General features: G+C 35.9%; 108 protein-coding genes, 1 pseudogene and 1 riboswitch (1 of these 110 running past the window's edge). Of the genes and pseudogenes, 79 read left to right on the top strand and 30 right to left on the bottom strand.

What is annotated here, in order from left to right; translation table 11 throughout:
* The first annotated feature begins 126 nt into the window (after nucleotides 1-126).
* From MKY70_RS27405 to MKY70_RS27215, 39 genes are all read left to right on the top strand, one after another.
* Nucleotides 127-363 (top strand): DUF1146 family protein, encoded by a 237-nt coding sequence (locus tag MKY70_RS27405; protein WP_002016201.1) that lies wholly within the window; start codon nucleotides 127-129, stop codon nucleotides 361-363.
* 51 nt (nucleotides 364-414) lie between these two features.
* Nucleotides 415-1,119, top strand: a complete 705-nt coding sequence (locus MKY70_RS27400) for a YwmB family TATA-box binding protein (protein ID WP_002139032.1) — start codon at nucleotides 415-417, stop codon at nucleotides 1,117-1,119.
* A gap of 39 nt (nucleotides 1,120-1,158) precedes the next feature.
* Nucleotides 1,159-2,463: a UDP-N-acetylglucosamine 1-carboxyvinyltransferase gene (gene murA / locus MKY70_RS27395; protein ID WP_002068497.1), complete on the top strand. Its 1,305-nt coding sequence runs from the start codon at nucleotides 1,159-1,161 to the stop codon at nucleotides 2,461-2,463.
* 406 nt (nucleotides 2,464-2,869) lie between these two features.
* Nucleotides 2,870-3,889 (top strand): stage II sporulation protein D, encoded by a 1,020-nt coding sequence (gene spoIID, locus MKY70_RS27390; RefSeq protein WP_088031728.1) that lies wholly within the window; start codon nucleotides 2,870-2,872, stop codon nucleotides 3,887-3,889.
* A 102-nt stretch (nucleotides 3,890-3,991) separates the two neighbouring features.
* Nucleotides 3,992-4,999, top strand: coding sequence for a LytTR family transcriptional regulator DNA-binding domain-containing protein (locus MKY70_RS27385; RefSeq protein WP_341026213.1), 1,008 nt, complete (start codon nucleotides 3,992-3,994; stop codon nucleotides 4,997-4,999).
* A gap of 179 nt (nucleotides 5,000-5,178) precedes the next feature.
* Nucleotides 5,179-6,021, top strand: a complete 843-nt coding sequence (locus MKY70_RS27380) for an ABC transporter ATP-binding protein (RefSeq protein WP_088031730.1) — start codon at nucleotides 5,179-5,181, stop codon at nucleotides 6,019-6,021.
* On the top strand, nucleotides 6,021-6,725 hold the full coding sequence (locus tag MKY70_RS27375; RefSeq protein ID WP_088031731.1) for an ABC transporter permease: 705 nt from the start codon (nucleotides 6,021-6,023) through the stop codon (nucleotides 6,723-6,725). The genes MKY70_RS27380 and MKY70_RS27375 overlap by 1 nt, the downstream gene beginning before the upstream one ends.
* A gap of 160 nt (nucleotides 6,726-6,885) precedes the next feature.
* Nucleotides 6,886-7,881 (top strand): M23 family metallopeptidase, encoded by a 996-nt coding sequence (locus tag MKY70_RS27370; RefSeq protein ID WP_088031732.1) that lies wholly within the window; start codon nucleotides 6,886-6,888, stop codon nucleotides 7,879-7,881.
* A gap of 293 nt (nucleotides 7,882-8,174) precedes the next feature.
* Nucleotides 8,175-8,309, top strand: a complete 135-nt coding sequence (locus MKY70_RS27365) for a hypothetical protein (protein ID WP_002016211.1) — start codon at nucleotides 8,175-8,177, stop codon at nucleotides 8,307-8,309.
* A 309-nt stretch (nucleotides 8,310-8,618) separates the two neighbouring features.
* On the top strand, nucleotides 8,619-8,891 hold the full coding sequence (gene spoIIID / locus MKY70_RS27360; RefSeq protein ID WP_002089714.1) for a sporulation transcriptional regulator SpoIIID: 273 nt from the start codon (nucleotides 8,619-8,621) through the stop codon (nucleotides 8,889-8,891).
* A 161-nt stretch (nucleotides 8,892-9,052) separates the two neighbouring features.
* Nucleotides 9,053-10,054: a rod shape-determining protein gene (locus MKY70_RS27355; protein ID WP_002130035.1), complete on the top strand. Its 1,002-nt coding sequence runs from the start codon at nucleotides 9,053-9,055 to the stop codon at nucleotides 10,052-10,054.
* A 417-nt stretch (nucleotides 10,055-10,471) separates the two neighbouring features.
* Nucleotides 10,472-10,906 carry a 3-hydroxyacyl-ACP dehydratase FabZ gene (fabZ, locus tag MKY70_RS27350; RefSeq protein WP_000931959.1) on the top strand — a complete coding sequence of 145 codons (435 nt, stop codon included), beginning with the start codon at nucleotides 10,472-10,474 and terminating at the stop codon, nucleotides 10,904-10,906.
* Nucleotides 10,907-11,259: 353 nt separating this feature from the next.
* Nucleotides 11,260-11,937, top strand: a complete 678-nt coding sequence (locus tag MKY70_RS27345) for a CpsD/CapB family tyrosine-protein kinase (RefSeq protein WP_341026210.1) — start codon at nucleotides 11,260-11,262, stop codon at nucleotides 11,935-11,937.
* Nucleotides 11,938-12,197: 260 nt separating this feature from the next.
* Nucleotides 12,198-12,941: a YveK family protein gene (locus MKY70_RS27340; RefSeq protein ID WP_341026208.1), complete on the top strand. Its 744-nt coding sequence runs from the start codon at nucleotides 12,198-12,200 to the stop codon at nucleotides 12,939-12,941.
* Nucleotides 12,931-13,635: a CpsD/CapB family tyrosine-protein kinase gene (locus tag MKY70_RS27335; protein WP_341026206.1), complete on the top strand. Its 705-nt coding sequence runs from the start codon at nucleotides 12,931-12,933 to the stop codon at nucleotides 13,633-13,635. The genes MKY70_RS27340 and MKY70_RS27335 overlap by 11 nt, the downstream gene beginning before the upstream one ends.
* Nucleotides 13,636-13,744: 109 nt before the next feature.
* Nucleotides 13,745-14,512 carry a tyrosine-protein phosphatase gene (locus tag MKY70_RS27330; RefSeq protein WP_341026204.1) on the top strand — a complete coding sequence of 256 codons (768 nt, stop codon included), beginning with the start codon at nucleotides 13,745-13,747 and terminating at the stop codon, nucleotides 14,510-14,512.
* Between the two features lie 249 nt (nucleotides 14,513-14,761).
* Entirely contained in the window at nucleotides 14,762-15,640 is an 879-nt protein-coding gene (gene bpsC / locus MKY70_RS27325) for a UTP--glucose-1-phosphate uridylyltransferase BpsC (RefSeq protein ID WP_341026202.1), read from the top strand.
* An 18-nt stretch (nucleotides 15,641-15,658) separates the two neighbouring features.
* Nucleotides 15,659-16,318: a sugar transferase gene (locus MKY70_RS27320; RefSeq protein ID WP_341026200.1), complete on the top strand. Its 660-nt coding sequence runs from the start codon at nucleotides 15,659-15,661 to the stop codon at nucleotides 16,316-16,318.
* A gap of 30 nt (nucleotides 16,319-16,348) precedes the next feature.
* Nucleotides 16,349-17,755, top strand: a complete 1,407-nt coding sequence (locus tag MKY70_RS27315) for an oligosaccharide flippase family protein (RefSeq protein ID WP_341026198.1) — start codon at nucleotides 16,349-16,351, stop codon at nucleotides 17,753-17,755.
* Between the two features lie 45 nt (nucleotides 17,756-17,800).
* On the top strand, nucleotides 17,801-18,724 hold the full coding sequence (locus MKY70_RS27310; RefSeq protein WP_341026196.1) for a glycosyltransferase family 2 protein: 924 nt from the start codon (nucleotides 17,801-17,803) through the stop codon (nucleotides 18,722-18,724).
* Nucleotides 18,725-18,742: 18 nt separating this feature from the next.
* A complete protein-coding gene (locus MKY70_RS27305) occupies nucleotides 18,743-20,026 on the top strand; it encodes an O-antigen ligase family protein (RefSeq protein ID WP_341026194.1) in 1,284 nt (427 codons plus the stop codon).
* Between the two features lie 35 nt (nucleotides 20,027-20,061).
* The gene (locus tag MKY70_RS27300; RefSeq protein ID WP_341026192.1) at nucleotides 20,062-21,093 is read left to right on the top strand and encodes a glycosyltransferase family 4 protein; all 1,032 of its coding nucleotides are present in this window, start codon (nucleotides 20,062-20,064) and stop codon (nucleotides 21,091-21,093) included.
* Nucleotides 21,094-21,125: 32 nt separating this feature from the next.
* Nucleotides 21,126-21,938, top strand: a complete 813-nt coding sequence (locus tag MKY70_RS27295; RefSeq protein ID WP_341026190.1) for a glycosyltransferase family A protein — start codon at nucleotides 21,126-21,128, stop codon at nucleotides 21,936-21,938.
* Between the two features lie 33 nt (nucleotides 21,939-21,971).
* On the top strand, nucleotides 21,972-22,760 hold the full coding sequence (locus tag MKY70_RS27290; RefSeq protein WP_341026188.1) for a glycosyltransferase family 2 protein: 789 nt from the start codon (nucleotides 21,972-21,974) through the stop codon (nucleotides 22,758-22,760).
* 61 nt (nucleotides 22,761-22,821) lie between these two features.
* Nucleotides 22,822-24,144 carry a UDP-glucose dehydrogenase family protein gene (locus tag MKY70_RS27285; protein ID WP_341026185.1) on the top strand — a complete coding sequence of 441 codons (1,323 nt, stop codon included), beginning with the start codon at nucleotides 22,822-22,824 and terminating at the stop codon, nucleotides 24,142-24,144.
* A gap of 152 nt (nucleotides 24,145-24,296) precedes the next feature.
* Nucleotides 24,297-25,319, top strand: coding sequence for a UDP-glucose 4-epimerase GalE (galE, locus tag MKY70_RS27280; RefSeq protein WP_341026183.1), 1,023 nt, complete (start codon nucleotides 24,297-24,299; stop codon nucleotides 25,317-25,319).
* Between the two features lie 133 nt (nucleotides 25,320-25,452).
* Nucleotides 25,453-26,361 carry a polyisoprenyl-teichoic acid--peptidoglycan teichoic acid transferase TagU gene (tagU, locus tag MKY70_RS27275; RefSeq protein ID WP_445662071.1) on the top strand — a complete coding sequence of 303 codons (909 nt, stop codon included), beginning with the start codon at nucleotides 25,453-25,455 and terminating at the stop codon, nucleotides 26,359-26,361.
* 99 nt (nucleotides 26,362-26,460) lie between these two features.
* On the top strand, nucleotides 26,461-27,279 hold the full coding sequence (locus MKY70_RS27270; RefSeq protein ID WP_341026182.1) for an SGNH/GDSL hydrolase family protein: 819 nt from the start codon (nucleotides 26,461-26,463) through the stop codon (nucleotides 27,277-27,279).
* Between the two features lie 112 nt (nucleotides 27,280-27,391).
* Nucleotides 27,392-28,063, top strand: coding sequence for a response regulator transcription factor (locus MKY70_RS27265; RefSeq protein WP_341026181.1), 672 nt, complete (start codon nucleotides 27,392-27,394; stop codon nucleotides 28,061-28,063).
* 11 nt (nucleotides 28,064-28,074) lie between these two features.
* On the top strand, nucleotides 28,075-29,505 hold the full coding sequence (locus MKY70_RS27260; protein ID WP_341026441.1) for a HAMP domain-containing sensor histidine kinase: 1,431 nt from the start codon (nucleotides 28,075-28,077) through the stop codon (nucleotides 29,503-29,505).
* A gap of 66 nt (nucleotides 29,506-29,571) precedes the next feature.
* Entirely contained in the window at nucleotides 29,572-30,354 is a 783-nt protein-coding gene (locus MKY70_RS27255) for a DUF3919 family protein (RefSeq protein ID WP_341026180.1), read from the top strand.
* Nucleotides 30,351-31,385 (top strand): ABC transporter substrate-binding protein, encoded by a 1,035-nt coding sequence (locus MKY70_RS27250; protein ID WP_341026179.1) that lies wholly within the window; start codon nucleotides 30,351-30,353, stop codon nucleotides 31,383-31,385. Before MKY70_RS27255 ends, MKY70_RS27250 begins: the two co-directional genes overlap by 4 nt.
* A gap of 19 nt (nucleotides 31,386-31,404) precedes the next feature.
* Entirely contained in the window at nucleotides 31,405-32,739 is a 1,335-nt protein-coding gene (locus MKY70_RS27245) for an MFS transporter (RefSeq protein ID WP_002144793.1), read from the top strand.
* A gap of 248 nt (nucleotides 32,740-32,987) precedes the next feature.
* On the top strand, nucleotides 32,988-34,175 hold the full coding sequence (locus MKY70_RS27240) for an efflux RND transporter periplasmic adaptor subunit (RefSeq protein ID WP_341026178.1): 1,188 nt from the start codon (nucleotides 32,988-32,990) through the stop codon (nucleotides 34,173-34,175).
* Complete coding sequence (locus tag MKY70_RS27235) at nucleotides 34,172-34,852, top strand: ABC transporter ATP-binding protein (RefSeq protein ID WP_002130002.1); 681 nt, start codon at nucleotides 34,172-34,174, stop codon at nucleotides 34,850-34,852. The genes MKY70_RS27240 and MKY70_RS27235 overlap by 4 nt, the downstream gene beginning before the upstream one ends.
* Entirely contained in the window at nucleotides 34,849-36,048 is a 1,200-nt protein-coding gene (locus MKY70_RS27230) for an ABC transporter permease (protein WP_061688704.1), read from the top strand. The genes MKY70_RS27235 and MKY70_RS27230 overlap by 4 nt, the downstream gene beginning before the upstream one ends.
* A gap of 128 nt (nucleotides 36,049-36,176) precedes the next feature.
* Nucleotides 36,177-36,845, top strand: a complete 669-nt coding sequence (locus MKY70_RS27225; RefSeq protein ID WP_341026177.1) for a Yip1 family protein — start codon at nucleotides 36,177-36,179, stop codon at nucleotides 36,843-36,845.
* A gap of 81 nt (nucleotides 36,846-36,926) precedes the next feature.
* Complete coding sequence (locus tag MKY70_RS27220; protein WP_341026176.1) at nucleotides 36,927-37,097, top strand: hypothetical protein; 171 nt, start codon at nucleotides 36,927-36,929, stop codon at nucleotides 37,095-37,097.
* 231 nt (nucleotides 37,098-37,328) lie between these two features.
* On the top strand, nucleotides 37,329-37,799 hold the full coding sequence (locus MKY70_RS27215) for a sigma-70 family RNA polymerase sigma factor (RefSeq protein WP_088031763.1): 471 nt from the start codon (nucleotides 37,329-37,331) through the stop codon (nucleotides 37,797-37,799).
* A gap of 54 nt (nucleotides 37,800-37,853) precedes the next feature.
* Here the strand turns inward: MKY70_RS27215 and MKY70_RS27210 are convergent, their stop codons facing one another.
* Nucleotides 37,854-38,360: a competence protein ComK gene (locus MKY70_RS27210; RefSeq protein ID WP_002167365.1), complete on the bottom strand. Its 507-nt coding sequence runs from the start codon at nucleotides 38,358-38,360 to the stop codon at nucleotides 37,854-37,856.
* A gap of 194 nt (nucleotides 38,361-38,554) precedes the next feature.
* Here MKY70_RS27210 and MKY70_RS27205 point away from each other — a divergent pair, with 194 nt between their 5' ends.
* The gene (locus MKY70_RS27205; RefSeq protein ID WP_002034805.1) at nucleotides 38,555-38,953 is read left to right on the top strand and encodes a DUF4359 domain-containing protein; all 399 of its coding nucleotides are present in this window, start codon (nucleotides 38,555-38,557) and stop codon (nucleotides 38,951-38,953) included.
* Nucleotides 38,954-38,973: 20 nt separating this feature from the next.
* On the opposite strand, the gene MKY70_RS27200 is transcribed toward MKY70_RS27205, so the two are convergent.
* On the bottom strand, nucleotides 38,974-39,189 hold the full coding sequence (locus MKY70_RS27200; RefSeq protein WP_002034804.1) for a DUF2922 domain-containing protein: 216 nt from the start codon (nucleotides 39,187-39,189) through the stop codon (nucleotides 38,974-38,976).
* Between the two features lie 21 nt (nucleotides 39,190-39,210).
* Nucleotides 39,211-39,435: a DUF1659 domain-containing protein gene (locus MKY70_RS27195; protein ID WP_002016256.1), complete on the bottom strand. Its 225-nt coding sequence runs from the start codon at nucleotides 39,433-39,435 to the stop codon at nucleotides 39,211-39,213.
* A 111-nt stretch (nucleotides 39,436-39,546) separates the two neighbouring features.
* On the opposite strand from MKY70_RS27195, the gene MKY70_RS27190 reads away from it, so the two are divergent.
* Nucleotides 39,547-40,032 (top strand): VanZ family protein, encoded by a 486-nt coding sequence (locus MKY70_RS27190; RefSeq protein WP_001080696.1) that lies wholly within the window; start codon nucleotides 39,547-39,549, stop codon nucleotides 40,030-40,032.
* Nucleotides 40,033-40,187: 155 nt separating this feature from the next.
* On the opposite strand, the gene MKY70_RS27185 is transcribed toward MKY70_RS27190, so the two are convergent.
* On the bottom strand, nucleotides 40,188-42,944 hold the full coding sequence (locus MKY70_RS27185; protein ID WP_088031766.1) for a DEAD/DEAH box helicase: 2,757 nt from the start codon (nucleotides 42,942-42,944) through the stop codon (nucleotides 40,188-40,190).
* Complete coding sequence (locus tag MKY70_RS27180) at nucleotides 42,928-44,547, bottom strand: SWIM zinc finger family protein (protein ID WP_341026173.1); 1,620 nt, start codon at nucleotides 44,545-44,547, stop codon at nucleotides 42,928-42,930. The genes MKY70_RS27185 and MKY70_RS27180 overlap by 17 nt, the downstream gene beginning before the upstream one ends.
* Before the next feature lie 158 nt (nucleotides 44,548-44,705).
* Between MKY70_RS27180 and MKY70_RS27175 the strand changes: the two genes are divergently transcribed.
* The 3 genes from MKY70_RS27175 to MKY70_RS27165 are packed head-to-tail and all read left to right on the top strand — an operon-like array spanning nucleotide 44,706 to nucleotide 48,146.
* Nucleotides 44,706-45,194, top strand: coding sequence for a zinc ribbon domain-containing protein (locus MKY70_RS27175; protein WP_002034798.1), 489 nt, complete (start codon nucleotides 44,706-44,708; stop codon nucleotides 45,192-45,194).
* Between the two features lie 5 nt (nucleotides 45,195-45,199).
* Complete coding sequence (locus MKY70_RS27170; RefSeq protein ID WP_341026171.1) at nucleotides 45,200-46,753, top strand: hypothetical protein; 1,554 nt, start codon at nucleotides 45,200-45,202, stop codon at nucleotides 46,751-46,753.
* A 13-nt stretch (nucleotides 46,754-46,766) separates the two neighbouring features.
* The gene (locus tag MKY70_RS27165; protein ID WP_341026170.1) at nucleotides 46,767-48,146 is read left to right on the top strand and encodes a zinc ribbon domain-containing protein; all 1,380 of its coding nucleotides are present in this window, start codon (nucleotides 46,767-46,769) and stop codon (nucleotides 48,144-48,146) included.
* 194 nt (nucleotides 48,147-48,340) lie between these two features.
* On the opposite strand, the gene MKY70_RS27160 is transcribed toward MKY70_RS27165, so the two are convergent.
* Both MKY70_RS27160 and MKY70_RS27155 read right to left on the bottom strand, forming a co-directional pair.
* Nucleotides 48,341-48,643 carry a DUF3910 family protein gene (locus MKY70_RS27160; RefSeq protein ID WP_002034795.1) on the bottom strand — a complete coding sequence of 101 codons (303 nt, stop codon included), beginning with the start codon at nucleotides 48,641-48,643 and terminating at the stop codon, nucleotides 48,341-48,343.
* Nucleotides 48,644-48,728: 85 nt separating this feature from the next.
* Nucleotides 48,729-49,607, bottom strand: coding sequence for a cell wall-binding protein EntA (locus tag MKY70_RS27155; RefSeq protein WP_088031769.1), 879 nt, complete (start codon nucleotides 49,605-49,607; stop codon nucleotides 48,729-48,731).
* A 677-nt stretch (nucleotides 49,608-50,284) separates the two neighbouring features.
* On the opposite strand from MKY70_RS27155, the gene opuD reads away from it, so the two are divergent.
* Both opuD and MKY70_RS27145 read left to right on the top strand, forming a co-directional pair.
* A complete protein-coding gene (opuD, locus tag MKY70_RS27150) occupies nucleotides 50,285-51,799 on the top strand; it encodes a glycine betaine transporter OpuD (RefSeq protein WP_088031770.1) in 1,515 nt (504 codons plus the stop codon).
* Between the two features lie 306 nt (nucleotides 51,800-52,105).
* A complete protein-coding gene (locus MKY70_RS27145) occupies nucleotides 52,106-52,240 on the top strand; it encodes a hypothetical protein (RefSeq protein WP_341026169.1) in 135 nt (44 codons plus the stop codon).
* A gap of 155 nt (nucleotides 52,241-52,395) precedes the next feature.
* Here MKY70_RS27145 and MKY70_RS27140 read toward each other — a convergent pair whose 3' ends face one another.
* The 6 genes from MKY70_RS27140 to MKY70_RS27115 all read right to left on the bottom strand — a co-directional run bounded on the left by MKY70_RS27140 (nucleotide 52,396) and on the right by MKY70_RS27115 (nucleotide 61,623).
* A complete protein-coding gene (locus MKY70_RS27140) occupies nucleotides 52,396-53,697 on the bottom strand; it encodes a glycosyltransferase family 2 protein (RefSeq protein WP_002129979.1) in 1,302 nt (433 codons plus the stop codon).
* Complete coding sequence (locus MKY70_RS27135) at nucleotides 53,694-54,449, bottom strand: diguanylate cyclase domain-containing protein (protein WP_012262004.1); 756 nt, start codon at nucleotides 54,447-54,449, stop codon at nucleotides 53,694-53,696. The genes MKY70_RS27140 and MKY70_RS27135 overlap by 4 nt, the downstream gene beginning before the upstream one ends.
* 266 nt (nucleotides 54,450-54,715) lie before the next feature.
* Complete coding sequence (locus MKY70_RS27130) at nucleotides 54,716-55,927, bottom strand: NupC/NupG family nucleoside CNT transporter (protein WP_341026167.1); 1,212 nt, start codon at nucleotides 55,925-55,927, stop codon at nucleotides 54,716-54,718.
* 363 nt (nucleotides 55,928-56,290) lie between these two features.
* The gene (locus tag MKY70_RS27125) at nucleotides 56,291-58,024 is read right to left on the bottom strand and encodes a C40 family peptidase (RefSeq protein ID WP_341026166.1); all 1,734 of its coding nucleotides are present in this window, start codon (nucleotides 58,022-58,024) and stop codon (nucleotides 56,291-56,293) included.
* A 210-nt stretch (nucleotides 58,025-58,234) separates the two neighbouring features.
* The gene (locus tag MKY70_RS27120) at nucleotides 58,235-59,119 is read right to left on the bottom strand and encodes a D-amino-acid transaminase (protein ID WP_002016184.1); all 885 of its coding nucleotides are present in this window, start codon (nucleotides 59,117-59,119) and stop codon (nucleotides 58,235-58,237) included.
* Between the two features lie 575 nt (nucleotides 59,120-59,694).
* Nucleotides 59,695-61,623 carry an LTA synthase family protein gene (locus tag MKY70_RS27115; RefSeq protein WP_002191187.1) on the bottom strand — a complete coding sequence of 643 codons (1,929 nt, stop codon included), beginning with the start codon at nucleotides 61,621-61,623 and terminating at the stop codon, nucleotides 59,695-59,697.
* Between the two features lie 550 nt (nucleotides 61,624-62,173).
* Here MKY70_RS27115 and MKY70_RS27110 point away from each other — a divergent pair.
* Nucleotides 62,174-62,539, top strand: a complete 366-nt coding sequence (locus tag MKY70_RS27110; RefSeq protein WP_002016186.1) for a YkvA family protein — start codon at nucleotides 62,174-62,176, stop codon at nucleotides 62,537-62,539.
* Nucleotides 62,540-62,589: 50 nt separating this feature from the next.
* Nucleotides 62,590-63,081, top strand: coding sequence for a metal-binding protein (locus MKY70_RS27105; RefSeq protein WP_002089644.1), 492 nt, complete (start codon nucleotides 62,590-62,592; stop codon nucleotides 63,079-63,081).
* A 176-nt stretch (nucleotides 63,082-63,257) separates the two neighbouring features.
* Here MKY70_RS27105 and MKY70_RS27100 read toward each other — a convergent pair whose 3' ends face one another.
* Nucleotides 63,258-63,575: a DUF4870 domain-containing protein gene (locus tag MKY70_RS27100; RefSeq protein WP_341026164.1), complete on the bottom strand. Its 318-nt coding sequence runs from the start codon at nucleotides 63,573-63,575 to the stop codon at nucleotides 63,258-63,260.
* Between the two features lie 287 nt (nucleotides 63,576-63,862).
* Here MKY70_RS27100 and lldP point away from each other — a divergent pair, with 287 nt between their 5' ends.
* Together lldP and thiC are read left to right on the top strand one after the other, a co-directional pair.
* A complete protein-coding gene (gene lldP, locus MKY70_RS27095) occupies nucleotides 63,863-65,524 on the top strand; it encodes an L-lactate permease (RefSeq protein ID WP_088033428.1) in 1,662 nt (553 codons plus the stop codon).
* 71 nt (nucleotides 65,525-65,595) lie between these two features.
* Nucleotides 65,596-65,711: riboswitch (TPP riboswitch) on the top strand.
* Nucleotides 65,712-65,823: 112 nt separating this feature from the next.
* Nucleotides 65,824-67,584 (top strand): phosphomethylpyrimidine synthase ThiC, encoded by a 1,761-nt coding sequence (gene thiC, locus MKY70_RS27090; RefSeq protein ID WP_341026162.1) that lies wholly within the window; start codon nucleotides 65,824-65,826, stop codon nucleotides 67,582-67,584.
* Nucleotides 67,585-67,835: 251 nt separating this feature from the next.
* Here the strand turns inward: thiC and MKY70_RS27085 are convergent, their stop codons facing one another.
* From MKY70_RS27085 to cydA, 3 genes are all read right to left on the bottom strand, one after another.
* Nucleotides 67,836-69,194 carry an arsenic transporter gene (locus MKY70_RS27085; RefSeq protein WP_088033426.1) on the bottom strand — a complete coding sequence of 453 codons (1,359 nt, stop codon included), beginning with the start codon at nucleotides 69,192-69,194 and terminating at the stop codon, nucleotides 67,836-67,838.
* Between the two features lie 219 nt (nucleotides 69,195-69,413).
* A complete protein-coding gene (locus MKY70_RS27080) occupies nucleotides 69,414-70,439 on the bottom strand; it encodes a cytochrome d ubiquinol oxidase subunit II (protein WP_289404979.1) in 1,026 nt (341 codons plus the stop codon).
* Nucleotides 70,432-71,787, bottom strand: coding sequence for a cytochrome ubiquinol oxidase subunit I (gene cydA / locus MKY70_RS27075; RefSeq protein WP_002034780.1), 1,356 nt, complete (start codon nucleotides 71,785-71,787; stop codon nucleotides 70,432-70,434). The genes MKY70_RS27080 and cydA overlap by 8 nt, the downstream gene beginning before the upstream one ends.
* 252 nt (nucleotides 71,788-72,039) lie before the next feature.
* Between cydA and MKY70_RS27070 the strand changes: the two genes are divergently transcribed.
* Together MKY70_RS27070 and MKY70_RS27065 are read left to right on the top strand one after the other, a co-directional pair.
* Nucleotides 72,040-72,189: a hypothetical protein gene (locus tag MKY70_RS27070; RefSeq protein ID WP_002016173.1), complete on the top strand. Its 150-nt coding sequence runs from the start codon at nucleotides 72,040-72,042 to the stop codon at nucleotides 72,187-72,189.
* 89 nt (nucleotides 72,190-72,278) lie between these two features.
* Nucleotides 72,279-73,364, top strand: a complete 1,086-nt coding sequence (locus MKY70_RS27065) for a hypothetical protein (protein WP_044439412.1) — start codon at nucleotides 72,279-72,281, stop codon at nucleotides 73,362-73,364.
* Between the two features lie 67 nt (nucleotides 73,365-73,431).
* Here the strand turns inward: MKY70_RS27065 and MKY70_RS27060 are convergent, their stop codons facing one another.
* Nucleotides 73,432-74,316 carry a LysR family transcriptional regulator gene (locus MKY70_RS27060; RefSeq protein WP_341026159.1) on the bottom strand — a complete coding sequence of 295 codons (885 nt, stop codon included), beginning with the start codon at nucleotides 74,314-74,316 and terminating at the stop codon, nucleotides 73,432-73,434.
* Nucleotides 74,317-74,451: 135 nt separating this feature from the next.
* Between MKY70_RS27060 and MKY70_RS27055 the strand changes: the two genes are divergently transcribed.
* Nucleotides 74,452-76,452: a YhgE/Pip domain-containing protein gene (locus MKY70_RS27055; protein WP_341026157.1), complete on the top strand. Its 2,001-nt coding sequence runs from the start codon at nucleotides 74,452-74,454 to the stop codon at nucleotides 76,450-76,452.
* Nucleotides 76,453-76,508: 56 nt separating this feature from the next.
* Here MKY70_RS27055 and MKY70_RS27050 read toward each other — a convergent pair whose 3' ends face one another.
* From MKY70_RS27050 to MKY70_RS27040, 3 genes are all read right to left on the bottom strand, one after another.
* On the bottom strand, nucleotides 76,509-76,889 hold the full coding sequence (locus tag MKY70_RS27050; protein ID WP_000609851.1) for a VOC family protein: 381 nt from the start codon (nucleotides 76,887-76,889) through the stop codon (nucleotides 76,509-76,511).
* 194 nt (nucleotides 76,890-77,083) lie between these two features.
* On the bottom strand, nucleotides 77,084-78,241 hold the full coding sequence (locus MKY70_RS27045) for an acyltransferase (protein ID WP_341026155.1): 1,158 nt from the start codon (nucleotides 78,239-78,241) through the stop codon (nucleotides 77,084-77,086).
* A gap of 208 nt (nucleotides 78,242-78,449) precedes the next feature.
* The gene (locus MKY70_RS27040; protein WP_002016167.1) at nucleotides 78,450-79,667 is read right to left on the bottom strand and encodes a dicarboxylate/amino acid:cation symporter; all 1,218 of its coding nucleotides are present in this window, start codon (nucleotides 79,665-79,667) and stop codon (nucleotides 78,450-78,452) included.
* A 224-nt stretch (nucleotides 79,668-79,891) separates the two neighbouring features.
* Between MKY70_RS27040 and MKY70_RS27035 the strand changes: the two genes are divergently transcribed.
* Genes MKY70_RS27035 through MKY70_RS27025 form a run of 3 tightly spaced genes read left to right on the top strand, consistent with a single transcriptional unit; the run spans nucleotide 79,892 to nucleotide 81,837 of the window.
* Nucleotides 79,892-80,194, top strand: coding sequence for a PTS sugar transporter subunit IIB (locus tag MKY70_RS27035; protein WP_002089630.1), 303 nt, complete (start codon nucleotides 79,892-79,894; stop codon nucleotides 80,192-80,194).
* 14 nt (nucleotides 80,195-80,208) lie between these two features.
* On the top strand, nucleotides 80,209-81,510 hold the full coding sequence (gene celB, locus MKY70_RS27030; protein WP_088033404.1) for a PTS cellobiose transporter subunit IIC: 1,302 nt from the start codon (nucleotides 80,209-80,211) through the stop codon (nucleotides 81,508-81,510).
* Between the two features lie 9 nt (nucleotides 81,511-81,519).
* A complete protein-coding gene (locus MKY70_RS27025) occupies nucleotides 81,520-81,837 on the top strand; it encodes a PTS lactose/cellobiose transporter subunit IIA (RefSeq protein ID WP_088033403.1) in 318 nt (105 codons plus the stop codon).
* Between the two features lie 110 nt (nucleotides 81,838-81,947).
* Here the strand turns inward: MKY70_RS27025 and speD are convergent, their stop codons facing one another.
* Both speD and MKY70_RS27015 read right to left on the bottom strand, forming a co-directional pair.
* The gene (speD, locus tag MKY70_RS27020) at nucleotides 81,948-82,319 is read right to left on the bottom strand and encodes an adenosylmethionine decarboxylase (protein ID WP_002191178.1); all 372 of its coding nucleotides are present in this window, start codon (nucleotides 82,317-82,319) and stop codon (nucleotides 81,948-81,950) included.
* 27 nt (nucleotides 82,320-82,346) lie between these two features.
* Nucleotides 82,347-83,474 carry a polyamine aminopropyltransferase gene (locus tag MKY70_RS27015; RefSeq protein ID WP_341026152.1) on the bottom strand — a complete coding sequence of 376 codons (1,128 nt, stop codon included), beginning with the start codon at nucleotides 83,472-83,474 and terminating at the stop codon, nucleotides 82,347-82,349.
* A 425-nt stretch (nucleotides 83,475-83,899) separates the two neighbouring features.
* On the opposite strand from MKY70_RS27015, the gene MKY70_RS27010 reads away from it, so the two are divergent.
* From MKY70_RS27010 to chbG, 5 genes are all read left to right on the top strand, one after another.
* Nucleotides 83,900-84,202, top strand: coding sequence for a PTS sugar transporter subunit IIB (locus tag MKY70_RS27010; protein ID WP_002089627.1), 303 nt, complete (start codon nucleotides 83,900-83,902; stop codon nucleotides 84,200-84,202).
* A 16-nt stretch (nucleotides 84,203-84,218) separates the two neighbouring features.
* Nucleotides 84,219-85,526 carry a PTS cellobiose transporter subunit IIC gene (celB, locus tag MKY70_RS27005; protein ID WP_088033398.1) on the top strand — a complete coding sequence of 436 codons (1,308 nt, stop codon included), beginning with the start codon at nucleotides 84,219-84,221 and terminating at the stop codon, nucleotides 85,524-85,526.
* A gap of 183 nt (nucleotides 85,527-85,709) precedes the next feature.
* The gene (locus tag MKY70_RS27000) at nucleotides 85,710-86,033 is read left to right on the top strand and encodes a PTS lactose/cellobiose transporter subunit IIA (RefSeq protein WP_000989054.1); all 324 of its coding nucleotides are present in this window, start codon (nucleotides 85,710-85,712) and stop codon (nucleotides 86,031-86,033) included.
* A gap of 3 nt (nucleotides 86,034-86,036) precedes the next feature.
* The gene (gene celF, locus MKY70_RS26995; RefSeq protein WP_341026151.1) at nucleotides 86,037-87,362 is read left to right on the top strand and encodes a 6-phospho-beta-glucosidase; all 1,326 of its coding nucleotides are present in this window, start codon (nucleotides 86,037-86,039) and stop codon (nucleotides 87,360-87,362) included.
* Between the two features lie 51 nt (nucleotides 87,363-87,413).
* Nucleotides 87,414-88,118 (top strand): chitin disaccharide deacetylase, encoded by a 705-nt coding sequence (gene chbG, locus MKY70_RS26990; protein ID WP_341026149.1) that lies wholly within the window; start codon nucleotides 87,414-87,416, stop codon nucleotides 88,116-88,118.
* 40 nt (nucleotides 88,119-88,158) lie between these two features.
* On the opposite strand, the gene MKY70_RS26985 is transcribed toward chbG, so the two are convergent.
* The gene (locus tag MKY70_RS26985) at nucleotides 88,159-89,340 is read right to left on the bottom strand and encodes a chromate transporter (RefSeq protein ID WP_088033395.1); all 1,182 of its coding nucleotides are present in this window, start codon (nucleotides 89,338-89,340) and stop codon (nucleotides 88,159-88,161) included.
* Nucleotides 89,341-89,529: 189 nt separating this feature from the next.
* On the opposite strand from MKY70_RS26985, the gene exsM reads away from it, so the two are divergent.
* The gene (gene exsM / locus MKY70_RS26980; RefSeq protein WP_002166452.1) at nucleotides 89,530-89,943 is read left to right on the top strand and encodes an exosporium regulatory protein ExsM; all 414 of its coding nucleotides are present in this window, start codon (nucleotides 89,530-89,532) and stop codon (nucleotides 89,941-89,943) included.
* A 73-nt stretch (nucleotides 89,944-90,016) separates the two neighbouring features.
* Here exsM and MKY70_RS26975 read toward each other — a convergent pair whose 3' ends face one another.
* The 3 genes from MKY70_RS26975 to MKY70_RS26965 all read right to left on the bottom strand — a co-directional run bounded on the left by MKY70_RS26975 (nucleotide 90,017) and on the right by MKY70_RS26965 (nucleotide 94,971).
* Nucleotides 90,017-92,695, bottom strand: a complete 2,679-nt coding sequence (locus MKY70_RS26975; RefSeq protein ID WP_002034748.1) for a PRD domain-containing protein — start codon at nucleotides 92,693-92,695, stop codon at nucleotides 90,017-90,019.
* Nucleotides 92,696-92,951: 256 nt separating this feature from the next.
* On the bottom strand, nucleotides 92,952-93,689 hold the full coding sequence (locus MKY70_RS26970) for a polysaccharide deacetylase family protein (RefSeq protein ID WP_012261992.1): 738 nt from the start codon (nucleotides 93,687-93,689) through the stop codon (nucleotides 92,952-92,954).
* Nucleotides 93,690-93,897: 208 nt separating this feature from the next.
* Nucleotides 93,898-94,971 carry a glycosyltransferase family 4 protein gene (locus MKY70_RS26965; protein ID WP_012261991.1) on the bottom strand — a complete coding sequence of 358 codons (1,074 nt, stop codon included), beginning with the start codon at nucleotides 94,969-94,971 and terminating at the stop codon, nucleotides 93,898-93,900.
* A 450-nt stretch (nucleotides 94,972-95,421) separates the two neighbouring features.
* Here MKY70_RS26965 and MKY70_RS26960 point away from each other — a divergent pair, with 450 nt between their 5' ends.
* Complete coding sequence (locus tag MKY70_RS26960; protein ID WP_341026146.1) at nucleotides 95,422-96,792, top strand: UDP-glucose dehydrogenase family protein; 1,371 nt, start codon at nucleotides 95,422-95,424, stop codon at nucleotides 96,790-96,792.
* 75 nt (nucleotides 96,793-96,867) lie between these two features.
* On the top strand, nucleotides 96,868-97,983 hold the full coding sequence (wecB, locus tag MKY70_RS26955) for a non-hydrolyzing UDP-N-acetylglucosamine 2-epimerase (protein ID WP_002034751.1): 1,116 nt from the start codon (nucleotides 96,868-96,870) through the stop codon (nucleotides 97,981-97,983).
* 53 nt (nucleotides 97,984-98,036) lie between these two features.
* On the opposite strand, the gene MKY70_RS26950 is transcribed toward wecB, so the two are convergent.
* Together MKY70_RS26950 and MKY70_RS26945 are read right to left on the bottom strand one after the other, a co-directional pair.
* Complete coding sequence (locus MKY70_RS26950) at nucleotides 98,037-99,164, bottom strand: LCP family protein (RefSeq protein ID WP_341026145.1); 1,128 nt, start codon at nucleotides 99,162-99,164, stop codon at nucleotides 98,037-98,039.
* A gap of 74 nt (nucleotides 99,165-99,238) precedes the next feature.
* The gene (locus MKY70_RS26945) at nucleotides 99,239-99,874 is read right to left on the bottom strand and encodes a YigZ family protein (RefSeq protein ID WP_341026143.1); all 636 of its coding nucleotides are present in this window, start codon (nucleotides 99,872-99,874) and stop codon (nucleotides 99,239-99,241) included.
* Between the two features lie 390 nt (nucleotides 99,875-100,264).
* On the opposite strand from MKY70_RS26945, the gene MKY70_RS26940 reads away from it, so the two are divergent.
* The 13 genes from MKY70_RS26940 (at nucleotide 100,265) to MKY70_RS26880 (ending at nucleotide 111,063) form a co-directional block, all read left to right on the top strand.
* Nucleotides 100,265-101,107: a DegV family protein gene (locus tag MKY70_RS26940; RefSeq protein ID WP_002016143.1), complete on the top strand. Its 843-nt coding sequence runs from the start codon at nucleotides 100,265-100,267 to the stop codon at nucleotides 101,105-101,107.
* Nucleotides 101,108-101,269: 162 nt separating this feature from the next.
* On the top strand, nucleotides 101,270-101,584 hold the full coding sequence (locus tag MKY70_RS26935; protein ID WP_002089608.1) for a winged helix-turn-helix transcriptional regulator: 315 nt from the start codon (nucleotides 101,270-101,272) through the stop codon (nucleotides 101,582-101,584).
* A gap of 264 nt (nucleotides 101,585-101,848) precedes the next feature.
* A complete protein-coding gene (locus MKY70_RS26930) occupies nucleotides 101,849-103,165 on the top strand; it encodes a C40 family peptidase (RefSeq protein WP_341026141.1) in 1,317 nt (438 codons plus the stop codon).
* A gap of 130 nt (nucleotides 103,166-103,295) precedes the next feature.
* On the top strand, nucleotides 103,296-104,645 hold the full coding sequence (gene comFA, locus MKY70_RS26925; RefSeq protein WP_341026440.1) for an ATP-dependent helicase ComFA: 1,350 nt from the start codon (nucleotides 103,296-103,298) through the stop codon (nucleotides 104,643-104,645).
* Nucleotides 104,645-105,349 (top strand): ComF family protein, encoded by a 705-nt coding sequence (locus MKY70_RS26920; RefSeq protein ID WP_002129929.1) that lies wholly within the window; start codon nucleotides 104,645-104,647, stop codon nucleotides 105,347-105,349. The genes comFA and MKY70_RS26920 overlap by 1 nt, the downstream gene beginning before the upstream one ends.
* 126 nt (nucleotides 105,350-105,475) lie before the next feature.
* Nucleotides 105,476-105,673: a cold shock protein CspC gene (gene cspC, locus MKY70_RS26915; protein WP_001990088.1), complete on the top strand. Its 198-nt coding sequence runs from the start codon at nucleotides 105,476-105,478 to the stop codon at nucleotides 105,671-105,673.
* 320 nt (nucleotides 105,674-105,993) lie between these two features.
* Nucleotides 105,994-106,536 carry a ribosome hibernation-promoting factor, HPF/YfiA family gene (gene hpf, locus MKY70_RS26910; RefSeq protein WP_002089603.1) on the top strand — a complete coding sequence of 181 codons (543 nt, stop codon included), beginning with the start codon at nucleotides 105,994-105,996 and terminating at the stop codon, nucleotides 106,534-106,536.
* A 378-nt stretch (nucleotides 106,537-106,914) separates the two neighbouring features.
* Nucleotides 106,915-107,514, top strand: a complete 600-nt coding sequence (locus tag MKY70_RS26905) for a hypothetical protein (RefSeq protein ID WP_341026140.1) — start codon at nucleotides 106,915-106,917, stop codon at nucleotides 107,512-107,514.
* A gap of 31 nt (nucleotides 107,515-107,545) precedes the next feature.
* Nucleotides 107,546-108,334 carry a hypothetical protein gene (locus MKY70_RS26900; RefSeq protein ID WP_341026138.1) on the top strand — a complete coding sequence of 263 codons (789 nt, stop codon included), beginning with the start codon at nucleotides 107,546-107,548 and terminating at the stop codon, nucleotides 108,332-108,334.
* Nucleotides 108,321-109,016: a hypothetical protein gene (locus MKY70_RS26895; RefSeq protein WP_341026137.1), complete on the top strand. Its 696-nt coding sequence runs from the start codon at nucleotides 108,321-108,323 to the stop codon at nucleotides 109,014-109,016. Before MKY70_RS26900 ends, MKY70_RS26895 begins: the two co-directional genes overlap by 14 nt.
* 71 nt (nucleotides 109,017-109,087) lie before the next feature.
* A complete protein-coding gene (locus MKY70_RS26890; protein ID WP_341026439.1) occupies nucleotides 109,088-109,852 on the top strand; it encodes a hypothetical protein in 765 nt (254 codons plus the stop codon).
* Between the two features lie 3 nt (nucleotides 109,853-109,855).
* A complete protein-coding gene (locus tag MKY70_RS26885) occupies nucleotides 109,856-110,494 on the top strand; it encodes an ATP-binding cassette domain-containing protein (RefSeq protein WP_088033375.1) in 639 nt (212 codons plus the stop codon).
* A 41-nt stretch (nucleotides 110,495-110,535) separates the two neighbouring features.
* A complete protein-coding gene (locus MKY70_RS26880; RefSeq protein WP_033731110.1) occupies nucleotides 110,536-111,063 on the top strand; it encodes a hypothetical protein in 528 nt (175 codons plus the stop codon).
* 55 nt (nucleotides 111,064-111,118) lie between these two features.
* Here MKY70_RS26880 and MKY70_RS26875 read toward each other — a convergent pair.
* A pseudogene (locus tag MKY70_RS26875) lies at nucleotides 111,119-111,217 on the bottom strand (tyrosine-type recombinase/integrase); the annotation flags it as partial.
* Nucleotides 111,218-111,784: 567 nt separating this feature from the next.
* Between MKY70_RS26875 and secA the strand changes: the two are divergent.
* Together secA and prfB are read left to right on the top strand one after the other, a co-directional pair.
* On the top strand, nucleotides 111,785-114,292 hold the full coding sequence (gene secA, locus MKY70_RS26870; RefSeq protein WP_088033373.1) for a preprotein translocase subunit SecA: 2,508 nt from the start codon (nucleotides 111,785-111,787) through the stop codon (nucleotides 114,290-114,292).
* Between the two features lie 143 nt (nucleotides 114,293-114,435).
* A protein-coding gene (gene prfB / locus MKY70_RS26865) for a peptide chain release factor 2 (RefSeq protein WP_140152393.1) occupies nucleotides 114,436-115,343 on the top strand; the annotation gives its coding sequence in 2 pieces (ribosomal slippage) (nucleotides 114,436-114,507 and nucleotides 114,509-115,343; 1,098 coding nt in all); it runs 191 nt beyond the window's last position.

The raw sequence follows: 115,343 nt of genomic DNA, 5'->3' as shown, positions 1-115,343 counted from the left end.
TTTCCAAGAGAAAATTACGATGTAAGATGCTTATTTGCGTTTGAAAAAGTGTGGCTCCTACTTATTTATGGTATCGTTTTTTACATTTTGCGTAAGTAGTAGCCAAGCAAAAAAGGGGTCGATTTTTTGGCACATCTTTTAGGGCAACAAGCACTGATTGCCATTGTTTCGCATTTATTGTTTATTACCATTACGTGGTGGGCCTTACAAGGTATTCACATTGAGCGCTTAATGAAGTCTGGAAAAGTGATGCAGACGAGAGTATTACTTATCCTAATTACAATTGCAATTGGGACATCTGTAAGTAACTTTTTCCTTGATTATTTAGGCTATTCAAAGAGTTTAACGTATTTAGTAAAGTAAGTGTATAGAACCTCATATCTCCGTTAACAATGGGGATAGGAGGGGATGAAATTGAAGTTTAAAGCCATTCTTATCGTTATCGTAAGTGTTGTTTTATTTTTGGTTGGATATAAAGAGATGAAACCTATAAGCGATGAACAGAAAATGGAGAGCATGATTGCAGCTTTAGAGAAGAACGATGCAAAAGTAGAGCGGTGGTCATGGTTAGCGCGAGAAACGAAAACAATTTCTAATATACATACGTTTCAAAAATTGTTAAACGATGTGAAGGAAGAGGCAAACATCGAAAGTTGGGAATTAGAACAATCTCCAGATGGATATAAGGCTACATCCTATAAAAAATCTTCTTCACATGAAGAACGAATAGTAGTAACTTGGAGTAAGGAAAATACTAAAGAAAACACTTTTATTATTTTTGAAGTGAGCGGGGCGAAATGGGACCCGAAGTACGTTCAGAACATGGATAAAATTTTTAGTGAAAAACCTATAATTTACACTTGTGTTCAAGGTGTACTGAATGATAAGATTGAAGGTGTTTTGCAAAATAAAACCAATCAGGTTTTGAAAGATCTTTCAGCAAGAGCGATCGAGCAGATAGAAGAAAGAGCATTTGTATCAGTCTCCGCATATAATAAAAAGTGGAATGACGCTCTTTCAACAAATAGAGAGAAAATAAATGTGCAAATAGCAATACGTTCTACAAACAACAAAGATACAATTGTGGTTGGCACACCGATCATAACTTCTGAGTATTGAGTGAATAGATACTGAAAAAAGGACACGGAGGGGAATAATTTGGAAAAGATCATCGTCCGTGGCGGAAAGCGGTTAAGCGGCACAGTGCGTGTTGAGGGCGCAAAAAATGCTGTATTACCTATAATCGCTGCAGCCCTATTAGCGAGTGACGGAAAGAATGTACTATCTGAAGTACCAGTATTATCTGATGTATACACAATTAACGAGGTATTACGTCATTTAAATGCTGAAGTCGTATTTGAAAATAACCAAGTAACAATCGATTCTTCTAAAGAATTAAACATTGAAGCACCATTTGAGTATGTACGTAAGATGCGTGCATCTGTTCAAGTAATGGGACCATTATTAGCACGTAACGGTCGTGCTCGTATTGCACTTCCTGGTGGATGTGCAATTGGTTCACGTCCAATTGACCAACATTTAAAAGGCTTCGAAGCAATGGGAGCGAAAGTAAAAGTTGGTAACGGATTTGTTGAGGCACACGTAGAGGGAGAACTAAAAGGAGCTAAAATTTATTTAGACTTCCCAAGCGTAGGCGCGACAGAAAACATTATGTCTGCAGCTACATTAGCAAAAGGGACAACAGTCCTTGAAAACGCAGCGAAAGAGCCAGAAATCGTTGACTTAGCTAACTTCTTAAATGCAATGGGAGCGAAAGTACGCGGTGCTGGAACTGGAACGATTCGTATTGAAGGCGTTGAGAAATTATATGGTGCAAACCACCCTATTATTCCTGACCGTATTGAAGCAGGAACATTCATGGTTGCAGCGGCAATTACAGGTGGAGACATCTTAATTGAAAATGCTGTGCCTGAACATTTACGCTCAATTACAGCGAAAATGGAAGAAATGGGTGTTAAAATTATTGAGGAAAATGAAGGTGTACGTGTTATCGGCCCAGATAAGTTAAAAGCGGTTGATATTAAAACTATGCCTCATCCAGGTTTCCCAACAGACATGCAATCACAAATGATGGCATTATTACTACATGCTGATGGAACAAGTATGATTACAGAAACGGTATTCGAAAACCGCTTTATGCACGTTGAAGAATTCCGTCGTATGAATGCTGATATTAAAATCGAAGGTCGTTCTGTAATTATGAACGGTCCAAGTAGCTTGCAAGGAGCTGAAGTTGGCGCAACTGATTTACGTGCTGCAGCAGCATTAATCTTAGCTGGTTTAGTATCAGAAGGTTATACTCGTGTAACAGAGTTAAAACATCTTGACCGTGGTTATGTAGATTTCCATAAGAAATTAGCTGCATTAGGTGCAACTATTGAACGTGTAAACGAAAAAGTAGAAGAAGTGAAAGAACAAGAAGTTTCTGATCTTCACGCTTAATTGAAGTAGTCTCTATGTCTTTTGACATAGGGGCTATTTTTTTTGGGTTATTACTGTTATAGTCAATAAATTCCATACTTATGCACGTCTCAGTGAAAATATTTAGAAAATTTTTGTTTTATTCCACTATTTGCGGTCAGTAAAACCCCACTGATTAAAGTTTCACTTTATATCGATACCCCCAAGTATGTTCTAAAAAATCCCGTAGTTCCATAAGAATGAAAGGAATCCAACTTTATCCCGCATTAACGGTCAGTAAAACTCCCACCTCAAAATTCGGCTGAAGCAAAGAAGTTAAGTGGAAGCCCTGCTGCCCGTAAATGCCCGATTGGTTCAACTAATAATCAGTGGGGGATGAACAAAACCCCCCACTGATTAAAGTTTCACTTTATATTGGGGGAATAGGATGAAATTTTCAAAGCCACTTTTCATTACAGTAGCGCTCTTAATAGCGCTCGTTATCATTGTACCTGCTGCTCTTGTTATTCCGTTTGCGAAAGCAAAAGTAGGGGAAGAAGCAGCTTCTAAAACTCCTCCAGCGATAGAAAGTATACCAGCTCCAGGGAAAGTGGATACAGCGGTTCAAGTTGCTGTATATCGTGATCAGCAGAAGAAGGTAGAAACATTACCTATGGAGGAGTATGTGGCCGGTGTAGTAGCTTCTGAGATGAATGCCAGCTTTGAAATAGAGGCGCTAAAGGCGCAGGCATTAGCAGCAAGAACATTTGTAGTGCAGCGTATGCTAAGCGGAGGTAAGAAAAACAATGCGGACGTGACAGATACGGTGAAAGATCAAGTGTACAAAAGCAAAGAGGAATTGAAGAAACAATGGGGTAATAACTACGAAAATAATTTAAAGAAAATTGAGGAAGCCGTTTCGCAAACCGCAGGACAAGTTTTAACGTATGATGGAAAACCAATTTCAGCATCCTTCTTCTCAACGAGTAACGGACGAACAGAAAATGCAGCTGATTATTGGGGAAATGATTATCCGTACTTGAAAAGCGTAGATAGTCCGTGGGATCAAGCCTCTCCAAAATTTACGAGTGAGCAAAAATTCACAGTAGCTGATTTTCAAAAACGTCTCGGTGTGAAAGTACTAGCAAACGGAAAGGTTGGTAATATTAAAGACCTTACGGAAGGAAAGCGAGTAAAGGATGTAGAGTTCCAAGGGAAAACATTAACAGGAAAACAAGTTCGTGAAAAGTTAGATTTACGCTCCTCAGACTTTACGTGGAAACAAGAAGGGGATAACATCACCGTTACAACGAAAGGATTCGGTCACGGCGTCGGTATGAGCCAGTACGGTGCGAATGGTATGGCAGCGGAAGGCAAGAAATATACAGAGATAGTCGCTCATTACTATAAAGGCATTGAAATAAAGACGATGAATGATTATGAAGGAAAATTGATGGTGAAGAAGTAGGTGTCAGGGGTTTCCTGATACCTACTTCTTTTTTGTTTAAAATATCATAATTTTCCATTAAATGTTTGGTATAATTAGAGAAAAATATTTGGGGGAGACAGAATGGCGTTATTGGAGTTGAAACAGTTAGGGAAGACGAACCAGTTACCGGCAATTGAGCTAGAGGTTGAGAAGGGACAATGTGTTGTTTTGCAGTGTAATAACCATACAGCTAAAGTGTTGCACCGCATCATTATCGGTGAAGAAGAAGCTTCAACTGGCAATGTACTATTTGAAGGCACAGCGATTGGAAAGAAGAATTATTCCCGCATCGGCTTTTGTTTTTTGAAAGATGAAGCATACGGTCGTTTGAAGGTGAGGGAGTACTTTAAGTTTATATTAGGGCTTTATGAATCTAACATGAGTATGGAAGAAGCAGTACAATATGTCGGTCTCCTAGATAAGTTGAACGTTAAAATAGAAAAATTGTCATTTTCAGAGAAACGCCGTCTTCATCTTGGGCGAGTTATGATTCATAATCCGGATTTAGTTATTTTAGAAGAGCCAGAGCAAAATGTGGATACAGAAAGTACGATCATTATTCGAAAAGCGATTATGAAAATGAAAGAGCAAGGAAAGGCAATCTTTATTACGTCCTCCTTTTTATCAGATGCCCTTTCGCTGACAGAAGATGTGTACATATTAAACAACGATGGTGTGAAAAAAGTAGAAATAGAGCAAGAGGAAGTTGAAGAAGTCGATGAAGAAAAAGTAGTTCAAATGATTCCGCAAATGAAACTTGAAAGAATTCCAGCGAAAGTGAACGATAAAATCATTTTACTGGATCCGATGGAGATCCATTTCATTGAAACACAAAATGGAGTGACACATATTCATGTGCGCGAAGGTGACTTCGTATGCGCATTAACATTAAGTGAACTAGAAACGAGATTAACAGGATTCGGATTCTTTAGATGTCATCGCTCGTACCTCGTTAATTTACAAAGAGTACGAGAAGTCATTACGTGGACACGTAATAGCTTTAGTTTAATTTTGGATGACGAAAGAAAAAGTTCAATCCCGCTTTCCAAAGGACGAATGGATGAATTAAAAGATGTGATTGGGCTATAAAAATGCTCCAATAAGCTCAAAATACGATTCATTCACCGGTAAAAATACTCCTTTTACCGGTATTTTACTGCGTAAACCCTTTGTTTTTCATATGATTGAGTCAAGAAAAGCGAAACAAACAAACGAAAAGCGCTAAAGCGACTTTCATCTATAAAAAGAAAAACAAAGGGGATGACGGAATGACATTGGCAATTGAAATGAAAGATGTAATGAAAAGTTTCGATGGAAAAACGGCCCTTCGAAATGTAAATATTGAGGTGAAGCAAGGAGAAATCTTTGGATTCCTCGGACCGAGTGGATCTGGTAAAACAACAACAGTAAAAATATTAACTTCTCAATTGCTTCATAGCGTTGGAACTGTAAGAGTATTAGGTAAAGACATTACAGGACCAAGTAGCATCGATTACAAACGAATCGGTATTTTAACAGACAATAGCGGCTTATACGAAAGACTTAGCATTTATGATAACTTACTATTATTTTGTGACTTATACGATTGTAAAAAAGAACGAATTGATGAAGTGTTAGCACAAGTGAACTTATTGGATGATAAAAAAACACAAGTGAAAAAGTTATCAAAAGGAATGAAGCAGCGCGTCATACTAGCGAGAGCAATCCTTCATAAACCAGATATTCTCTTCTTAGATGAACCAACATCCGCACTTGATCCAGTAAACGTACAAAACATTCATAAAATCTTAAAAGACTTAAATAAAGAAGGAACGACGATTTTCTTAACAACGCACAACATGGACGAAGCAGAAATGCTTTGTAACCGCATTGCCTTTCTGTGCGGAGGAGAAATAGTAGCTCTTGATACACCAGAAAACCTTCGCTTGCAATACGCGAAAGATCAAATACAAGTTGTGTTAACAGATAAGAAGAAAGAAATTGTGAAAAAAGATGAATTAGGGGCAAAACGCATTTCAGAATGGATGAAAAAAGGCGAATTACTATCTATTCATTCACACGAGCCAACGTTAGGCGATATCTTTATTGAAGTTACTGGGAGGGGATTATAATGACATTTTCAATGAGACGTGTATCAGCTATTTTTAGGAAAGAAGTACAAGATTTTAAGACAAATTCACAAGTGTTGTTAATGGCATCTTTACCACTTATATTTTCGGTTATATATAGCAAATTTGGAGTGGGCAAGCAAGTGTTGGGTACTACTACTATAATGTCCCTCCTGTTTGTCGCAGGTTTTGTTCAATCTATGGTAATTGCAGAAGAAAAAGAAAAACATACACTACGTGTGTTAATGTTATCCCCAGCATCTTCTGTTGAAGTTCTTCTTGGAAAGAGTTTATTAACAGCGGGCCTGACGATGGTCATTTGCGTTGCGAATTTATTCATTTTAGATCAATTAAATATAAATCTTCCATTGGTAGGATTGATATTCTTATGTGGAATTATTTTATTTATCGCGATTGGAACAATGATTGGATTACTTGCATCTTCTGTACCGCAAACATCATTAATCGGAATGCCTATTTTAATGACGATGTATTTAGCTGTACAATTTGAGCCACTTGTTGAAAATAAAACAATTAAGACGATGATTGAATATCTTCCAACATCTCATATTACAAAAGCGATGAGCAGTTTAGTAGATGGAGCTAGTTTTAGTAGTATGGGTGGTCATGTGTTGAACATTACAGTTTGGTTCATTCTTTCGCTTATTGCATGCTGGATCGTATATAAAAAGAAACAAATGGACTAAAAACTGAGCCGAAACGCTCAGTTTTTTCTTTTTTCATCATTTCCTCGGAAATTCCGCAATGCTTATACATATTTTTACAGATTTTGTCGAAAAGTAATTAGTTATAGGTTGTATAGGATGAGTGAATATTGTTCAAAATGATTGCTGAGGTGATGATGGAATGCGAGGAAGAAATAGTAAAAAGTCACAAAAGGTAGTACATTTATTTCAAAAAAGATGGGTGTTTCCGGCACTATACATTGCTTGTGCGGCGGTAATCTTAATGGTTGCGCTATGGTTCCAGGGAGCTAATCCAAAGAAAGCTCCGAACCAAGATCAAGCAACACCGTATACACAAACGGAAGATCCAGCAGTACCGGTAACAAAATCTTCAGAAGTAGTGAAAATGCCAGCTGCAGTAAATGCAGAAGTAGTAGTACAGAAGAAATTCTATGAAGATGCAGCATCAGAGGCGGAACAAGAAAAAGCACTTGTCTTTTATAACAACACATATTCCCCGAATAAAGGAATTGACATTGCTGCGAAAAACGGAAAAGAATTTGATGTTACAGCTGCTTTAAGTGGTACAGTAACGAAAGCTGAAAAAGATTCACTTCTTGGTTATGTTGTAACAGTAGATAGTGGAAATGGTGTAGCAGCATCTTATCAAAGCTTAGGCAGTGTGAAAGTAGAAAAAGGTGCAAGAGTCGCGCAAGGTGAAGTGTTAGGAAAATCAGGTCTAAATGCAATGAATAAAGATGCAGGTTCTTACGTTCACTTTGAAGTACGTAAAGACAATGTGGCTGTGAACCCTGAGCGTTACTTAAATAAATCAGTAGCAGAAATTAAAGCTGATGCAGGTGCTGCAAAGGCGACAAATGCTTCTGGTAAAAAAGCTGATGACAAATCTCAAAAAGAAGAAAAGTCAACAAGCACGAAACCAGAAAGTAAAACAGAAGATAAGTCTCAAAAAGAAGAGAAATCGACAAGCGGTTCGACTAGTGATAAAGAGACGAACGGCAAACAAGATGAGAAATCTCAAAAAGAAGAGAAATCAACAAGCGGCTCGACTAGTGATAAAGAGACGAATGGCAAACAAGATGAGAAATCTCAAAAAGAAGAAAAATCAACGAATGGTTCTACAGAATCATCTAACGGTTCTTCTTCACAAGAATAATAAAGTGAAAAAATCAGTTCTCATTAGGAGAGCTGATTTTTTTATCCCGCATTAACGGGCAGTAAGACTCCCACCTCAAAATTCAGCTGGAGCAAAGAAGTTAGGTGGGAGATCCACTGCCCGTAAACGCCCGATTGGTGAAGGCTAATAATAAGTGGGGGATGAACCCCTCCCCACTGATTAAAGTTTCACTTTATTTTCATATAAAAATAATCAGTTTCGGGAAAAAATTTGCAATAACAAGGAAAAATGACGAGATTCTCGAATATATATTACAAAAGGGAGGGGATACTGTGTCATTTTTATCTGTTCTGTCGATTGCTATCATTTTATTGTTTGTTTTATTCGCTTTATATTATTATATTGCCGGTAAGAAAGAAGTCCCCCACCATCAGTTGTTAGAAGAAGAATATGAAAGAGAAGAGTGACACCTTTTATAAAGAGGTGTCACTTTTTTTCGCCATAATTGTCATCGTTAACGTATTTCTCACAAAAAAACGTAATTTTTCTTAACTTAGTCCGCAAAAATAGTGAACATGTAGCATATATCAGTAGTGCGGGCAATACAATGGTATAAACCAATGCAAAGAGAGTGTTTGAGGTGAGAAATCGTGAATCATTTCATTATAAATCCAAGAATGTTTAACGCTTACAAACAGCACTCACATTTACTTCATAGTCGTATGCAGCGAGTCTCATTTCACACTTCTCACATCCAATTTAGGGAGGCGAGTGGTGTGCACGATTACATCAAAGAGAGAACTATCAAGATTGGCAAGTATATCGTGGAGACAAGAAAGACAGTGCGTGTAATCGCAAAGGAGTTTGGGGTATCAAAGAGTACAGTCCATAAAGATCTAACAGAACGTTTGCCAGAAATTAATCCAGAGCTCGCAAATGAAGTGAAAGAAATTCTTGATTATCATAAGTCTATTCGTCATTTAAGAGGTGGAGAAGCAACAAAGCAAAAGTACCGAAAAGAAGATACAGAAAACCCTGTGCGCCAATAAATCTAAAATAGCAAACATTCCTTGTGAATTCGGTAATATTTTTCAGAAGAATTCTTTTTGCGAATATTACGTTTCTGTTAAATTTATGATAAAATCAGAAATTAGGTGTAAAAGAATTCGGGTGTAACCTGATTTTGAATATCGAGGAGGAAATGACGGGAATGTTTGCGCGAGATATCGGAATTGACCTAGGTACGGCTAACGTATTAATTCATGTTAAAGGTAAGGGTATTGTATTAAATGAGCCATCTGTTGTGGCAATTGATCGTAATAGTGGAAAAGTATTAGCAGTAGGTGAAGAAGCAAGAAGTATGGTGGGACGTACACCTGGTAATATTGTAGCAATTCGTCCGCTTAAAGATGGTGTAATCGCAGATTTCGAAATTACAGAAGCAATGTTAAAGTATTTCATTAACAAATTGGACGTGAAGAGCTTCTTTTCAAAACCTCGCATTTTAATTTGCTGTCCAACAAATATCACATCTGTAGAACAAAAAGCAATTCGTGAGGCTGCTGAACGTTCAGGTGGTAAAACAGTATTTTTAGAAGAAGAACCAAAAGTAGCCGCAGTTGGTGCGGGTATGGAAATCTTCCAGCCAAGCGGAAACATGGTTGTTGATATTGGTGGAGGTACAACAGATATTGCCGTACTTTCTATGGGTGATATTGTTACCTCTTCCTCTATCAAAATGGCTGGCGATAAGTTTGATATGGAAATCTTAAACTACGTTAAACGTAAGTATAAGCTATTAATTGGAGAACGTACTTCAGAAAATATTAAAATTAAAGTTGGTACAGTATTCCCAGGTGCACGTAGTGAAGAGCTTGAAATTCGCGGACGTGACATGGTAACAGGTTTACCACGTACAATTACAGTATGCTCTGAAGAGATTACAGAAGCACTAAAAGAAGACGCAGCTATCATTGTACAAGCTGCAAAAGGCGTACTAGAGCGTACACCACCAGAACTATCTGCGGACATTATCGACCGCGGTGTTATTCTAACAGGCGGTGGAGCTTTATTACACGGTATCGACATGCTTCTAGCAGAAGAATTAAAGGTACCAGTATTAATCGCTGAAAACCCAATGCAATGTGTTGCTATTGGTACAGGTATTATGTTAGAGAATATCGATAAATTACCACGTCGTGCATTGAAATAAAGTGAGAAAGAGCTAAGGGAAAACCTTAGTTCTTTTTTTTGATTTTTTTAATTCTAATTTTTTACGAAAACGGAAGAAAAATAGAGGAAAATAAAGAAATAAGGTGATATATCCATATATATGGTTAAATTTAATGTTTTCTTATTTGAAAACGTATGTAATATAATGATTCGGAATACGACATTAAGGCAAAAAATGTTTAAATACATATTGCCTTTCCCTAATTTGGGCATACACTCTTTTCTACCTCCGTGTCAGTTGCTGAGAAGTGCAACTATTTTAATGGAATAGAGTGTGTGCATTTTTTTATAATTAGGAGGTAAAGTATTACTTTATAATGACAAATAATAAACAAAATGGGATAATAACAATATGTCCAAGTGGTAAGACCAATATTGTAAAAGGGGCGATTGTTACATGCTAAATATAGAACAAATTAAAGAAATCATTCCTCACCGCTATCCATTTTTACTTGTTGATAAAATATTAGAGGTGGATGAGGGGAAAAGAGCGGTTGGAATTAAAAATGTATCTGCAAACGAGGAGTTCTTTAATGGGCACTTCCCAGATTATGCAGTTATGCCTGGTGTACTTATTGTAGAAGCATTAGCGCAAGTTGGGGCAGTTGCTGTATTAAAGAAAGAAGAAAACCGCGGGAGACTTGCTTTCTTCGCAGGCATCGACAACTGCCGCTTCAAAAAACAAGTGCGCCCAGGTGATCAACTTCGTTTAGAAGTAGAAATGACACGCGTACGTGGACCAATCGGAAAAGGAAAAGCAATCGCAACAGTGGATGGTGAAGTTGCATGCGAAGCTGAAATTACATTTGCAATTGGTGATAAAAAAGAATAAAGAAAAATAAAAAAATCTCCTTGTGAAAAAAATTAAGGGAGATTTTTTTATTTTTGTTATATATTGATCAATCGTCAAAATGCAAACTAGTCAGAAAACAACTTGTAAATATATGGTTATTGTCATATGATTACTTTATTATTTATTTAGAAAATAGGATAAACGATAAAGGTATTAAAGAAGTAAAGTCATTGTCATATTGTTAAGGCATTTATATAAGACAAAGTAGAATGTTATTGATTATGATGAGGTGTGGGGAAGTTAGCGATATAAAATATTAATTAGACGTATGAAATCGAGCATAAGAGAGAGAAGAGGGGAAAGGCCGTATTTCACAAAAGGAGATTATGAATATGTTCGGGAGAAAGAAAAGAAAGCCATTAAAACAATTAATTACACATAAAGAGCCTAAATCGCGTATTGCAGAACAATACCGCAACATTCGTACGAATATTGAATTTACATCTGTAGATAATCATATGCGTTCTCTTATTGTCACTTCAGCAGATCCAGGTGACGGAAAGACGACGACAATTGCAAACTTAGCAGTTGTTTTCGGTCAACAAGGAAAGAAAGTTTTAGTAATCGGAGCTGACTTACGTAAGCCAACGATACAAAACTTATTTGCAATTCATAATTCAAATGGATTAACGAGCTTATTATCAGGACAAGCGAAATTAATGCAATGCATTCAAAAAACAGATGTAGAGAACGTATATTTAATGGCGGCAGGTCCAATTCCGCCAAACCCAGCTGAACTATTAGGGAGCCGGGCTATGGACGAGGCGTTGCTAGAAGCATATAACATGTTTGATATTATTTTAATCGATACACCACCTGTCCTTGCGGTTACGGATGCACAAATACTTGCGAATAAATGTGATGGAATCGTACTCGTTGTACGCAGTGAAAAGACAGAAAAAGATAAAGTCGTAAAAGCGAAACAAATATTAGATAAAGCATCTGGCAAAATACTCGGTGTCGTTTTAAACGATAAAAAGGAAGAAAAAGAGCAGTATGGTTATTACTAAAATATAAAAAGCCAACAAAATTTTTGTTGGCTTTTTATTGTTTTCTAAAAATTCTTTATCAAGTTACACAGTATGAAAAATATGATAAAATAAAAATTTTGGAAAATGATTGGAATGTGTTGTCATATTTAAGATTATTTTGTAAGATTAAACTTGTTTCTTGTGAACAAATATAGAACTGAATTATTAAAAATGAAAAATGTAAGATTTATATGTTATAATTTTTCCTATGTGTAAATTTTAGAAAGTTGGAGGAACTTATGGAAGAAACAATCAGTTTAAAAGAGTTATTTCATATCTTAAAAAAACGTTTAGCAATGATCCTCGTAATCGCCTTTGGTGCAGCTATTGTAAGTGCTATCATTAGCTTCTTCTTCATGACACCAATCTATCAATCTTCAACGCAAATTCTTGTGAATCAGAAGAAGCAAGAAGGGGCAATGTTACAGGCTGGTGAAATACAAACGAATATTCAATTAACGAATACATATAAGGTTATTATTAAAAGTCCAGTAATCTTAGATCAAGTAAATGAAAAATTAAATTTAAATATGAATGCGCAAGCTTTAACTGGAAAAATTAATGTTGCAAATGAAAAGGATTCACAGGTCATTTCTGTAACAGCTGAGGATAAAGATCCGAAACTAGCTCGTGATATTGCTAATGCAACTGCAGAAGTATTTAAAGGTGAAGTTGCAAAAATTATGAATGTTGATAACGTAACGGTATTATCGAAAGCAGAGGTTGCGGAAAATCAATCTCCGATTAAGCCAGTTCCTATGCTTAATGTAGCAATTGCTTTCGTTGTTGGCTTAATGGCTTCAGTTGGTCTTGCATTCTTACTAGAATACTTAGATAACACAGTGAAAAAAGAAGAAGATGTAGAAAGCTTACTTGGCTTACCAGTGTTAGGTATTGTAGCTCGTATGGATGAAGAAACAGCAAACGTGAAATCACATGCTCCATCATCAAGAAAAGTGAGGGGACAAACAATTGGCTCTTAATAGTTTATTTAAAAAGAAAAAAAATCATCGTCAACGTCGTCAATTAATTGCTCATCAACAACCGAAATCACCAATTTCAGAACAATATCGTAATATTCGAACGAATATTGAGTTTGCAGCTGTTGATAAAAATATACATTCATTAATGATAACATCTGCGAATCCAAGTGAAGGGAAAACGACAACGACAGCGAATATGGCGGTTGTGTTTGCTCAACAAGGAAAGAAAGTATTATTAATTGATGCAGATATGCGTAAACCAGCGATGCATCAAATGTTCCAAGTAGACAATATTGTCGGATTAACGAATGTATTAACAAAGAGTGAACGTTTAGAGAAATGTGTACAAATGACAGCAGTTGATAATTTACACTTTTTAGCGTGTGGTCCAATCCCTCCAAATCCAGCGGAATTGTTAGGTTCGAAATCAATGCAAGAACTTCTTGCTCAAGCATATAGTACGTATGACTTAGTTATTTTCGATTTACCACCAATTTTAGCTGTAACAGACGCGCAAATTATGGCGAATGTATGTGATGCATCCATTCTTGTCGTTCGTAGTGAATCGACAGAAAAGGAAACAGCGGTAAAAGCAAAAGGATTATTAGAATCTGCAAAAGGTAAATTGTTAGGCGTTGTTCTGAACGATCGTGAACGTGAACAAGGCTTATATTATTACTATGGTGCTAACTAATTAAAAAGTGAGATATGGCTAGAACATATCTCCTTTTTTCCTTTGAATATGAGATATATCTCATATTCAAAGGAAAAAAGATTTTTATACGAGAGGGAGGATGAACCGGATGATTGATTTACATTGTCACATTTTACATGGCATCGATGACGGAGCGCAAAGCGTAACGGATAGTTTAGCGATGGCACAAAAAGCTGTGCAAGAAGGAATTCATACAATTGTCGCTACACCACACCATCAAAATGGAAAATATGTAAATGAACGTACTTCTATTATTCATCAAGTGAAACAATTAAATGATGAATTACAACAAAATGAAATTCCACTCAAAATTTTACCAGGGCAAGAGGTCAGATTATATGGTGACTTACTTGAAGACTATGAGGCTGGTAAAATCGTTACTTTAAACGAAACGAATAAATACATATTAATTGAGTTTCCATCTAATCATGTACCTCGCTATGCAGAACAACTATTATATGAACTACGCGTTAAAGGGATGATCCCAATTATCGTTCATCCAGAACGCAATGCCGAGTTAATCGAGCGGCCAGATAAGTTATATAACCTTGTAAGTAAAGGTGCATTAACACAAGTGACGGCAGGAAGTTTGCTGGGGAAATTCGGCAAAAAGATAAAAAAATTCTCACTACAACTCGTTGAACATAATTTAACGCATATGATCGCATCAGATGCACATAACACAACATCAAGAGGATTTCATCTAGCGGAAAGTTACGAATTAATCGGAAAAGAATTCGGAATGCACGTTATGAGTGATTTAAAAGAAAATCCGTATTTATTAATTAGCGGAAAAGCAATTTATAAAGAAGATCCAGAACAAATTCGTCGTAAAAAATTGTTTGGTATTTTTTAATTGAAGAGTTTGGGTGATGTCTCCTAACCATTATCAATGGGGGCACTCGGTCGTGCTGTGGGTAGAAATTTTTATTTCTTGCCTACCTTAGACGCTTGTCGTCGGGAGTATGATGTGAGGTTGGGTTAGATGCCCATAATTTTATTTATAATAGAAACTCTACCTATGGAGTTATAACTATGACTCTATAGGTAGGGTTTTTGTTATTGCTACATATAGATAAAGTAATATTTTTTGGGGGGACTAGATTTGAAAAAAGTAAGAAAAGCGATTATCCCAGCTGCGGGACTGGGAACAAGATTTTTACCAGCAACGAAGGCGATGCCGAAAGAAATGTTACCTATCGTCGATAAACCGACAATTCAATACATAGTAGAAGAAGCGATAGAATCAGGAATTGAAGATATTATTATTGTTACTGGAAAAGGTAAGCGTGCAATTGAAGACCATTTCGACCATTCTTTTGAGTTAGAACAAAGCCTTTTAGAAAAAGGGAAGCACGAGATGCTTAAGAAAGTACAAGCTTCTTCAAGAATTAATATTCATTACATAAGGCAAAAAGAGCCAAAAGGTTTAGGACATGCGGTATGGTGCGCGCGTAAATTTATTGGGAATGAGCCATTTGCGGTATTACTTGGTGATGATATTGTTCAAGCAGAAACGCCATGTTTACGTCAATTAATGGATCAATATGAAGGAACGCAATCATCTGTAATTGGTGTACAAACGGTGCCAGAAAATGAGACACATCGTTACGGTATTATCGATCCAACTGAACAAAATGACCGTCGTTATCAAGTGCGTCAATTTGTTGAAAAACCAGCACAAGGCACAGCACCATCTAATTTAGCGATTATGGGTCGTTATGTATTAACACCAGAAATTTTTATGTTCCTGGAGAACCAACAAACAGGTGCTGGTGGAGAGATACAATTAACAGATGCGATTCAAAGGTTAAATGAAATTCAACGTGTATTTGCATATGACTTTGAAGGTATTCGCTATGATGTTGGGGAAAAGTTTGGGTTTATTAAGACAACGATTGAGATGGCGCTTCAGAATGAAGAATTGAAGGAAGAATTGATGAAATATATGAAAAAAATCGTACATAAAGAATCAATCAAATAATTATAGGGGAGAGGGAATATGAAAACTGGTGAAAATGTAGCGAGGGAGTATCGAATTACATCTGGAACTCAAACTATCCAAGTAGAAAGTAACCAATCTAAAATCTATTTAGGAACTAAGTACATATTAGATTTTATGTTTTCTTTAGTGGGATTAATCGTATTGATGCCTGTTATATTAATATTTAGTATATTTATTGTTTTAGAATCCCCAGGTTCTCCTTTTTATCTACAAGAAAGATTGGGAATGAATGGGAAAAAATTTAAAGTTATTAAATTACGTTCCATGCGGAATGATGCGGAAAAAAATGGAGCAAAATGGGCAGAAAAGAATGATCCACGTGTTACAAAAATAGGATTCTTTCTCCGTAAAACAAGAATTGATGAACTACCGCAATTAATTAATATTCTAAAAGGTGATATGTCCCTTGTAGGACCGAGGCCAGAAAGACCGATGTTCACAGAAAAATTTGAAAAAGAGATTCCAGGATTTAAGCGCAGACTTGAAGTAAAACCTGGATTGACTGGCTGGGCACAAATTAATGGTGGATATGAAATTACACCAGAAGAAAAATTGAAGTTGGACATACAATACATTAACAATTCCAATTTATTATTAGATTTAAAGATTATTGTAAAGACTGTTAAAGTAGTATGTACAGGTGAAGGTGCTAGATAGTGTATCTTATAAATATAGGATGGTATCAAAATGAACTTGCAATTAATTCTTAAAAATGCTTCATTTTTATTTATAGGTAATGTCATGGTACGTATGTTGACTGCTATCTCGGCAATCGTTGTAGCTAGATACCTCGGAGCTGAACAATATGGTATTTTGAGTATTGCTCTAATATTTTCCACTTTTACAAGCTCTATGACAGATTTAGGGTTGACTCATACATTTATTAGAGAAGGTATTAAAAGTGAAAAGGATATATCAAAACTTTTAAATAGTTACTTAGTAGCTAGATTATGCATTTGTGTATGTTCCTCTATAATTATATTTATATTAGTTAGCTTTATGTATAGACAAGAGGAGATAAGAAATATAATTTTACTAATGGTCATACCTACCATTTTTGGTGCGGCTCTACAAAGTGTTGGTACGGTTTATTATCAAACAATTGAAAAAATGAAATTCACTGCAATTATCAGAACTTTAGCAGGTTTAATTTCTATAATCGGTCTGTTTATAAGTGTATATTTAGGGTGTAGTCTTCCTAAAATAGCCTTAACGTATGGGGTGTGTAGTCTATTAGGAGGGATTATAAGTATATCCTTAATTATTAATAAAATTAAAATTTATAAAGGGCTAGATAATTCGATTTTAAAAGGCTTAAGTGCATTTACTTTAACTGCCTTTTTAACAATAATGATGCCATTAATTGGACCTATTATTTTAGAAAAGGTATCTAATTTAAAAGAAGTTGGTTATTTTAATGCTGCATTACGTATTCCATCTGTTCTATACCAGATTCCAGGAATTATTGCTGCCGCGTTTTATCCAGTTTTATTTAGATTAATTGCCGAGAAAAAAAATGAAATGCACACTCAAATGATAGTTAAAGAAATTAAGTTAATGACATTATTAAGTGTATTTATGGTAATTCCAATTATAGAATACCCGATGGAAATTATTCATTTATTATTAGGAGAGCAATGGGATGGTGCTATTCAGCCTTTGCAAATTTTATGTTTTATTGTTTTATTACAGTCGCTTAACTTCCCGCTTGCGGATTCGCTTACTACAAGAGGTTTACAAAATAGGAGATTTCAATTACTTAGCGTTAGTTTTGTTGTTAGTGTAGTTGTATACATTCTTTTAGGGGAAAAATTTGGGAGTCAAGGCGCAGCCATTGCTGCATTAATTACAGAATTTGTATTCTTTTTAGGTCTAGTATTGGTAAATAAAAATGGAATTAAATTGGTTATGATAGGTGCTGGGAAAAATATTGTTAATTTATTTATTGTGTTAAGCTTTAATTTCGTAATATTTAACAGATTTGGAATGTGGGCATCATTAATTTTATCTTATCTTATCTTAATAATGTTAATGTGGATGGATAAAGACATTAGGTCTCTTATAAAATCAAAAATTGTAAATAAATCAGTATAATTTTGGAGTTTTTTGAGAATAAAAAAACTATTTAAGGAGTAAAGAATGCAGAAAGTATCAGTAGTTATTCCGGTTTATAATGTAGAAAAATATATTATGCAATGTCTTAATTCTGTATTAGACCAATCATATTCTAATTTAGAAGTTATTATAGTTGATGATTGTTCTACAGATACAACTATAAGTAAAATCAAAGGGATTTGTGATGAACGTATTAAATTGCTGATTAACTCTGAAAATAAGGGTCCCTCATTTTCTAGAAATAGAGCTATAGAATGTGCTACAGGAGATTACATTGCACTTTTAGATGGTGATGATTGGTGGGATAGTAAGAGAATAGAGCGTTTAATGGTAGAAGCCAAGAATCGAAATGCAGATTTGATAAGTGATGATCAATTATTGATAGAAGATGGACATAGTGTACCATATGATACGGTATTTAATAAATGCGAGTTGCATGTAAATGAACCTATGTTGTTAGATGCTGCAATTTTTGTGAATAATAACTTAGGATTGAAACCGATTATAAAAAAAGAATTTTTAATTCATCATGGCATTAAATTCAACGAAGAACTAACGTATGGTGAAGATTATACCTTATTCCTGGATATTTTATTGAAAGAAGGCAATTATTGGATTTTGAAGGATGCCTATTACTATTATAGATCTAGAAAAGGATCGTTGGTTACGCATAGATTAAGGATGTTAGAGCAAGTGCTTGAAACAACTGAATTTTTAATGAATTCACATGAGTGTCAGCAAAATAAGGAAGTTAGAATAGCGTTAGAAAAGAGAAAAAAAAATATCCAAGAGTCTATAAAATACTATCAAGTTATTCAACCTTTGAAAAATAAAGATTTTATGAAATCTTTATTTAATTTAAAGGAAAATCCAAGTGCATTTTTTATTATTTTAAAAAGAGTGCCTAAATTTTTAAAAATAAAGTATAAAAAGATAACCAAAAGTTAAGAATTAGAGGTTTATATAATGATATCTAATTATAATGAGAGTTTCAGTAAAAACATATGGACCTGTGTGCTAATATTCTTATTTATTTGTCCATATCCAGGTTTTTTAGGAGAAACGATTTTAAGAGGAATTGATTTAAGTTATATTTTCTTGTTAGTACTAGTTTATATGATAAACAACATCAAAGGTAATACTAAAAATTTAATCAATAATAAATTTTATATGCCAATAGTAGGGATAATGTTTATTTTATTATTTTGGGAAGTGTGTGTATTATTGATTAATGCACTTTTAGGGGAAATAGTCGTAGTTAAAGATTTGTTTGAATTGTATAAGGTAGTATTATATTTTTTAGCTTTTTATGTCAGTTTGAATCTTTCAGCAGTAAATCTCAAATCGGACTATGTATGGAAAGTTTTATCAATCATTGTAACTATAGAGTTTGTTTTATCGCTACTTCAAATTAGTTTTGGTGGATATACACAATATTTATTTTCACATAGGGATATGTATCGAATTGATTATCACTATAGTGGGAGAGCAATAGGTACTTTAGGTAACCCAAACTTTTTAGGTGTATTTTCTGCGGCAGCGATGGTTTGGTACTATATTTTGTTAAATATGAAAAACCAGTATAAAAAGATATATAACATAATTTTATTTTGTATGTCATTAGCAATACTATTGATGACCCAGTCTAGAACTAGCCTATTATTGGCTATAGGGTTAATTTTAATATATACCATATATATATTGATAAAAAAGAGAAGTATTTTAAGTTATATGCTGGTTCTTTTAGTTATCATTATTACTTTTACTTTGATGGCTAATCTTAAAGATGGTGATTTTAATATTAGTTTATTTGGATTTGACTTTTCTTATTTAACGTCAGGCCTTACTACAATTTATAATGATGGATTGGCAGAACAAAATAGTTTTAAATTAAGATTAGATTTATGGTCTTTATTTATTGAAAAAATAAAAGAAAACCCTTGGTTTGGTTACGGACCGAGTAAAGGAGTAGCTGGGATACCTGATGTAGCTGATAATAATTATATTTTTATTACATTTAAGTTCGGCTTTATAGGTTTAATGCTATGGATGCTTTTATTATCATCTGTAATTTATAAATTAGTGAAATTATATAGATACGGTAGAAAAACCCTTATTGTATTTACTATTTTATTTTGGATATGTTTATTGGTATCAGCTTTTACAATGGAAAGCCTAGAAAGTATTCGATTGGCTACAATCGCCTTTTTTATGACAGGTTGTTGTTTTAACTTATCGCCTAAACAGTAATATAATAATCTCATTTGCAAATGATGGTGGAATTAATGAAAAAAATATTAATTATAGGACCGAAAATAGATAACCCTACAAAAAGTCTGACAGGTCCAGAGCGTGTATTTGAAAACATTACGAAGAATATAACCTCATCAATGGTTGTGGTGAGCTATAGACAACTATTTTGTATTATTAAATATATTTTGCTGAATAGGGTGTCAACTGTTCATATTTTTGGTTTTACTCGAGTGAACGTAATGGCGTTAGTATTGGCAAAAATAATGCAAAAGAAAGTTTTTTATACTATGAATGGATTAGTATCTCGAGAATCTATATTTTTTAAGGGAAAGTATAATAGATTCCATTATTTAATTGAAAAGATATTAATTACTCGTGCAAATAAAATTATTTGCGTATCTACAGGATTAAAAAAAATGGTTACAGAAGACTATGTAATTAACGAGGCTAAAATTCAAGTAATCCCTAATGGAGTAGATGATTTATTTTTGGAAGAAAAAAATGAAGAAATCTTAAATAGTCAATTAGGCTTCAAGAATAATGATAATAAGAAAATTATCTTTACGGCAAGTGGTACAGCGAGATACAAAGGAATATCCCCTTTAGTTAAAGTAATATCTGAGATTGAAAGAGATGATTTTATTTTTGTTATTGCAGGTCCAAAGGGAAATGCTCATGAGGATATAGTAGGTTTAATAGACAATAAAAAAATTTATTATGTCGGGAACCTTAATCAAAAAGAATTAATTAATACTTATTATAATTCTTATGTATATATACAAAATAGCTTTTATGAAACTTTTGGATTAGCACCTTTAGAGGCTATGGCCGTAGGTACACCTATTATTGTGAGTGAAAATGTACAAATGAGTTATCTATTGGAAGGATCAGAATTAAAGAAATTCATTGTGAAAGATGAAGAAGAATTGAAAGAAAAAATAATTTTTTTATTAGATAACCCTGATGTATCTATAAAACTAAAAGATGAGGCGAAAAAAATAGCTGTAAATAATACGTGGGATAATGTACGTAGCCAATATGAAGAGCTTTGGAGCATCTTTTAAAAATTTATTATTTTAAAAGAGAGGTTGGAAAGTTGAATCAAAATATAATGATAAATGTTATTGTTCCAACGCTAGGAACAAGGATAGAGGAAATAAAAAGGTTATTAAATAGTTTGGAAAATCAAAGTTATAAAAAAATAAATGTAATCATTATTTCTCAGGATAATCACAATGTTATTGAGAACATAGTAAGTGAATATGAATTGAAATTAAAGCATATTAGGTTAGAGAAAAAGGGATTATCTTATGCAAGAAATCAAGGATTGAAATTTGTAAAAGGTGGAATTATAACTTTTTCTGATGATGATTGTTGGTATCCTGAAAATGCATTTGAGCAGGTTATAAAAGAATTCAAGAATAATGATGTTTCAGCATTGAGTTTTCAAATTTATGATCCTGAAGTTCAAAAATTTTATAAAGAATATCCAATAGATTCTATAAAGGTATTAAATTTCCGTGGAGTTTTAAAAATTTCATCCATAGAGTTTTTTATTAATTTAAATGAGGTCGATCGAGAAGATTTAATATTTGATGAGCGATTTGGATTAGGGGCAAACTATCCATCAGGAGAGGAAAATATATTATTGGTAGATTTGTTAAAAAAGAAATATAAGATATCTTATGTAAATCAAATTATTGTTTTTCATAAGAAAAAAGATCAAGGAAATAAGGTAATAAGTTCTAAGACTTTTATTGGAAAAGGTCCCTTGTTTAAGAGAATGAAAGGTACTGTTCCTGGTATAGGCATGATGACCATTTTTCTTATAAAGAAATTTAATTCGATTGAAAGACCAATATATTCATTTGGAAAAAGCCTGTCTGAATTAATAACTTTTAAGCGCTAATATTAATATAGATTTTAAAGGAGTATTATAACAATGGAAGTAACTTCAAATGGAAGTTTAACAAAAGAACAACCACTAATTTCAATTGTTACCCCATCCTATAATGCAAGTTCTTTTATTAAAGAAACAATTCAATCAGTTCATTTCCAAACTTATAAAAATTGGGAAATGATTATTGTAGATGATGTTTCAAAAGATAATACTTGTGAATTAATAAAAGAAGAGATTAAGAAAGATAATCGTATCCGATTAATTGAATTGCAGGAGAATTGTGGAGCGGCGGTTGCAAGGAACACAGGCATTAATAACGCAAAAGGGAAGTATGTAGCTTTTTTAGATAGCGATGATTTATGGCTACCCGAAAAATTAGAAAAACAATTGGATTTTATGCAGAATAATGATGTAGCTTTTTCATTTACGGGTTATCAAATTATGAATCAAGACGGTACTCTTACTGATAAAGTTGTACATGTACCAGAAAAAATTAATTATAATGGATTATTAAAAAATACAATAATTGGCTGTTTAACGGTGATGTTGGATATTGAGAAGTTAGGGAAAGTACAAATGCCTAACATTAGGACCCGTCAGGATACTGCAACATGGTTGAAAATATTAAGACAAGGCCATTATGCCTATGGCTTAGATGAGGTTTTATCTAAGTATAGAAAAGTTGAAAACTCTATTTCTAGTAAAAAATTCAAAATGGCTAAAATGAATTGGAAATTATATAGAGAAATTGAAGGGTTAAGTATTCCGAAATCTGCATGGTGCTTTATAAATTATGCCCTAAATGGAGTTGTAAAACATTTTGTTAAATAAGCTTTAAAAGCCTTTTCTTCAAAGGGCTTTTTTTAATGTTAATAATTAAGGAGGATAAAAAATGAATATTGCTATTTTCGGTACAGGGTATGTAGGGCTAGTAACAGGGGTTTGTTTATCGGATATTGGGCATCGTGTAACTTGTATTGATATCGATGAGAATAAAGTTGCGAAAATGAAAGAAGGTATTTCACCGATATATGAACCTGGTTTAGATGACTTAATGAGTAAAAATATTAAAGAAAATAGACTGTTATTTACAACGGATTGTCGCCAAGGAATTGAAGAAGCAGATGTTATTTATATAGCAGTAGGTACGCCGCAGCAAGCAGATGGTTCAGCAAATTTACAATATATTGAACAAGTTGCTTTGGATATTGCTAATAATCTAAAAAAAGATTCGATTGTAGTAATTAAAAGTACGGTTCCAGTTGGCACAAATGATCATGTTAAAAATTTAATTCAGCAAAATTTAAAAGCAGATGTAAAAATTAGCATGGTATCGAATCCAGAATTTTTAAGAGAGGGTTCTGCAATTCACGATAGTTTCTATGGAGATCGTATAGTTATTGGGGCTGATGATGCCAAAACTGCCGATGTTATGGAAGAAGTGAATAAACCTTTTAATGTTCCTGTTTTTAAAACAACAATTAGAAGCTCAGAAATGATTAAATATGCAGCAAATGCTTTCTTAGCTACAAAAATTAGTTTTATTAATGAAATTGCTAATATTTGCGAAAAGTTAGGTGCGGATGTAGAGCATGTAGCTAATGGTATGGGATTAGATAAAAGAATTGGTACACAATTTTTAAAAGCGGGTATTGGATATGGTGGTTCTTGTTTCCCAAAAGATACACATGCTTTAATACAAATTGCTGGTAATGTAGAGCATGATTTTGATCTGTTAAAATCAGTTATTACAGTAAATAATAATCAGCAGGCATCAATCGTTGAAAAGATAAAAAATGTATTAGGTAATATGGAAGGAAAACAAGTAGCTATGCTTGGTTTAGCTTTTAAACCAAATACTGATGATATGAGAGAAGCAGCATCTATTGTTATTGCAAATGATTTAGTAAAAATGGGTGCAAAGGTCATAGCTTATGATCCAATTGCTACTGAAAATGCAAAGAAAATATTACCTAATGAGGTTCAATATGCATCTTCTGTTGAAGGAGCAGTTAAAAACGCCGATGTAACAATTATTGTAACTGAATGGGAGGATATAAAGGAATTCCCTATTGAACAGTATATCAAATTAATGAAACAACCTATTATTTTTGATGGACGTAATTGCCATGGTTTAGAATATGTGAAGAAATTTAATGTAGACTACTATTCAGTGGGAAGACCAGCTGTAGTTCGTGAAAAGGTTTCTTTATAATTATAAAAATAAATTATAGGAATGAGAATCTGTAAGAATATTTTCTGTAAATTAAGAAGTTGTTTTATTAACCTAGCTAATTTAAATTATATAGCTAGGCTAATTTTTATATGCTTATTATAAGGATATGTAGTAACTGGAGGTTTGGGATTATGGCAGTACTTGTAACAGGTGGAGCAGGATATATTGGTAGTCATACATGCGTAGAATTACTAAAAAACGGTTACGAAATTATAGTAGTAGATAATCTTTCGAATAGCTCGGTAGAGTCTATAAATCGAGTGAAAGAGATAACAGGAAAACAGTTTAAGTTTTATAAAGAAGATATTTTAAATCGCGAAGCACTTGATACGATTTTTGAAGAAAATACAATTGAAGCTGTTATTCACTTTGCAGGCTTTAAGGCTGTAGGAGAATCAGTAGCAATTCCGTTAACGTATTATCATAACAACATTACAAGCACATTAGTGCTATGTGAAGTGATGCAGAAGCATGATGTGAAGAAGATGATCTTCAGTTCATCTGCAACAGTGTATGGTATCCCAGAAACATCACCAATTACGGAGGAGTTTCCATTAAGTGCAACAAATCCATATGGTCAAACGAAATTAATGATTGAACAAATTATGCGTGATGTAGCATTTGCGGATGAGGAATGGAGTATTGCATTACTTCGCTATTTCAATCCATTTGGTGCACATGAAAGTGGACGAATTGGAGAAGACCCAAATGGAATTCCAAATAACTTAATGCCATATGTAACACAAGTAGCGGTAGGTAAGTTAAAGGAATTAAGTGTGTTTGGAAACGACTACCCAACGAAAGATGGAACAGGCGTCCGTGATTACATTCATGTTGTAGACTTAGCAAATGGCCATGTAAAGGCGCTTGAAAAGGTACTTGGCACTACTGGGATAGATGCATATAATCTCGGTACAGGTACTGGTTATAGTGTGTTGGAAATGGTTGAAGCATTTGAAAAAGTTTCAGGCAAGAAAGTTCCTTATAAAATTACGGAGCGTCGTCCTGGTGATGTGGCAGTATGTTTTGCAGATGCATCGAAAGCGAAGCGTGAATTAGGATGGGAAGCAAAACGCGGATTAGAAGAGATGTGTGCAGACTCCTGGAGATGGCAATCTGAGAATAAGAAGGGGTATCAAGAAGTTATTAACTAGAAGATTCGTTAAATGGTGCGAAATTTTTATCAAGTTATCAATATGCTTTGGCTTCAAAAGTCAATTACATGTATAATGTATTTTGACATCATAATAATTTGATAGTAGCGCCTGAAGAAGGAAGGTTAAAACTATGAAAAAGAAAATCCTATTTTGGATATTAGGGATTATAGGAGTACTAATTATAGGTGGAGGAATTTATGCCTATAATATATACTCTTCTGTTTCAAAAACATTAGATGAAGTTCATAAACCATTAAAGCGTGATCAAGGTAATAAACAAGAAGAAAAAATTAGTAATTCTGAACCTGTATCTATCCTATTACTAGGAGCCGATGAACGCGGTGAAGACAAAGGACGTTCAGACTCTTTAATGGTTATCACGTTAAACCCTAAAAATAATTCAATGAAAACAGTAAGTATCCCTCGTGATACATATACAGAAATCGTTGGAAAAGGTAAAAGTGATAAAATCAATCATGCTTATGCATTTGGTGGCGTAGATATGTCTGTAGCGACTGTAGAAAAATTCTTAAATGTTCCTATCAATTATTATATTGAAGTGAACATGGAAGGGTTTAAAGATATTGTAGATGCAGTCGGTGGTGTAGATGTAAATAACGATTTAGAATTTACGCAAGATAAGCATCATTTTGCTAAAGGTAATATTCATTTAACAGGTGAAGAAGCACTATCATTCACACGTATGCGTAAAGAAGACCCTCGCGGTGATTTCGGCCGTCAAATGCGTCAACGTCAAGTGATGCAGGCTGTTATTAAGAAAGGCGCAAGCTTCTCTTCTTTATCAAGCTATGGTGATGTACTTACAGCGATTCAAAAGAATGTGAAAACAAACTTAACGCAAGATCAAATGTTTGATATGCAAAAGAATTATAAAAATTGTCTGCAGAACAGTGAGGATATCCAAATCCCAGGCGACGGTCACAAAGCCGCTGATGGTATTTGGTACTACTATGTTCCAGATGCAGCAAAACAAGATTTAACGAATAAGTTGAAAGCACATCTTGAATTGACTAAGTAATATGTATTGGACCCAACTCTCTTGGAAGGAGTTGGGTTTATTTTTGCTTGAATTTATATTAGTATTATATATTGTGAGATTAATAGATGAGGTGAATCGATGAATAAGAAAGCAGTAGTTGTCCTATTTATTTTTGTATTGTTTATTGCTTCGGTTGTGAGCGGTAAACTATATTGGAATAAGAAGGTTGCGAATGCAACAGGACAAACGAGTGAGGTAACGAAAACAAAGGCTGAAGTGAAAGATAGCGGAGCTAAGAAAGAAGAGAAAAAACAAGATGCAAAGTCATCTTTTAATGAAGCATACGCAAAGAACTTGCCAGATGCAGTGAAAGAGAAGTTAAAGAAAGCTGCTCAGGATAAGAAGGCAGTAAATCTTGTTATTGTTGGTGATGAAGCTTCTTCATCTGAAAAAGATGCTTGGGTAGCTAAGTTCACTGCTAATTTAGAGGCTTCTTACGGTAAAGGTTTATGGAATGTGACGGTAAAGGAATATAAGGGTGAAAGTACAGAGGAATTAATTGCGAATAAACGCGATAAAGAGATTGCGAAAGACAATCCGGATGTAATTTTATTTGAACCACCATTTATTACCGACAACGGAAAAACTGGTAATGGAAATTCTGTATCGAGTACACAGAAGTTTGTGCAAGCACTTTCTACTAGTGCAAAAGGCGCTACAATTATGATTCAGCCATCAAATCCAGTGTATGGTGCGAAGAACTATCCAAAAGCAATTGAAGCATTAAAACAATTTGCGACGCAAAATGGTTATACATATGTTGATCATTGGGGAGCATGGCCTGATGCAACAACGAAAGCGATTTTACCGTACTTACAAACAGAGTTCGGTTTCCCAAGTGCTAAGGGACATGAAGTTTGGGCACAATATGTAACGGATTATTTTGTGGCTAAATAATAAATGAGAGAGGGTATCGTCGACAAAATATGTTCGACAATACCCTCTCTTTTTTTGTCTTATTTTTGCTATACTAAACTGTACTATAATACAGGACGAGAGGAGGAGAATGATGAAAATACTTGTAGTAGATGATGAATCGAGTATTCGTAATTTGATTCGGATGCAGTTAGAGATGGAAGGGTATGAAGTATTGACGGCGGCTGATGGGAGAGAAGCTTTAGAGAGATGGAATGAGCAGCCAGATGTACTTATTTTAGATGTGATGCTTCCTGATACGGATGGGTATGAGTTATTACGTTTATTCAGAGAGAAGGATCGTGATATTCCGGTGCTTATGTTAACTGCAAAGAGTCAGATGAATGATAAGTTACTTGGTCTTCAGCTTGGAGCGGATGATTATGTGACGAAGCCTTTTAATTATGCGGAGCTTATTCTTCGGGTGAAGAATATGGCGCGGCGCGTGAAGAAGAAGGAGGTTCCTTTAAATCATGAGGTGATTGGGGCTGGTGATTTACTTATTTGTCCAAAGGAACGAAAGCTTCATGTGAGTGGGCAGGAGATTCAGTTAACGTACCGAGAGTTTAATTTATGTCAGTTGTTTGTTTCGAATCCGCAGCGTGTATTCATGAGAGATGAGCTATTAGAGAAGGTATGGGGGTTTGAGTATATCGGAAATACGAGAGCGGTTGATATTATGGTGCAAAGGCTTCGAAAGAAACTAGGTACGAGCGGGGAGTATATTAAGACAATTTATGGTGTGGGATATAAGCTGGATTGCTAAAAGGTGATGATATGTCTTTAAAACGAAATATGGTGTTTGGGATAGTTGGATTGTTGATTCCAATTCTTGTTCTTTTGTATGCGGTTGTTTATATTGCACTGGAGAAGAATGTGTATCATAATGCGGCAGATTCCTTAGAAAAGTTAAGTGTGGAAGCGCAAATTTATACGATGAATTATTTAGAGAAAGAAGCAGAAGTAGAGACGCTAGGGCCTAATTCGCTTTTAATTGCTTCGTATTTAGCGAAGCGAATGGATGTCCGAGTGCAGATGATTGGGAAGAATGGAGATGTTGTTGCAGATACACAAAAAGGAGCGTTACTTCATCGGAATATCGATATTGAGAGTTCTTTGAAGGGAAAGAAATCTTATGTTTTCGAGGAGGGAGATCCAGCTCCAATTCTTTTGTTTTCAAGTCCGGTTTATTATGGAAACGATGTCATTGGAAGTATTCGTTTTATAAATGAGTTAACGGACGAGAAGGAAGTTTTAACAAATGTAAGTTGGACGTTTTTAATGACGTCTCTTTGTTTAGTAGCTGCTAGTATTTTCTTTGCGATTCGTTTGGCGAAGTCTCTTCATAAACCAATTGATCAGTTAAGGCAAATGGCATATCGGCTTGCGAATGGAGATTATGAAAGTAAGATTGAGCTGAATGAGTATGTGGAAATTGCGCAGCTTTCAGCGTCCTTTAATGCGATGGCTGATGGGATTGAGCTGCATATTAAGCAGCTGAAGGAAGAGAAAGAGAAACAGAAAGATTTCTTGGACCGCATTACGCATGAGCTGAAAACACCGCTAACAGCGATTATCGGTTATGTAGATTTAATTCCGAAGTTACAATCGAAGGAAGATGTGCAGGAGAGCCTCCGTTATGTGTCTGTAGAAAGTGAGCGTCTATTATCACTTGTAGAGGAATTACTTAAGTCTTCAAAGTACGGGAAGAGTACGTTTGAAGTGTCACCTACAGTCGTGAATATTAAAGAATTGGCAGAAGAAGCAGTTTCGATTGTGAAACTTAGGTTGCAGCAGTTTGAAATTGAAGTTATGAATGAGTTAACAGAAGTACACGTCGTTGCGGATTTTGATAAGACGAAGCAAATTTTCTTGAATGTGCTTGATAATGCGATTAAATATAGTGATGCTACGCAAGTTCGTATGAATGTAATTATAAATGAGCAGGAAGCGAAAGTTTTTGTTCATGATGATGGTATTGGTATGGATGAAGGTGTGCTTGCAGAATGGAATGAGTCTCCGGAAGGTAAGGTGCTTCCTTCAAGTTACGGGAATGGCTATGGCTTATACATTTGTCAGGAGATTATGAAGAAGCAAGGCGGAAGTATGCGAATTGAGAGTAGTGAAGAGATGGGGACTACAATATGCATTACATTTTTACTTCCGAGACGGATGGAAGACATAAAAAACTTGAAAGCGGTTAAATGATACATTTATGAAACAATTATGCGGTATTTTCGAAACAACGTTTTTTTATCTTGGAGGTAGGCAGAAATGAAAAGGCTATCATTTCAAATTCTTATGTTTGTCTTTTGTATGATCGTTTCTCTTATTTTGTTTTATGTTATTGAGAAGCAAATATATAATCGAATCACAATTGTGGATGACAAACAAGCCGTTTTACAAAGAGTGAATGAATCCCTTCCTACTGAAGTGAAAGTAAGGCATGAGAAGTGGGGAGAAATTGTTGTAACGGATGAAGTTCGTTTGCATACGATTGTTTCATTCTTTGACCGAATTCGAATAGAGCCGAGAGAAGCTAAGAATCAAGAACAAGTATTTACTGGAGAAGTAACGTACTTGAATGGACATAAACGTACTTTTGCAGTAGGTGACTTGTTCCAGTATGAGGCTAATGTATACGGAAAGAATGGCACGGATCCGATGATCTCAGCATTTCAAACGTATTTGTTAAGTCTGTATTATACACCAGAGCGCATTAGTAATTTCTTTGCGGAGGCAAAGGAAGTTGTAGTGAGGCAAGGGGATGTAATACGTACTATAGATCTTACGCAAATATTTGATTCTATTCGATACGCAAAGCAAATTACAGATTACGGAGAAATTCAGAAATTATTACAATCACAGAATGAGCCGATTGCTTATATTACTGCCTATAAAACAGGTAAACGTGTAAAGAATGAGCGGGAGGATATTCTAACTATTTCTGTGTATCCATCTTACTTTGTTGTGCAATATCTCGGTGATAATAACGGGAATGTCATGTATATGAAGGGCTCCCTAGCAGAATTACTTGTAAAGGAGAGTGTGTCATGAGAAAGATAGCCTTTTTCTTCTTTTTGCTAGTAATCGGAGGAGCGATGTCTAGTTGCTCTCGAGATACAACCTCTATTAAATATAATAAAAGTGGTCTCCCTATTTTGAATGATCGTCATCTCGTTGCGTATGTAGCGGCCCGCGAGGAAGTTGGTGAAGCTTTGCTTTCGTCATTTTGTAAACAACGCGGGTGTACATATGAATTTATTCGTCTATCGACAGAAGAACTTCTTCGGAGAGTAGAAGAGGAAGCTGGAAATCCGAAGGCGGATATTATTATTGGCGGTACAGTAGATGCGCATCAAATGATGAAGCAAAAGAACCTTTCTATTCCTGTTACGAGCCAGCATGCGAATCGTATTTCAAAGACTGTTAAAGATAAAGACGGTTATTGGTACGGTTACGAAGTGGAGAAATTGGCAATTGCGATTAATAAAGAGCGGTGGAATGAAGAAATAGCGCCGCTCGGTCTTCCATATCCATCAAGGTGGCAAGATTTATTAGATCCGGTATATACGGGTAAGATTGCAATGCCTGATCCAAATGTTTCCGGCACAGCATATACTTTGTTTCAATCACTTATTGATACTTTAGGTGAAAGAGAAGCGAAAGAGTATGTTAAGAATCTTGCAAGGCAAGTTGGTGAAGTAACGGTGAATGGTTATATGCCCGCGGAACTGGTTGCGAGCGGTGAATATATGATAGGCATCAATTTTGCGGGAGATCAGAGAATGCTTCAGAAACAAGGCTTTCCTATTGCAAGTAATGAACCTGAGCAAACAGGGTTGTCTGTTAATGCGATTTCGAAGCTAAAACGTGCACCGAGTGGTATTATTGCGGATTTATTTATTGATTATTGTTTATCAGAAGAAGCGGGGCACATTTTAGAAAAAGTTTCGTTTGGCGTACCGACGATGTTTGCGAAGAATCAGAAAGAGATAGAAGGTCAGCCAGTTAGAAGGACAAACCAAAATATATCAAATAGTGGAATAATCGAGATATGGAATAGACAACGTCTCTCTCAGCCGTGAGAAAAGGAGACGAAAGAATATGTTTAAATGGCTTAAGCCAGCACCTGCAATTGAGAGATTACCAGCGGATATGATCGCTAAAGTATATACATTACTGCGTATTCGTGTACTAATTGGAATTTCAGTTGGATATGCTGCTTATTATTTAGTGCGTAGTAACTTTACGTTATCAAGTACGTATTTAGTACAAGAATATGGTTTTAGTACAGCTCAAATTGGACTACTAGGTTCAGTAATGGCAATCGTTTATGGATTTAGTAAGTTCTTTATGGGGAATTTGTCAGATAAAGCTTTCGCCCAGCGCTTTATCGCAGTCGGTTTATTCTTATCAGGGCTTGTAAATATTTGTTTCGGGTTTGCAAATTCATTTGGGATGATTGTTACATTACTTGTTCTGAACGGTATTGTACAAGGTATGGGAGCACCACCTTGTAGTATCGTTATGACAAAATGGTTCTCGAAGAAAGAACGTGGTACGAAAACAGGTATTTGGAATATTTCACATAACGTTGGCGGGATGCTAGTGCCGCCCCTTGTCGGAATTGGTGTAGGTATTTTCGGTGAAAATCATTGGCAAGGCGGGGTATTTATTTTCCCCGCGATTATCGCAATGGTAATTTCAGTTCTTGTTTGGATTAATGCGAAGGATACACCAGAATCTGAAGGTCTTCCTCCAATTGATGAGTATCGTAATGACTATGAAAATCTTGAAAAAGCAGACAATGCTAACAAGATGTCACCAAAAGAAATTTTAATGAAATATGTAGTGAAAAATAAGTTCGTTTGGTATTTATGTATTGCGAATGCATTCGTTTACTTAATTCGTTTCGGTGTTATTAACTGGGTTCCACTTTATTTAACGACAGTTAAAGGTTTTTCAAAAGCAGAAGCGCATGCTGCATACGCGATTTTTGAAGGGATGGCAATTCCAAGTTCATTAATCGTTGGTCTTTTAAGTGATAAGTTATTTAAAGGAAAACGTATGCCATTATGTATTATGAGTATGGCCGGAGTTGTTGTTGGTACGGTTGTATATTGGCAAGCATCTAGCGTACTTGTTGTAAGTATTGCAGTTTCTATTATCGGTTGTTTAATTTACGTACCACAGTTTTTAATCGGTTTAAGTGCGATGGAATTAGTACCGAAATTTGCAGTAGGTACAACAGTTGGTATGTGTGGTCTGTTCGGTTATGTAGGCGGAAGTCTTGTAGCAAACGCAGCAATTGGTGTTATTGTTGATCGTTCTGGCTGGGATGGCTGTTTCATCTTACTATTAGCAGGCGGTATTTTATCAACAGTATTCTTATTTATCGTTCAACGTGGACATGAGAGAAAAGGTCCTAAAGTGGCGTAATAGTTTATTCAGAAAAGCGATCCAATCATTATTTTGGATCGCTTTTTTTATATAAGGAAACCTTTCCTTAAAACTATCTTAAAAGATAGAATGTCATATTTCTAATCATTGGTATTTTTGTTACAATATAAATGATTGTGTAAAACTTTGTAAAATGAGTGTAACAATGTAAGTGGGGATGCAATTTTCCGAAAGTTTTATACAATTAAATATCTATTAAACTATTAAGATATAAAAGGAGAGAGAATATGTTACCAAATACGGTTCGTACTCCAAACAAGAAGAAGAAATGGATTATCATCGGAGTTATTGCACTAATTGTTATTGTAGCAGCAGTTAATATTTTTGTAATGCAAGGCAAGAAGAAAGGCGCAGCAACAACGACTGATGCTGTGAGCTTTGAGAAGGTGACAGAGCGAAAGCTTAATAATACGAAGTTAATTTCTGGTCAAGTGAAGCCAGGAAATATTGAAAGTTTCTATGCGGATCCGGCCAAAGGAAAAGTGAAAGATATTGAAGTGAAAGAAGGACAAGAGGTAGAAAAAGGAACGAAACTATTCTCTTATGATAATGAAGAAATTAATCTTCAAATGAAGCAAGCTGATCTTGATCAGAAGATGGCTGATATGCGTTACGATCAAGGGAAAAAGAAGATTGATTCATTGAAGAAAGAAATTAAGAAGGTAAAAGATAGTGGGGCTGGGAAAGAAGTAACAGACCCAATGGAAGAGCAAGTGAGTGAGTTAGAAATGGCACAAAAGACAACTGACCTTGAGAAAGAAAAAGGGAAGTTACAAAAAGAAGAGTTAAGTAAAAAACAGAAAGAACTTACGATTTATAGTAATTTCACTGGTGTTGTACAGAAGTTAGATAAGGATGCAGCGCAAAGTTCATCTCAGGCATTAGGTGGTCAAGGGAAAGCATTTTTACAAGTTGCTTCTAAAGACCCGTTCCAAGTTCAAGGGACTTTAACAGAGCTTCAAAAGTCACAAATTCAAAAAGATCAAACGTTCACTGTAACTGCGAAAGCAAATAATAAGAAAAAGTGGACAGGTAAGATTACGGAAGTAAGTGAATTCCCAACGAGTGCAGAGATGGCTCAAGCTGCTGGTGAGGGAACTCAAAATATGTCTCAATATACATATAAAGCAAGTCTTGATAGCCAAGATGGTTTATCTCCAGGTTATCACGTTTCTCTGCAAGTAAATTTAGAGAATAAGACGATGATTGCTGTTCCAAGTAAGAGCATTGTAGAAAAAGGCGAAGATGCATTTGTTTATATTGAAGAGAAAGGAAAGCTTCGTAAACAAAATGTGAAAAAAGGTTCTACTGATGGAGACTGGACAGAGATTGTTGAAGGCGCAACAGTGGGGCAAAAGGTGGTTAAAAATCCTTCCGACGACGTGTATGACGGAATGGAAGTGAAAGAGAAATGATTACGTTAAATAATATTGCTAAAACATATTATCAAGGAAAATTGGCAGTGCCGATTTTACATGGTATTAGTTTAACAATTCAAAGCGGTGAGTTCGTTTCTATTATGGGACCGTCTGGTTCTGGTAAATCAACGCTTATGAATATTATCGGTTGTTTAGATCGTCCAACAGAAGGTGAATATATGTTGAATGATGTGAATATCTTAACAGCAGACGAGTCAAAACTAGCTTTAATTCGTAATGAATATATCGGTTTTGTATTCCAGCACTTTAATTTGCTGCCGCGTCTTTCCGCAGTGGAAAACGTTGAACTTCCGCTCATCTATGGTGGGGTGAAGAAAGCAGAGCGTCGTCAGAGAGCCCTTGAAGCGCTTGGAAAAGTTGGATTATCAGATAGAGTCCATCATTTACCTAGTGAGTTATCAGGTGGACAGAAGCAACGTGTAGCGATTGCGAGATCGATTGCGAATAATCCAACGTTTATTATGGCCGATGAGCCGACAGGTGCACTTGATACGAAGTCTGGTGCACAAGTTATGGATATTTTCACGAAGCTCAATGCAGAAGGTACGACGATTGTTATGGTTACGCATGAAGAAGAGGTAGCAGCGTATTCTTCCCGCCGCATTGTACTGCGAGATGGGAAAGTTACAGAAGATAGAAGGTGTGCAGTATGAGTTTACTAGATAGTATGAAAATTGCCTTATCGTCTATTTTAGCTCATAAACTACGCTCAGCTTTGACGATGCTAGGGATTATTATCGGTGTAGGCTCTATTATTACCGTCGTTGCGATTGGGCAAGGCGGGGAAGCTGCACTGAAATCCCAATTTGTTGGATCAGGTAATCAAACGGTACCGATTCATTATAGTGCCGATATGAATGATCCTTTTGGTATGGCGATGGTAGAAGCACCGAAGATAACTGAAGAAGATATTTTTGAAATTAAAAAAATTCCAGATATCGCACATGTTGTAACAACAAATTCAAGTATGGAACCAATTGATATTGAAGATAAAATAGAAATGGTGAATATTACTGGATTAGACAGTGAGTACTTTGCAGTAAATAAAGTAAAGTTGTTAAAGGGACGTTCTTTACAAGAATCAGATGTGGATCAAGGTAATAATGTTGTCATGATTAGTAAACAAATGGAAGAAAAGGTGTTTAAGGATGCCAATCCAGTCGGTAAAATTATTGAAATGAAAGGTCAACCGATGCAAATTATCGGTGTCTACAAATCAGATAACGAGTTTATGGGAATGGGACCGTCAGAAGCACTAGTTCCGATTTCATTATGGCCGACACTGTATGGAAAAGATGAAATTCAAAATATTTCTGTTCAAGCGAAAAATGTAGATAATTTAGAAAAAGCAGGTAAAAAGGCTGCTGATGTCTTAAACAGTCGTAAACCGACTGATGCAACTGGTAAATACGAGGTTATGAATTTAAAAGAACTTCAAGAAGGTATTTCAAAAATGACTAATATTATGACGATGATCATCGGCGGTATCGCTGGTATTTCATTAGTCGTTGGTGGTATTGGTGTAATGAACATCATGCTCGTATCTGTAACGGAGCGTACGCGTGAAATCGGAGTGCGTAAAGCGCTTGGAGCAACACGTAGTAAAATTTTATTACAGTTTTTAATTGAAGCAGTTATGCTAACGCTTCTAGGTGGTTTAATCGGAATTGGTCTTGGGTATGGCGGGGCATATATCGTTTCCACATTTGCGAAGTGGCCACCGCTCGTTTCATGGGAAGTTGTCGTTGGGGGCGTATTGTTCTCTATGACACTAGGTATTATTTTCGGATTAATTCCAGCAAACAAAGCAGCGAAATTAGATCCAATTGAAGCACTTCGTTATGAGTAATTCACTAGTGTATTAGAGAGAAAACTCTCTAATACACATTACCGTTCTAGTGGGCGGTTCGTAGCCTCTTGCATGAGGATGTGAACCGCCCGTTAGAACGGGTTATATAAATAGAAGGAGGCGTTATAATGGAAGCGAATATTAATATGCAAGATGAAGGTGCGAAGAAGCCGTCATTATTTGGAATGATTACTTCTCCTGGTGTACAGTTTGAGCGAATGAAAACTAGTAATGCGGTTTGGGGTGCGTTTTGGATACTTATTTTATTAGGTGGACTTGTTGCAGGTCTTGCCGCTTATGTGTACTCCCTAACCCCTGAGGCGATTAAGATGAATAAGGATTTGGGTATTAGCGTTACACCTATAATGTCGTTTGGTACAGGTGCAGTATTTGGTGCTATTGGTATGGCGATAGGTTTCTTTATTAGCGCAGCGGTGTATAAAGTATTAATGATGTTAATGAGCAATGATACTTCTTATAAGAAATTATTAACGATTAGTGTGTATTCAAGCATTATTTCATTACTTGGTTTATTAATAAACACAGTATTAGCACTTGTTTTAGGCGGATCAGGGAAAGAAATGTACACTGGTTTAGGACCGATTTTCTCTTCAAGTGGTGGTGTTGCAAAAGGTATTGCAAATAATATTGAAGTGTTCACAATTTGGGGATTTGTTATTACATGGTTAGGTCTTCAAATTACAGCTGGTTTAAGCAAAAAGAAAGCAACAATTCTTATGGTTGTCTTCTTTATCTTAACTATTGGATTTGGTGCGGTAAAAGGAATGTTCCAATAATAGTGATGTTTTACGTCACTAGAAAGAAATGCAGCAATTATTTTTATAATTGCTGCATTTTTTTTGTAAGGAGGGATAAATATGCTTAAGAAATTTTTAGCAAATGTTTTGTTTATGTTAGTCGTAGCATTGTTAGCTGTAGAATATATGCCGAATAAGAATCCTTATATATTTGTTGGTGTTACAAGCTGTATTTTAGCTACTGGTTTATATGCGATCGATAGATTTTTTAAAAGCATAGCTAAAGAGTAATGTAGCTTGCAAATATATAAACAAAAGGTTCCTTCTAATGTATAGGAGGAACTTTTTTATTTTTACCCCTATTTCAAATGCCCCAAGTAGAATTTCAAATACTGCCTAGTGTAATTTCAAATTACGGCAGCAGTATTTGAAATTACCCACAATGAAATTTCCTTTCTCATTTTATATTGTAGAGGTACCGCGGAATACTGAAGAGGTATACCTTTTAGAAACGGGCACTGTGTGAAGCCAGCGACTTTTGCAGATACGGTTGTTTTGTATGAAGGTATGATTGTAAATCAAATAAAGAGGTTAAATATTTACCAGGATTATGAAGAGTATTATCAATGTGGTTTAATTGGTCTTTGGCATGCTTATGAAAGGTATGAGGAGGAGAAAGGTAGTTTCCCTGCTTATGCTGTCGTAACAGTACGTGGTTATATATTGGAAAGGTTGAAGAAAGAATGCGTAGTGCAAGAGCACTATGTATGCACGGACGAGTATGAGGAACGATTTGAGTGTGAAGATGCTGGAACGAGGGCGAAGGACTTTATGAGTGTGTTAGATGAGAAGGAGAAGCATATCATTTCAGAGCGATTTTTTACAGGGAAAAATATGGGAGAGATAGCTTCTGAAATGGGTATGACGTACTATCAAGTGAGATGGGTATATCGACAAGCGCTTGAGAAAATGAGGGATAGTGTAAGGGGATAAGAATAATAAGTAGAATGGAAGGCAAGGAAAATATTGCGTTCCATTCTATTTATTTTAAGGCAGTAAATGTGGCAAGAGGGTTTTTGAGTGTAGTGAATCTTTTATGTTCATTCGGGATAATACATGTCCAGCTTTCAAAAATTGTTGCTGTAACTTATGAGAACCTATTTGTATTGTTATAGTAGTTCCGTTAAAAAAATGAATGTTAGCTTTGTTAGTTTTTTTGGAAAACTCTATCTCATCTATATGGTTATAGAACAACCAAATGCAGCTTGGAGAAGAAGGAGATTCTGTTGGGAAAACGCAAATATATTCTTTGTGATTAATTGGAATTGGAACATTTTGTTTGAGCTTAAAGTTTATTTGGACTGCATGACGTCTACCTTGATAAGTAGAATGAACATGTGTTAGACAAGATTTCTTTATGAGTTGGATAGCTGTTTGGCAAGAGTACAGAGGGTTTCCGCTACTGTCGATAATTTTTGTCCGGTAATAAGGGTGTTTGCAAGGTTCGAGCATCATTGTAGAACTAGAAATAAAAATATCATTTTCATTATCCATGATTCTAAAATCCTCCCTTATAAAAATTGTTATTCTGAATATAATTATATACGAATTATGTAAAATTATTATTAATCTTTTGTTTCGTATTGTAAATTTTTACGGTTCGTTTACAATCAATAGATGATAGTCTTTCTAATTTGCATCGCTTGTACATATATATGAAAATAGAAAAGAGTAGGCGGTGATATAGCATGAAGAAAAAGTATATTATTATGGCTCTAGCTGTTGTTCTCTTAGTTTATTTAGCAAACAGTAATCCGGGTAAGGGAGAATATACGGATTGGGCAGCAAAACAATTTATGAAGCGTAATGATGTGAGTAAGAAGCTAGAAGAGGTTGAGAAAGAAAACAAAGAGGGTATACTTGGCGATCTAGCATCAGCGGGAAAAAAATTAGCAAATAAGTATGTTGAACCACAAGTTGGATTATTAATTGAGCATTATACAAAGCGAAATGATTATATTTTCTTCTCAACATATACGACAGAGTTTGATTTAGGCGGAGAGAATTATAAGTATGTTTGTGTTGGTTTTTCAAACATCTTTATTCCAATTGAAATGCCGAAGAAAAAAGACGAATCTGCAAAATAATGCAGATTCGTCTTTTTGATTTACGGAGTGATTTGAACTTCAGATACGTTTTTTTCTATGAGGCGAGCCCCTTTTTTACGAGTATTTTCACTAATTGACGAAAATACAGATGAAGAAAGAATGGTATCCATTACTTGATTTACGACTAGTTCATTTACTGGTGTGATGGGATTTTCGATAGAAAAGGCAACTGTTTTTCCATCTTCTTTCACGAAAATTAACTCTAGTACTTGCATGCTTTATTCCCTCCTTTTTAATTATAGATTAGAAAGATCTGACGTGCTTACAAGTTGTACAGCGTGAAGTGATGATTGTTGTAGTGAAGCAAGAGCACGTGCTACTTCATGTACTTTTCCTAAATCTGCATTTGTTTTCACACGTTTGAATTGTTTGTTCTTAAAAACTGTTTTACCGTTTTTGTCTAATCCTCCGTTTAATACAAGGCGTAAAGTTAAATCCATTACGATTGTTTCAACTGCCATGTTTATCACCCCCTTTCACTTTATAAATAGGGTGTAAATGTCATGTTTTGGCGTGAAATTTTTTCTTTTTTTTGGTACTCTTAAAAGACTAAGAGAGGGGTTTTCGGGAGAATGAATCGTAAATGGTTATTTTGGATTCCTGTATTACTATGGATGGGGATTATTTTCTATTCTTCAGCACAGCCATATAAAAAACAGGATATGCGCTCGGATATTGAGCAATATGTAAATGCTGAGTTTGTGAAAGAGCATTTTTCATGGGTATCTATCGATTATGGGGGAGGTACACCTGTTAGTATCGCAAATAAAGGTGTAGGTGGATTTGTTGAGTTTTTCCTTCGTAAAGGTGCTCATTTTATGGTGTTCTTTATGCTCGGTTCACTGACGTATTATGCTTTTCATCGATCGGGTTATTCGAGAAAAAGGTGCTTTGCATACGCCCTCCTTTTCGTTGCGGGGTATGCAACATTTGATGAAATTCATCAATGGTTTACGGGAGACCGTACACCGATGTGGCAAGATTCATTGCTTGATACGTGCGGCGGGTTAACAGGAATTATAATAAGCAATTGGTTTTGGCATAGAAAAAGGAGCTAATCTCATTTAGAGATTTGCTCCTTTTTCATTTATCCCGCTATTTGTGGGAATAGAAAGATCCACCTTATCCCGCATTAACTGCCCGTAAAAGCCCGATTGGTGAAGGCTAATAATCAGTGGGGGATGAACAAAACCCCATTGATTAAAGTTTCACTTTATACGCCAAGTAATTCTTTTAGTTCGTCGGTTGATAGTTCGGTCATCCAACTATCGCTTGTAATGACGGCGTTATTTAATGATTGTTTTCGTTCTAACATTTCATCAATCTTCTCTTCAAGTGTTCCCGTTGTAATAAGCTTATGAACGTGAACGAAGCGTTTTTGACCGATGCGATAAGCACGGTCTGTTGCTTGGTTTTCTACAGCTGGATTCCACCAACGGTCATAGTGAATAACATGGTTGGCGGCAGTTAAGTTTAATCCTGTTCCGCCAGCCTTTAACGATAAGATGAAGATGTCATACGTTCCGTTTTGGAACTGCTCAATCATCTTGTCACGCTCTTTCTTCGGTACGCTCCCGTTTAAGAAGAGGACGCGCTGACCGAATGTTTCTTCTAACATACTTTTTAGCATGTTCCCCATGCCAATGTACTGAGTGAAGATTAAGCAACTTTCATTTTGGTCTTTTATATTTTCGATGAGCTCCATTACCGTTTTTGTTTTCATAGAGCGCTCGACGATATTTTGTGGTTCTTCTTCTTTCAAATAAAGGGCTGGGTGATTACAAATTTGTTTTAGCTTGTTCAGCATAAGTAATATAAATCCGCGTCTTTCAATTCCGCTTAATCCTTCTACATTTTGTAATGTATCTTGAACAAGTTGTTCATATAAGGAAGCTTGTTCACCAGTTAGTGGACAATAAGCTTTCTGTTCTTGTTTATCTGGTAAGTTTAATGCGACCGTTTGATCTTTCTTCGTACGACGCAGTAAAAACGGCGAGATAAACCGCTGAACTTGCTGGATTTTTCCTTCATCGCGGTCCTTTTCAATCGGTGTGACGAAGCGGCGCTGGAATTGTCCTAAGCTTCCGAGATACCCATGATTGATAAAGTCGAAAATAGACCAAAGCTCAGCAAGTCGGTTTTCCATCGGTGTACCGGTTAAAGCAATTTTGTGATTTGCTTGTAGGTTTCTTACTGCTTTCGACTGTTTCGTATGTGGGTTTTTTATATTTTGTGCTTCGTCTAAAATAACAGCGTCCCAGCATAACGTACTAAGTTCTTCTTCATCAAGCTGAGCTAATGCATAAGAAGTTAATATAACATCTGCTGATTGAAGAAAATCTTTAAATGACTCATCCTTAGATCGGTTACTTCCATAGTGTAACTGAACACGTAAACTTGGTGCGAAACGCTCGAATTCTTTTTGCCAATTTCCAAGGACTGATGTTGGTGCCACAATTAATGCAGGACCTGTTTGGAGATTGTTTTCTTTAGCGTATAGTAAGTAAGTTATCGTTTGAATACTTTTTCCGAGTCCCATATCATCGGCTAATAACGCTCCAAATCCAAGCTTTCGTAAGTATAGTAACCACTCAACACCGTGTTGTTGATACGGGCGGAGTGTTGCTTGTAGCGAAGATGGTACATCTACTTTTGGAATATCTCCAATGTGCAGAAGTTTTTGGAAAAGCTCTTCGTAATATCCATCTAGTTCGATTTCAATATCGGTAAACGGACTATTGTCTTCTACAATTTCTGTTTCTGCCGTATTAGATAAATGTTGCTGCAACACATCTTTCATTTCAAGTCCATATTTATCGGCACGGTGCATTAGTTTTTTTACTTCTTCAATAAAGGCAGGATCAAGTCTCATCCATTGACCATTTAAATTGAAAAGACGTTTGTTTTGTTCAACGAGTTCGAAAAATTCACTTTCTGATAAATCAATTCCGTCCGTTGAAATGCGCCAGTCGAAATTAACGAGCGTATTCATGCCGAAGAAAGACTGTGTTTGTGCTGTACTTTGCTTCAGCTGTACACGCAACCTCGGTTTTGTTGCTTTTAAATTTTGCCACCATGATGGTAGTAAAATTGTAATACCTGCTGCCAGTAATTCATTACTTGCTTCGGTTAAGAAGTTCCAAGCTTCCGTTTCAAAGAGTTCTTCTCGGAACTTGTCGTCCTCTTTTAGCCACGGTACGAGCTTACTGAATCCTTCTTGTGTTTCAAGGATACGTTCTTCGTAATCGTGCCATCGTTTTGGTAAGGAATCGATACTTTCATATACATATATGCGATGTGCACCACGTTTTGGTGTAACGATTGTTTCAAGCTTCCACATTTCAAGTTCTTCTTGCGGTTCTTGTAGTCTTAAGCCGACTGTAAATGGAAGATCATCTTCAATGTAACCAATTTTTCGAAGCCAATCCTCTTCATGTAGTGCTGCTTCCAATTGCCTTTTCGTAAAGTCGTAATGTTCGTATAGTCTCTTTGCATCTTCCCATCCGTCATTTGAGCGAGCATCTTGCAAAATACTTTCGTTCACAGCGGCAGAGAAAAGAGATGCTAACATGTCATCTTCAATTGAGGTATTCTGAACTTTCCAAGATGGCTGCTGAGACCAATGCTTCATGTCAGGTGCGAAGCTGCCGCTGACGAAAGCGTCCCATAATTCACTTGCGTCCTTTGTAAGTGCCGTAATAGGACCGTTCATTTGCATATTTGCAAATGAATTCATCGGTTTATTTGCGATGTATTCAAATGCCTGTGCATTCGTTAACATAACGCCTTGTTTTCCCTCATACGTTGCTTCTTTTAAAAACGTTCCGTAGAAAGAAGTAGAGTGCCATGCGAATGCATTTTTTTTCCAAGTTGCTACGGATAAGAGCGTACCGCTATCATCTTCTCCCCAAAGGAACCAACCTTGACTAACGTGCTGGAGCCTAATTGTTACTTCAGTTTGTATGATCATCGATTAATTTTCCTCTCCGTAATTCCTCTTGTAGTGCACGCAGACGTGAATGTAAGTTAGCGATATGAATAATGAAAGCATCCCATTCATCAGTTCGCTTCAGTCGTTTATAAAGCATACGTAATTTCTTTAAGTAACGAACGGCACGTTTATATGATTTGCGATTTCGCTCTTCAATTGCTTCCATTGCGGCATGGTGATAAAGAGGAAGTGCTGCTTCGGGCGCTTCTTTTTCAATATCTTTCAATGGTTCTTTCAAAAGTTCGATTACTTCGAATCCATATAAGAGCTGAAGTTCTGTCCATGCATGGTATTGTTTCTTCGCAAGTACATATTGTTCATAATTTGTGAAACTATACGGTAATAGTTCTTGTAAAATCATTTCTAATCCCGCTTGTTCATTCGTATGTGTTGCATATGTCTCATACATCATCACAAATAATCGAACGATATCTTGTATGAAGACGGTATTTTCTTGTTCCGTTATCGTTTCTTTTACTTGTTTATAAGTAAAGGAAAGCCAATCTTTCCCGCGGTCCCACTCCATCGCACTTAATAACTCTTCTAACCAATAGAAGTAAAGGCTCACAACAGAAGAAGGCTGTTTTTCCAGTAATTCCATTGCCGATACATCTTCACCGTTTAAAAAGAGCAGGTGAGAAGATGCTAATGCTTTGGAAAGTGGATTGATTTTAGTATTGATTCGTTTTTTTTCTTCTTGTAGCTGCTCCTCTGTTCTTAACAGTTCACCCCATACGTGACGATAAATGAAGAATCGCTCTTGTGTATAGGCATCGGTAGAGAAGAATGATTCATGTATAAGCCGCGCTGTTTCTTCTAAAATCGGTTTGGATTCTTCTGGAATCGCCTCTGTTTTTAGGTCCCTAACGGTAGATTCAACTTTATCAACGAATAGGCGAACGACGTTAACTGGTTGGTGATAAGAATATAGTTTGTTTGCTTCAAATTCTTGAATTTCTTCTAATAATTTTTGAAAGCAATAAAGTGCCGCGTGCAACTTAAATAATTCATGAATAGCAACGATGCGCGGAGCTTTCCGTTCTAATTTTGTATAGAAGTCTGTAAAAAGACTCATAAGAAAATACATTTGTTTATAAGTGAGCCGCGCTTGTTCTTTTTTAAATGATTCATATTCATTTTCAAAGTATGTTTGCCAACTTTTATAATCCATTTCTTCAAAAGCTGATGATTGCAATACTTGTCGTGCAGTTCGAATAGGAGGAAGAGAAGGTTTTGTATTATTTTTGAATAAAGTTAATACATCTCCTACTTGCCCAAAACTAGAAGCTGCAGATAGTAACACAGCAAGCATATGCTGACATTGCGTTGGCGCGAAGCAATCGCAATAGCTTTCAGTGACATTACGAATCGGAATGTGAACACTATATACACTGCCTTCAGCATTTACAGTTCCGGATAGCGTATAGCCATCAAAGTCAACGTTATAGACAACACCACTACGATATAGTTGCCGAGCTGTAGCGACATGCTCTTGATCAGCAACTTGCTGTGGATCAAGCCCTTGAACGAACTCATTCGCAATCATCATAATTTCATCTTTCGTAATTGAGTCTTGCAGCATAATATTCCTCCGTACACAGATTTCTTTCCTTTACCATTATAAACAAAAAATGCTCAAAACAGAAAAAATGAAATTCTAATTACACAATTAGAAAATCATGGTAATATATATAATGTTAATTTTGTATATTACTATGTAATTAAAAGGAGAGAATTTGTTTGTCAGATTTACAATCGAAGTTTGGTAATGGCATGAATAAGTTGCAAGAGGGAATTGAGCAAGGCAAGATGAAGTTGCAAGTAGCACAGGAAATGGCGCAATTAAAGAAGATTACACAAGAGAAGTTACAAGAAAAAACTGAAATTTTACTTGAACTTGGTCAAACGGTATATATGCAACTTCGTGATGATGAAGTTCGAATAGATTTGTTGAAAGCTATTGTAGCACCAGTGCAAGAGCTTGATGTTGCTATTTATAACACGCGCAGACAAATTTCTAATTTACAGAGACAAGAACAAAAAGGACAGTGTAGTTGCGGTGGTCCATTATCATTAAATGATAAATTTTGCGGGCAGTGCGGTAAAGAAAATGAGTTACTCCTTCAATCAAAAAATATTGAAAAAGAAGCATGTTCTTCATGTGGTGAACAAATTGCAACGGAAGCTACATTCTGTCCAGCATGTGGTATGAAGCAAAGTAAGGAGTGAGGAACATGTATTGTAAAATTTGCGGTTTAGAACAGCCGGAGGCAGTAAACTATTGTACACATGACGGCTCAAGTACGGATAGTATAGATAGCCATGTTATGTTAGTCCCGCAATCTTCGAAGTATTGCCGAACATGTGGACAGGAAAGTAAAGAATATGCTACATATTGTGAGAAATGCGGTGATTCTTTATTAGGAGTCGCCCAAAAAGAATCGAACATGAAATTACCAAATGCAGGAGCGCAATTACATGTAAATGCATCAGGAAGTATGCTGAAAAAAGGATTATTCGGTGGTGCTTTTGCAATTGTATGTATGTTCATTGCAGGCTTCATTGGCAGTTTAATAATAGATTCTGCTATAAATGATGTAGTGGAGACAGCGGTTAGAAATACGGATGGTATGTTGAATATGAATACCATTAATCAATCATTTATTGGTATAGCACCATTAATTTTAATGTGTCATTTAATAGGTATTGAAATTAGCGGGAGCGGGGCATACACGATGTCATTCCTTCTTCATATGCCATTATTCATCTTGGTAACTATTCCGGCACTTATATTAGGTGGAAGTGGATTTTTTGTTGAAAGAAAAAAACCTTCAATTAGTTGGCGAGAGAAGTTCATGACATCATGTGTAATTGGCATGATATACGGTATTTTCTTATGTATTGTAAGCTTTATGGCAAGTTCTTCTACATCTATTTCTTATTTCTATCAAACGATGACTATTGATGTTGTATATTCTCATGTTGTTAGTTTATTGTTTGGTATTATATTTGGCCTATTATTCAGCTTTATTGGTATGAGTATTGAAGCAGGACCACATCGTATGCTTTCTTCTACTAGTCAGTTTGTCCCGTATGTAACGTCTATTTATTATAGTATATTGACTGTTTTGAAAGGACTACTTATTACATTTGGTATTATACTTATTACGATTTTATTTAGTAGTTCAAAATCAATGGGTCCAATTGATTTTCCAGAGAAGGCGTATAAAGTATTACTTTCTTTAGAAGCAACACCTTTCATGTGGAATATGGCCCACCTTTCTCCAACTGAAATTGAGTGGGGAAATATGGAGAGAGAAATGCATAGATATTCAGTCGAAAAAGGGCCACTGCATGTATCGTATATGTCAGGCATATCAATACAGGGTACGTCTTTAAAAGACCTGGAAATCGCTAATGGTGCTAGTGCTGATCGTATAAAAGATATTGATGATTTTAATTCGTATTTACATTGGTGGGGATTATTAATTCTTCTACCATGTATTCTACTAGTTAGGGCTGGAATGAAATTGGCTCAATATCGTATGCGAAATATGTACGTAACTATAGCAGTGTTTAGTGCTGTTTATACAGTGATGATGCTTTGTGTAAATGGATTAGCAAAAATTCATATTACAGCTTCAGGAAGTAAGGAAATTATGAAGGAGTTCGCTGGAATTTCTGGACCGATATTATCTATTCAAAGTAACACGCTATATTTAATAGTAGGTAGTTTTCTTATTTCTTACTTATTAACATTCGCGGGTATGAAATTAGTGAAAAAATAAGGGGGAGAAATACTTGAAGTTTTGTGGAACATGCAATAAACAAGTTGCGGATCATTTGAACTTTTGTCCTGATTGCGGAAGTAAAGTAGAAGAAATTGCTGATCAAACAGCTTCTTCTCACTCAGAAATGCGTAGAGAAACAAAGTCAGTGAAAAGTAAGAAGAACATGTTTTTACTTATAGGTTTTGTCATTGTTTTTGCTATTTTGTTTGGCGCATATAAATTCGGTGCGAGCAAGTTTTCGAAGGAAAAGCAAGTAAATGCAATGATTGAAGCATTCCAAAATAAAGATGTGAATGCAATCGATGAGATTTTGAAAGTAGACGATCCAACCTTAAAGGTTAAGACAGAAGATATTAAGGCGTATATCCGTTATTTAAAAGAGAATCTTTCTTATAATAAAGAACTGTTATCATATTTGCAAAGAGAGACAGTAGATCAAAAGTTAGCAAGTGATAAAGCATCTTTTAAAGATGGGAAAATTATAGAAGACGGGAAAGAATGGTTCTTGTATCCGAAGTATAAGTTCAGCATGAAGTCGTATTACATGAATGTTAGCACAACTGCAAAGAATGCTGAAATATATGTGAATGATAAAAAAGAAACAGAGCTTTCTAGTGATAAAACTTCGAAAGAATTAGGTCCATACTTCCCGGGTGCTTATGTTGTAAAGGCAAAGGCGAAGACGGAACTTGCTGAATTAGAGACAGAAAAAGAAGTGGATTTAGCAGATGAAAAGAATGGGACAGTAGAAGTGAATTTATCACTTGAAGGAAATTATATAACCATTTCATCTGATGAAAATGATGCAACTGTATTTGTTAATGGCAAGAAACGTGGAAAGTTAAATTACGGAAGTTATAAACTTGGTCCTGTACCAACGGATGAAACGGTAGAAGTACATTTAGAGAAAAACGCTGAATTTGGTGTGATGAAATCTGAAAGTATTAAAGTTGGAGATCAAAGTACATATTACTTAAAGTTCCCAAAAGAAGCTTCTAGTTCAGCGGTTGGAGATTTTGTACAAAATCATATTTATAATAACGTGCGTGCAATTGCATTAAACGATTTTAGTTTAATTGAAAATGATTATGATAAGAGCGGGAAATCGTATAAGGAAGACCGTGATTACTTACAATATCTACACAAAAAAGGAATTACAGAAGATTTATTGACAATGAATATTCGCAATGTAGAACGTCAAAGTGCAACGAAATATAAAGTAACGACATATGAAGAATATCATATTCGTTACGGTGACGGCTCTGTAAAATTCAAGAGCTTTAATAATGACCATATCGTTACTGTTAATGGAAATGGAAAGATATTGTACCATTCTCTTGGAGCGAATAATACGCTGAAATCAGAGGAAGTATCTGGTCCGACTCATTAATATAAGAAAGAGGCTGTTCAATTTTGAACAGCCTCTTTCTTTAGGTAGCTTGCCGTTATTGTCAATCTTTGACGGTAAATCGATATTCCATGTTGAACCGTTGATATAATTTTCTCTACTCGTGTTCATGAAGGGAAAGTAAAAAGGATATCACCTAGTTGGGAAATTCTACTAGGTGATATCCTTTTTTGCAATTAGAAGCGGGCTTCCTTTAATATCGCTTGTACATATGGATCATTTAATATTTGCTTTATGAGCGGTAGCATTTCTTGCTCGAATGGAATATCAATAGGGAATGGTTTTTGAGAGCCTGGTTTTATTCCGTATTGTACGAGTTTGTAATGTGTATTTTCTTCAGACTTGAGCACAATTAATTTATAGCGATTGTCATCGTTTGTTAGTGAGAAGTCAATTGCGATTGCATCATATGTTACATCATCTTTATATATGTACGGCTTTGGTGTACCGACCCAGTCTACCTTAGCTTGTAAATTCATGGACGTCACCTCCTTATATGTATTATATAAAAAATAAAAGCCAGCTCTCAATAAAGAGAACCGGCTGTAATTTAGCAGTCATTGGTTATTTTAAAATTTTCACTTTAACAGTTTTGCGTCCCCATTTTTGAGCAGCGCTATCTGATCCAAGTAGGATGTCGATACGGTTACCTTTAATTGCACCGCCAGTATCTCCAGCGATAGCTTCTCCGTAACCTTCTACCCATACTTTAGATCCTAATGGGATTACTTTCGGGTCAACAGCGATCATTTTCATGTTTGGGTTCGCTGTTAAGTCATGACCCATTGCAGTTAATACACGGCCGCCGTATGTGCCACCGTTTTCACTTGGGTGAGCTGTATATGCCGTAGCTACAACTGTTAACTCACGACCACCAGAAGGTGTGCTAGTCTCAGCAGCTTTCACAGCAGGCTTAGCAGCAGGTTTTGCTTGTGCTGCAGGTGCTTGAGCTTTAGCTGGTGCTACAGTTTTAGCAGGAGCAGGTTGTTCTTGTTTCTCGATAACAGGTGCTGTACCTGTTAAGAAAGGAACGTGAACATAAGCTGTTTTCCCGTTATATTCAAATTGTAACCACTCATTTTGTACTTGGTTCGTTGTTTCGATCATATCGTCTTTCTTAAGCGTTCCAAGAATTTCTGAGTTTGTGTTCGCTTCAGCACGTACATTTAATACGTTAGCTGTTACATAGTAAGAGTTCTTTGTAAACTCTGCACTTACGAATGCGTCTTTACCATCTAATTTGATTTGTGACCATCCGTTTTCTGTATTTAGAACATCTAATTTATGACCATTCTGTAATTTATCGACAACTTTTGATTCAGTAGTAGGGTTTTCACGTACGTTTAGTACGTCTGTTGTTACAACAGTTTCTGCATTAGCAGATGCGGTGAAAATCCCAAGACCAAAAACTGCTGCTGTTGCTATTCCAATTAATTTTTTCATGATAGCCTCCATTGCGTTTGTTTTCGTGTCCTCATTATAGCAACAGATTTTTTCGGATTTTGGGAAAACACACAATTACAAACCATTCGTAATAAGTCGTTAACACTTTGTAATATAGCTAGAATGAGAGGAAAGCGTTTTTCATTCCATATAATTAGTAGGTTTCTAGTTATATTCAAAATATTTAATACAACATATTTTTTTCGGTGCAAATAAAAATATTACAGGAGTGTTACATAATGATTACTATACAGTTACATTCCTTGAGTATTTTACCGTTTTATGGGTAATATAGTTATATAAACATAAACATCTCGTTTGTGAAGTTATAAACACGCGCTATATACTAGCAAAAAACCGCATAATTGTTACAAGAAGAAAGGGTTGTAAAGAATAAATCTGCCCTTTTTTAAAACTGTAACACATCCTTTTTTGGGGAAATCTCTTCCCATCCGCATTTTTCTCACACAATTTGACAGTAGTATTCCAATCTTGTAGCTCTTGCAGAGTGGAAAGGTTGTACGGAAGGTAAGGCTGTCCATAAGAACTCTAATTGGTGAAGGCAAACTTGAGAGAGCCGAAAGAAAATCACCACAAAAAACTATGGTTTTCTATCCGATTTAACATATCGGAATTTATGATTTTTACAAGAAATGAAACATACGAAGGGGGATTTGATGAGGAAACTGACGAAAACATTTATTGTCTCATTAACATTATGTATTGCATTTACACTTTGGGGGATTATTCCCGAATCTATTATTGGAAAAGGTAGCTTAGGAAATGTAACGACTGTAATTCAAGCTGCGTTAGTTAGTAAGTTTGGATGGTTCTATATTATTTCCGTTTCTATTTTCTTAGGAATTGCTATTTTCTTAATTGTTTCTAAGTACGGTTCGATTCGTTTAGGTAAAGATGATGATGAACCTGATTATAGTTATATGACATGGTTTGCTATGTTATTTAGTGCCGGTATGGGAATCGGTTTGGTTTTCTGGGGTGTCGCAGAACCGATGAACCATTTATACACACCTCCGTTTGGAGAGAGTGCGACTGAAGAGAGTGCACGCCTTGCACTTCGTTTCTCATTTTTCCATTGGGGATTACATCCGTGGGGATTATATGCACTTGTAGCATTATGTATTGCGTATTTTACATTTAGAAAAGGAAGAGCAAGTACAATTAGTGCGGCGGTAGGTCCGCTATTTAAAGGCGGTGAACATGGCCGTATTGCCCATATGTTTGATGTTCTAGCTGTATTTGCGACAGTATTTGGTGTGGCGACATCATTAGGACTTGGGGCAAAGCAAATTGCGGGTGGTGTTAGTTATTTAACATCCATTCCAAACTCATTATCGACACAGCTAGTAATCATCGGAATTGTAACTGTTCTTTATATGCTATCTGCGCAAACGGGACTCGATAAAGGAATTAAATATTTAAGTAATGCGAATATTATTTTAGCGTTTGCACTTATGATAATTGTATTATTTGCAGGTCCAACAAACTTTATTATGAATTATTTCACTTCAACAATCGGTTCATACATTCAAGAATTGCCAAGTATGAGTTTCCGTTTAAGTCCATTAAATGAAGGTGGAAATCAATGGATTCAGTCATGGACAATTTTCTACTGGGCATGGTGGATTGCATGGTCACCATTCGTAGGTACGTTTATTGCTCGTGTGTCACGCGGGCGTACAATTCGTGAATTTGTTGTTGGTGTGTTACTCGTACCAACAGTAATTGGTGCGCTTTGGTTCTCTGTTTTCGGAGGAACAGGTATTCACATGGAGCTATTTGATGGTGCAAATATATATGGACAAATTAAAGAAATGGGCACAGAAGTAGGATTGTTTGCTATGTTAGACCAAATGGGTAGTATAGGACCGGCTTTATGTGTGTTAGCCATTTTACTTATTTCAACATTCTTTATTACATCGGCAGACTCTGCTACGTTTGTTCTAGCGATGTTAACGACACATGGTAGCTTAAACCCACCAAATCGTATTAAAATGGTTTGGGGTATTGTTCTAGCGGCGTTAGCTTCGATCTTATTGTATGTCGGAGGATTAGAGGCGCTGCAAACTGCTTCGATTATTGCGGCCTTCCCGTTCGTATTTGTTATTTTCTTTATGATTGCAGCACTATTTAAAGAGTTGCAAAAAGAAGGACGTATGAAACAACATTAATAATAGAAGAAAAAAATTATGTATATATAAATAGTATTAGGACTGCCGACATTCGGCAGTCCTTTTTCACTGTTCTATACTATTGTAGGAAAAGCATTACTTTGTTGCGGAATACTATAGATATCGGTAATTTAAAAAGAAAAATCGATATAGTTCGACATTATCCGATATTTTACACATTATATTCATATTTTTGACAAAAATATGTCGGAAATGTGTTGTTACTTTTATGTATATGTGCTATATTATTTCCTGTAAGCGATTTCAAATAGTTTTAAAGCGCATTCAAGGGGGACAACTAGAATAATGAAACGTTACGAAAGAAAGTGGAAGCATATTTGTTTGAAACGTGCGGCACATCGAAATGCCCAAGAAAGCACGGAACCAAAGACTGAAACTCGTAAAGAGCATCAAGAGAAGCAATTGGTTCTACAAAAATAGCAATCACTTTTTCGTATATAAATGAAGGTCGATCGTTCGTTGGGGGATGGACGTGAAATAACTTTCAGCTAAGGGGTATTGTCTGATATATATAGTATTACGGTAAAAAATAAGCACAGAGCATACGGCGCTCTGTGCTTATTTTTTAATGAAATCTATTTTTCTTTTTTAAATCGTACTGTTTTATCCCAACCAATTACTTGTTTCTTGCTCTTTGCACGTAAGTAAAGAATGAGACTGCGAATAAACAAATACGTAAAGAGCTGTGCGTACGTAAAGTACATAATGACGCTTATGAAAATATTGGTCGGTGTAAAGGTTCGTTCGACGCTCTGAGCGCTAAATAATTGAGAAACATATGTAATATATGCGACATACCACATAAATAGTAATGGAATGCTATATTGAATTTGGAATATGCCGAGCAGTCCAATTATAAACCAAACGTTTGAAATGATTAGGAATAGCCAAAATACGACATACACTAAAACTTGTTGTAAGGAATGGACGAGAAGTTTCCCTTTAAAAAAGCTTAATGAAGAAAACATTTTTTCTAAAATGTATAAGTTTCCTTGAAGCCAACGTGTCCGCTGTTTTATAAGGATTTTTAAATGTTCAGGTTCTTGTTCCCATGTAATCGATTCCGGGACGATTGGTAAGAGATAGCCCTTTTGGGTAATTCTTAATGTTAATTCGGCATCCTCTGCAATTGCATAAGGATCATAGCCGCCAAGTTCTTCTAATGCGGAACGACGAAGAAGCATGTTTGTTCCGGTTAGTGAACCTGTTTGGAATAATAGCCAGCGTCCAGATTGCATAAGGAGCTGGAAAATCTGAAATTCTAATGAAATCATTCGTGTAAGCCAGTTTCTTTTCTCATTTACTGTACGAACGTGTCCAACTGCTCCAACGGCATCCTTTGTTGTTTCAGCATGTTCTACGAGCATTCGCAGTGCATGTGGTTCAGGTTGATTATCTGCATCGTAAACACAGAAATATTCACCATCCGAAATGCTAAGGCCGTAGTTTAATACACGCGATTTTCCTTTCGGTTCGCCAGGTGGTACACGAATGTGATGAATATGAGCATAAGCTTTGTCGAAATCATCGCCAATTTCAGGTGTTTCATCTTGAGAGTTATCGTTTAATAAATAAACGTTTAGTTTGCCTGGGTATTCAATCTTTGCCATTGCTTCTAATGTATCTTTAATAACCACCCCTTCATTATGGGCAGGTATTAAAATATCTACACTTGGATAATGTTCTAGCGTACGATCTTTTCGCTTACTATTTCGATGAATTAAGCCTGCGAGTGTTAAGAGAGAGTAGTAAACGAGTAGGCCTGAGAATAGAAAGGCAGTAAAAATAAGTACATATTTGATTGAAAATGTGATGCTAATCCAAAATACGAGTACGCAAAACAGAAGGAATAAAAGGAGTATAACGAGTGTCATCATAATAATGTCTGTCCTTTTGTCGTGATTTGTTCTCGTTTTATTTTAATGTCTTGAATTGCTTCAGCAGCAAGCCATTGCTCCATTTTTGGATGTAGACGGTTCATTACAATGTCAGCACCGGCTTCATTTGTATTTTGTAATAAAATGACTAATGTGTTGCTGTCATATTCAGCAGCAAGGTCAAAGTCAGCTCTGACTGTATCAACTAACAATGAAGCTACACGATCCATGACACTTTCCTTCGTATATTTACTAAAGGAAGTGAAATCAAAGAAAATGATAATGCCTGTTTCATTACGACGATTCATTGCAGTTGTTAATAATGCTTGTCGTCTTTCGAATTCTTGTCTTGTTAATAATTTTGATTCTCCAATGTATTGCTCAAGCACTCTTACCCGTTCAGTTAACTCTTTATTTTTAAGGATAACCTTTTTTAATAGATGGGTTGAAATATAAACAATGAAGAAGTTAGCTGCCATCAGGAAGTGGGTAATAATATATTCCCATTGATCTGATGTACTCCATAAGTGAAGCCACGCTTGATAAAATAAATAGAATACTGAAATGATTGTTCCCAGTATGAAGAAAATAAATGCTGTTTTATCAGGTAAAAATAGGAATAGTACATTTATGATGACATATATAATTGTAAAAATGAGCGCGTGCTCATATTTCGTCACATGTACAGTAGTAAAATAAAATAAAATTTGTAAAATCCACATAGAGAGGACTTTATAGGACTTATCTTTCACGAAACGTTCCTCCTTAAAGCTAATTCGTGCTGGATATTTGTAGTATGCACAATTATTAAGAAATGGACCATGTAGCTGGAAGTCTTTTTTTAGTGAGCGACATCAGGTAGTATCCCTCTTGTACAAGAAAAAATAAACAGACATACATACTAATTATTGTAACATAGCGTCTATACATCTATACATAAAGTATTTAATATATATAAAAATTATATTTATGTTATATAAAAAAGTCTCCTCTTTAAAAGAGGAGACTTTACATGAGTTTATAGGAACATCATACCTGCGACTGCTGCGTTTAAGAAGTTCGCTAGTGTACCAGCGATAACTGCTTTAATCCCTAATTGTGCAATTTGTTTACGGCGAGTAGGAGCTAACGTTCCAGTTACACCTAATTGAATTGCAATAGAAGAGAAGTTTGCGAATCCACAGATTGCGAATGTTAAAATCAGATTTGTTTTTGCAGAGAACTCTGCCATATGTGGTCCTAAGTTTGCATATGCAACGAATTCGTTGATTGCAAGTTTTTGACCGATAAAGCTTGCTGCTTGTATAGCTTCACCTGGAGAAACCCCGATTAAGATTGCAAATGGTGATAATAAGTAACCGAAGATTAAATCTAGGCTAAGTTTAATATCGAACCAAGAACCAACCAATCCTAGTAATCCATTTAATAAAGCGATTAATGCGATGAAAGCCATTAACATTGCTGCTACGTTAATAACAAGTTGCATACCTTCAGATGCACCACGTGCAGCTGCATCAATAACGTTTGCGTCTTCACGTTCTGTAGAAAGCTCAACGTTATTATCTACTTCTTCTGTTTCTGGCATAATTAGTTTTGCAATTAATAAACTTGATGGAGCTGCCATAATTGCTGCTGCTAATAAGTGTTCTAACGGAATTCCCATCGCTGCATAGCCGACAAGAACTGACCCGGCAACAGCCGTCATACCACTTACCATAATAGTGAAGAATTCACTGTTAGTTAAACGTGCTAAGTATGGTTTAATTAAAATTGGTGCCTCAGTTTGTCCTAAAAATACAGTTGTTACTGAGTTTAAACTTTCTGCTTTTGAAGTTCCAAGAAGTTTACTTAATGCACCACCAACGACACTAACAAATTTCTGCATAATACCGAAATGATATAAGATTGCTACTAATGAACTAATAAATACAATTGGAAGTAGTGCTTGAATAAAGAAGACAAATCCCCAAGGGCCTTTTGCGTTGACTAAATCCCCAGCAACGAACCTAATTCCCTCGTAAGAAAAATTAATTAATCCTTGAACACCATCAGCAGCGTATTTTAAACCTGCTTTTCCGGCATCCCATCGTAATACGATAAATGAAAATGACATTTGTAATGCTAGCGCGATTAAAATTGTGCGCCAATTAATAGCTTTGCGGTTGGAAGATAGTAAGAAAGCAATTGCTAATACTCCAATCACACCGCCAATTCCCCATAAAACATTCATGCAGTGTATGCTCCTTCCTCATAGTAAAAAAGTGTATAAACCAGTTGTCTATACTTTTGCGAATATAACATCTTAAGTAACTTATCATAATGGACATCGGAGGTCAAACGTCTAATGAAAAGTTTAAATAAAAAGAAAATTCTTTGAAAAAACACATATAAAATGAATAGACATGAAATAGGTTATGTTTTTTTTGGAAATATATTCATTATGATAACGTTTTGGGCAATTTTAATAGAATATAGTGTATGAAATAGGAGAATGAACGCATAATTTTTTCGTAGAGAGAATGAAAGGGAATTACTATATCGAGTCCTTTAAAAAAAAGCCTTCTAGTAAACTAGAAGGCTCTGAAGCTATAAATTAAGGTGCTTTCGTATACCCTAAGAAATGGCTTTTCCAATAAGAATTGTTTAATGAAGCGATTGCTACACCTTTATCTCCAGATTGGATAAATGATCCGCCCCCAAGGTAGATACCCATGTGAGAAGGACCTGCTTTATAAGTGTCTTTGAAATAAATTAAGTCTCCAGGTTGTGGACTTGAAGTTTGTGGTAAGCTGCTCCAATATCCAGCAACACTTTGGCGGCTAATGTTATGACCAAATTTCTTAAATACGTGGTAGATGTAACCACTGCAGTCAACACCATTAGCAGAAGTACCGCCCCAAACGTATGGTACGCCTTGCATAGATTTCGCGTATGCAAGTAGAGAAGAACTGTCACCGCTATTATTAGTGTTATTGTTATTGTTGTTATTATTTTGATTGTTATTTTGGTTGTCGTTAGGCTTATTATCTACTGCGCCACCAACTGGTGTTTTAGATAGGAAACGTGTTCCGATGTAACCAGTTTGACCGTTGTAGTTAATTTTGCTCCATCCAGAGTTTTCAGAGATTACTTGAACCTTCTGTCCTTGTGGAAGTGCGCCTATGATTCTATAATTTGTACCTTCGCCGCTACGTACATTTAGTGCAGAAGCATTAATGTAGTAGTCACCAATTGCACCTTGTTCAGGTTGTTTCGGTTGCTCAGGAGTAGCAGTGCCACCTTTGACGAATTTTACAAATTCGCTACTAACATAGCCTGTTTTTCCTTGGTAGTTTACTTTAAACCAGCCGTTTTCAGATCCGACTACGTTTAATGTTGTGCCATTTAACACGCCGCCAATTACACTATGGTAAGCAGCAGGGCCTGTACGAACACGTAGAGATGTTGCGTTAACAACGTAAGTACCACCAGTTTGAATAGTTCCATTATTATTTTGCTCTTGGTTGTTACCTTGAGTGACGTTTTCGTTAGAACCGCCTTTTGTTACGTAGTCCTTGCTTAAGTAAGCTGTTTGTCCTGCGTAATTGATTTTGAACCAATCTTGAACTTCGCCTACAACTTGTACTACTTGTCCTTGTTTAACAGAACCTACAGTTGGATGAGAAGTGCTAGGACCTGTACGAACGCGAAGGGAAGATACATTTACTGTATAGTTTCCACTTGCTGGTTGAACGGTTGCTTCATTGTTACTATTGTTGTTATTGCTTGTAGAGCCAGTATTTGAAGAAGCGCCTGATACAAATTGGCTACTAACATAACCAGTTTGTCCGTTATGGTTGATTTTCACCCAACCATTTTCTTCTCCAATTACGTTTAAAGTTTGTCCTTCATATACACGTCCTGAAACAGAACTAGAAGTGTTAGGAGCTGTACGTACACGTAATACATCGGCAGTAACTTTATTCTTTCCACCTGTTGTACTTACATTAGAATTACTTGCTCCATTTTTTGATACAAATTCGCCACTGACAAAGCCAGTTTTTCCATTATGGTTAATTTTGAACCAACCATTTTCTTCTCCAATTACGTTTAACGATTGACCATTATAAACGCGAGAGATGACGTCGTGAGAAGTACTTGATCCTGCACGAACATGTAGTACGCTAGCATTCACCGTATATGATGAATTGTTTGATGCGGAAGCTTGGACAGTTTGTGTAGCAGCTTTTTGTGTATTTTGTTCAGGGGCAGCTTGAACGCTATCAAGTGTAGGGGCTGCTCCTCCTGCTACAGACACTGCCGCAAGACCGGCAAGGTATTTTTTCATAATTTGTCGATTCCTTTCTGTCTGTAATGTAGTTAAGAAATATTTACCAACTGTTAAAAATTCTAAAGAGCATGTCGATTACTGTCAAGACTTATGTGGTAATCTGAATATGAAAAAAAGGTTACAAAAAAAAATCAAGGTATAAATCTGCACCTTGATTTCCATTTAAATACATATATTTGATGTGGAAAATAAGAAGATTATTCGTATTTAGGAAGATGTGCTGTTGGATTTTAAAAGGCTTTGAGAAAATGACCTTTGTAGTAATTTGGTGATAGGGCCAACTTGACCATCTTGAATTGCAGTTCCATCGAGATGGGTCATCGGTAAAATTTCAATAGTCGTTCCCGTAAAGAAGCATTCATCTGCTTGATAAACATCGCGAACGCTGAAAAGCTCTTCCTTTACAGGAAGTTGAAGAGTGTTAGCTAAAGAAAGGACGTACTGACGAATAATGCCGTTTAAAATAAGGTGATTGGCTGGATGCGTATACAGTGTTCCGTTTTTTATAAGAAAGAAGTTAGAGTGGCTACCTTCAGTTACAATACCATTTCGTACGAGAAGTGCTTCTTTACAACCTTTGCGTTCAGCTTTCGTATAAGCTAATACATTTGGTAATAAATTTAACGATTTAATATCACAGCGGAGCCAGCGTGTATCAGGTTCTGATATAGCACGTACACCGTATTCAATCCATAAAGATGGTCTTTCTTTTTTTGAAATATAAGCATAGATTGTCGGAGATATGTCATATGAAAATGCATGTGCTCGAGCTTGTACACCACGAGATACTTGTAAGTAAATTGTTCCGTCTTCGTGGAAATTATTGTTTTCAATTAATTTGTAGAGTAAGATGATGAGTTCGGCTTTTGAGAAAGGAAGTGATAATTCTATTTCTTCAAGGGATCGATATAATCTTGTTAAATGTGGGTCTAATAAGTGAAAGTTTCCGTTATAAAGGCGAATAACTTCATAGACGCCATCACCAAATTGTAAACCTCTTTCTTCAAGTTCTATGTATGCGCGATGTTTTGTTGTATCAATAACTGCATCATTCCATAGTACAAATCTTTCGTATGCCAATTTTCGTCCCATCCTTTCGTTAGTACATGAATAAAAATCACTATAGTAATTTTTATGTAAGCAATTCTCTACATATGACGTATATGTATTTGTAAATCACAGAGAAGTAGTGGTGATTTATCCTGCATTAACTGCCCGTAAACGCCCGATTGGTGAGGGCTAATAATCAGTGGGGGATGAACAAAACACCCACTGATTAAAGTTTCACTTTATAGCATTTTGTATATACAAATTCGGAAATGAGAAATAAGAATCCTGCTTTTTGAAAAAAAAAAAGCAACATTCGTATGGAATGCTGCACAAGGAGGGTAGCTATCATTCATAGGGACATCGTCTTTACAGGTTTCATTTATGCAAACAAAACACTTGGAAAGACAATTATAAGAAAGTTGAAAACAAATGATGCACACATTTCTCTAAGGGATCTTATTGAAGATGAGAGATAAGAAATATGTGGAACCTTGTTTACATATTTTATTATAAAGATGTTTCGTTAATGTGGTGTAAATATTAGGTGAAGGTTATGTAATTTTAAAGTTAATGAATAGGAGAGGAAGGATAGCAGAAAATAAAAAAAGAGGCTGAGATTACTCAGCGCTCTTCTTTTCTTCTTTAATAGCGGTCTTTACTTCACCAGTTTTGATCTTGTTACTTTCAGAGAAGCGAAGTAAGTCACCTTCAATGATTTTGTCAGACATGTTCAATTCATTTTGGGCACGATCAATTAGTGGTTGAGATTCTTCTTTCGGTAATTGCACAACTTCGCCAGTAGTACGGTCGTAGAATGTACTGTTCGTGTACATGTACTTATCTGTAACGAAGCTACCGTCACGAAGAACAACGAATCCTTTATTTTCTGGTGAGAATACATCATGACCGAATTGAATTTGATTCGTAGAATCTACACCAAGTAAGTTTAGAATTGTTGGCTTAATGTCAATTTCACCAGTTGGTTTTGAAATTGTTTTACCTTCTTTTTGACCTGGAACGTGAATAAACATCGGTGTTTTTTGTAAGTTCATATGGTCAAATGTAGTGATTTCTTCTTTTCCTAAGAACTGTGCCATTGCACGGTTATGGTTTTCAGAAATACCATAGTGATCACCGTAGAATACGATAACTGAGTTGTCGTAAATACCTTCTGCTTTTAGACGCTCAATAAAGTGTTTCATTGCTTCGTCTAAATAGCGAGCAGTTACCATGTAACGGTCAAATACGCCATCACCAGAATTGTATTCATCGATTAATTTCGTACTGTCATCATAAGTGAATGGGTAATGGTTTGTTAAAGTAAGGAAGCGAGTATAGAACGGTTGCTTCACTTCTTTTAACATATCGATAGATTGATCGAAGTATTCGATATCTTTTAATCCCCAATTTAATTTTGTTTCTGGCGTAATTTTGTAGTCAAGCTCGTTGTAGTAACGATCATAACCAAGTGCCGGATACATAATGTTACGGTTCCAGAACGTTGCGTTATTCGCGTGGAATACTGATGTGTGATATCCTTGCTGACGCAAAATTTCTGGAGTTGCTGTATATTCGTTATTACCGTGTGTGAAGAATACAGCACCACGGTCTAGTGGATACATTGAAGTATCTACTAAGAATTCAGCATCAGACGTTTTACCTTGCCCAGTTTGATGGAAGAAGTTATCGAAGTAATAACTTTCTTTCGCAAATTGGTTTAGGAATGGTGTAACTTCTTGTCCGTTAACTTGCGCACCAATTAAGAATGTTTGTAATGATTCAAGAGAGACAACAATTACGTTTTTCCCTTTTGCAGTACCAAACATATTTGGATCTGGTTTACTTTGTGTTGTTTTCACGTAGTTTTCTGTTTCTTGTAATTTACTACCATCAGCAAACGCTTTTTGTGAACTTGATTTTGCTTGTAAGCCAAGATCGTATGCTTGGTGTACATATAATCCTAAGTTTTTAACAAGCATAACGCGGTCGAATGAACGTGTTAATAGTTCTGGACGCTCAGCTTCTGCAAATCCTAGGTTTACGCAGAAAATAGCAACCGTTGACACGAAGTATAGAGAACGCATCGGACGCGCTACACGTTCTGTCGGTGCAAAATCTTTCTTCTTCTTCAATAGAACGAAGAATACGATAATATCCGCAAATGCAAGGATGATTTTGTAGTTAAATAATTCTTTCACACTAGAACCTAAACTTCCGAAATTAGACGTTTGTCCTAGTACTGGTAAAGTAACGAAGTCATTGTAGAATCCGTAGAACATTACGTTACCAACAAGAATGAACGTTAAGATAAAGTTAATTCCTAGTGCTATATAGTTACGTTTTTTCCCTTTTGCAAATAATGCAAGACCCACAAACAGTAATGATGCTGCTAATGGACTAATGAATAAAATGAATTCTTGCATGAAAGATTCAAGTTTTAAATCGAAGCTAGTGCGTGTAATGATGTAGGATTTTAGCCATACGGCCAAAGCTACGAATAAAGTAAAACGCACATTTTGAAATTGTGATTTCATGGTTTCTTTCATTCATTTCCACCCTTTCTCTATCAGGCTTGGTCGATTTTGGAGCGAAAAATGTTAAAATAAAAAATACATAGTTTTCTTGGCCATAATTAGAGTTTCTATATTCACCCATATACGACTTTAACTATGCATACCCTTTTTGGTTTCTTGTGCTGCTCATAAGCATAACGTCATTTCTGTATTATACAACAAAATTCATTTCTGAGAAACACTATACCATTTTACATTTTTTGTATGTGATTTGTCACTACCAGAGAAAACTTTAACATTCGTTTATATGCCCGTCAACTAGAAAATATAACAAAAATAGAAAAGAATGTTAAGCGGAATTGAAAGTTTTTTGGTTGAGAAATATGGAATAGAAATCTTTAAGTGGTTGTCTAGAAAACTATTATATGAAGGAAAATATGAAAAAATTAACGAACACTTGTTCTTTTTGGTTTTGTTTGTTACAATGAAATTTCATTGATAGATTATGTGTAATTTTGATGAACTTTTACTGATAACATAACATATTGTAGCTTATTTCTTTTGAAAATAGGGAGGCTTTTGAATGAAACAAAAATTTTCAGTTGAAGCGTTTTGGAAGAAAATAAAACATGTTGCGAAGCAGGCAGGGCAGTCGGTAATCTATGCGAGTTTATTGTTGTTTTACGTGTTGCAAAGACCGGATGTTCCAAAACGAGTGAAAATTATTGTAATCGGAGCACTTGCTTATTTCATTGCACCGATTGATGCCATTCCAGATTTCATTGCTGGAGTCGGTTATACGGATGATTTAGGTGCGTTAATGGCCGCACTATTACAAGCATCGATATACGTAAATGAAGATGTGAAAGATAAGGCACGAGTGAAGTTGGCAGAATGGTTTGGTTCGGATATAGACACATCATTTATCGATCAAAAATTAGATCAATAGGTGAGAACTGTCATAGGATGACAGGGCGAACGTAAGCGAGGAAGTGCATTATGCCATCAGGAAGAACGCATACGAAAATAAACTTAATATCCCTTCCGGTTGTTTTGTTTATGCTCTTTTCGTATGGATTAACAAGTTTTGATTTTTTATTAACCTTTGCAATTGGCTTTTTAGTAGGTACTTCATTTTTAACACCGGATTTAGATACGTACAGTAATGCGTATAATAAATGGGGATTCCTCCGTATTTTTTGGTATCCATATAGGAGCGTAATGCCCCATCGTTCCTTCTTCACACATACGATTATAATTGGTGATATTATTCGTATTGCATACATGTTAATCGTGTTTTCTCCGTTTTTATTCCTATTAAATATAATCGCATTCGGTGGAAATTTAATAGAAATTGCGAAGGAACACGAGGTTGAAATTGTAACGTTTGTAATGGGGATTGTTGTGGCGAGTACGCTCCACATTATAGCGGATAAAGCGAATACGCGCCGAAAGAAAATGATGAGAAAAAAGAAGAAACGCAGAAGATAAAAAAACCGTCCCAAAAGGTATTTTGGGACGGTTTTTTCTTATTAATAGGTAGGTTATTCTTGTCGTATTTTGTAGTTAAGTCGATATTCATTGTCGAATCGCCGATAAAATTTCATTTACGATCATGCGACATTAATTTTTGGACAGTTCCTTTTTAATCAAACGTTTGTTTAAAACTAAGCTTTCAGTATCTTAATACCTTTCACGATATTCCAAATGAAGTAGTATAAGCTAATGATTCCGCAAATGCATAAGACGATGATTGCTCCAATTCCAAGTGTTACGTCTGGTTGATCAGATCCGATGCCCATAATTCCTAAAATAACTAATCCAATAAATGAAGCGATGCTTGGAATGATATGTGTCCATAGAGCACGTTTCGCATGTGGTTTCGTTTCAGAATCGCCCACAATCCACACGATAATAGGGAATAAGATAGGTGCAAATAATACACTAAAGTATGATAAAGCTGCTAATATTTTGTTTCCGTTCATATATATCACCTCATAAGTAATGTCCGTTGTTATACTTTTAGTATGCGATAAATTTGGCAACCTTCCTATCGATTAACATTACAAAAACGTGACGCTTTTGTAAGATTTCTTTTTTAAATGATGAAATTTTCGAAAAAATCTTTTTAAATGAAAATTGTTGTGATAAAATTAATGAAAACGTTTTCTTGAACGTTTTGTATTTTTTAGACTTAAAGGTATGATGACCTGGTAGTCTATTGATAAGGTTATATCTTATTTAAAAGGGGATTCTTTAGGGGGAGAGAACAATGAACACATGGACACAAGTTTACGATCCGTTCGGTAACATTTGGATTTCGGCAGCAGTCGCACTTATTCCAATCATCTTTTTTTTCTTAGCTTTAGCGGTTTTCCGCATGAAGGGGTATGTGGCAGGATTTATTACAGTTGTATTAACGATTTTGGTGGCGTTATTTGCGTATAAAATGCCATTCACAATGGCAATGGCAGCGACCGGATACGGTTTCTTATACGGATTATGGCCAATTGCGTGGATTATCATTATGTCAGTATTTTTATATAAAATTTCTGTGAAAACAGGTCAATTTGATGTCATTCGTGCATCTGTATTATCCATTACGAATGACCATCGTTTACTCGTTATTTTAATCGGATTTTCATTTGGAGCATTTTTGGAAGGGGCAGCAGGATTTGGTGCACCAGTAGCGATTACGGCAGCGCTTCTTGCAGGCCTTGGGCTAAATCCTTTATATGCAGCAGGTCTTTGTTTAATCGCAAATACTGCACCAGTAGCGTTCGGAGCGATGGGGATTCCGATTACAGTTGCTGGACAAGTAACAGGCATTGATCCGCATAAAATTGGACAAATGGCTGGGCATCAATTACCGTTCTTATCTTTATTTGTTCCGTTCTTTATCGTATTTTTAATGGATGGCTTTAAAGGAGTAAAACAAACGTGGCCTGCTTTATTTGTAGCAGGTAGTTCATTTGCAATTACACAGTTTATTACAGCGACGTTTTTAGGACCAGAACTTCCGGATATTACGTCAGCACTTGTAAGTTTAGTAAGTTTATCGCTATTCTTAAAAGTTTGGCAGCCGAAAGAAATTTATCAAACTAAGCAAGCGAATAGTGAAGTAGCAGCAACGACGACGGCGACATCTATGCCGAAACTAACGGGAGGAAAAGTAGTAAAAGCGTGGTCTCCGTTCATTATTTTGACTGTGATGGTAGTCATCTGGAGCCAGAGTTTCTTTAAAGCGTTATTCGCTCCGGGCGGCGCTTTAGAAAGTCTCGTATTTAAATTTGAAGTTCCAGGCTTGCACAATTTAGTAATGAAAGCAGAGCCTATTGTAAATAAACCAACACCTTATGAAGCAATCTTGAAATTAGATATTTTATCAGCGACTGGAACAGCAATTTTAATTGCTTGTATCATTTCTATCTTTATTTTGAAAATGAGTGCAAAAGATGCAGTAGTAACATTTAAAGAAACGTTAAATGAACTAAAAATGCCAATTCTATCTATTGGATTCGTATTAGGATTCGCATTTATCGCAAACTATTCTGGTCTATCTTCTACATTAGCGTTAGCGCTTGCAGGAACTGGCGGATTATTCCCGTTCTTCTCACCATTCTTAGGATGGATTGGCGTATTCTTAACAGGATCAGATACGTCAGCGAACGCACTGTTCTCGAATTTACAAGCAATTACAGCGCAGCAAGTTGGTGTATCTGAAGTGCTTCTTGTTGCAGCAAATACAACGGGCGGTGTAACAGGTAAAATGATTTCTCCGCAATCAATTGCGATTGCTTGTGCGGCAGTTGGACTTGCTGGGAAAGAGTCAGATTTGTTCCGCTTTACATTGAAGCATAGTTTATTCTTCGTTACTATTGTTGGGATTATGACGTATGTGCAGGCTTATTATTTAACTTGGATGATTCCGTAAACAACAAAAGAAATAAACTTTGCATTTTTCAGATTATAGTGTATGATGGGAAAGTATTGAAAATTAAATCAGTGATAAACTAGGGGTGCCTAACGTATGCGTAGGCTGAGAGAGAAGCGTGTGAACTTCTTAACCCTTTGGACCTGATCTGGCTCGTACCAGCGTAGGGAAGTTAACGGCTTTACATAATTATGTCTTTATGAGCCAGGTCCTTATTCTTTTATGGACCTGGCTCTTTTTATTTTGGCATGCGCTGGCCATATCTCGTCCTTGTCACGAACAGGGGGGCAACAAAGGTTATGAAACAGTCTGTTTCAGTTGAGCAAATTGAATTGAAATCGAGTTTACCAGGAAGTAAGAAAGTGTATGTGGATGGAACACGTGAAGGTATGAAAGTACCAATGCGCGAGATTGAACAAAGCGATACGAACGGTGTTCAAAATCCGCCAATCCGTGTGTATGATACGAGTGGACCTTATACAGATCCAGAGTATAAAGTGGAGCTGGAAAAAGGGATTCCAACGCCGCGCCACTCTTGGACCTTGGGGCGTGGTGATGTGGAAGCTTATGAAGGACGCGAAATTAAACCTGAGGATGACGGTGTGAAAGTGGCTTCAAAACATACACCTGTTTTCCCGCAAATGGATCGTAAGCCGCTTAGAGCGAAGCAAGGTGCAAATGTTTCGCAAATGCATTATGCGCGTAATGGCATTATTACGTCTGAGATGGAATATGTTGCGATTCGTGAAGGGGTAGAGCCTGAATTTGTTCGTAAAGAGATTGCAGAAGGTCGTGCGATTTTGCCGGCGAACATTAACCATCCTGAAGCGGAACCGATGATAATTGGACGTAATTTTCACGTGAAGGTAAATGCAAATATCGGAAACTCTGCTGTATCGTCTTCTATTGCAGAAGAAGTAGAGAAGATGACGTGGGCGACTCGCTGGGGTGCAGATACGATTATGGATTTATCTACAGGTAAAAACATTCATACAACACGTGAGTGGATTATTCGTAATGCTCCGGTACCAGTTGGAACTGTGCCAATTTATCAAGCGCTTGAAAAAGTAAACGGAATTGCAGAAGATTTAACGTGGGAAGTATATCGTGATACGTTAATTGAGCAGGCGGAGCAAGGCGTTGATTACTTCACGATTCACGCTGGTGTATTACTTCGTTACATTCCAATTACTGCAAAGCGTATGACAGGTATTGTTTCGCGCGGTGGTTCGATTATGGCGCAGTGGTGTTTATTCCATCATAAAGAAAACTTCCTATATACTCACTTTGAAGAGATTTGTGAAATTATGAAGCAGTACGATGTTTCGTTTTCTCTTGGAGATGGATTACGTCCAGGTTCTATTGCAGATGCAAATGACGAAGCGCAGTTTTCTGAGCTTGAGACACTTGGTGAATTAACAAAAATTGCTTGGAAACATGATGTGCAAGTTATGATTGAAGGACCTGGGCATGTACCGATGCATTTAATTAAAGAAAATATGGAGAAAGAACTTGATATTTGTCAGGGTGCGCCGTTTTATACACTTGGGCCGTTAACGACAGATATTGCACCAGGTTATGATCATATTACTTCAGCGATTGGTGCTGCGATGATCGGCTGGTTTGGAACGGCGATGCTTTGTTATGTAACCCCGAAAGAACATTTAGGTTTACCGAACAAAGATGATGTTCGCGAAGGGGTTATTACGTACAAAATCGCTGCGCATGCAGCCGATCTTGCGAAAGGGCATAAAACGGCTCATCAGCGTGATGATGCACTTTCAAAAGCACGATTTGAATTCCGTTGGCGCGACCAATTTAATTTATCTTTAGATCCTGAACGTGCGATGGAGTACCATGATGAAACGTTGCCAGCAGAAGGGGCGAAAACAGCGCATTTCTGTTCAATGTGTGGCCCAAAGTTTTGTAGTATGAGAATTTCACATGATATTCGTGAATATGCGAAAGAAAATGACTTAGAAACGACAGAAGCAATTGAAAAAGGAATGAAAGAGAAAGCGGTAGAATTCAAAGAAACTGGTAGTCACTTATATCAATAACACGTTACACCTCTTTACTTGATTGATCACACTGTACCTAACTTAAATATAGAAGAAGCCCCCTTTGCTAAGACGGTAGCAAAGGGGGCTTCTGTCGTCTATCCCGCTATTTGTGGGCAGTAAAACTCCCACCTCAAAATTCGGCTGGAGCAAAGAAGTTAGGTGGGAGATAAACTGCCCGTAAACGCCCGATTGGTGCGGGCTAATAATCAGTGGGGGATGAACACCCACTCACCTTATAAAGCTTCACTTTATAAGGTGAAGAATAATTGTACCCAGTAGTATAAGAGGAATAATGTGACGACTGTTGTGAGTGGGATTACGATGAGAGATACGCTTAAATAATCTTTCCATTTCACTTTAATTTTGTTTTGTCTTAAGATATACATCCAAATGAGGGAAGCTAGTGTACCGATTGGTAATAATAGTGAACCGATGTCACTACCGATGATATTTGCGAGATAGATAGTTTTTAATGTGACTGGATCTAGTCCCATTTCTGTTAATGTGATTGTACCAATCATAAGTGCAGGGTGGTTATTGAAGATGTTAGAGAGGAGGGAAACGAGTCCGCCCATTGCAAAGCTGGCATAGAGTAGATGCTGACTTACAACTGGTTCGAGCCAACTTACAAGTGCCGCTGTTAACCCTGCGTTATGAAGCCCGTAAATAATTACATACATAGAGAAAGCGAAAATTAAAATGTGCCACGGTGTCTTTTTCAAAATATCGACTGGGTTTGTTCGTAAGTAGTACCATCTCCAGATGAGAAGAACGAGTGAACCGAGTACGGCAACAATTTCGATTGGAATCGATAAGAAGGATGCAACGAATAGAAGACAGCGCATAAGGAAGACGAAGCCTAATACTTTTAACATGAATTTCGTACGTTTTTGTTTCGTATTAACAGAATTTTGTCCTTTTAACGGATGGAAGTTTTTCGTGAAGAAAATTTCTTCAATATCATATGAAGAAACAGGCAATCTTTCTGGAAGTTTTTTCTTTAAAACTGTATACATGAGCCATGACATAAACAGTAGCCCTAATGTTGCAGGTACAAACATCATAGCTGTATGCATATAAAGAGTCATATTAACAATATTTAATGCGATTAAGTTTACGATATTACTTACACCGATTGGTGCACTAGATGCAGTGGCAATTAAAGCACCGCTTAATAAATAAGGGATTTGTTGATGAGGTTTTAATTGAAGGTTTTTCAGAAGTAAAATCAAAATCGGTGTTGTAATTAAAATACTACCGTCATTATTAAATAAAAGAGTCATAAGAAAACATAGTAATTGAATGTACCAGTATAGGCGTCGTCCGGAACCTTTCGCTAAATTTGCAAGTTTTGCTGCGGACCAGTGGAAGAAGCCGAAGCTTTCTAATATAACCGCCATAACGATGGTCGCTAATATCGTTATAGAGGCACCGCCGATTTTACTTATAATGTCCATGACGTCTGGTTTTGATACAAGTCCAGTAATGAGGATAATGCTAGCGCCGACTGCTGCCGGCCATGCTTCATTTATACCACGAGGGCGCCAAAAGATAACAATCATCGTTAAGAAGAATACAATAATAGTAATCCATATTTCAATGCTCATATTTAACCTACCTTTCTATTTTCCCTTGAACAAATGTAGCTTGTCTCAAGTTTATATAGCATTATATTCAAAATAAAATAAGAAGAACTAGGCATCTACCTTAATCTAGTGAATATGTGTATTTTGAGCAATAAGGCAAGTATAAGTAGTAGTGTAATAACTATTAGGAGAGGAGTCTAATAAATTAGGGGCATTCTATGTGTGAATGCCCCTAATTTACTATTTTTCCTTTAAAAATGTTCGATCTTTTAAGAATAAATTCCAGAAGAAAATAAATCCTGGTAGTAAAATTGCAATCCCGATTGCGTAAAGAATAAGAAGTGCATAGAATGTTTCGACCGTCGTAAAGCTTGTAAATACAGTTACGTCCGGGTAAATGATATAAGGTAAATGGGCGACGCCGTAAGCGTAGCTTGCAAATGCATATTGAGCGACGACAGCTAAAACTGCAATGCGAGGAAAGCCTAGTGTGCCATATTTCTTATTTGTCCACCAAAGGGAAGAGTATCCGATAACAAATAAAATGATAGAGACTGTAAACCATGGGAATTGCTTTATTAGTCCTTGCATAAGCCAGTGTGTTTCAGGGTCCATTACAACGAGAGCGATAATAGCAGTCACGAGCGTTGCAGGACCAAGTATGATGGCATTTCTTCTATAAATTCGGTACGTATCTTCAGAACCTTGTTCCCTAGCAAAATCAGCAAGAAAGAGAGATGATAGAAATAGTTCCGAAGTTAGTCCGAAGAGCATATAACAATAAATAACGGGACTAGAAAGAAGTTTTCCGTAAAGGAGCACTTCTTTTCCTTCAGACATCGTAATATAGGCACCTTCTGTAACTGGCAGAACGGTAATTAATAGAGCTGGGATTAAGAGCCCGGTAATACCTGAAATAACCCGAAGAAGGTGTTGGTATTTTGGCAGGGAGTAAGCAAATACCATAAATGTACTACGAATCGCAACGAGTACTAAAATTAACATAACTGGTACAAACATAACGGTTGCAAGGGTAAAGGCCGCTTTTGGGAAGAAACCGAGAAAAGCAACGACGACAAAGACAAGAAACGTATTTGTTACTTCCCAAGTTGGTGATAAGTACCGATTAGCAAGCTTGGCAGCAAGCGTCGGGTGTTTAGCGTATACCATGCCCCAAAAACCAGCTCCAAAATCAATAGACCCTAGTATGCTATATACGAAAATAAGAGCCCATAAGATGATGATTGCAATGCTTTCCTCATGCACGAGAATCGCCTCCTTCGTGATGTAAATCATTCTTTAACGGATGTTTCTTAAAGAATGTCCGTAGTACAAAGACGGTTAAAATACCGAGCCCGATATATAAAATGATGAATAAAACAAATAAAGGACCGACGAAATCAGCGCGCGTAGAAGCATCTACCGTGCGTTGCATGCCATAAATTGTCCATGGCTGACGACCACTACAACTAAAAATCCATCCGAATTCAATACCGAGCAACATAACGGGTCCACAGGCGGCAGCGCCCCAAAGAAGCCACTTCGGTAACTCTACTCCTTTTTTTCGGTAAACAAAGTACCAATATAAGAGGGCAATAGCTGCAACTGCAAAGGTAAAGGCAGCGGTGCCGACCATTAAATTGAACAGTGTATGTGTGTAAAATGGTGGCCATGTTTCTTGCGGGAATTCCTTTAGACCTTTTACAACGGTGTTAGGGTCTAGTCCCACTAATAAGCTAAGCATGTTCGGAATTTCAAGGGCATAGTTTAGTTCAAGTGTGTTAGGGTCCACAACCCCGCCAATCGATAAAGGCGCGTGTGATGTCGTTTCAAACAAAGCTTCAGCAGATGCTAGTTTTTCAGGTGAATGTTTATGTAAGGCAATAGCAGATTCGTGTCCTGAAAGCCACATCGTAGCACCTGTGATAAATGTAACGACAAGCCCTAACAGTAATCCTTTTTTATGGTAAGCAATTTCACGAGCGCTTAAATTTTTCTTTAATAATTTAAATCCAGCGATAGAAGCGATAACAGCTGCTCCAGTTGTATAGGCCGTAATAACGACGTGGAATGCACTTGTGCCAAAGCTCGGATTAAAGAAAGCTTTCCACGGATCAACGTTAAAAACTGAGCCATCTGGATTCATTGAAAAGCCCGCAGGTGTATTCATCCATGTGTTTGCCGATGTAATAAGCACGGCAGATGCAGTGGCGCCAATCATAACGAAAAATAGCGAGATTAATCTCATAACTGGAGGTAGTTTATCAGCCGCATATACGTAAATAGACATGAATAAAGCCTCTAAAAAGAAGGCGAAAATCTCAATTTGAAACGGAACGGAAATAACTTGCCCAACAATTTTGGCGAAACCAGGCCAAAGAAGTGAAATTTGTACACCAACAATTGTTCCAGTTGGAATTGCTACACCGAGAAGGATAGCAAAAGCCTTTGTCCATCTTTTTGCCATAATGGCATAGTCGGAATCTTTCTTCCAGTGATAGAGTATTTCACTTATAAAAATCATTAAAGAAAGCCCGACTCCCAGCGTTGCAAAGATAATGTGGAATGCTAATGAAGAACCAAAAAATGCCCTTGCTAATGTTACGGTATCCATATGTATACTCCCCTTCTTTTTGCCATTATTTTCTGATTGAATTGGAAAATTTATTCAAAAAACTACCAAAAATATATATGTATTTAAAAAATGAGTACGGTAATATAATATTTAAATATTCTAAAAAGAAAGAAATTGATATTTGGTAATATTTTATTTGTTTTTTAGGGCTGAATCTTTTATAATCTTTTACGCGAACGTAAGTTCTATTTCTGGGATGAAGAAGTTTATGTGAAATGGAGAGGGTGTTTTATGTATCCTGAAGTCATTAAAAAGATGGCATTTTCAAGAGAGCATAGAGATTTATTATTAAAGTTGTATAATAAAGAAATTACGCGTCGTGAATATGATCGACTTGTGGAATCGCTATATAGACCTTCTAAAGAGGCTTGCGAAGGATAAGGTGAGAGAGACAATCTAAAGGATTGTCTTTTTTATATTTGCGTATGTTCTGGTAAAATTAAGGTTAGCCTTAAAAGGAGGTGAAAAGCTTGCGAAAACGTTTATATATAGGGATTGGGGTTATTCTCTTAATCGCTTTAGGTGGAGTTGTATTTTGGTCAGCTTTACAAGGAAATCGTACCGAGCATTTTATTTTACGACATATGGTGAATGAAAATGGAACACTTGCAACGTATCGCTTGGAGGATACAAAGGCAGGTAAGGGTGAAGCGAAGGGCCGTGAAGCTTTATCAGAATCTGCAGGGTTATGGCTACAATATACACTTGATAAAGATGATCAAGCTTTATTTGATGAACAAGTGAAGGTTATTCAAAATAACTTTGTACATAAGGATCGCATCGTTATATGGAAAATCTCTGAAAAGGGAGAAATGCAGTCAGCTACTAATGCACTTATCGATGATCTTCGTATTATAGAACAATTATATCGTGCTTATGAAATGTACAAGGAAGATCGCTATAAAAACCTTGCAGATCAATTGAGTGATTCTGTACTTCGTTATAATAAAAAAGGTAATTATTACGTTGATTATTACGATGCAGATACAGGAAAACAAAATAACTTTGCAACAACATCTTACATAAATCCGCATGCATTCTCTTATATGAAAAAGTATGGAAAAATTTCTGCACAGCAGTATCAGGAAGTTGTTCAGTTTTTAGCGGATTATCCAAGGCAGGGCTGGGCATTCCCGAAAGAGTATAAAGATGATGGGACATTTACGTACGATAAAGAAGTGAATCTTATTGATCAATCATACGTTGCTTATCATCGTAGTTTAGGCGGTCTTTCATCAGATGCTTATTTGGAATTTATAAAGAAGAAATTTCGCGAAGACGAAAAGTTATATGGTCGTTATAACTTAGAAACGGGAAAACAAGCTGTGAACTATGAATCACCAGCATCTTACGGATTAACAATTTTGTACGTACTACAAACAGGTGATACAAAGTTTGCGAAGGAATTGTATGAGCGGATGAATACATTCCGAAATGATAATGTATTTAGTAGATATTATGGTGGATATGTAACAGGTGAGAATAATAATACACATATTTTCGATAACGTATTGCCGCTTTTAGCGGAAATGGAATTGGATAAGAGTAAAAAATAGAAGGTGCCACCCTATGGGGATGGTACCTTTTATTTGTGTCGTTATTTGTTTGTAAAGCGATATAATTTTACGCCCTAATATTGGAGAAGTAATCAATCACGAATTCACGAAATTGTTGGGCGGTGTTTGATAAATAGCGCTTCTTCGACCAACTTAAGCCGATAGTTCGTTCGCAATTAGGTTCAATAATACGTAACTTATTTGATGCTAAAGTAGAGTTTTTTAATAAAGTTAAACTTGGGACAAAGGCGATGCCAAGACCTTGCTTAATGAGATCGCTAATCACGGTTGGTTCATCTACTTCAAAAGCGATATGTGGAGTGAAACCAGCTTTTTTACAAAATTCATCTGTTAAGTGCCGAAATCCGTAACCAGTGTTCATACTAATAAACGATTCGTCTTTTACTTCATGCAAATAGATACTTTCGCAGTTTGATAACCGATGTCCTGAAGGAACGGCTAAGAAAATTTCTTCTGTGATAAGTGGTTCCCAAACCATTTCCTCGCCTTCAATTGGTACAGAGGAGATACAAAAATCAATTTCCATATTATCTAGTTGCCGCTTCATAGAAGGAGTAGATGCGAGAAATTGTTGGAATCGAACGTTAGGGTGTTCTAGTAAAAAAGAACCGAGTAGCTCGGGTAATATTCTTGGAATAGAAACTGCAAGTGTAATAGAGCCTTGTTGTAATTCAGCTAAATCTTTAATTTCGCGTTCCCCTTCACTTAATTCATGAAAAATGCGTTCTACTCGTTTTAAAAATACTTTGCCGAAAGAGTTTAATGTAATCTGTCGACCTTGGCGATCAAATAAGGGGACGCCTAAGTCCTTTTCTAGTCTAGCGATTGTTTTACTGAGTGAAGGCTGCGCGATATGCAATTCTTCAGCTGCTTTTGTCATATGTTCTAGTCGTGCGACTGTCTGAAAGTATTTTAATTGAAGAAGTTCCACTTCGAATCTCCTTTCTATAGACCAAAAGGAATGAATTGATAATTAAAGATGTATTATACAGTATGGAAAGTGACGTGTATAGTAAATCTGTTAAACCATTCGAAGGGTGTTAAATTAGGAGAAGGAGTATGTTTCATGAAGGGAATTCAACTTATATTTAAAGATTGGAAGGCGATGTGGAACCATAAACATGGACGTATCGCTTTAATTTTTTTATTAATCGTTCCTTTAATTTATTCAGGATTCTTCTTAGCTGGATATTGGGATCCGTACGGAAAATTAGATAAATTACCTGTTGCAGTTGTTAATTTAGATAAGGGTGCTGTGATGGATGAAAAAACAATCCAGGCTGGAGACGATTTTGTTAAAAATTTAAAAGAGAATAAGGAATTGGCGTTTCATTTCGTATCAGAAAAAGATGCTGATGAAGGGCTAAAAGAAGATAAGTATTATATGGTGGTTACGATTCCGGAGGAGTTCTCTAAAAAGGTAAGTACACTAATGGATGAGAAACCAGAGCCGGCACAATTGCAGTACAAAGTAAATCCAGGGAAAAACTTTGTAGCAGCTCAAATTGGAACGACAGCTGTTGAAAATATGAAAACAAAAATTTCAAATAGCATTACGAAATCTTATACAGAAGGTGTCTTTTCAAAGTTTCAAGATTTGGCACAAGGGTTGAGTGATGCAAGAAATGGCGCTGAGAAGTTGCACGAAGGAACGACGGATGCAAAAAATGGGGCGAATCAGCTTGCAGATGGTATTCATCGTTTAAATGATGGAACAGTGAAGTTAAAAGAAGGAAGTGATAAGCTTGCCTCTAGTCAATCGGCCTTAACTGGGGGAGCAAATGAACTTAGTCAGGGAGCGATATCACTTCATAATGGTATGGAGCTGCTAGCACAGGGTGAGAAGTCTTTACAATCAGGAGTTAGTGAATTAAGTGCTGGTACAAATGAATGGGTGAACGGAAGTGAGAAACTTGCTGAAGGGCAAGTGAAAGCGGACAATGCAGCAAATAGTGTAAAACAACAATTAGAAGAGTACGTGAAAAGTCATCCAGAAGTGCAGCAAGATCCTGCTTTTCAAAAGATCATTGCTACTTCTAACGGATTAGCTAAAGCAACAAACACTTTAAATAATAGCCAACAACAATTGACACAAGGTGTGCGGAAGCTTACTGATGGTCAGCATAAGATTGAGGAAGGCATGAATACATTCGGAGTTAAGTTAAACGAAGCTACCGCTGGAACGAAAAAGATAGCAGATGGTACTTCGAATTTAGCTGATGGATTTACGAAGTGGGGAAATGGATTTACATCATTACAAGAAGGTGTAAATCACCTTGCGAGTGGCGGAACAGAGCTGAATCATGGTGCTGATAAGTTAACGAACGGACTTGTTAAACTTGACGATGGTGCGAAAGAACTTTCTACGAAATTGGGAGAGGGCGCAGAGAAGATAGCGGATGTTCGCAATGATGATGCACGCAATACGATGTTCTCAGAGCCGGTTCAATTAGTGAAGTCGACAGTTTCTGATGTGCCTAACTACGGTTCAGGTATTGCACCATACTTTTTATCACTGGCATTTTATGTTGGCGGAATTATGGCATCGAATATTTTACCTCTTGGCCGTAGACAAAATATGAAGGTAAGCGGAACAGTACATTTTATTAATAAACTAGGATTAGTATATTTAATTGGACTCATTCAAGCACTACTTGTAGATGTGGTAGTGTTAGGAGTTATGAAATTAGAAGTTGCAAGTGTATCACTCTTTGTTTTATCAAGTATTGTTATTTCCTTTACGTTCATGACATTTATTCTTATGTTAGTAACGGTATTCGGCATTGTTGGGAAGTTCGCAGCGGTAACGCTTCTCGTTCTTCAATTAGCGACGAGCGGAGGTACTTTCCCAGGAGAGTTAAATATAGCTGTGCTTAGCAAAATTGGACAGTTTCTCCCAATGTCTCATTCTCTTAGAGGATTACAAGATGTTATCTCTTTAGGAGGTTGGTCGCAATTACGAATGCAAATTTTAATTTTATTATGCTATCTCGTTGTTGCTGGCGGAATCACATGGGTTACGAGTCATATACAGCATAAGGAAACGAATGCAGAGCAAGTTTCTTAATAAAAGAAGCTATCCGAATAAAAGGTTTTATTATGACCTTTTCGGATAGCTTTTTCTTATTTCTTTTCCATAACTGCAAAGTAGTTATTTTCATTATCAGCAAAGTTGAACGCTCTACCAGTAGGTAAATCTACAACTTGTCCAACTGTAACATTTTTCTCAGAAAGATCTTTATACAGTTGATCTAAGTTATTAGAGAAGAACATAAGTGAAGGGGTATTTAAGTTTAATTCAGGTTGCATCTTCGCAATTAACGCCTTATCGTGAAGGACGATGCTTGTTCCAGCTTCTTTTGCCGGCGCAATTTCAATCCAGCGAAATCCTTGACCGTTATTTTCTTCCGCAACGATTTGGAATCCTACTGTTTCTGTCCAAAATTGTACTGATTCATCTTGGTTATTTACATATAACATAATTTGCCCAATTTGATTAATCATAGGTGTGTCCTACTTTCTTTTCTTATATGAAATACTATCCCGCATTAACGGGCAGTAAGACCCCTAACTCAAAATTCAGCAAAAGAAAAGAAGTTAGGTGGGGATCGGGCTGCCCGTTAATGCCCGATTGGTTCAACTAATAATCAGTGGGGGATGAAGAACCCCTCCACTGATTAAAGTTTCACTTTATTATATCAAATATATGGTTTAAATACTTTTTCATGATTTTTTCGAAGTACAATCTTCGCCCATTTCATATTTGTTGTAGGGGAAGGCCCTGTAATCCACGTATGAAATGGTAGTGTACTGCAAATGACCATTGCTGAAATCGAGATTGTGGCCGTTATTGTAAATAATAATAGGCTATATAATATTGTGTTTTCTTGCAGTGCGAATAAGGAAAGAAATTTTGTACATAGTTGCAAGAAGAAAAAATGAGCTAAATAAGCGCCATACGTGTAATTCCCGATAAAACGTAAAGCTTTATATAAGAAACCACGTCGCTGTACAATTGTAATAGATAACACGTACAGTATCATAATTTCACAAACAATATATAAAAACATGGACGGTTTTAAATAAGTAGAAACCGTTAAATGAATAGAATTGGCGCCGTAAAAACTAAATAACTCATAATTGATGAATAAAAATAAGATGAAAAATAAGATTGTTATAAGCGGAATATGTTTCATGACAAATATACGCCAAGTTTTTAATGCTACAGCAGCTATTCCTCCCATGACGAAATAGAATGAGTAGAAGAAGAAGGAACGATCTGTATAATGTAAAATGGTTGAACTAGTCAGTTTCTCTCCATTAAAAATGTAGTGAGAAGAGTACCACATTAAGAAGAAATATAGACAAGCGAAAATGGTCATATATTTATATATGTCTTTTTTATTTTCTGTTCGTTTTTGAAACCAATAAAATAGTGTGCATAGTAACGGGAACAATAAGTGAATTTGGAACATCATGATAACGTACCAAAGATGAGGTGCAGCTGTTCCGAGTAATAAACTTTTTATTCCGCCTTGTAGTGTAATGACATCGTTTGTTGTTAATAAGTAAAGAATAGACCAGAAGAAATAAGGAATGAGTAAATGTGCGGCTTTTTCATAAATATATTCTCTGTAAACGAGTTGCTTCGTATATAGCCGAATTAAGTGAAATCCGACGATAAATATGAATGCAGGTGCTGAAAATTTTGCTAGATTAAATAGCATTCCCATAATGAGAGATTGCTCGAGTAAGATGTTCCCTTGATTCATTGTATATAATAAGGAACTTTGCAAAACGACAGCAAGAAATGCAATGCTTTGCAAAACTTTAAATTCTGGTGCGCTTTGAGTCATTGTGTCCATCTCCTTTTCCATACATGATTATAGTACGGAGAAAGGATGAAAGGTGTGGAATATTTGTGAAGATTATAACAAATTTGTGGCGGGATGGGATTATATTAACGCTTTTGCTAATATATCTATCACAACTTCAAATATATCGATTCACTGACAAATGACAACAAAAAGAGGATGCTCAAAACGAGCATCCTCTTTCTATATATTAAGCAAATTTATTTTTGATCCAGTTTTTACCTTCTACAAGGCGAGCTGTCATTACGGCACAAGCGTTATCTCCTGTTACGTTTAACACTGTTGCAGGAGGATCGATGATTGTACTAATTGCTGCGATAATTGGCAATGCTTCTGGTGGGAATCCGTATAGAGAAACGATTAACATTTCACCAATCATACCCCCGCCCGGAATAGCACCCATTACTGTTCCTACTAATAGAGAAACAACAAGTGCAATTGCTAATGTTTTCGGTCCTTCGAATTCCATGTTGAAAATACCGAATAAGAAAGCAATTTTTAATACCCCGCCTAAAACAGATCCGTCTTTATGAAGTGTAGATCCAAGAAGGACAACTGTTTCACGAACGTCAGAAGAAATACCCATTTTCTTCGTTGCTTCTAAGTTCGCTGGAATACTTGCGGCACTACTACAAGTTGCAAGTGATGTAACTGTAGGAGAGACCATGTTCTTCCAAAATACTTGTACACCTTGTTTGCGACCTGCAAGGTACGCATAGAATGTAAAGAATACAAAGAAGTAAATAAGAGAAGCTGGATAGTATACCATTGCTGCTCGGAAGTAAGTTCCAAGAAGTTGTGGTCCGAATTCACCAACTAATGCTGCGAAGTAGGCAGCTAGTCCGATTGGAGCGTAGTACATAATGAAAGATACGACTTTCATTGAAATTTCTGCACCAGCTTGTAGGAATGTAGCGAATGGTTTCCCTTTTTCACCAACTGCTGAAGTTGCAACCCCCATTAAGATAGAGAAGAAAATAAGAGCTAGCATGTTCTCGCGAGATAGTAACTTTGAAAAGTCTGATACTGTTATGATACCAACAATTTGATCAGCAACACTAACTGCTTTTTCAGCTTTATCAGGCTGCGTTAGTTCTAATACAACACCTTGTGCTGGCGGGAATACTTTCACGATAATAATCATAAAAATAGCAGCTAAAATACTTGTAAATAAGAAAGTTCCAGCCATACTAGACATAATTTTACCGAAACGTTTTAATCCATCCATATTAGCAATAGATGACGCGATGCTAAAGAACACTAACGGTACAACAATCGTAAACATTAAGTTTAAGAAAATGTCACCAAGCGGCTTTAAAGCAACTGCATCGGCACCCATGAAATAACCAATGAAACCACCAATTAGGATAGAAGATAATAAAATAAGCGGAAAGCGATATGCCTTCATAAATATATCCTCCTATCGATTATAAAAAATCATACTGAATCATTATAGCGAGTTAGAGACTTCTTTACTAGGAAAATACGGATAGATGGAATAGCGTGAAAACCGAGAAATTTTTGTTTTTAAGCTCGGCATACAGTTAGAAATCTAGACATATATATTTGTAACCTAGTGGTGGCAAGGGCTACACCAGAACTTAGGTTTGGAAAAAGGGGGAGGGGAGCGAGATGAATATTTTACTTTGCTGTGCAGCGGGAATGTCTTCCAGTTTGATTGTTACAAAAATGGAGAAAGCAGCAGAGGCAAGAGGGATACAGGTAAAGATTTGGGCAGTATCAGGTTCAGAAGTGCGAAATCATATTGATACTGCAGATGTACTTTTACTTGGACCGCAAGTACGTTATTTATTACCGAAAATGAAAGAATTATGTAAGGAGAAGGGAATACCTGTTGATGTCATTCAATCTGTCCATTACGGGCTTTGTAATGGAGAGGCTATCTTACAAGCAGCTTTGTCCATGAAACCATGAGGAGAGTGGGATAGATGATAAAGTTTTTAGAGAAATATGTGATGCCAGTGGCAGGGAAGGTTGCAGAGCAGAGGCATTTGCAAGCGATTCGTGATGGAATTATTTTGACGATGCCTTTCTTGATTATTGGATCATTTTTCCTTATTATTAGTGCATTACCAATACCAGGATATAATGATTTTATGGCAGGTTTATTTGGTGAGAATTGGCAGAGGGCTTTAGGGTATCCAGTTAGTGCAACTTTTAATATAATGGCTTTAATAGCTGTTTTTGGAATCGCTTACAGACTTGGGGAATATTATAAAGTGGACGCTTTAGCATCCGGAGCATTGTCGCTTGTGACGTTTTTACTTGCAACTCCATTTCAAGTTGCATATATTATACCAAGCACGAAGGAAAGTGTGATTGTAGATGGAGCAATCCCAGCTGCACTAATGGGAAGCCAAGGTTTATTTGTAGCGATGATTATTGCAATTATATCTACTGAACTTTATCGGTTTATTGTACAAAAAAAGATGATTATAAAGATGCCGGAGACAGTTCCACCAGCTGTGACACGTTCATTTGCGGCACTTGTTCCAGGTTTTATTGTTGTAACGGTTATTTGGATTTTGCGCTTAATTATAGAAAATACTTCTTTTGGCAGTATCCATAATATTGTGGGGCAAATTTTACAGGAACCACTTAGTGTACTTGGTGCTAGTCTTTGGGGCGCAATAATAGCAGTTATTCTCGTTCATGTTCTTTGGTCGTGTGGAATTCATGGTGCTACTATTGTTGGTGGTGTAATGAGCCCCGTTTGGTTGTCGTTAATGGATCAAAACCGAGTTGCTTTCCAAGCAGGGCAAGATGTACCGAATACGATTACCGCACAGTTTTTTGATTTATGGATTTATATGGGTGGTTCTGGTGCAACACTCGCTTTAGTTGTAGGAATGTTACTATTTGCGCGAAGTCAGCAATTAAAAAGTTTAGGGCGATTGTCAATTGCGCCTGGTATATTTAATATTAATGAAATGGTAACTTTTGGTATGCCGATTGTAATGAATCCAATTTTACTTATTCCATTTATACTGGTTCCAGTTGTGTTAACGGTTGTTTCTTACTTTGCAATGGAATGGGGATGGGTCGCACGTCCGAGCGGAGCGGCTGTACCTTGGACGACACCTATTCTTTTTAGTGGATATTTAGGATCAGGCGGGAAAATTTCAGGTGTTGTTTTACAACTTGTTAACTTTGCACTTGCATTCTTTATTTACTTACCGTTCTTAAAAATATGGGATAAACAAAAAGTAGCGGAAGAAAAGGGGGAGTAAATAACTAAAATGGATACGATAGAGACGAAAGCTTTTCACTTAATTTTGCATGGTGGTAATGCGAGAAGCTGCTCAATGGAAGCAATTGATTGCGCAAAGCGCGGTGAATTTCAGGAAGCAGAAGCGAAACTAAAAGAAGCTTTAAATGAATTGCAAGAGGCGCATCGCTTACAAACAGAGCTCATACAGAAAGAGGCTGCCGGGGAAAAAAACGAAGTTACCCTTCTGATGGTGCATGCACAAGATCATTTAATGAACGCAATTACAGTGAAGGAATTGGCGAGTGAGTTTGTAGAATTATATAGGAAGATGTCGGTGGATGAATGAACCTTGCTTATGCGAGGTTTTTTTATGTATGTGTCCGTACCATCAGTGGAGTGTTTGTTCCACTGATGGTATTTACAATCCTCCTTTTTACGGATGAGTAAGAGTGATAATTAATCGGCAGTAATAATCTCTCCTGTACCACGAATTAGTTTTTTTATATGCATCTCGTTTGGTCTTAATATACTTACGATATAATCAATCGCTATTTGCGGTTCAACGGTCGTACCGCACGTATAACAGTCGATGGCTGCAAAGTTTTTTTCTGGATAAGTGTGAATTGAAAGGTGGCTTTCGGATAGTAAAACTAAAACAGTAACGCCATGCGGATCGAATTCTTTTGTACTTACGTTTAAAATATGGGCACCAGAGCAATCTGCAGCGTTAACTAAATGATATTCTAAAAAGTGAACATCATCTAATAGGGAAAAGTCCACTCCCCATAAATCTACTATTATATGCTTACCAAAAGTAGAATATTCCATAGGGTAGCACTCCTTACTATAATATTGTCAAAACTCCATTTCCTTTTTGTAACATTGATGTAGGATAAGATTCGATTCTGAGTTTAAAAGAGCGAGATTACGTTGTTCTAAATGTTCTTCTTTAAATTGAAACAAAGGAGAAAGAAGAGAAGGTAATGTTCGAGGAGTTGGTATTACATATAATTGCTCAATTTGATCGAGTACATAGGCAGAATTAGCAGCAATATGAAATCCCCAGTCAGTTCCGAAAGAAGGAACGATTGTATGATAACTTTTCACAGTTAATCCAGCATGTTCAATAGTGTTACCGATGCTCCAATATACTAGAGGTGCATCAGCAGGTGAATTAGATTGGCAGACGAACGCACCATCTTCTGTTAAAAACGTAGCTATACGAGCAAAAAGTTCGCTTGTATATAAAGTACTTAATAACTCTGTCGCTGGATCAGGGAAATCAATGATGATTACATCGTATAAAGATGAAGGTGAATTTAGAAATTCTTTTGCATCGCATACGTGCACGTTCACGCGATTATCAAAAAAAGCGTTTTTGTTTAAAGATACTATTTCTGGAACATTACGTGCCATATTAATCATTGCCTCGTCTAAATCAACAAGGTCTACGTGTAGCACAGTTTCATATTTCAAAACTTCTCGTAAGGCAAGACCATCGCCACCACCTAATATGAGAACACGTTTTGGATTAATTACTTTTGCCATAATCGGATGTACAAGCGCTTCATGATAAATTTGCTCATCAACGGAGCTGAATTGTAGTTGCTTGTCCAAGTATAAGCGAACATCGTTTACTTGGACTAAATTAATATTTTGATAATTACTCTTTTCTTCAAATAAATTCGTATGTTCACCAGCTTGTATTTCCTTTAGAGAAATTTCATCCCACACATCTAAGCTGTGTGAATCTGTGGGTACTATAATTACATTTTCCGATTGTACTTGCTTATCGTCTTCATCCTCGTCGTGTTTATCTGGTTCGTCGTGTTTGTCAGGTCTGTCTTGTTTATCTTCAGTGTCCTGTCGATCTAGTGTATCCGTGTTGGAATTTAATTTAGAATCCTCTTCTTGTTTATACCATTTATTTTGAACCTGTATTCTATAAATCTTCATTCTCTTCTTTTTTCTATGCTTTGGCATTGGAATCCCCTTTCAAAATACTTTATTTTATTCTATTCTATGTAATTTAATAGAGTTTGACTGGACAATAACTAGACGAGTGTCTTGAATAGGTATTTGTTTTGATTTGAGTTGAAATATTATATTTTTTGGTACTATATTTTCGCACATTTAAAAAAATTAGTGTTTTTTTGTTTTAAACACAACTAGACAACTAAACACTAATCTATTTTCATACAGTTATGTGTTAAAAGTGAGGTGTTTTATAACACACTGTGTGTTTTTTTGGGGACACACTGATTGAAAGCGGTAACACACAAAGAAATCACTCGAAAAAACGCTGATTTTAGGCGTTTTGAAAAGTTGGCACGGTAATTGCATTAATAAATAGCGTAAAGAAAAATAAAAAACATAAATTTTTTATACCACACAAGGGGGATTTATAAATGAATATTTTATTATGTTGTTCAGCAGGGATGTCTACAAGTTTACTAGTTACAAAAATGGAAGCGGCTGCAAAAGCTCGCGGTCTAGAAGGTAAGATTTGGGCTGTATCTGGGGATGCAGTAAAAAACAATATCGATCAAGCAGATGTATTATTACTAGGACCACAAGTTCGTTACATGCTTTCTACAATGAAAACGCTTGCCGATGAGAAAAATGTTGGAGTCGATGTTATTAACTCAATGCACTACGGCATGATGAATGGAGAAGCAGTTTTAGATCACGCATTAACACTAAAAAAATAATTAGGGGGGAAGCGAAATGCAAAAGTTTATTGCATTTATGGAGAAGTATTTAGTTCCAGTCGCAGGGAGAATCGGATCGCAGCGTCATTTAGTTGCAATCCGTGATGGTTTTATCGCAGTTATGCCTCTTATTTTAGTTGGATCGTTTGCAATACTTATAAATAACTTGCCAATTGATGCATTCCAAAAATTTATGAAGGGTGCATTCGGGGACGTTTGGAAAGATATCGGCGGTGGTATGTGGGCAGGTTCCTTCGCTATACTCGCCCTCATAGTCGCGGTAGGGATAAGTTATAATTTAGCGAAATCTTACGGTGTAGACGCGTTGTCAGCAGCAATCATTACATTCGGTGCATTAATTATTATTTCTCCGACAACGCCAAAAGAAGGCGGTATTGATTTAGCTTGGACAGGATCACAAGGTTTATTCGTTTCCATAATTGTCGCCCTTCTTGTAACGGAAGTATTTCGATTCTTTGTTCAAAGAGATATTACAATTAAAATGCCAGATGGTGTTCCACCAGCAGTAATGAAGTCATTTGCAGCGTTAGTACCAGCATTCGTTATTTTAATTGTAACAGCAAGTATTCAATTAGCGGTGAAATTAGCAGGTACAAGTATTCATAAAATGGTATTTGAAACAATTCAAGTACCATTACAAGGTTTAGCAGGTACATTACCAAGTGCAATTATTGTTGCTTTACTTATTCATGTATTATGGTTCTTCGGATTACATGGTCCTAATATTATCGGTGGCATTATTGATCCAATCTATTTACCAGCATTAGAAAAAAACATGAAACTATTTGATGGTGGTATGTCTGCGTATGATGTACCGAACATTTTCACAAAACCATTCTTTGATGTATATGTATACATCGGTGGATCAGGTGCGACATTAGCATTCCTAGTAGCAGTAATGCTTGTCGCGAAAAGTGCACAGCTTCGTGGTGTAGGCCGTGTATCTATCGGTCCTGGTTTCTTCAATATTAACGAGCCAGTTATTTTCGGTACACCAATTGTATTAAACCCAGCGTTAATCATTCCATTCGTACTTACACCAGTTGTATTAGTTATTACTTCTTATACAGCAATTTCCTTAGGGTGGGTACCAAAAACAGTTGCTTTAGTTCCGTGGACAATGCCACCAATCTTTAGTGGTTATCTTGTAGCGGGCGGAAGCATCGCTGGTGCTGCATTGCAGCTAGTAAACTTTGCAATCGCGGTAGTAATTTACTATCCATTCGTATTAATGTGTGACCGTACGTACGTACAAGCTGCAAAAGCTGAAACAAAAGGAAATGACAATTCAGTATCACTTTAAAAAGTATTGTTCTGACGAGTTTTTATAGCTCGTCAGAACAACTAACTTTTATATCATGTTCAAAAAGATGAAACCCATCTACAAGAACACCAAACTATCATTAATAAAATAATAATTTAATAGACATGTTCAAACTGAAGGGGTATTTAAATCGGTTGAACCATAATAGAGAGGGCGGTAATTATGATGACTACAGCAGAACAAATTCCATTCCAATTGATTTTAAATAGTGGTAATGCACGAAGCTTTGCAATGGAGGCACTTCAATTTGCCAAACAGGGGAAAATGGCAGAAGCTGATGAAGCGATGGTAAAGGCGAAAGAAGCGATTAATGAAGCGCATCATTTCCAAACAGAGCTCATACAATCAGAAGCAAGAGGGGAAAAAACAGAGATTAGTGTTCTTTTAATTCATGCGCAAGATCATTTAATGAATTCTATTACGGTAAAAGAATTAGCAGCAGAATTTATTGACCTTTATAAAAAGCTAGAAGCGAAAGGGGAATAAAGCATGACTGGAATTAAAATTGCTACAATCGGCGGTGGCTCTAGTTATACACCAGAGTTAATTGAAGGGTTTATTAAACGTTATGACGAGCTTCCTGTTCGTGAAATTTGGTTAGTAGATATTGAGGCAGGAAAAGAGAAGTTAGAAATCGTTGGTGACTTAGCGAAACGTATGGTGAAAAAATCAGGTTTACCAATTGATATTCATTTAACACTTGATCGCCGTGAGGCATTAAAAGATGCTGACTTCGTAACAACGCAGCTTCGCGTTGGTTTGTTAGAAGCACGTGCAAAAGATGAAGCAATTCCATTAAAATATGATGTAATTGGTCAGGAAACGAATGGTCCTGGTGGTTTGTTCAAAGCGCTGAGAACGATTCCTGTTATTTTAGATATTTGTAAGGACATGGAGGAACTTTGTCCGAATGCATGGTTAATTAACTTTGCGAATCCGGCTGGTATGGTAACAGAAGCTGTACTTCGCTACACGAACATTCAAAGAGTAGTTGGTCTGTGTAACGTTCCAATTGGAATTCGTATGGGTCTTGCGAGATTACTTGAAGTAGATGCAAGCCGGGTAAACGTTGATTTCGCAGGTTTAAATCATATGGTATACGGATTAGATGTATACTTAGATGGAGTAAGCGTAATGGATCGTGTGTTAGAGCTTGTAACAGATCCAGAAAAGCAAATTACGATGGAAAACATTGCTGCGCTTAACTGGGAGCCAGACTTTATTCGCGGTCTTCGTGCAATTCCGTGTCCATATCATCGTTACTACTATAAAACACGTGAAATGTTGGAAGAAGAGAAAGCAGCTTCGATTGAAAAAGGTACACGTGCAGAAGTAGTAAAACAATTAGAAGATGATTTATTCGAGCTATATAAAGACCCGAATTTAGATATTAAGCCACCACAATTAGAAAAGCGCGGCGGAGCTTATTATAGTGACGCAGCATGTAGCTTAATTACGTCTATTTACAATAATAAAGGTGATATCCAGCCTGTTAATACACGAAACAACGGAACAATTGCAAGCTTGCCACATGATTCGGCTGTTGAAGTGAACTGTATTATTACGAAAGAAGGTCCAAAACCAATTGCGGTCGGAGATCTTCCAGTACCAGTTCGCGGTTTAGTACAGCAAATTAAATCATTTGAGCGCACAACAATTGAAGCTGCTGTTACAGGGGATTATCATAAAGCGCTGCTTGCTATGACAATTAACCCACTTGTACCATCAGATAAAGTTGCAAAACAAATTTTAGATGAAATGTTGGAAGCACATAAAGAACATCTTCCACAATTCTTTAAGAAGATAGAGAAATAAGAAGCGGCGCTGTTTAGCCCGCTTTTTTTAATTCTAGTAGGGGGTATTGCGATGATTAAACTAATTGTAAATGCAGATGATTTCGGTCTTACGGAAGGTACAAATTACGGAATTATTGATGGACATAAAAACGGGATTGTAAATTCAACGACGATGATGATGAATATGCCAGGGACAGAGCATGCCGTACGCTTAGCGAAAGAGTATAAAACGTTAGGGATAGGAGTTCATCTCGTATTAACGGCAGGAGAACCGCTTCTTAAAGACGTTCCATCACTTGTAAGTAGCGATGGATTGTTTCATAAACAAAGTGTTGTATGGGAAGGAAATATAAATCCAGAAGAGGTAGAAAAAGAATGGACTGCTCAAATTGAGAAGTTTTTATCTTACGGATTAACACCAACTCATTTAGATAGTCATCATCACGTGCATGGATTACCGCTTTTACACGACGTTCTTGAGAGATTAGCAAGTAAATATAATGTTCTGATTCGTCGTTGTGAAGAAGAGCGAGCGGTGCGCCCATTTTCAGATGTGTTTTACAGTGACTTTTACGCTGACGGTGTGACGGAAGATTACTTTGTGAAGTTAAAGGAAAGAGTGCAGGACGAGCAAACGGTAGAAATTATGGTGCATCCAGCATATATTGACCCAGAGCTTGTGAAACGTTCTTCTTACGTAATGGATCGCGTGAAAGAGTTGCGTATTTTAACGGAGAGTGAGCTTCCTGAGGGAATGGAGCTTGTGAAGTTTTAATAGGAAAACGACGGCTAAATGAGGCCGTCGTTTTTTGTGCTTACAAAATGGATAGAACATATCCACCGAAGGCCCCGATTATAACGATAACCCAAGGTGGTGTTTTCCAAAAAGCGAGTAAGCAAAATAGAAGAGAAGCAAAAACGAAATCTACAGAATTCATAATTGTACTCGTCCAAATTGGATCATAAAAAGCTGCAAGTAAAATGCCGACAACGGCTGCGTTTACTCCAAGTAGTGCACCTTGTATGTAAGATACTCTCCTTACGCTGTCCCAAAATGGTAAAACGCCAACAACGAGCAGGAAGGCAGGAAGAAAGATAGCGATCGTTGCAACAACTGCTCCGGCGGTTCCATTTAGCGCTGCTCCTATATAAGAAGCGAATGTAAATAGTGGCCCTGGCACTGCTTGTGTTAATCCGTATCCAGCAAGAAATTGTTCTTTTGTCATCATCCCGTTTTGTACAAACTCACTTTCAAGAAGAGGAAGTACGACATGCCCTCCGCCAAATACAAGTGCACCAGAGCGATAGAAGCTGTCAAATAAAGAGATGAAATAAGAGTATGGTCGTAACATCGGTAACAGTATTAATAGTCCGAAGAATAAGACGAGACAAGATATGGCTACCATTTTTGAAATAGGTACGTTTATTTTATAAGCTTGGCTAACTGGCCGGTCACGATATAAAAACCAACCGATGAAACCAGATACTATAATGAGAATTACTTGTGTCCAGCTACTTGGCCATAATAGGGCGATTGCGGCAGTTGCAATTGCGATTGTTGCACGGTTTCGGTCTGGTGTTAACTTTTGAGCCATTCCCCATATTGCATGAGCGACAATTGCGACCGCTACAAGTTTCAGTCCGTGAATCCAGCCAGTACTTCCAAGCTCGAATTGGTTAAGAAATGAAGCGAAGAAAACTAAAACGAGCACAGATGGGAGAGTGAATCCGATCCATGAAATAATGGCTCCTAATAATCCGCCGCGTAATAAGCCAACTCCCATACCGACTTGGCTGCTAGCAGGGCCAGGAAGGAATTGACATAGCGCTACTAAGTCTCCGTAACTTCGTTCATCCATCCATTTTCTTTTTTGCACGTATTCATGATGAAAATAACCAAGATGGGCGACGGGACCACCAAATGAAGTAAGTCCTAATTTAAATGATACGAGAAAAATCTCTATTAATGATTGGAAAGAGTAGTTATTATTTTTCAAGATAACCTCCTAGAATGTTTTTCTAAATGCATTATACAAGAGGCAGTAAAGTGAATGGAATGATTTCTATGTAAAGATTTTGTGAATCTTTTCTTCGTAATTAAAATTTGAAAAAGTCATAAATGATTATGTCTAAACCATAAAGTAGTAGAAGTAGTGCTGGGAAATTTATATGAGGAGAATGCCCGTATGACAACACATTTCTTTGCTAGGTTAACAGGAAAGAGGGAAGTACCTCCTGTAAATACAGAAGCTTACGGTGTAACAGAGCTCATTTTTAGTGAAGATTTAAAGAAGTTGCAATATCGGGTCATATTAAAAAATATAAAAAAAATCACGTCATGCCAAATTCATTTAGGAAAAGCGAATCAAATTGGTCCAGTTATTTTAAGTTTGTTTGGTCCGTTAGAGCAAGGGATTAGTGTGAATGAAGGAGTCGTTACTGGTGTAGCTAGAGTAGAGGATTTTGAAGGGCCTTTACAGGGGAGAGCATTTGACAGCTTGTTTCAAGAGATAATGCAAGCAAATGTATATGTAAATGTTAATACGAAATCTAATAAAAAGGGAGAAATAAGGGGGAGAATAAGGGAAGTAAAGAAGTAAGCGAAAAGGCTGTCCAAAAAACATTTTGGAACAGCCTTTTCTAATTATATAGAGTGCTACAATATCCCCTAGTTTAATTTTTTACAGGCTGATTTTTAATGAAGAAGTCCATTATATAAAATACTTCGTCATCTGGGATTTGTATTTCAAATGTATTTTCAATAGGTTGCAATGCTTTTTTCACTTTCATATACATCCAGTACTCATCTTGTCTTCGTTTCTCTTTATCAGGATGAGGGAGGAGACTTTCGCCTTTTTGAAGACGGTCAACCATGCAGCTCATATGCAAAATCACACCCATTAAACTGTCGGGAGTTAGCTGTAAAGAAATCAATTCTTGAATTGTATTTAATGCATAACGAATTGTTTTAATAAGTAATGCTCCATCGTTACGCTGCATTTGTTGTTCAAGAATATCAGCCATTTTTGCATATGTTTCTTCATACGTAATCAATTCTTGAATTGGTTGAATAGCTGTGTAGTTCACAATGTCTTGGAAATGATATGTTAAGCAAGGTATTTGCATATCGAAATTCGTGACGATACAAATGATATTACGCTCTTTTTTTATGTTCTCGATCATTTTCGTTAAATCTTTTTCATGAACGATGCTAATCGGAATAATTTCAATTAAGTCTTTATCAAAGCGTAAATAGTTCTCTAACATTTTTTGAATTGCTAAAGCACTTCCTTCGCCGGTTAAACAAGCTGTTAAAATCACGGATTTCATTGGCGATAGTGGCTTTTTCTTTTCTTCCTGTACGTTTAAATAGAACGGCGTTAAGTTCTTCACTGTTTCGTATAGTGCATCTAATGAATAGCCAAGCTGAGCTTTTCGAGCTGCTTCTAGTGCGTGTGGTGTACTCGTCATGGAAAGAACACGTACAGGGATTTTGAATTCAGTTTCTAATATATCACCAATATAAGCGAGAGATCCCATATCAACAAGTAAGAGAAGCCCGTTTACATTTTGAAGTGTTTTCATATACACTTTAACACGCTCTAAGAAGTCTTTTGGTGATTCATGCAAGGGCATATCGATACCAGTTACTTCATCAATACCGAGAAGTTCGTTTGCAACGTTTGCCATTTCTGTTGCGATGCCATTACCGTGTGCTAATATTAATACTTTTACTTCTGTTTGTGAGGCAGGAATTGGATCAACAACGAAGAACATTGTTAAAAAGCCAGCTTCATCAATAGGTATTGTTATTTGTAATTCTTCTTCTAATAGCTGAATACATTGCATAGCTACGGAAAAAGCTTCTTTATATTTCGTACGAATTTGATTTAATTGTGGGTGGTGAATTTGTTTCCCGCCCTGTAAACGTTGTAGAGTTGTCTGTACATGTAAACTTAAAGCGAGAAATACTTTTTCATCGAAAGTTTTAGATAAATATTTTTCAGCTAGTTCCGCAATTTTTTCACATACGGAAACGATATTACGATCCACAATTTTAAAAACATTTTCATGACTTGTTTTTTTAGATATTTGGTTAAAGTATTGGACGAAAAAGCTTTGAATATCATTTTCTATTAGTAATTCTAATTCTTCCTCTTCAATGCCGCGTGCTTGAAGTTCTTCATATTTATAATCAATATAATCGTAAATAGAAGAGCGACTTCCTTCGGGTTTTATTGTATGTTTACTCCAACCTTCATCACCTGTAAATACAAATGTTTCATTTGGTATTTGATATAGATGACGGCTCTTTCTTTCAATAAATAATCCTTCTTTCATATACCAAGGTAAATCTGTACTTGAAACACAGACAGAATCACGTTTTTTTGTTACGAAATCAGAATAAGCTTTCGCACAGGCAATTTGTACGTCCGTTTTCAATTGACCGATGTTATTTGGACAATTGTAAAAGACGAAAGCACGCATTGTATTTGGACTAACATGAATCTCTTTCCTTAGACGAATTGCTTCATTTGTGAAAAATAGTTGCAGTAAAGCAAACCGTTCTTTATGTGTTCGCTCACGAAGTGGTGGAAGCGTAACGGTCATCGGAATACGTCTTGTAAATGTTTTTAATAAAAATGAATTTGGTTCTTCGGTTGTTGCAGTAATAATCAACACTCGTGCCTTACGTTCATTTTCCGTTTCTCCAAGGCGGCGGTATACTCCGCGATCAATAAATGTGAAGAGCATCTCTTGTCCTTCTGGAGGAAGGCGATGTACTTCATCTAAGAAGAGGATTCCTTCATGTGCTTTTTCAATTAACCCTTTTTGATCACTGGCACCTGTGTAAGCTCCTTTTTTTATCCCAAATAACTGTCCAAGTAGTAGTTGTGGATTGTTTGCATAATCAGCACAGTTAAAGACGATAAAAGGTGCATCTTTTGGAAGTTGTTCCACTTCAATTGCGTATTCGTGCATTAAAGAAGCGAACATCGATTTTCCGACACCTGTTTCTCCAAGTAGTAAAGTATGCATACCGTTTGGAGGATAGAGAATAGAAGCTTTTGCTTTTTCAATTGCAATTTTTAGGCTTGTATTTTCAATAGCAAATGTATCTAATGAAGTGCCCTTTGTTGAATGCGTTTCCAATGAAGTGTTCGTTTCTATATAAAAACGGACAGGGCGTGTACTCGTTTTTAATAAACGATTATCTTTCACAAGCTTGTTTAAATCGCTACTAACATTTGCACGGTCTAGCTGTAGAAGTGTAGCGAGTTCTGATGCTGTTATACCTTCTGTATAATTCCCTTTTTGTATTGCGTTAAAAATGAGATCTATTCGTTTCATTTCTATTCACCTCGAAACTTCATCACTATTTAAAATTCTACACAAAAATGAGAAGTGTGGGAAGAGAAAAATAAAGTGAAACTTTAATCAGTGGGGTTTTTGTTCATTCCCACTGATTATTAGCCTTCACCAATCGGGCGTTTACGGGCAGTTGATCTCCCACCTAACTTCTTTGTTCCAGCTGAATTTTGAGGTGGGAGTCTTACTGCCCGTTAACGCGGGGTAAAACAGCTTTAGTACATAGGCACTAAAGCTGTTACAATCTTGTGTCTTTCCAAAAATTCACTTCGAGATGGGAAGATGGATTGTAGGGAAGTAGTTTATATCCTTGTGAGTGTAAATAATCAATTACTTTTGGGAGTATTTGCACTGTGACACTAGAATCATGCATTAAAATAACCTCTACTTGTTCATCGCTTTGATTTCGTACTCTTTCTAGTATTGCGGAAGGATTATCATAGCTTTTCCAGTCATATGTATCAATTGTCCAATCCCACATTTTATATTGGGCAGATACGAGTGCGTCACGGTAATTCTTTTTTAAGTAAGGCATGCTACCGTATGGGACCCGAACGAGATGTGTATTTAAATGTGTAACTTGCTGGACAATGTTTTGGGTTTGCTCCATTTCTGCAATTAAAACAGATGGATCGCCAGTATAAAGACGTTTTACATCATGCGACATACTATGGAGACCGATATAATGTCCATCTTTAATCAATCGCTCCATCGTTTTTTTATAATGTGGCACCTTTCCGCCAATAACGAAGAAAGTTGCTTTTCCGTTCTTCTCTTTTAAAATATTTAAAATTTGTGGTGTGTATTTATTTGGTCCGTCATCAAATGTTAAGTACGCAATTTTTGTTGTAGGAGAGGTAGTTTGAGTACTTTGGTAATCTTTTACTTGAATGTCTGTAGTTGCTTTTGTATTCGATGATGCGTACATAGTAATAGTTAAAAATAAAATTATACATTGAAGTAATCGCTTGATCATAACATTCACCCTCAGTTTGACAATCAAGATGTAAAAATGAAAATTTGATACTTTTTTCGTTATACGTATATCTTTCTCCAATAGAGGCACTCTCAAACAATCTATATTTTGGAAATGGGGAATAAGGATTAAAAAATAAAAAATAGCATCCTCTTATGAAAAGAGGATGCTATTTGAATATTTCATAATAGTAAAGGCTATACTACAATTAGTCTTCGCGTTTTTTCACTTTTTTATAGAAGGAAATAATTGGTTTGTAACGTTCGTGTACAAGACCGATTACTTCAGCAATGATTTCTGTAAAGAAGATTAAAATGAAAAGAAGAATAATGGATAACCATAATGTTGCACTACTGAAAATAATTGCATTTACACTAAAGAAAATACCCAATGCGTAAATAATTAGTACCGTTTTACGATGAGAGAATCCCATTGCAAGCAAACGGTGATGTAAATGCGATTTATCAGGTGCTGAAATAGGCTTTTTATTTACGATACGGCGGATAATTGCAAATGTCGTATCAAATATAGGTACACCTAAAATAATGATTGGAACGATAAAACTGAATAACGTTACGCTTTTGTATAATCCAAGTAACGATATAACAGAAATACAGTATCCTAAAAATAGTGCTCCTGTATCTCCCATGAAAATTTTTGCTGGATGGAAGTTGTAGAATAAAAATCCAATTGTACTTGCTAATGTAATCAGTGCTAGAGGTAATATAATAGCTGCTCCAGTACCCCATGGGCTAGTGAAGGCCATATATGCTAGCGTTGCAAGTACGATAGATGAAATCCCTGCGGATAATCCATCTAATCCATCAATTAAGTTGATGGCATTTGTAATACCTACAATCCAAAATACAGTAATTGGATAAGCAAGCCATCCGAGTTCAGTATCTCCGAAAATTGGAATATATAATACTTGCACTAATAATCCACTTTTGACAATCATGATAGCAACTAATAGTTGTCCACCGAATTTTACCCTCGCAGATAGTTCGTACATATCATCTAAAATCCCGATGATAACAATGATGATAGCACCTAAAGTTATCGATAACATTCTTTGTTCGTACAATCCACCGACAACAAATCCTACGGCTACACCGATGAAAATTGCTAACCCGCCAAGACGAGGCATAATTTTTTGGTGTACTTTACGCGCATTTGGCTTGTCTGTTGCTCCTATTTTGAAAGCTAATTTAATAACTAAAGGAGTAACGACGAGTACAGTGATGAAAGATGCCAAAATGGCATAAATCACTTGTGAGTCCATTAATACCCCACCCTTTATAGTTTAACGTAATTTTTTCAATCTTATTTATCTGAAAATTATGATGTTTATTTACAGGCTCATAACATATGGTATCACAAAAAGATTAGAATTCAATCTTTTTTTCTTTTGGCTGTAAAGGGCAGTGAATAGAATATATGACAATTGGATATGGAATGTTGTGTCCTTAGAGAAGGTTGATCTCATATTGTGTCTTGTAATATGACATTGTACTCCCCTCTCATATAGCGATGACTTTTGTTTCAGTATTATAAGTGTTGCACGTAAAATGAGTAAGTTCCGTGTTAAATTGTGGGAATTTACATTTTGTATATATTGCATCATTTAACTTTACAAAATCTTAAAAAATAATAAAAAAACGATTCATATAATAAAGAAGTGAAAGAGTTTTCTCATTCTTAGTGTGAGAGGGGGAAGCGCAGGAGGAGTTCTATGTATTCGTATATTTTCTTATGTATATTCCTGTGCGAAAAGAAAATGAAAATTACGATAATAGGTACCGGATATGTTGGATTGATTACAGGAGTAGGATTGGCGAGATTGGGACATTCAGTCACATGTTTCGATATAAATAGTGGGAAAATTGAACGGATTAAACAAGGCGAGTTACCTATTTATGAATGTGGATTAAATGAATTAATAGATGAAGCATATGAGAATAATCATTTAACTTTTACAGCAAGTAAATCAGCGGCATTTAATGATGTAGAGTTTATATTTATTGCAGTTGGAACGCCATCTTTATTAGATGGAACAGCAGATTTAACGTATATTCGTAGTGCTTGTGATGATATTGGAACATATGTGAATAACGATATTATTGTTGTTACGAAAAGTACGGTTCCTGTAGGGACAAATGATGTAATGAGAGAATGGATTGAGGATAAACTACAAGGTAGACATGAATTATATATTGTATCGAATCCAGAGTTTTTAAGAGAAGGTTCTGGTATTTATGATTTTTTTCAGGGTGATCGTATCGTAATTGGAGCATGTAGTGAAGAAGCTGCAAGGAAAGTAGAGAATTTGTACAGTAAATTAAGCTTACAAACGTATATTACAGATATTCGAAGTGCTGAGATGATTAAATATGCATCTAATGCTTTTTTAGCTACGAAGATTAGTTTTATTAATGAAATTTCTAATATATGTAAGCAAGTGGGTGCAGATATAGTAGATGTAGCTACAGGGATGGGGATGGATAAGAGAATTGGTGCATCTTTTTTAAATGCAGGCATCGGATATGGAGGATCTTGTTTTCCAAAAGATACGAAAGCACTTGTGCAAATTGCAGGGAATGTTTCTCATGATTTTCGCTTGTTGAAAGCAGTCATTGAAGTGAATAATAAACAACAGTTGTTGTTAGTTGAAAAAGCGAAGAAAATTATAGATATGAAGAAGAAGCGAATTGCGGTTCTTGGTGCAGCGTTCAAACCGAATACTGACGATATTAGGGAAGCACCATCTCTTATTATAATAGAAGAATTAATTAATATGGGTGCGGATGTGGTTTTATATGACCCACAAGCTATTCAAAATGTAAGAAGTTTATTTGGAAATACGATACGATACGCTGAGTGTATAGATGAATCGATTAGAGAGGCGCATGCAGTTTTTATCGTAACAGAATGGGAATCAATTCGAAATTATCCGCTAGAAAAGTATGCACAGCTTATGAGGGAACCTATTCTATTTGATGGGAGAAATTGTTATACTAATGAGGATGCCGAGAAGCATGGATTAGATTATTACTCAGTTGGGCGAAAAGACGTCTGTAATAGTAATGTTTCTCAGGTGCGTTAAAAAATGTATTTTCACATGCATATTTTTATATGCGATAATAGAAGTTTTAACTAGTGAAAGAAAAGAGGCAATGAAATGACTGAACGTTTAAAAGTAATGACAATTTTCGGGACACGACCAGAAGCAATTAAAATGGCACCTCTTGTATTAGAGTTGCAAAAGCACCCAGAAAAGATTGAATCAATTGTGACTGTAACAGCACAACACCGTCAAATGTTAGATCAAGTATTAAATATCTTTGGAATTACGCCAGATTTCGATTTGAATATCATGAAAGATCGTCAAACGTTAATCGATATTACAACACGTGGTTTAGAAGGTTTAGATAAAGTAATGAAAGAAGCGAAGCCTGATATCGTACTTGTGCATGGTGATACAACGACGACATTTATTGCAAGCTTAGCTGCTTTCTATAATCAAATTCCAGTAGGGCATGTTGAAGCAGGACTTCGTACATGGGATAAGTATTCTCCATATCCAGAAGAGATGAATCGCCAACTAACAGGTGTAATGGCGGATCTTCATTTCTCACCTACAACAAAATCAGCAACGAACTTACAAAAAGAAAATAAAGATGAGTCACGCATTTTCGTAACAGGAAATACAGCGATCGATGCACTGAAGACAACTGTAAAAGAAACTTATAGCCATTCGGTGTTAGAGAAACTTGGAAATGATCGTCTTGTACTTATGACAGCACACCGTCGTGAAAATTTAGGAGAACCAATGCGCAATATGTTCCGTGCAATTAAGCGTCTTGTTGATAAGCACGAAGATGTACAAGTTGTATACCCTGTTCATATGAATCCTGTTGTTCGCGAAATAGCGAATGATATTTTAGGCGAGCATAGCCGTATTCATTTAATTGAGCCGTTAGATGTAATTGATTTCCATAACGTTGCAGCTCGTTCATACTTAATGTTAACTGATTCTGGTGGTGTACAAGAGGAAGCACCATCACTAGGTGTGCCAGTCCTTGTCCTTCGTGATACGACGGAACGCCCAGAAGGTATCGAAGCAGGTACGCTGAAATTAGCAGGAACAGATGAAGAGACAATCTTTGGTCTTGCTGATGAGTTGTTATCTGATAAAGAAGCTCATGATAAGATGACGAAAGCATCTAACCCTTACGGCGATGGTCGTGCGTCTGAGCGTATTGTAGAAGCGATTTTACAACACTTTAAGAAGTAACAACAATTGCGTGAAATAAAAAGAGCCAAATCGTATACGATTTGGCTCTTTTTTTATTCATGATTCCTCATAATCCACTCTGCATGAGCATTTGTAGAAGGGGGAGGAGGCGGTGGTGTTTTGTTCTCACTCGGCTCCTTCTTTGCTTTTGCGCTGGAGTTAGAATTTGAATCGGAATTTGTATTCTCATTTTTCGTAGTCTCTGTTGGAATTTTTGCTTTTTCTCCTATTTCCTTTTCAATTTCGTTACGTACAGTCTCTACACTGATTGGATCTGGAAGGAAGTAATAAATACCGCCAATTTTTCTGTCTTCTCCTTCAAGTTTTAACGTTTGTATTGTAGAAGGGTCGAATCCAGAGATTTTATTGTAAAGAGCAAGTCCGTCTGAAATAGGAATATCGGTTTTTATATATTTTCCAACTACCTTTGTTAAATCTTTAATTTTAAATACGGTAGAAGCAGAGTTTAGCTTTTGGGCAACAGCAGCCAGTACTTGTCTTTGTCTAGCAGCTCGACCATAATCACCGTTAGGATCTTGCTTTCGCATACGGACGTATGCGAGTGCTTCTTCACCATTTAAGTTCTGTTGACCTTGTTTAAATTGGATTTTTTTATAGTAATCCACGTCAGAGCGTTCCCAGAAATCGAAGGGGACATCAACGGTAATACCGTCAACAGCATCAACGATACCTTTAAATCCTTTGAAATCAATTTTAATATAATGATCAACAGGAACTTTTAAAAACTCTTCGACGGTGTCGATTGCCATTTTTTCTCCACCGTAAGCATGGGCAGCGTTAATTTTGTCTTCTTTATTTTTGCCAACAATCTTAACACGAGAATCGCGTGGGATACTCATAAGTGAAACCTTTTTTGAGTTTGGATTAACTGTCGCGAACATGAGTGAATCTGTTCGGCCGTTTTGACCATCTGTTGCGTAATCCTCAATACCCATAATTAGTATTGTGAAAGGTTTTTTTGTGATTTCCACATCTTCTGCTCGTAATTTAGATTTTTCACGGCTAAATCCACTGTACATCCCCATGAGAGAAGTGTAGGAATTTAACATATAAAGTCCTACGCTACCAAATAAAAATGCGAAAATAAGAAAGAAGAAAAACTTTCTTCTACGTTTCTTTTTTATTCTGCTATTTTGGAGATGATAATAACGTTCTTCCATATATAATCTCCTTAGTTCATTTGTAGGGAATTAATTCACTACATTAATCTTTAAAGGCGATACGTTAGCTATTCTTAGATAACACCTTGTTCTAAGTACAACATATCTCCTTCTTTAATTGTACACTTCCCGTTTGTTAATTCAATCATCCAATCTGTAAATGTTTGTTTTCGATTTTCTTCTACATACGTATCGAATGTGACGTTTTCTAGATAATGTATATCTTTAATGTTATATTCTGAATTACGTAATTCATTTTCAACTTTGCCAAGCAATGTGTAATCAATTTCTGTTTCCATAACGCGCATTAGTTTTCGCTCAACAACCCCTACGTGATTAAGTCCTTCACTTGTACATTTTCCATATGCGCGAATTAATCCACCAGCACCAAGTTTAATGCCACCAAAATAGCGCGTGACGACAACGACAGTATCCTTTAGACCTCGCTTTTTTAATACTTCTAACATAGGTACACCAGCTGTGCCGCTCGGTTCGCCGTCATCGTTCGCCTTTTGAATTTGATCTTGTTCACCGATTAAATATGCGGAACAATTATGTGTTGCATTCCAATGCTGTTTTTTTATTTTTTGTATAAATGTTTGAGCTTCATCTTCCGTTGTGGCGCGACTCACATAGCAAATGAATCTTGATTTTTGAATGACAATTTCGTGCTCTCCATAGCCTTTTATTGTTAAATATTGTAATAACAATGGTATACGCCCCTATCTTTCAAAATAACTAGTACTTTACATTTTAAAAGCGAGCGTTTTTATATTCAAACATTTTTTACAAATATGTTGAAATTTTTGGTGAGTATTTTATCCCGCATTAACGGGCAGTAAGACTCCCACCTCAAAATTCAGCTGGAGCAAAGAAGTTAGGTGGGAGGTCAACTGCCCGTAAAAGCCCGATTGGTTCAACTAATAATCAGTGGGGGATGAACAAAACCCCCACTGATTAAAGTTTCACTTTATCTTTTTGTTGTAATTTGTCGAGCGAGTGATTGTAGTTTCTAGCCGGCATTTTTATGTATGGATGCACCTTTTCTAGTTTTCGTGTAAAATTAGGGGATAAAAATTTTTTATAAGGCAGGTACGAAAATGAAAACAGCTATTGTTACCGATAGTACAGCATATATACCGAAGCATATTCGTGACGAACTCAATATATATATGATTCCATTAAACGTTGTGTTTGGAACGGAATCTTATCAAGAAGAGGCTGAAGTTTCAGCAAATGATTTTTATATAAAGGTACGTGAACAAGAGGAACTTCCGAAAACTTCGCAACCAGCAATTGGAAAGTTTTTAGAGTTATATGAAGAGTTATCTAAAGAATATGATGCAGTTATTAGCATTCACCTTTCCAGTGGAATTAGTGGTACATATCAAACAGCAACGGCAGCTGGACAGATGGTAGATGGTATTGATGTATATACGTACGACTCTGAAATTAGTTGTGAAGTACAAGGGTTTTACGTGCGTGAAGGGGCAAAATTAGTAAGTGAAGGGAAAGCCCCAGAAGAGATTATCGCTCGCTTTGATGAAATGAAGCAAACGATGGATGCTTATTTTGTAGTGGATGATTTACATCATTTACAACGTGGTGGAAGATTAAATAGTGCACAAGCTTTTATTGGTAGTTTGTTACAAGTAAAACCAGTATTATACTTTAGAGATAAAGTAATTATTCCATTCGAAAAAATTCGTACGCGTAAAAAAGCGTTAAAGCGTATCGTTGAAATCTTTGATGAGCAGGCAAATAAAGGTGTGCCTATGGAAGCTGTTATTATTCATGCGAATCGTGAAGAGGAAGCTAATGAATGGAAACAAGAATTAGAAGAGATATACCCTCATGTTACAATTCGTACGAGTTATTTCGGAGCTGTAATTGGGACGCATTTAGGTGAAGGTGCGCTTGGTTTAGGTTGGTATACGAAGTGATAAAGATATAAAAGCTCTCTTACTTGAAGAGGGTTTTTTTACGGGTATTTGACAAGTTAATATTTGGAAATGGTAAAATGTATGTAAAATTAAATAATGAGGAAAGTTTTATTACTTACTTTTTACAAGAAACTATATTATAATAGAAGAGAGGTGAAACATATGGAGCATAATTCTTGTTTATGTCCAAAGTTTGAGTCAGCTTTTACAATGCTTAGTAAGAAATGGACTGGCTTAATTATTAAATCTTTGCTCGAAGAGCCGAAACGTTTCAGAGAAATCGCAGATATTATACCGAATATGAGCGATCGTATGTTGTCAGAACGTTTAAAGGAATTAGAAGGCGAAGGTATTGTAGTTCGTAATGTTTATCCAGAAGTACCAGTTAGAATCGAGTACGGTGTAACTGATAAAGGGAAAGCGTTGGAAAGTGTTATGGATGAGGTCCAAAATTGGGCTGAAAAATGGATGAAGTAACGTTTCTATTTCATTCATATTGGAGTATTTTCAAAACGTAAGGGGTTCCCTTACGTTTTTTTTCAATCCTATAAAAAACGGTGTAAGGCTTTTGAAATTCTACATATATATACAAATTTAGATATACTTTGCTATAGAGATAAATGTAATATTACATTTATTTTACAAAACCGTAACATTAGCAAAAAAACTCCCGAATTATGGTATAAATTTTAATAGGTTATATACGGAAAATGAAAAAAAGAAAGCGGTGTAAAAAATAAAATGAAAAAGCTAAAAATGGCATCTTGCGCATTAGTTGCAGGGTTAATGTTTTCAGGGCTAACACCAAATGTATTTGCAGAAGATAAAATTTCTGACGTGAAATCACAAATTAACACACAAAATGATACTTTACATAAACAACAACAAGAACGTGATGAATTACAAAAACAAATGAATGACTTAAACAAAACAATCCAAGGTTTGGATAAGTCTGTTCAAGAGAACGCTTCAAAACTTGATGAAACAACAAAAAAAGTTTCTGATACTGAGCAATTAATCGAAAATAAAAATAAAGATATTGCAGAACTACAAACAAAGATTGCAAAACGTGAAGAGTTATTAAGAAAACGTTTAGTTGCACTACAAGAACAGCCAAATACGAACATTGTAACAGAAGTTCTTGTAAACTCTAAAAACGTTGCAGATTTAGTTGATCGTTTAGCTTCTGTGTCTAAAATTATGGAATCTGACGAAGATATCATGAAAACACAACAAGAAGATCAAACGAACGTGAAAAAAGATGTTGAGACAGTAAAAGAAAAACAAAAAGAATTAAAAGAAGCACAAGCTCAAATTGAAACTGCTAAGAAAGAACTTGACGTTGAAAAAGAGAAAAAAGCAACAGCAGTAAACGATTTAAGCGGTAAAATGGATACAGTTGTAACTACAATGACAAGTACGGAAGGTCAATTGAAAGAGCTTGAACAACAGGCATTAAAATTACAACAAATCGCTGAAAAAGAAGCGCAAGAAAAAGCTGCACAAGAAGCTGCTGCTCAAAAACAAGCAGAACAAGCTGCTAAAGAAGCACAAGCTCAACAAGCTGCACCAGCGCAAGCGCCTGCAGAACAAGCTGCACCAGCAAACAATGCTGGACAAGCTCAAAAAGAAGAGCCTAAAAAAGAAGAGCCTAAAAAAGAGACACCTAAACAAGAAAACAAAAAACCAGAGCCAGCACCAGGTCCAACTCCGGCTCCTGGCGTAATTGGTAAAGCGCAACAATACTTAGGTAAGCCATATGTTTGGGGAAGTGCATCTCCATCAAACGGTGGTTTTGACTGTAGTGGATTTATTTCTTACATTTATGGTGTAGGTCGTCAAGACGTTGCAGGTTACTGGAACTCAGTTTCGAAAGTAAGTAGCCCACAACCTGGAGATTTAGTATTCTTCCAAGGTACTTATAAAGCAGGTCCATCTCACATCGGTATTTACGTTGGTAACGACCAGATGATTCATGCAGGTGATAAAGGGATTGCTTACGCTAGCTTAAGCAGTAGCTACAACCAAAAACATTTCTTAGGTTACGGTAGATTATAGGATTTATAATTGAATAAAAAACGTGTATAAAGTCGATAGCTTACTATTTTATAAGTAGGTTATCGGCTTTTTTGAGTTTTTACGAGATAAAGAGAAGGATTTATAGTAGTGCTGGAGGTGGCTATTGATGATGTTAGCTGGTAGACAGTTACTGTTAGAAGAACTCTCTTCAGATTTGCGGAATAAATTGGATCATCTGAAAAGGAATCGAGACGTCGTTTGTGTACAAGGGGTAATTAAGAAGTCTTCAAAATATATGTGTCAGCGCTGCGGAAATATAGAGCAGCGACTATTTGTATCATTGCTATGTAAAAGGTGCAATGAAGTATGTACGTATTGCCGGAAATGTATAACGATGGGCAGGGTAAGTGAATGTACTGTACTTGTTCGCGGGATTGCTGAAATAAGCGGAGAAAGTTATTTGAATCCGTTACAGTGGGAAGGCGTTTTGTCTGACGGTCAGGAGTTAGCTGCGCAAAGTGTCGTTGACGCTGTTAAGCAGAAAGAATCATTTTTTATTTGGGCGGTGTGCGGGGCTGGAAAAACAGAAATGTTGTTTCGCGGAATTGCAGAGGCACTACAAAAGGGAGAAAGAGTTTGTATTGCAACGCCGAGAACGGACGTTGTACTTGAATTAGCACCAAGATTACAAGAAGTGTTTCCAAATATAAATGTAGCTGCTTTATACGGAGGGAGTTTAGACCGAGAAAAAGATGCGGCGTTAATCGTTGCAACTACACATCAATTGTTACGTTATTATAGGGCGTTCCATGTCATGATTGTAGATGAGATAGATGCTTTTCCGTATCATGCAGATAAGATGTTGCAGTATGCAGTAAGCGAAGCGATGAAAGAGAAGGCAGCACGTATTTATTTAACTGCAACTCCAGATGAAAAGTGGAAGCGTAAGTTGCGAAGTGGTAAGCAAAAAGGGGTTATTATTTCAGGGCGATACCATCGTCATCCATTGCCAGTTCCGATATTTCGGTGGTGTGGAAATTGGAAAAAGGGTCTTATACGTAAAAAAATTCCTCGCGCTTTATTACAATGGTTAAATCTGTACTTATCGAAACGATACCCCATTTTTCTATTTGTTCCTCATGTGCGATATGTAGAAGAAATTAGCCAGTTATTAAAATCATTAAACAATCAAATTGACGGTGTGCATGCAGAAGATCCGGCGAGAAAAGAGAAGGTAGCAGCTTTCAGAAAAGGAGAAATCCCTTTATTAGTTACAACGACGATTTTGGAACGAGGAGTAACTATTAAAAATTTACAAGTTGCAGTTTTAGGAGCTGAGGAAGAAATATTTTCAGAAAGTGCTCTCGTTCAAATTGCAGGGCGTGCTGGCAGAAGCTCTGATGAACCGCATGGAGATGTTATCTATTTTCATTATGGAAAGACAGAGGCGATGGTGCGTGCGAAAAAACATATTCAAAGTATGAATAAGAATGCTAAAGAACAAGGATTGATAGATTGATGCATTGTCTACTTTGTGATGAGTATATTTCATATGCGATTAGTTGGTACACTTTTTTTGTTAAGCTTCATAAAAAGTATATATGTGATAGATGTGAACAAAAACTTTCCTATATTATAGGAGATATTTGCAAGGAGTGTGGTCGGCCTTTAGAACTTGTACCAGCTGAATATAAAAACGGGGATATTTGTATGGACTGCATAAGGTGGACGAACGAGCAGGGGTTTCCGTCTCTCATAAATCGTTCGTTGCATGTGTATGATGAAGGGATGAAAGAAATATTAGCACAGTTTAAATTTCGAGGAGATGCTGAATTAGTGCATATTTTTCATCAGCCTTTTCGAAGTCTTTTTCAAAAATATTTTGCGAATGTTTCAGTTGCCATTCCGGTTCCTCTTAGTGAAGAGCGAGAATACGAGCGTGGTTTTAATCAAGCGGAGTTACTAGCTTCTTGTTTGCCTATCAAAATGTTTTGTACATCATTAAGAAGAATAGAAACAGAAAAACAAAGTAAGAAGAAGCGTAAAGAAAGGATATCGGGAGTTAATCCTTTTTATTTTCAGGGAGAAGAGATGTTTCATGAGCAACACGTTTTAATCGTGGATGATGTGTATACGACAGGAATTACTGTTAGGCAAATTGGAAGCCTTTTGTATGATCGAGGAGCGAGAGAGGTTTCTTGTTTGACGCTTTGTAGAGGTTAATATGTGAATGTCGAAAGGAGTAATAAAAAGACGACAGGTCTTCTTTGACTTACAGTCTTGTCATTCGCTATAGTCAGAATATGGGGCGAATGCCCTGATTTTAAGAGTGAAGGGAATGGAATGAACATGCAAGGACGAGTAAAATGGTTCAATGCAGAAAAGGGATTTGGGTTTATTGAGCGTGAAGATGGTGACGATGTGTTTGTTCATTTTTCTGCTATTCAACAAGATGGGTATAAGTCGTTAGAAGAAGGTCAACAAGTGGAGTTTGATATTGTTGATGGAGCACGTGGGCCACAAGCGGCTAATGTTGTGAAACTGTAAAAATTAAGTTTTTGGAAAAGATAGAGCTGTATTTTTAGCAGCATTATATAGATGGCGAAAGCTCTTGTTCGTAACAAGGGCTTTTTTGTTTTAGAGGAGTTGTCAAAAAGTTGTTTCTTTTCTGTAACTAATTGTCCACAGTTACATTCGTTATTCACGATGTTAATAGGATAAAATAAAGATAGAAACGATGCATCTTTTCATTTCAACAAAAAACGATAAAAAAATCGCAATTCCACTAATTTTTTAAAAAAATTAGAAGGAGTTTTTAAGCCAATGTCGAAATTATAGTACATAGGCTTGAAAGGAGGAATTCATCTATGAAATTCAACATTCGTGGTGAAAATATTGAAGTAACTCCAGCATTAAAGGAATATGTAGAGAAAAAGCTAAGTAAATTAGAGCGTTATTTTGATACATTCCCAGAGATTAAGGTTAATTTAAAAGTATACTCTGACAAGCAACGTATCGAGGTAACAATTCCATTTACAGATTTATTACTTCGTGCAGAAGAAACAAATAGCGATATGTACGCTGCGATTGATTTAGTAGTTGATAAAATTGAGCGACAAATTCGTAAACATAAAACAAAAGTAAACCGTAAATTACGTGAGAAAGGTTCTATGAAAACTAACTTTATCCTTCCGGAAGCAGTAGCTGTTCTGGATGCGGTAGAAGAGGATGAATTAGAACTTGTACGTACAAAACGATTCGATTTAAAACCGATGGACGTTGAAGAAGCGATCTTGCAAATGGATATGCTAGGACATAGTTTCTTCGTCTTCACAAATGCTGATACAAATGAAACTAATGTTGTATATGGCCGTAAAGATGGGAAATATGGTTTAATCGAAACTAAATAATCGTTCAAAAGCGCAGCCGAAATGGCTGCGCTTTTTTTATATGTTTTAGTGGTTGTATTGAGATTTTGAGTGTGATTATCTCTACAAGTATTTCCTTGCCATGAGCATACTAATTTTGTTTAATTTAACAAAATTTTATAATTGTAAATAAAATGTTAAGTCTTCTGAAATTAATTGATAGTGCATTTTGGTTTTGATATCCTAATATTGCATTATAAGGATTGATTTTATTCCTTCAGTGAAAAAATAAAATCAATATAATGCTACAAATTATCGGAGGTGTTTTTAGTGAGTATTAAGAAAAAAAGTCGTATAGTTTCTAATCTAGATTATACGACTTTTTCTGCTATTTAATTTTTAAAAATAGGAGGAGCTGTAATGAAACTTATTTCAAAATATATTTTAGTTTGTTTTTTTATATTGAGTATTAGTTTCTTAGTTTCTTGTCAAAAGAAAGTAGATGAACCTATTGTAAATATTGAAGATACTTTAACGGAAAAAGGAAATTTAAAAAGTATTCAGTTGCAAGAAATTAAGAAAAATACTATTTATGAACAAGTATTTTTGGGGAATGAAAATGGTAATGATTTCTTTCAAGGTCAAATAGATAGAAATGATATTGCAATAGAAGATAAGCTTTTAGATAAAAATTTAAAGTCAGGAGTTATACCAGAAAATTATTATGTTTTTTTAACGGGTGTTACGAATAAGAAAAAACCAACGTATCTTTTGGGACGGATTGAACAAATTGATGGAAAAGTAATTCAGTGGAAACAAGAAGTTAAGAGTGTACAAAGAAAAGATGCAAATGGTGTTTATCAGTATGATGTTTATCAGTATGATGTTTATCAGTATGAAGTTGAGTTTCCTAAATTTGAAGGAGAGAGAGCAAATGTTTCTTTTCGTTACATTTGGTTAAATAAAGAAAATAAATGTTATGGTGTTGCGGATCAATTATTCATATTAAAAAAGATTTAAATTTAATTAATGGTTTATGGAGGAGCTATAGATGAGTTACTTTTTAGGAAGGATTTTAAAAGGTAGGATGTTTTGGTTGTCTTTATTTATTATGTTAATAATTGTTATTGCTCAATATATTGCTATGTGTGTAACAACTAAAGGATTTAACGATGATGGGATTATAAAGGTATCCCCATATTTGTCTAATATTTTACATTTTAATAGATTATCGTTTTATTGTGAGTTTTATCTACTTATATTTCCTATGCTTTCCGCGATGGCTGTAGCCGGAATTTATAGAACTGATAAAAATTATGGGTTTATTTATCCTGTTATTTCTAAAATGGGAACAGGTTATTATTTTAAGCTACTTTATTTTATTAATTTTATTGTATCTTTTTTTATTATAAGTTTCCCTTTACTATTTAATTTTTATTTATATGCAATGACTTATCCAACAGTTGCTCCGCATCCAATATTAAATTATATGGCTGCTACTGTTTCGCCAACAGCTCAATTTAATACGGTTTATTATGAGTACCCTACTTTATATTTTCTAATGTATGTATTTTTAAATGGTTTATACGGTGCGGTTTTTTCAAGTTTGGCTTTATCGATTTCGTTTTTTATAAAACGAGTTTATTTTATTTATTTAGTTCCACTTATTTTACATATTTTTTGGCTTGGTATTGGAAAAGGGATTCTCAATCCTAAGGATTATTTAATTAAAGATTTCGGCTTTTTTGAATTACAAATTTTTCTTAGTGTACTGTTATGTATTTGGTTTTGCTCTGTAGTTCTTTATTTACGGGGGAGTAGGAAGCATGTTCTTTTATAATGTAATGAAAGAAACTATAAGGATGAAATATGTTTGGTTAAGTATTCTCTTTTTACTTAATGTCAGTATCATTGGTTGTTTGTTCAATTATTTTGAACCTGGAATTGTAAAAGAGAAAATGAATGAATTGGAAACTTTGTATAAGGTTATGTCGTTTTATAATTTATCAACTATATTTATTCCTTTAACAATCGTTTTTTCTGTATATTATATGTCGAATTTTTTTAGTATTTATGTTGTTTATAGAGTGAATAATGCATTGAAATTAGTTTCTATATATTATTTAAAATTATTAGTTTTCGTTTGTTTTTTTGCGGGGAGTATGATTTTACAGTTGTTTTTGATGTCAAATATGATGGCTGTAAATAGTATTTCTGTGAATTATCCATTATTATTTTGCATTCAATTATTTGCGAATATTTTCATATGTATGATAAGTGCTTTGTTGCAATTATTTTTACCTAGTTTACTTGCAATAATATGTATGATCACTGCTGTTTTACTAGATAGATTTATATTACATGGATTTTTATTTACAAATGTTTTTTATATAAATGTGTTTGAAGATGCTACTGGTTTATTTATACGTTTATTTGGATGTTTTTCTATCTTTTTTATAAGTGTATGGATTTTATCTAAAAAAAGTTATATTTCTATGAATGATGAAACAGAGGTGATCTAGTTTACATTATGATTTTATATCATTTGTTAAAAAGAGATTTACATGTAAGGTTTAGAGATTCCATCAAGATAATGGCTTTTTTATTCTTAATTTACGCTATGATTGTATTTACTTTTTTATACAATCAGTCTCTTATTAATGGTAAAGAACCTGTATTAGTAGATGTTACCTTTTATCGATTTTTTCATGGAGTAGACTTTGTGGATTTATCTTATTTTTATAAGGAGGGGCGATTTTTCATCCCTTTTTATTGGATATTCTTTCAAATCACTCCTTTGTTGCTTGTAGGGAATTTTGCTTTTTCAGATATTCAACAGAATGGTGTTTATTTATTTCCTCGTGTTAAGAAGAAGCATTTTCTTTGGTTAACGAAAATACTATCTTTGTTCTTTTATATAATTAGTATTTGGATTGTTATGTATTTTCTTTGGTTTACTGTTTACTATTTGCTTTCTTTTGGCGAGTATTCTTTTTTAAATTTATATAGTCAATTTTCTTATAAAATATTAGGTACTATGCTAATTCAAATAATCATAAGCTTTTTATTAGCTTTAATTTTTGAGTTTTTAACGTTTTATATACCAATAACTATTGTTTTTGTACTGATGTTGATGTACCTATTTTTGTCTATTTTCTTTCATAGTATTTATTTTTTAGGATCTTTTGTTATGCCAAATCGCTGGTATTTTGTTGATCACAGTTCAATTCAATTGACTTTAGGTAATAATCAATCTATTCAATGTAATGATTTACTTTTAATAGGAGTAGTAATTGTTGTTGTAATGATTTTATTAGGTAGTTTTTGTTTTAAAAAACTAGATGTGATAGGTGAATAATTTATGGACAATTATATTAAATGTGAATGTATGATGAAAAAATTAAAAGGAAATATTGTGTTAGATAATATTAGTTTATCGATAAAAAAAGGCGAGTTTTTAGTTTTGAAGGGGCATAATGGCTCTGGTAAAACGATGATTTTACGAGCTATATCAGGGTTAATGCGTTTGAATTCTGGATTTGTTTATGTAGATAATGAAATTATTGGAAAACAAAAGCAATTTCCTGATTCTATGGGAATATTGATTGAATATCCAAGTTTTATTCCAGGGTATACTGGTTTTCAGAACTTGAAATTTTTAGCATCGATTAACAATAAAATTTCTGATGAGGAAATTTATAATATTATTCAAAGGGTTGGACTTGATAAAGCAGATAAGAGAAAGTATAAAAGATACTCTTTAGGTATGAAACAACGTTTAGGGATAGCGCAAGCTTTAATGGAACGACCAAAATTATTGTTATTAGACGAGCCAACTAATGCTTTAGATAGTGATGGGATAAAAGATGTGTTAGATATTTTGGAAGTAGAAAAATCTAAGGGAACGACTATTATTGTAGCTAGTCATGATGTGCATGTTCTAGATAATGGAATAGTAGATCGTATTGTACATGTTAATAATGGAAAGTTGGTAGATTAATAGTGACAAGAAAACATGTCTTAATAATCATTGGATTGTGTGTGTTGCTATGTACATTTGCTAGTTTGTTTAGATTTAAAACATTAAATCAAAATAATGAATCTTATAAAGTGGTAAAAGATGAGTTTTTATCTAATAGAACTTTTGATGATGGACAAGGAGTGAAGTTTCATGCACTTGAGCCTCTTGATCCTACAAAAGTTTATGATCCTTATGAAGACCGTGAAGTAGTGACGTATGTGTTACCTTTAAATATTACAAATACAACAAATCGGGATATTAACTTATTTAGTAATAAGTCTATTTCTAATACAATGTTTTATTCTAAAATAGGGGAGTTTTATAATTTAGTTCCTTATTCAATGGAATTACCTGAAAAATATCAGTTTGATCCTGTAATACCTGCTGGTAAAACAGTACGAGGATATATAGGGACAAATTATTTTATAGGAGATGACCCTTATAAAAATTATAAAAACTTTTCAAATGAATCAACTAAGGTGAAATTCATTTCTTTTATGAAGGATAAGAAAGGGAAATATCATGAATTAGAAATACCAATAAATTAATAACATTTATTAGTAGTATTAATTTGAAGTGTAATTGTAAAAAAAGAAAAAGTTCTATATAAAATGTATTAAGTATAGTGTCTTTTTCTTCTTTATTGATATCTATATATTTTAAGTTTATTTTTGAGTTGCTGTGGTTGAGTATATCTTGCAATATAATGATAGATATTGTTTATAGAAATCAAAATCTTTGGCTTTTGTAATTGTCGATTTAAATCTTACTAATATGTTCATTCCAGCTACTCTCTTTAAAGGGAACGGGAAAGAATATTATTTAGAATTAATATGAAATTTGGAATATGAATTTGAAATAGAGAGGTAGGGAAAAGAATTATTAATTTGTTGAAACGAATAAAATAAAAACTTTTTCTGAATCTACGGCTCGACATTTGGACGATTGTTGTCATAGTTATAAGACAAGTGTTACAATTATCATTAGGTTTATACATTTTAGTTTTTTAATTAGGAGAAAAATTGGCATAACATAAAGTGAAACTTTAATCAGTGGTGGGTTCTTCCCACCTACTGATTATTAGCCTTCACCAATCGGGCATTTACGGGCAGTTGATCCCATACCTAATTTTTGTTTTTGCTTAATTTTGAGGTAGGGATCTTACAGCCCGTTAATGCGGGGTAAATTTGATTTTTATAACGACTGATTGTAAAGAGAAAAAGAAAGCAATCGGAAGTTTTATTTTAATAAAAGAGGAGCGTATTTCCTATGATCGGTATTTTAAAAAAGGTATTTGATGTCAACCAACGCCAAATTAAACGTATGCAGAAGACAGTGGAGCAAATTGATGCATTAGAATCATCTATTAAGCCGCTAACTGATGAACAATTAAAAGGAAAGACGATTGAATTTAAAGAACGTCTAACAAAAGGTGAGACAGTAGATGATCTACTTCCTGAAGCTTTTGCGGTTGTTCGTGAAGCAGCGAATCGTGTTCTTGGAATGCGTCCATATGGCGTACAGCTAATGGGTGGTATCGCCTTACATGAAGGAAATATCTCTGAGATGAAAACAGGTGAAGGTAAAACGTTAACATCTACTTTACCTGTATATTTAAACGCATTAACAGGAAAAGGTGTTCACGTTGTTACAGTCAATGAATACTTAGCGCAACGTGATGCGAGCGAAATGGGACAACTTCATGAGTTCCTTGGCTTAACTGTAGGGATTAACTTAAATAGTATGTCACGTGAAGAGAAACAAGCTGCTTATGCTGCTGATATTACGTATAGCACAAATAACGAGCTTGGATTCGATTACTTACGTGACAACATGGTGTTATATAGAGAGCAGTGCGTTCAGCGTCCACTTAATTTTGCTATCATCGATGAAGTCGATTCTATTTTAGTCGATGAAGCACGTACGCCGCTTATTATTTCGGGACAAGCTCAAAAATCAGCAGAGCTATACATGTTTGCAAATGCATTCGTTCGTACATTAGAAAATGAAAAAGAATATTCATTTGATGTGAAAACGAAAAATGTAATGTTAACAGAAGATGGTATTACGAAAGCTGAGAAAGCTTTCCATATCGATAACTTATTCGATTTAAAACATGTAGCACTTCTTCACCATATTAATCAGGCGCTTCGTGCACACGTTGTTATGCACCTTGATACAGATTATGTTGTACAAGAAGGCGAAATCGTAATCGTAGACCAATTCACTGGTCGTCTTATGAAAGGTCGTCGTTATAGCGAAGGTTTACATCAAGCTATTGAAGCAAAAGAAGGCGTAGAAATTCAAAATGAAAGTATGACGCTTGCAACAATTACGTTCCAAAACTACTTCCGTATGTACGAAAAATTATCTGGTATGACTGGTACAGCAAAAACGGAAGAAGAAGAATTCCGTAGTATTTACAATATGAATGTTATCGTCATTCCAACGAATAAAGATATTATTCGTGATGATCGTGCTGATTTAATCTTCAAATCAATGGAAGGTAAATTCAATGCAGTTGTTGAGGATATTGTAAGTCGTCATAAGCAAGGGCAACCTATTCTTGTTGGTACAGTTGCAATTGAAACGTCAGAGCTTATTTCAAAAATGTTAACACGTAAAGGTGTACGTCATAATATCTTAAACGCAAAAAACCATGCGCGTGAAGCAGATATCATTGCAGAAGCTGGTATGAAAGGCGCTGTAACAATTGCGACGAATATGGCTGGTCGTGGTACGGATATTAAGTTAGGCGACGATATTAGAAACGTTGGCCTAGCAGTTATCGGTACAGAGCGTCACGAAAGTCGTCGTATTGATAATCAGTTACGTGGTCGTTCTGGTCGTCAAGGGGATCCTGGTGTAACACAGTTCTACTTATCAATGGAAGATGAACTAATGCGCCGCTTCGGTTCTGACAATATGAAAGCGATGATGGATCGTCTTGGCATGGATGATTCACAACCAATCGAAAGTAAAATGGTTTCTCGTGCGGTAGAATCTGCGCAAAAACGTGTAGAAGGAAATAACTATGATGCACGTAAACAGCTATTGCAATACGACGATGTACTTCGTCAACAACGTGAAGTAATTTATAAACAGCGTCAAGAAGTAATGGATTCAGAGAACTTACGCAGCATTATTGAAGGTATGATGAAATCTACGATAGAACGTGCTGTTGCACTTTATACGCAAGAAGAAATCGAAGAAGATTGGAACATTAAAGGTCTTGTCGATTACTTAAATACAAACCTTCTTGAAGAAGGAGATGTAAAAGAAGAAGAGTTACGTCGCCTTGCTCCAGAAGAAATGAGCGAATCAATCATCGAGAAATTATTAGAGCGTTATAATGAAAGAGAAAAACTTCTACCTGAAGAGCAGACGCGTGAATTCGAAAAGGTTGTTGTATTCCGTGTTGTAGATACGAAATGGACAGATCATATCGATGCAATGGATCACCTTCGTGAAGGCATTCATTTACGTGCTTACGGACAAATCGATCCACTTCGTGAATACCAAATGGAAGGATTCGCAATGTTCGAGTCGATGATCGCTTCTATTGAAGAGGAAATCTCTCGTTACATTATGAAAGCTGAAATTGAGCAAAACTTAGAGCGTCAAGAAGTTGTTCAAGGTGAAGCTGTTCATCCATCAAGTGATGGCGAAGACCCGAAGAAAAAACCGGTTGTAAAAGGTGACCAAATGGGACGCAACGATTTATGTAAATGCGGTAGTGGCAAGAAATATAAAAACTGTTGTGGCATTGGGCAGTAATAGGAAACTGTAGTTTAGACTACTTTGCAAATTTTTACATCAAAAATGTATAATAAAAAGGATTAAACTCTCTCCGTAATAAGCGGAGAGAGTTTCCCTTGTTTTCATATGAAAGTAACAGCAATTACATAGAGGTGAAGGAAATGGAATTAGTAGAAATTAGGCAAGAATTAGAAAAAATGGCTAAGAGATTAGCGGCTTTTAGGGGGTCTCTTTGACCTCCCTACTAAGGAAAAACAAATTGCAGAATTAGAAGAAACGATGATGGGCGCAGGATTTTGGGATGATCAACAAGGCGCGCAAGCTGTAATTAATGAAGCGAATGCGCTGAAAGATATGGTTGGAAGGTTCCGTCAGTTAGATGAGACGTTCGAAAACTTAGAAATGACGCATGACCTACTTAAAGAAGAGTATGATGAAGATTTACATGAGGAATTAGAATCTGAAGTGAAAACTTTAATTCAAGAAATGAATGAGTACGAGCTGCAGTTACTATTAAGCGATCCTTATGATAAAAATAACGCTATTTTAGAATTACACCCAGGTGCAGGTGGAACAGAGTCACAAGACTGGGGTTCTATGTTATTACGTATGTACACGCGCTGGGCTGAAAAACGTAAATTTAAAGTAGAAACTGTTGACTACTTACCAGGCGATGAAGCTGGTATTAAGAGTGTTACATTATTAATTAAAGGTCATAACGCTTACGGTTACTTGAAAGCGGAGAAAGGTGTACATCGTCTTGTACGTATTTCACCGTTCGATTCTTCAGGTCGTCGTCATACATCGTTCGTATCTTGTGAAGTTGTACCTGAATTCAATGATGAAGTTGAAATTGAAGTGCGTACAGAAGATTTGAAAATAGATACGTATCGCGCAAGTGGTGCAGGTGGACAGCACGTTAATACGACAGATTCAGCAGTTCGTATAACGCATCTACCAACAAACACGGTTGTAACATGTCAGTCAGAGCGTTCTCAAATTAAAAACCGTGAGCATGCGATGAAAATGCTAAAAGCGAAATTATATCAAAAGAAATTAGAAGAACAAC

Origin of the sequence: Bacillus sp. FSL R9-9492 (genome assembly GCF_038007365.1) — a bacterium.
GTDB classification, from domain to species: domain Bacteria; phylum Bacillota; class Bacilli; order Bacillales; family Bacillaceae_G; genus Bacillus_A; species Bacillus_A mycoides.
Note: the sequence above shows the minus strand (reverse complement) of the source record. Positions and strands in the feature narration are given on the sequence as shown.

What these genes read in the sequence shown, in the direction of transcription:
- speD (WP_002191178.1), bottom strand. Translation starts at nt 82,319, where the DNA reads ATGGAATATTCTACTTTTGGTAAGCATATAATAGTAGATTTATGGGGA.
- MKY70_RS27385 (WP_341026213.1), top strand. Translation starts at nt 3,992, where the DNA reads ATGGCGTTATTGGAGTTGAAACAGTTAGGGAAGACGAACCAGTTACCG.
- MKY70_RS27120 (WP_002016184.1), bottom strand. Translation starts at nt 59,119, where the DNA reads ATGGGACGAAAATTGGCATACGAAAGATTTGTACTATGGAATGATGCA.
- MKY70_RS27260 (WP_341026441.1), top strand. Translation starts at nt 28,075, where the DNA reads ATGTCTTTAAAACGAAATATGGTGTTTGGGATAGTTGGATTGTTGATT.
- MKY70_RS27200 (WP_002034804.1), bottom strand. Translation starts at nt 39,189, where the DNA reads ATGCAAGTACTAGAGTTAATTTTCGTGAAAGAAGATGGAAAAACAGTT.
- galE (WP_341026183.1), top strand. Translation starts at nt 24,297, where the DNA reads ATGGCAGTACTTGTAACAGGTGGAGCAGGATATATTGGTAGTCATACA.
- MKY70_RS27210 (WP_002167365.1), bottom strand. Translation starts at nt 38,360, where the DNA reads ATGGATAATGAAAATGATATTTTTATTTCTAGTTCTACAATGATGCTC.
- MKY70_RS27305 (WP_341026194.1), top strand. Translation starts at nt 18,743, where the DNA reads ATGATATCTAATTATAATGAGAGTTTCAGTAAAAACATATGGACCTGT.
- celF (WP_341026151.1), top strand. Translation starts at nt 86,037, where the DNA reads ATGACTGGAATTAAAATTGCTACAATCGGCGGTGGCTCTAGTTATACA.
- MKY70_RS27255 (WP_341026180.1), top strand. Translation starts at nt 29,572, where the DNA reads ATGAAAAGGCTATCATTTCAAATTCTTATGTTTGTCTTTTGTATGATC.
- MKY70_RS27140 (WP_002129979.1), bottom strand. Translation starts at nt 53,697, where the DNA reads ATGATGACACTCGTTATACTCCTTTTATTCCTTCTGTTTTGCGTACTC.
- MKY70_RS27050 (WP_000609851.1), bottom strand. Translation starts at nt 76,889, where the DNA reads ATGATTAATCAAATTGGGCAAATTATGTTATATGTAAATAACCAAGAT.
- MKY70_RS27235 (WP_002130002.1), top strand. Translation starts at nt 34,172, where the DNA reads ATGATTACGTTAAATAATATTGCTAAAACATATTATCAAGGAAAATTG.
- MKY70_RS27040 (WP_002016167.1), bottom strand. Translation starts at nt 79,667, where the DNA reads ATGAAGGCATATCGCTTTCCGCTTATTTTATTATCTTCTATCCTAATT.
- MKY70_RS27000 (WP_000989054.1), top strand. Translation starts at nt 85,710, where the DNA reads ATGATGACTACAGCAGAACAAATTCCATTCCAATTGATTTTAAATAGT.
- MKY70_RS27285 (WP_341026185.1), top strand. Translation starts at nt 22,822, where the DNA reads ATGAATATTGCTATTTTCGGTACAGGGTATGTAGGGCTAGTAACAGGG.
- MKY70_RS27355 (WP_002130035.1), top strand. Translation starts at nt 9,053, where the DNA reads ATGTTTGCGCGAGATATCGGAATTGACCTAGGTACGGCTAACGTATTA.
- MKY70_RS27320 (WP_341026200.1), top strand. Translation starts at nt 15,659, where the DNA reads ATGAAAACTGGTGAAAATGTAGCGAGGGAGTATCGAATTACATCTGGA.
- celB (WP_088033398.1), top strand. Translation starts at nt 84,219, where the DNA reads ATGCAAAAGTTTATTGCATTTATGGAGAAGTATTTAGTTCCAGTCGCA.
- MKY70_RS27340 (WP_341026208.1), top strand. Translation starts at nt 12,198, where the DNA reads ATGGAAGAAACAATCAGTTTAAAAGAGTTATTTCATATCTTAAAAAAA.
- secA (WP_088033373.1), top strand. Translation starts at nt 111,785, where the DNA reads ATGATCGGTATTTTAAAAAAGGTATTTGATGTCAACCAACGCCAAATT.
- MKY70_RS27195 (WP_002016256.1), bottom strand. Translation starts at nt 39,435, where the DNA reads ATGGCAGTTGAAACAATCGTAATGGATTTAACTTTACGCCTTGTATTA.
- MKY70_RS26895 (WP_341026137.1), top strand. Translation starts at nt 108,321, where the DNA reads ATGTTCTTTTATAATGTAATGAAAGAAACTATAAGGATGAAATATGTT.
- MKY70_RS27015 (WP_341026152.1), bottom strand. Translation starts at nt 83,474, where the DNA reads ATGCCAAAGCATAGAAAAAAGAAGAGAATGAAGATTTATAGAATACAG.
- MKY70_RS27130 (WP_341026167.1), bottom strand. Translation starts at nt 55,927, where the DNA reads ATGAATGTTTTATGGGGAATTGGCGGTGTGATTGGAGTATTAGCAATT.
- MKY70_RS27330 (WP_341026204.1), top strand. Translation starts at nt 13,745, where the DNA reads ATGATTGATTTACATTGTCACATTTTACATGGCATCGATGACGGAGCG.
- MKY70_RS27180 (WP_341026173.1), bottom strand. Translation starts at nt 44,547, where the DNA reads ATGCTGCAAGACTCAATTACGAAAGATGAAATTATGATGATTGCGAAT.
- MKY70_RS27300 (WP_341026192.1), top strand. Translation starts at nt 20,062, where the DNA reads ATGAAAAAAATATTAATTATAGGACCGAAAATAGATAACCCTACAAAA.
- MKY70_RS27380 (WP_088031730.1), top strand. Translation starts at nt 5,179, where the DNA reads ATGACATTGGCAATTGAAATGAAAGATGTAATGAAAAGTTTCGATGGA.
- MKY70_RS26970 (WP_012261992.1), bottom strand. Translation starts at nt 93,689, where the DNA reads ATGATCAAGCGATTACTTCAATGTATAATTTTATTTTTAACTATTACT.
- MKY70_RS27125 (WP_341026166.1), bottom strand. Translation starts at nt 58,024, where the DNA reads ATGAAAAAATACCTTGCCGGTCTTGCGGCAGTGTCTGTAGCAGGAGGA.
- MKY70_RS27230 (WP_061688704.1), top strand. Translation starts at nt 34,849, where the DNA reads ATGAGTTTACTAGATAGTATGAAAATTGCCTTATCGTCTATTTTAGCT.
- MKY70_RS27025 (WP_088033403.1), top strand. Translation starts at nt 81,520, where the DNA reads ATGGATACGATAGAGACGAAAGCTTTTCACTTAATTTTGCATGGTGGT.
- MKY70_RS27105 (WP_002089644.1), top strand. Translation starts at nt 62,590, where the DNA reads ATGCCATCAGGAAGAACGCATACGAAAATAAACTTAATATCCCTTCCG.
- spoIID (WP_088031728.1), top strand. Translation starts at nt 2,870, where the DNA reads ATGAAATTTTCAAAGCCACTTTTCATTACAGTAGCGCTCTTAATAGCG.
- MKY70_RS27070 (WP_002016173.1), top strand. Translation starts at nt 72,040, where the DNA reads ATGTATCCTGAAGTCATTAAAAAGATGGCATTTTCAAGAGAGCATAGA.
- MKY70_RS27375 (WP_088031731.1), top strand. Translation starts at nt 6,021, where the DNA reads ATGACATTTTCAATGAGACGTGTATCAGCTATTTTTAGGAAAGAAGTA.
- MKY70_RS27155 (WP_088031769.1), bottom strand. Translation starts at nt 49,607, where the DNA reads ATGAAAAAATTAATTGGAATAGCAACAGCAGCAGTTTTTGGTCTTGGG.
- MKY70_RS26905 (WP_341026140.1), top strand. Translation starts at nt 106,915, where the DNA reads ATGAAACTTATTTCAAAATATATTTTAGTTTGTTTTTTTATATTGAGT.
- MKY70_RS26950 (WP_341026145.1), bottom strand. Translation starts at nt 99,164, where the DNA reads ATGGAAGAACGTTATTATCATCTCCAAAATAGCAGAATAAAAAAGAAA.
- MKY70_RS27055 (WP_341026157.1), top strand. Translation starts at nt 74,452, where the DNA reads ATGAAGGGAATTCAACTTATATTTAAAGATTGGAAGGCGATGTGGAAC.
- comFA (WP_341026440.1), top strand. Translation starts at nt 103,296, where the DNA reads ATGTTAGCTGGTAGACAGTTACTGTTAGAAGAACTCTCTTCAGATTTG.
- MKY70_RS27290 (WP_341026188.1), top strand. Translation starts at nt 21,972, where the DNA reads ATGGAAGTAACTTCAAATGGAAGTTTAACAAAAGAACAACCACTAATT.
- MKY70_RS27170 (WP_341026171.1), top strand. Translation starts at nt 45,200, where the DNA reads ATGTATTGTAAAATTTGCGGTTTAGAACAGCCGGAGGCAGTAAACTAT.
- fabZ (WP_000931959.1), top strand. Translation starts at nt 10,472, where the DNA reads ATGCTAAATATAGAACAAATTAAAGAAATCATTCCTCACCGCTATCCA.
- MKY70_RS27270 (WP_341026182.1), top strand. Translation starts at nt 26,461, where the DNA reads ATGAATAAGAAAGCAGTAGTTGTCCTATTTATTTTTGTATTGTTTATT.
- MKY70_RS26975 (WP_002034748.1), bottom strand. Translation starts at nt 92,695, where the DNA reads ATGAAACGAATAGATCTCATTTTTAACGCAATACAAAAAGGGAATTAT.
- MKY70_RS27085 (WP_088033426.1), bottom strand. Translation starts at nt 69,194, where the DNA reads ATGAGCATTGAAATATGGATTACTATTATTGTATTCTTCTTAACGATG.
- MKY70_RS27265 (WP_341026181.1), top strand. Translation starts at nt 27,392, where the DNA reads ATGAAAATACTTGTAGTAGATGATGAATCGAGTATTCGTAATTTGATT.
- MKY70_RS26940 (WP_002016143.1), top strand. Translation starts at nt 100,265, where the DNA reads ATGAAAACAGCTATTGTTACCGATAGTACAGCATATATACCGAAGCAT.
- MKY70_RS27110 (WP_002016186.1), top strand. Translation starts at nt 62,174, where the DNA reads ATGAAACAAAAATTTTCAGTTGAAGCGTTTTGGAAGAAAATAAAACAT.
- cspC (WP_001990088.1), top strand. Translation starts at nt 105,476, where the DNA reads ATGCAAGGACGAGTAAAATGGTTCAATGCAGAAAAGGGATTTGGGTTT.
- MKY70_RS26935 (WP_002089608.1), top strand. Translation starts at nt 101,270, where the DNA reads ATGGAGCATAATTCTTGTTTATGTCCAAAGTTTGAGTCAGCTTTTACA.
- exsM (WP_002166452.1), top strand. Translation starts at nt 89,530, where the DNA reads ATGACAACACATTTCTTTGCTAGGTTAACAGGAAAGAGGGAAGTACCT.
- MKY70_RS27245 (WP_002144793.1), top strand. Translation starts at nt 31,405, where the DNA reads ATGTTTAAATGGCTTAAGCCAGCACCTGCAATTGAGAGATTACCAGCG.
- MKY70_RS27045 (WP_341026155.1), bottom strand. Translation starts at nt 78,241, where the DNA reads ATGACTCAAAGCGCACCAGAATTTAAAGTTTTGCAAAGCATTGCATTT.
- MKY70_RS27100 (WP_341026164.1), bottom strand. Translation starts at nt 63,575, where the DNA reads ATGAACGGAAACAAAATATTAGCAGCTTTATCATACTTTAGTGTATTA.
- MKY70_RS27220 (WP_341026176.1), top strand. Translation starts at nt 36,927, where the DNA reads ATGCTTAAGAAATTTTTAGCAAATGTTTTGTTTATGTTAGTCGTAGCA.
- thiC (WP_341026162.1), top strand. Translation starts at nt 65,824, where the DNA reads ATGAAACAGTCTGTTTCAGTTGAGCAAATTGAATTGAAATCGAGTTTA.
- chbG (WP_341026149.1), top strand. Translation starts at nt 87,414, where the DNA reads ATGATTAAACTAATTGTAAATGCAGATGATTTCGGTCTTACGGAAGGT.
- MKY70_RS27145 (WP_341026169.1), top strand. Translation starts at nt 52,106, where the DNA reads ATGAAACGTTACGAAAGAAAGTGGAAGCATATTTGTTTGAAACGTGCG.
- MKY70_RS26900 (WP_341026138.1), top strand. Translation starts at nt 107,546, where the DNA reads ATGAGTTACTTTTTAGGAAGGATTTTAAAAGGTAGGATGTTTTGGTTG.
- MKY70_RS27190 (WP_001080696.1), top strand. Translation starts at nt 39,547, where the DNA reads ATGAATCGTAAATGGTTATTTTGGATTCCTGTATTACTATGGATGGGG.
- wecB (WP_002034751.1), top strand. Translation starts at nt 96,868, where the DNA reads ATGACTGAACGTTTAAAAGTAATGACAATTTTCGGGACACGACCAGAA.
- tagU (WP_445662071.1), top strand. Translation starts at nt 25,453, where the DNA reads ATGAAAAAGAAAATCCTATTTTGGATATTAGGGATTATAGGAGTACTA.
- MKY70_RS27240 (WP_341026178.1), top strand. Translation starts at nt 32,988, where the DNA reads ATGTTACCAAATACGGTTCGTACTCCAAACAAGAAGAAGAAATGGATT.
- cydA (WP_002034780.1), bottom strand. Translation starts at nt 71,787, where the DNA reads ATGGATACCGTAACATTAGCAAGGGCATTTTTTGGTTCTTCATTAGCA.
- lldP (WP_088033428.1), top strand. Translation starts at nt 63,863, where the DNA reads ATGAACACATGGACACAAGTTTACGATCCGTTCGGTAACATTTGGATT.
- MKY70_RS27205 (WP_002034805.1), top strand. Translation starts at nt 38,555, where the DNA reads ATGAAGAAAAAGTATATTATTATGGCTCTAGCTGTTGTTCTCTTAGTT.
- MKY70_RS27370 (WP_088031732.1), top strand. Translation starts at nt 6,886, where the DNA reads ATGCGAGGAAGAAATAGTAAAAAGTCACAAAAGGTAGTACATTTATTT.
- MKY70_RS27115 (WP_002191187.1), bottom strand. Translation starts at nt 61,623, where the DNA reads ATGAAAGAAACCATGAAATCACAATTTCAAAATGTGCGTTTTACTTTA.
- hpf (WP_002089603.1), top strand. Translation starts at nt 105,994, where the DNA reads ATGAAATTCAACATTCGTGGTGAAAATATTGAAGTAACTCCAGCATTA.
- MKY70_RS26930 (WP_341026141.1), top strand. Translation starts at nt 101,849, where the DNA reads ATGAAAAAGCTAAAAATGGCATCTTGCGCATTAGTTGCAGGGTTAATG.
- MKY70_RS27310 (WP_341026196.1), top strand. Translation starts at nt 17,801, where the DNA reads ATGCAGAAAGTATCAGTAGTTATTCCGGTTTATAATGTAGAAAAATAT.
- MKY70_RS27160 (WP_002034795.1), bottom strand. Translation starts at nt 48,643, where the DNA reads ATGAATTTACAAGCTAAGGTAGACTGGGTCGGTACACCAAAGCCGTAC.
- MKY70_RS27345 (WP_341026210.1), top strand. Translation starts at nt 11,260, where the DNA reads ATGTTCGGGAGAAAGAAAAGAAAGCCATTAAAACAATTAATTACACAT.
- MKY70_RS26920 (WP_002129929.1), top strand. Translation starts at nt 104,645, where the DNA reads ATGCATTGTCTACTTTGTGATGAGTATATTTCATATGCGATTAGTTGG.
- MKY70_RS27035 (WP_002089630.1), top strand. Translation starts at nt 79,892, where the DNA reads ATGAATATTTTACTTTGCTGTGCAGCGGGAATGTCTTCCAGTTTGATT.
- MKY70_RS27250 (WP_341026179.1), top strand. Translation starts at nt 30,351, where the DNA reads ATGAGAAAGATAGCCTTTTTCTTCTTTTTGCTAGTAATCGGAGGAGCG.
- opuD (WP_088031770.1), top strand. Translation starts at nt 50,285, where the DNA reads ATGAGGAAACTGACGAAAACATTTATTGTCTCATTAACATTATGTATT.
- MKY70_RS26890 (WP_341026439.1), top strand. Translation starts at nt 109,088, where the DNA reads ATGGCTTTTTTATTCTTAATTTACGCTATGATTGTATTTACTTTTTTA.
- MKY70_RS27225 (WP_341026177.1), top strand. Translation starts at nt 36,177, where the DNA reads ATGGAAGCGAATATTAATATGCAAGATGAAGGTGCGAAGAAGCCGTCA.
- MKY70_RS26885 (WP_088033375.1), top strand. Translation starts at nt 109,856, where the DNA reads ATGGACAATTATATTAAATGTGAATGTATGATGAAAAAATTAAAAGGA.
- celB (WP_088033404.1), top strand. Translation starts at nt 80,209, where the DNA reads ATGATAAAGTTTTTAGAGAAATATGTGATGCCAGTGGCAGGGAAGGTT.
- MKY70_RS26965 (WP_012261991.1), bottom strand. Translation starts at nt 94,971, where the DNA reads ATGGACTCACAAGTGATTTATGCCATTTTGGCATCTTTCATCACTGTA.
- MKY70_RS26960 (WP_341026146.1), top strand. Translation starts at nt 95,422, where the DNA reads ATGTATTCGTATATTTTCTTATGTATATTCCTGTGCGAAAAGAAAATG.
- MKY70_RS27315 (WP_341026198.1), top strand. Translation starts at nt 16,349, where the DNA reads ATGAACTTGCAATTAATTCTTAAAAATGCTTCATTTTTATTTATAGGT.
- MKY70_RS27185 (WP_088031766.1), bottom strand. Translation starts at nt 42,944, where the DNA reads ATGATCATACAAACTGAAGTAACAATTAGGCTCCAGCACGTTAGTCAA.
- MKY70_RS27010 (WP_002089627.1), top strand. Translation starts at nt 83,900, where the DNA reads ATGAATATTTTATTATGTTGTTCAGCAGGGATGTCTACAAGTTTACTA.